The sequence below is a fragment of the Ammoniphilus oxalaticus genome, assembly GCF_003609605.1.
Lineage (GTDB): Bacteria > Bacillota > Bacilli > Aneurinibacillales > RAOX-1 > Ammoniphilus > Ammoniphilus oxalaticus.
In genome coordinates, this window is sequence record NZ_MCHY01000009.1 from 461,221 (window position 1) to 576,563 (window position 115,343).

112 protein-coding genes and 1 riboswitch (2 of these 113 only partly in view) are annotated in these 115,343 nt (G+C 46.5%); of the genes, 97 read left to right on the plus strand and 15 right to left on the minus strand.

Annotation, left to right across the window (positions count from 1 at the left end; genetic code table 11):
- Positions 1–463 carry the 5' portion of a DUF1002 domain-containing protein gene (locus BEP19_RS13725; RefSeq protein ID WP_120190479.1) on the minus strand. It extends 404 nt beyond the left edge of the window, so only the first 463 of its 867 coding nucleotides appear in the window; the start codon lies at positions 461–463; its stop codon lies beyond the left edge, outside the window.
- 155 nt (positions 464–618) lie between these two features.
- Between BEP19_RS13725 and BEP19_RS13730 the strand changes: the two genes are divergently transcribed.
- The 5 genes from BEP19_RS13730 (at position 619) to BEP19_RS13755 (ending at position 6,659) form a co-directional block, all read left to right on the plus strand.
- Positions 619–1,113: an RNA polymerase sigma factor SigV gene (locus tag BEP19_RS13730; protein ID WP_425452786.1), complete on the plus strand. Its 495-nt coding sequence runs from the start codon at positions 619–621 to the stop codon at positions 1,111–1,113.
- A gap of 1 nt (position 1,114) precedes the next feature.
- Positions 1,115–1,996, plus strand: coding sequence for an anti-sigma-V factor RsiV (gene rsiV / locus BEP19_RS13735; RefSeq protein WP_120190481.1), 882 nt, complete (start codon positions 1,115–1,117; stop codon positions 1,994–1,996).
- 1,373 nt (positions 1,997–3,369) lie between these two features.
- Positions 3,370–3,918, plus strand: a complete 549-nt coding sequence (locus BEP19_RS13745; protein ID WP_120190483.1) for a hypothetical protein — start codon at positions 3,370–3,372, stop codon at positions 3,916–3,918.
- A 216-nt stretch (positions 3,919–4,134) separates the two neighbouring features.
- Positions 4,135–5,595, plus strand: a complete 1,461-nt coding sequence (locus tag BEP19_RS13750; RefSeq protein WP_120190484.1) for an MBOAT family O-acyltransferase — start codon at positions 4,135–4,137, stop codon at positions 5,593–5,595.
- 11 nt (positions 5,596–5,606) lie between these two features.
- Entirely contained in the window at positions 5,607–6,659 is a 1,053-nt protein-coding gene (locus BEP19_RS13755; RefSeq protein WP_120190485.1) for a hypothetical protein, read from the plus strand.
- Between the two features lie 312 nt (positions 6,660–6,971).
- Here BEP19_RS13755 and BEP19_RS13760 read toward each other — a convergent pair whose 3' ends face one another.
- The 3 genes from BEP19_RS13760 to BEP19_RS13770 are packed head-to-tail and all read right to left on the minus strand — an operon-like array spanning position 6,972 to position 8,620.
- Positions 6,972–7,301 carry a hypothetical protein gene (locus BEP19_RS13760; RefSeq protein ID WP_120190486.1) on the minus strand — a complete coding sequence of 110 codons (330 nt, stop codon included), beginning with the start codon at positions 7,299–7,301 and terminating at the stop codon, positions 6,972–6,974.
- The gene (locus tag BEP19_RS13765; protein WP_120190487.1) at positions 7,285–8,043 is read right to left on the minus strand and encodes a DUF4367 domain-containing protein; all 759 of its coding nucleotides are present in this window, start codon (positions 8,041–8,043) and stop codon (positions 7,285–7,287) included. The genes BEP19_RS13760 and BEP19_RS13765 overlap by 17 nt, the downstream gene beginning before the upstream one ends.
- Positions 8,033–8,620 (minus strand): RNA polymerase sigma factor, encoded by a 588-nt coding sequence (locus BEP19_RS13770; protein WP_245983564.1) that lies wholly within the window; start codon positions 8,618–8,620, stop codon positions 8,033–8,035. Before BEP19_RS13770 ends, BEP19_RS13765 begins: the two co-directional genes overlap by 11 nt.
- A 649-nt stretch (positions 8,621–9,269) precedes the next feature.
- On the opposite strand from BEP19_RS13770, the gene BEP19_RS13775 reads away from it, so the two are divergent.
- The 11 genes from BEP19_RS13775 (at position 9,270) to BEP19_RS13825 (ending at position 19,224) form a co-directional block, all read left to right on the plus strand.
- Entirely contained in the window at positions 9,270–10,868 is a 1,599-nt protein-coding gene (locus tag BEP19_RS13775) for an ABC transporter substrate-binding protein (protein WP_120190714.1), read from the plus strand.
- Entirely contained in the window at positions 10,861–11,880 is a 1,020-nt protein-coding gene (locus BEP19_RS13780; RefSeq protein WP_120190488.1) for an ABC transporter permease, read from the plus strand. Before BEP19_RS13775 ends, BEP19_RS13780 begins: the two co-directional genes overlap by 8 nt.
- Complete coding sequence (locus BEP19_RS13785) at positions 11,877–12,701, plus strand: ABC transporter permease (protein WP_120190489.1); 825 nt, start codon at positions 11,877–11,879, stop codon at positions 12,699–12,701. The genes BEP19_RS13780 and BEP19_RS13785 overlap by 4 nt, the downstream gene beginning before the upstream one ends.
- 23 nt (positions 12,702–12,724) lie before the next feature.
- Positions 12,725–13,654, plus strand: a complete 930-nt coding sequence (locus BEP19_RS13790; protein ID WP_120190490.1) for an ABC transporter ATP-binding protein — start codon at positions 12,725–12,727, stop codon at positions 13,652–13,654.
- Positions 13,644–14,276: an ABC transporter ATP-binding protein gene (locus tag BEP19_RS13795; RefSeq protein ID WP_120190491.1), complete on the plus strand. Its 633-nt coding sequence runs from the start codon at positions 13,644–13,646 to the stop codon at positions 14,274–14,276. The genes BEP19_RS13790 and BEP19_RS13795 overlap by 11 nt, the downstream gene beginning before the upstream one ends.
- A 101-nt stretch (positions 14,277–14,377) precedes the next feature.
- A complete protein-coding gene (locus BEP19_RS13800) occupies positions 14,378–15,295 on the plus strand; it encodes an RluA family pseudouridine synthase (RefSeq protein WP_120190492.1) in 918 nt (305 codons plus the stop codon).
- Positions 15,296–15,301: 6 nt separating this feature from the next.
- The gene (locus tag BEP19_RS13805; RefSeq protein ID WP_120190493.1) at positions 15,302–15,916 is read left to right on the plus strand and encodes a hypothetical protein; all 615 of its coding nucleotides are present in this window, start codon (positions 15,302–15,304) and stop codon (positions 15,914–15,916) included.
- 169 nt (positions 15,917–16,085) lie between these two features.
- Positions 16,086–17,258: an MFS transporter gene (locus tag BEP19_RS13810; RefSeq protein ID WP_120190494.1), complete on the plus strand. Its 1,173-nt coding sequence runs from the start codon at positions 16,086–16,088 to the stop codon at positions 17,256–17,258.
- 62 nt (positions 17,259–17,320) lie between these two features.
- Positions 17,321–17,560 (plus strand): hypothetical protein, encoded by a 240-nt coding sequence (locus BEP19_RS13815; protein WP_120190495.1) that lies wholly within the window; start codon positions 17,321–17,323, stop codon positions 17,558–17,560.
- Between the two features lie 176 nt (positions 17,561–17,736).
- Positions 17,737–18,582, plus strand: coding sequence for a mechanosensitive ion channel family protein (locus BEP19_RS13820; protein ID WP_170145375.1), 846 nt, complete (start codon positions 17,737–17,739; stop codon positions 18,580–18,582).
- Between the two features lie 81 nt (positions 18,583–18,663).
- On the plus strand, positions 18,664–19,224 hold the full coding sequence (locus BEP19_RS13825; protein ID WP_120190497.1) for a sugar O-acetyltransferase: 561 nt from the start codon (positions 18,664–18,666) through the stop codon (positions 19,222–19,224).
- Between the two features lie 23 nt (positions 19,225–19,247).
- Here BEP19_RS13825 and BEP19_RS13830 read toward each other — a convergent pair whose 3' ends face one another.
- Entirely contained in the window at positions 19,248–19,937 is a 690-nt protein-coding gene (locus BEP19_RS13830; protein ID WP_120190498.1) for an MOSC domain-containing protein, read from the minus strand.
- A gap of 509 nt (positions 19,938–20,446) precedes the next feature.
- Here BEP19_RS13830 and BEP19_RS13835 point away from each other — a divergent pair.
- The 4 genes from BEP19_RS13835 (at position 20,447) to BEP19_RS13850 (ending at position 24,098) form a co-directional block, all read left to right on the plus strand.
- Complete coding sequence (locus BEP19_RS13835) at positions 20,447–21,526, plus strand: acetamidase/formamidase family protein (protein WP_120190499.1); 1,080 nt, start codon at positions 20,447–20,449, stop codon at positions 21,524–21,526.
- 274 nt (positions 21,527–21,800) lie between these two features.
- A complete protein-coding gene (locus BEP19_RS13840) occupies positions 21,801–23,414 on the plus strand; it encodes an L-lactate permease (RefSeq protein ID WP_120190500.1) in 1,614 nt (537 codons plus the stop codon).
- A 32-nt stretch (positions 23,415–23,446) separates the two neighbouring features.
- Entirely contained in the window at positions 23,447–23,671 is a 225-nt protein-coding gene (locus tag BEP19_RS13845; protein WP_120190501.1) for a hypothetical protein, read from the plus strand.
- 217 nt (positions 23,672–23,888) lie between these two features.
- Positions 23,889–24,098, plus strand: coding sequence for a hypothetical protein (locus tag BEP19_RS13850; RefSeq protein WP_120190502.1), 210 nt, complete (start codon positions 23,889–23,891; stop codon positions 24,096–24,098).
- 72 nt (positions 24,099–24,170) lie between these two features.
- Here BEP19_RS13850 and BEP19_RS13855 read toward each other — a convergent pair whose 3' ends face one another.
- On the minus strand, positions 24,171–25,142 hold the full coding sequence (locus BEP19_RS13855; RefSeq protein ID WP_120190503.1) for an NAD-dependent epimerase/dehydratase family protein: 972 nt from the start codon (positions 25,140–25,142) through the stop codon (positions 24,171–24,173).
- A 160-nt stretch (positions 25,143–25,302) separates the two neighbouring features.
- Between BEP19_RS13855 and BEP19_RS13860 the strand changes: the two genes are divergently transcribed.
- Entirely contained in the window at positions 25,303–25,779 is a 477-nt protein-coding gene (locus tag BEP19_RS13860) for a hypothetical protein (protein WP_120190504.1), read from the plus strand.
- 239 nt (positions 25,780–26,018) lie between these two features.
- Here the strand turns inward: BEP19_RS13860 and BEP19_RS13865 are convergent, their stop codons facing one another.
- Positions 26,019–26,432 (minus strand): carboxymuconolactone decarboxylase family protein, encoded by a 414-nt coding sequence (locus BEP19_RS13865; RefSeq protein WP_120190505.1) that lies wholly within the window; start codon positions 26,430–26,432, stop codon positions 26,019–26,021.
- Positions 26,433–26,516: 84 nt separating this feature from the next.
- On the minus strand, positions 26,517–27,557 hold the full coding sequence (locus tag BEP19_RS13870; protein WP_245983565.1) for a DUF3231 family protein: 1,041 nt from the start codon (positions 27,555–27,557) through the stop codon (positions 26,517–26,519).
- Positions 27,558–27,688: 131 nt separating this feature from the next.
- Here BEP19_RS13870 and BEP19_RS13875 point away from each other — a divergent pair, with 131 nt between their 5' ends.
- The 5 genes from BEP19_RS13875 to BEP19_RS13895 all read left to right on the plus strand — a co-directional run bounded on the left by BEP19_RS13875 (position 27,689) and on the right by BEP19_RS13895 (position 31,073).
- Positions 27,689–28,195 carry a DUF3189 family protein gene (locus BEP19_RS13875; RefSeq protein WP_120190506.1) on the plus strand — a complete coding sequence of 169 codons (507 nt, stop codon included), beginning with the start codon at positions 27,689–27,691 and terminating at the stop codon, positions 28,193–28,195.
- Between the two features lie 110 nt (positions 28,196–28,305).
- The gene (locus tag BEP19_RS13880) at positions 28,306–29,583 is read left to right on the plus strand and encodes an HD domain-containing protein (RefSeq protein WP_245983566.1); all 1,278 of its coding nucleotides are present in this window, start codon (positions 28,306–28,308) and stop codon (positions 29,581–29,583) included.
- Positions 29,584–29,586: 3 nt separating this feature from the next.
- Positions 29,587–30,102 (plus strand): YwgA family protein, encoded by a 516-nt coding sequence (locus tag BEP19_RS13885; RefSeq protein ID WP_120190508.1) that lies wholly within the window; start codon positions 29,587–29,589, stop codon positions 30,100–30,102.
- Between the two features lie 40 nt (positions 30,103–30,142).
- A complete protein-coding gene (locus BEP19_RS13890) occupies positions 30,143–30,640 on the plus strand; it encodes a YwhD family protein (RefSeq protein WP_120190509.1) in 498 nt (165 codons plus the stop codon).
- Positions 30,641–30,845: 205 nt separating this feature from the next.
- Positions 30,846–31,073, plus strand: coding sequence for a hypothetical protein (locus BEP19_RS13895; protein WP_120190510.1), 228 nt, complete (start codon positions 30,846–30,848; stop codon positions 31,071–31,073).
- 86 nt (positions 31,074–31,159) lie between these two features.
- Here BEP19_RS13895 and BEP19_RS13900 read toward each other — a convergent pair whose 3' ends face one another.
- Positions 31,160–33,196, minus strand: a complete 2,037-nt coding sequence (locus BEP19_RS13900; RefSeq protein ID WP_425452778.1) for a transglycosylase domain-containing protein — start codon at positions 33,194–33,196, stop codon at positions 31,160–31,162.
- A 198-nt stretch (positions 33,197–33,394) separates the two neighbouring features.
- On the opposite strand from BEP19_RS13900, the gene speE reads away from it, so the two are divergent.
- The 25 genes from speE (at position 33,395) to rpmE (ending at position 65,269) form a co-directional block, all read left to right on the plus strand.
- Positions 33,395–34,225, plus strand: a complete 831-nt coding sequence (gene speE, locus BEP19_RS13905) for a spermidine synthase (RefSeq protein ID WP_120190511.1) — start codon at positions 33,395–33,397, stop codon at positions 34,223–34,225.
- Between the two features lie 21 nt (positions 34,226–34,246).
- On the plus strand, positions 34,247–35,116 hold the full coding sequence (gene speB / locus BEP19_RS13910) for an agmatinase (protein ID WP_120190512.1): 870 nt from the start codon (positions 34,247–34,249) through the stop codon (positions 35,114–35,116).
- Positions 35,117–35,583: 467 nt separating this feature from the next.
- On the plus strand, positions 35,584–36,000 hold the full coding sequence (locus tag BEP19_RS13915) for a YwiB family protein (RefSeq protein WP_170145376.1): 417 nt from the start codon (positions 35,584–35,586) through the stop codon (positions 35,998–36,000).
- The gene (gene argS / locus BEP19_RS13920) at positions 35,978–37,648 is read left to right on the plus strand and encodes an arginine--tRNA ligase (RefSeq protein ID WP_120190514.1); all 1,671 of its coding nucleotides are present in this window, start codon (positions 35,978–35,980) and stop codon (positions 37,646–37,648) included. Before BEP19_RS13915 ends, argS begins: the two co-directional genes overlap by 23 nt.
- 547 nt (positions 37,649–38,195) lie before the next feature.
- The gene (locus BEP19_RS13925; protein WP_281269301.1) at positions 38,196–39,608 is read left to right on the plus strand and encodes a sigma-54 interaction domain-containing protein; all 1,413 of its coding nucleotides are present in this window, start codon (positions 38,196–38,198) and stop codon (positions 39,606–39,608) included.
- 564 nt (positions 39,609–40,172) lie between these two features.
- A complete protein-coding gene (gene kamA / locus BEP19_RS13930) occupies positions 40,173–41,588 on the plus strand; it encodes a lysine 2,3-aminomutase (protein ID WP_120190516.1) in 1,416 nt (471 codons plus the stop codon).
- 504 nt (positions 41,589–42,092) lie between these two features.
- On the plus strand, positions 42,093–42,635 hold the full coding sequence (locus BEP19_RS13935; RefSeq protein ID WP_245983568.1) for a sigma-70 family RNA polymerase sigma factor: 543 nt from the start codon (positions 42,093–42,095) through the stop codon (positions 42,633–42,635).
- Positions 42,619–43,680 carry a DUF4179 domain-containing protein gene (locus tag BEP19_RS13940; RefSeq protein WP_245983570.1) on the plus strand — a complete coding sequence of 354 codons (1,062 nt, stop codon included), beginning with the start codon at positions 42,619–42,621 and terminating at the stop codon, positions 43,678–43,680. Before BEP19_RS13935 ends, BEP19_RS13940 begins: the two co-directional genes overlap by 17 nt.
- A gap of 278 nt (positions 43,681–43,958) precedes the next feature.
- The gene (locus BEP19_RS13945) at positions 43,959–46,019 is read left to right on the plus strand and encodes a (Fe-S)-binding protein (protein ID WP_120190517.1); all 2,061 of its coding nucleotides are present in this window, start codon (positions 43,959–43,961) and stop codon (positions 46,017–46,019) included.
- Between the two features lie 21 nt (positions 46,020–46,040).
- Positions 46,041–47,228, plus strand: a complete 1,188-nt coding sequence (locus tag BEP19_RS13950; RefSeq protein ID WP_120190518.1) for an acetyl-CoA C-acetyltransferase — start codon at positions 46,041–46,043, stop codon at positions 47,226–47,228.
- Positions 47,229–47,248: 20 nt separating this feature from the next.
- Positions 47,249–48,103, plus strand: coding sequence for a 3-hydroxyacyl-CoA dehydrogenase family protein (locus BEP19_RS13955; protein ID WP_120190719.1), 855 nt, complete (start codon positions 47,249–47,251; stop codon positions 48,101–48,103).
- A gap of 27 nt (positions 48,104–48,130) precedes the next feature.
- Positions 48,131–49,288 (plus strand): acyl-CoA dehydrogenase, encoded by a 1,158-nt coding sequence (locus tag BEP19_RS13960; protein WP_120190519.1) that lies wholly within the window; start codon positions 48,131–48,133, stop codon positions 49,286–49,288.
- Positions 49,285–50,427: an acyl-CoA dehydrogenase gene (locus BEP19_RS13965; RefSeq protein ID WP_120190520.1), complete on the plus strand. Its 1,143-nt coding sequence runs from the start codon at positions 49,285–49,287 to the stop codon at positions 50,425–50,427. Before BEP19_RS13960 ends, BEP19_RS13965 begins: the two co-directional genes overlap by 4 nt.
- A 33-nt stretch (positions 50,428–50,460) precedes the next feature.
- A complete protein-coding gene (locus BEP19_RS13970; RefSeq protein ID WP_120190521.1) occupies positions 50,461–51,093 on the plus strand; it encodes a TetR/AcrR family transcriptional regulator in 633 nt (210 codons plus the stop codon).
- 34 nt (positions 51,094–51,127) lie between these two features.
- The gene (icmF, locus tag BEP19_RS13975; protein WP_120190522.1) at positions 51,128–54,382 is read left to right on the plus strand and encodes a fused isobutyryl-CoA mutase/GTPase IcmF; all 3,255 of its coding nucleotides are present in this window, start codon (positions 51,128–51,130) and stop codon (positions 54,380–54,382) included.
- 455 nt (positions 54,383–54,837) lie between these two features.
- Positions 54,838–55,422 (plus strand): DNA-directed RNA polymerase subunit delta, encoded by a 585-nt coding sequence (gene rpoE / locus BEP19_RS13980; protein WP_170145377.1) that lies wholly within the window; start codon positions 54,838–54,840, stop codon positions 55,420–55,422.
- A 230-nt stretch (positions 55,423–55,652) separates the two neighbouring features.
- Positions 55,653–57,266, plus strand: coding sequence for a CTP synthase (locus tag BEP19_RS13985; RefSeq protein WP_120190524.1), 1,614 nt, complete (start codon positions 55,653–55,655; stop codon positions 57,264–57,266).
- Positions 57,267–57,384: 118 nt separating this feature from the next.
- On the plus strand, positions 57,385–57,750 hold the full coding sequence (locus tag BEP19_RS13990) for a response regulator (protein ID WP_120190525.1): 366 nt from the start codon (positions 57,385–57,387) through the stop codon (positions 57,748–57,750).
- A 70-nt stretch (positions 57,751–57,820) separates the two neighbouring features.
- Complete coding sequence (gene fba, locus BEP19_RS13995; RefSeq protein WP_120190526.1) at positions 57,821–58,687, plus strand: class II fructose-1,6-bisphosphate aldolase; 867 nt, start codon at positions 57,821–57,823, stop codon at positions 58,685–58,687.
- 28 nt (positions 58,688–58,715) lie between these two features.
- Complete coding sequence (gene fsa, locus BEP19_RS14000; RefSeq protein ID WP_120190527.1) at positions 58,716–59,360, plus strand: fructose-6-phosphate aldolase; 645 nt, start codon at positions 58,716–58,718, stop codon at positions 59,358–59,360.
- A 141-nt stretch (positions 59,361–59,501) separates the two neighbouring features.
- Positions 59,502–60,785, plus strand: a complete 1,284-nt coding sequence (locus BEP19_RS14005; protein WP_120190528.1) for a UDP-N-acetylglucosamine 1-carboxyvinyltransferase — start codon at positions 59,502–59,504, stop codon at positions 60,783–60,785.
- A complete protein-coding gene (gene glpX, locus BEP19_RS14010; protein WP_120190529.1) occupies positions 60,775–61,740 on the plus strand; it encodes a class II fructose-bisphosphatase in 966 nt (321 codons plus the stop codon). The genes BEP19_RS14005 and glpX overlap by 11 nt, the downstream gene beginning before the upstream one ends.
- A 132-nt stretch (positions 61,741–61,872) precedes the next feature.
- A complete protein-coding gene (rho, locus tag BEP19_RS14015) occupies positions 61,873–63,177 on the plus strand; it encodes a transcription termination factor Rho (protein WP_120190530.1) in 1,305 nt (434 codons plus the stop codon).
- Between the two features lie 21 nt (positions 63,178–63,198).
- Positions 63,199–64,452: a radical SAM family protein gene (locus BEP19_RS14020; RefSeq protein WP_120190531.1), complete on the plus strand. Its 1,254-nt coding sequence runs from the start codon at positions 63,199–63,201 to the stop codon at positions 64,450–64,452.
- A gap of 619 nt (positions 64,453–65,071) precedes the next feature.
- Positions 65,072–65,269, plus strand: a complete 198-nt coding sequence (gene rpmE / locus BEP19_RS14025; RefSeq protein WP_120190532.1) for a 50S ribosomal protein L31 — start codon at positions 65,072–65,074, stop codon at positions 65,267–65,269.
- On the opposite strand, the gene BEP19_RS18180 is transcribed toward rpmE, so the two are convergent.
- The gene (locus tag BEP19_RS18180; protein WP_281269302.1) at positions 65,266–65,388 is read right to left on the minus strand and encodes a hypothetical protein; all 123 of its coding nucleotides are present in this window, start codon (positions 65,386–65,388) and stop codon (positions 65,266–65,268) included. The genes rpmE and BEP19_RS18180 overlap by 4 nt on opposite strands.
- A 74-nt stretch (positions 65,389–65,462) precedes the next feature.
- Between BEP19_RS18180 and BEP19_RS14030 the strand changes: the two genes are divergently transcribed.
- From BEP19_RS14030 to wecB, 16 genes are all read left to right on the plus strand, one after another.
- Positions 65,463–65,924 (plus strand): Rossmann-fold NAD(P)-binding domain-containing protein, encoded by a 462-nt coding sequence (locus BEP19_RS14030; protein ID WP_120190533.1) that lies wholly within the window; start codon positions 65,463–65,465, stop codon positions 65,922–65,924.
- A 129-nt stretch (positions 65,925–66,053) separates the two neighbouring features.
- Positions 66,054–67,127, plus strand: a complete 1,074-nt coding sequence (prfA, locus tag BEP19_RS14035) for a peptide chain release factor 1 (RefSeq protein ID WP_120190534.1) — start codon at positions 66,054–66,056, stop codon at positions 67,125–67,127.
- 1 nt (position 67,128) lies between these two features.
- Positions 67,129–67,974, plus strand: a complete 846-nt coding sequence (gene prmC, locus BEP19_RS14040; RefSeq protein WP_245983572.1) for a peptide chain release factor N(5)-glutamine methyltransferase — start codon at positions 67,129–67,131, stop codon at positions 67,972–67,974.
- A 286-nt stretch (positions 67,975–68,260) separates the two neighbouring features.
- The gene (locus tag BEP19_RS14045) at positions 68,261–69,037 is read left to right on the plus strand and encodes a hypothetical protein (protein ID WP_147393801.1); all 777 of its coding nucleotides are present in this window, start codon (positions 68,261–68,263) and stop codon (positions 69,035–69,037) included.
- 356 nt (positions 69,038–69,393) lie between these two features.
- Positions 69,394–70,008 (plus strand): stage II sporulation protein R, encoded by a 615-nt coding sequence (spoIIR, locus tag BEP19_RS14050; protein WP_120190537.1) that lies wholly within the window; start codon positions 69,394–69,396, stop codon positions 70,006–70,008.
- A gap of 85 nt (positions 70,009–70,093) precedes the next feature.
- A riboswitch (SAM riboswitch) is annotated at positions 70,094–70,218 on the plus strand.
- A gap of 108 nt (positions 70,219–70,326) precedes the next feature.
- Positions 70,327–72,180, plus strand: a complete 1,854-nt coding sequence (locus tag BEP19_RS14055; protein ID WP_120190538.1) for a bifunctional homocysteine S-methyltransferase/methylenetetrahydrofolate reductase — start codon at positions 70,327–70,329, stop codon at positions 72,178–72,180.
- A gap of 84 nt (positions 72,181–72,264) precedes the next feature.
- On the plus strand, positions 72,265–72,723 hold the full coding sequence (locus BEP19_RS14060) for a GNAT family N-acetyltransferase (protein WP_120190539.1): 459 nt from the start codon (positions 72,265–72,267) through the stop codon (positions 72,721–72,723).
- A gap of 111 nt (positions 72,724–72,834) precedes the next feature.
- On the plus strand, positions 72,835–73,941 hold the full coding sequence (locus tag BEP19_RS14065) for an L-threonylcarbamoyladenylate synthase (RefSeq protein ID WP_120190540.1): 1,107 nt from the start codon (positions 72,835–72,837) through the stop codon (positions 73,939–73,941).
- A 65-nt stretch (positions 73,942–74,006) separates the two neighbouring features.
- Positions 74,007–74,573, plus strand: coding sequence for a manganese efflux pump MntP (locus BEP19_RS14070; protein ID WP_120190541.1), 567 nt, complete (start codon positions 74,007–74,009; stop codon positions 74,571–74,573).
- A 15-nt stretch (positions 74,574–74,588) separates the two neighbouring features.
- Positions 74,589–75,326, plus strand: a complete 738-nt coding sequence (locus BEP19_RS14075; protein ID WP_120190542.1) for a ZIP family metal transporter — start codon at positions 74,589–74,591, stop codon at positions 75,324–75,326.
- A 7-nt stretch (positions 75,327–75,333) separates the two neighbouring features.
- Entirely contained in the window at positions 75,334–75,783 is a 450-nt protein-coding gene (locus tag BEP19_RS14080) for a low molecular weight protein arginine phosphatase (protein WP_120190543.1), read from the plus strand.
- 349 nt (positions 75,784–76,132) lie between these two features.
- Positions 76,133–76,579, plus strand: a complete 447-nt coding sequence (gene rpiB / locus BEP19_RS14085) for a ribose 5-phosphate isomerase B (RefSeq protein WP_120190544.1) — start codon at positions 76,133–76,135, stop codon at positions 76,577–76,579.
- On the plus strand, positions 76,572–77,126 hold the full coding sequence (locus tag BEP19_RS14090) for a TIGR01440 family protein (RefSeq protein WP_120190545.1): 555 nt from the start codon (positions 76,572–76,574) through the stop codon (positions 77,124–77,126). Before rpiB ends, BEP19_RS14090 begins: the two co-directional genes overlap by 8 nt.
- Before the next feature lie 64 nt (positions 77,127–77,190).
- Positions 77,191–78,444 carry a serine hydroxymethyltransferase gene (locus tag BEP19_RS14095; RefSeq protein ID WP_120190546.1) on the plus strand — a complete coding sequence of 418 codons (1,254 nt, stop codon included), beginning with the start codon at positions 77,191–77,193 and terminating at the stop codon, positions 78,442–78,444.
- A 182-nt stretch (positions 78,445–78,626) separates the two neighbouring features.
- Complete coding sequence (upp, locus tag BEP19_RS14100) at positions 78,627–79,256, plus strand: uracil phosphoribosyltransferase (RefSeq protein WP_120190547.1); 630 nt, start codon at positions 78,627–78,629, stop codon at positions 79,254–79,256.
- 26 nt (positions 79,257–79,282) lie between these two features.
- Positions 79,283–80,413: a non-hydrolyzing UDP-N-acetylglucosamine 2-epimerase gene (gene wecB, locus BEP19_RS14105; RefSeq protein ID WP_120190548.1), complete on the plus strand. Its 1,131-nt coding sequence runs from the start codon at positions 79,283–79,285 to the stop codon at positions 80,411–80,413.
- A gap of 322 nt (positions 80,414–80,735) precedes the next feature.
- Here wecB and BEP19_RS14110 read toward each other — a convergent pair whose 3' ends face one another.
- A complete protein-coding gene (locus BEP19_RS14110) occupies positions 80,736–81,407 on the minus strand; it encodes an IS1 family transposase (RefSeq protein ID WP_120190549.1) in 672 nt (223 codons plus the stop codon).
- A gap of 443 nt (positions 81,408–81,850) precedes the next feature.
- Here BEP19_RS14110 and BEP19_RS14115 point away from each other — a divergent pair, with 443 nt between their 5' ends.
- The 22 genes from BEP19_RS14115 to nuoN all read left to right on the plus strand — a co-directional run bounded on the left by BEP19_RS14115 (position 81,851) and on the right by nuoN (position 103,984).
- Positions 81,851–84,673, plus strand: coding sequence for a phosphodiester glycosidase family protein (locus BEP19_RS14115; RefSeq protein WP_120190550.1), 2,823 nt, complete (start codon positions 81,851–81,853; stop codon positions 84,671–84,673).
- Positions 84,674–85,670: 997 nt separating this feature from the next.
- On the plus strand, positions 85,671–85,892 hold the full coding sequence (locus BEP19_RS18290) for an AtpZ/AtpI family protein (protein WP_170145378.1): 222 nt from the start codon (positions 85,671–85,673) through the stop codon (positions 85,890–85,892).
- 2 nt (positions 85,893–85,894) lie between these two features.
- Positions 85,895–86,293, plus strand: a complete 399-nt coding sequence (locus tag BEP19_RS14125; RefSeq protein WP_120190552.1) for an ATP synthase subunit I — start codon at positions 85,895–85,897, stop codon at positions 86,291–86,293.
- A 15-nt stretch (positions 86,294–86,308) separates the two neighbouring features.
- Positions 86,309–87,040: a F0F1 ATP synthase subunit A gene (atpB, locus tag BEP19_RS14130; RefSeq protein ID WP_120190553.1), complete on the plus strand. Its 732-nt coding sequence runs from the start codon at positions 86,309–86,311 to the stop codon at positions 87,038–87,040.
- A gap of 89 nt (positions 87,041–87,129) precedes the next feature.
- Positions 87,130–87,345, plus strand: coding sequence for a F0F1 ATP synthase subunit C (gene atpE, locus BEP19_RS14135; RefSeq protein ID WP_120190554.1), 216 nt, complete (start codon positions 87,130–87,132; stop codon positions 87,343–87,345).
- A 94-nt stretch (positions 87,346–87,439) separates the two neighbouring features.
- Positions 87,440–87,928 (plus strand): F0F1 ATP synthase subunit B, encoded by a 489-nt coding sequence (gene atpF / locus BEP19_RS14140; RefSeq protein WP_120190555.1) that lies wholly within the window; start codon positions 87,440–87,442, stop codon positions 87,926–87,928.
- Complete coding sequence (locus tag BEP19_RS14145) at positions 87,928–88,476, plus strand: F0F1 ATP synthase subunit delta (protein WP_120190556.1); 549 nt, start codon at positions 87,928–87,930, stop codon at positions 88,474–88,476. Before atpF ends, BEP19_RS14145 begins: the two co-directional genes overlap by 1 nt.
- Positions 88,477–88,488: 12 nt before the next feature.
- Positions 88,489–90,003, plus strand: coding sequence for a F0F1 ATP synthase subunit alpha (gene atpA / locus BEP19_RS14150; RefSeq protein ID WP_120190557.1), 1,515 nt, complete (start codon positions 88,489–88,491; stop codon positions 90,001–90,003).
- Between the two features lie 58 nt (positions 90,004–90,061).
- On the plus strand, positions 90,062–90,937 hold the full coding sequence (gene atpG, locus BEP19_RS14155; protein WP_120190558.1) for an ATP synthase F1 subunit gamma: 876 nt from the start codon (positions 90,062–90,064) through the stop codon (positions 90,935–90,937).
- Positions 90,938–91,034: 97 nt separating this feature from the next.
- Entirely contained in the window at positions 91,035–92,456 is a 1,422-nt protein-coding gene (gene atpD / locus BEP19_RS14160; protein WP_120190559.1) for a F0F1 ATP synthase subunit beta, read from the plus strand.
- Between the two features lie 28 nt (positions 92,457–92,484).
- The gene (locus tag BEP19_RS14165) at positions 92,485–92,901 is read left to right on the plus strand and encodes a F0F1 ATP synthase subunit epsilon (protein WP_120190560.1); all 417 of its coding nucleotides are present in this window, start codon (positions 92,485–92,487) and stop codon (positions 92,899–92,901) included.
- Positions 92,902–93,567: 666 nt separating this feature from the next.
- The gene (locus BEP19_RS14170; RefSeq protein WP_120190561.1) at positions 93,568–93,936 is read left to right on the plus strand and encodes an NADH-quinone oxidoreductase subunit A; all 369 of its coding nucleotides are present in this window, start codon (positions 93,568–93,570) and stop codon (positions 93,934–93,936) included.
- Positions 93,927–94,451 carry a NuoB/complex I 20 kDa subunit family protein gene (locus BEP19_RS14175; protein WP_120190562.1) on the plus strand — a complete coding sequence of 175 codons (525 nt, stop codon included), beginning with the start codon at positions 93,927–93,929 and terminating at the stop codon, positions 94,449–94,451. Before BEP19_RS14170 ends, BEP19_RS14175 begins: the two co-directional genes overlap by 10 nt.
- A complete protein-coding gene (locus BEP19_RS14180) occupies positions 94,448–95,557 on the plus strand; it encodes an NADH-quinone oxidoreductase subunit C (protein WP_245983573.1) in 1,110 nt (369 codons plus the stop codon). Before BEP19_RS14175 ends, BEP19_RS14180 begins: the two co-directional genes overlap by 4 nt.
- A 5-nt stretch (positions 95,558–95,562) precedes the next feature.
- Positions 95,563–96,669 (plus strand): NADH-quinone oxidoreductase subunit D, encoded by a 1,107-nt coding sequence (locus BEP19_RS14185; protein ID WP_120190563.1) that lies wholly within the window; start codon positions 95,563–95,565, stop codon positions 96,667–96,669.
- A complete protein-coding gene (nuoH, locus tag BEP19_RS14190) occupies positions 96,669–97,670 on the plus strand; it encodes an NADH-quinone oxidoreductase subunit NuoH (RefSeq protein ID WP_120190564.1) in 1,002 nt (333 codons plus the stop codon). The genes BEP19_RS14185 and nuoH overlap by 1 nt, the downstream gene beginning before the upstream one ends.
- A 64-nt stretch (positions 97,671–97,734) precedes the next feature.
- Entirely contained in the window at positions 97,735–98,151 is a 417-nt protein-coding gene (gene nuoI / locus BEP19_RS14195) for an NADH-quinone oxidoreductase subunit NuoI (RefSeq protein WP_120190565.1), read from the plus strand.
- Between the two features lie 2 nt (positions 98,152–98,153).
- On the plus strand, positions 98,154–98,660 hold the full coding sequence (locus tag BEP19_RS14200) for an NADH-quinone oxidoreductase subunit J (protein ID WP_120190566.1): 507 nt from the start codon (positions 98,154–98,156) through the stop codon (positions 98,658–98,660).
- Complete coding sequence (gene nuoK, locus BEP19_RS14205; RefSeq protein WP_120190567.1) at positions 98,657–98,968, plus strand: NADH-quinone oxidoreductase subunit NuoK; 312 nt, start codon at positions 98,657–98,659, stop codon at positions 98,966–98,968. The genes BEP19_RS14200 and nuoK overlap by 4 nt, the downstream gene beginning before the upstream one ends.
- A gap of 71 nt (positions 98,969–99,039) precedes the next feature.
- Entirely contained in the window at positions 99,040–100,911 is a 1,872-nt protein-coding gene (gene nuoL, locus BEP19_RS14210; protein WP_120190568.1) for an NADH-quinone oxidoreductase subunit L, read from the plus strand.
- A gap of 12 nt (positions 100,912–100,923) precedes the next feature.
- Positions 100,924–102,450: a complex I subunit 4 family protein gene (locus BEP19_RS14215; protein ID WP_120190721.1), complete on the plus strand. Its 1,527-nt coding sequence runs from the start codon at positions 100,924–100,926 to the stop codon at positions 102,448–102,450.
- 4 nt (positions 102,451–102,454) lie between these two features.
- Entirely contained in the window at positions 102,455–103,984 is a 1,530-nt protein-coding gene (gene nuoN / locus BEP19_RS14220) for an NADH-quinone oxidoreductase subunit NuoN (protein ID WP_120190569.1), read from the plus strand.
- Positions 103,985–104,915: 931 nt separating this feature from the next.
- Here nuoN and BEP19_RS17410 read toward each other — a convergent pair.
- Complete coding sequence (locus BEP19_RS17410; RefSeq protein WP_147393802.1) at positions 104,916–105,134, minus strand: hypothetical protein; 219 nt, start codon at positions 105,132–105,134, stop codon at positions 104,916–104,918.
- A gap of 785 nt (positions 105,135–105,919) precedes the next feature.
- On the opposite strand from BEP19_RS17410, the gene BEP19_RS14230 reads away from it, so the two are divergent.
- The 5 genes from BEP19_RS14230 to BEP19_RS14250 all read left to right on the plus strand — a co-directional run bounded on the left by BEP19_RS14230 (position 105,920) and on the right by BEP19_RS14250 (position 111,048).
- A complete protein-coding gene (locus BEP19_RS14230; protein ID WP_120190571.1) occupies positions 105,920–106,471 on the plus strand; it encodes an NUDIX hydrolase in 552 nt (183 codons plus the stop codon).
- Between the two features lie 48 nt (positions 106,472–106,519).
- The gene (locus BEP19_RS14235) at positions 106,520–106,756 is read left to right on the plus strand and encodes a DUF1146 family protein (RefSeq protein WP_120190572.1); all 237 of its coding nucleotides are present in this window, start codon (positions 106,520–106,522) and stop codon (positions 106,754–106,756) included.
- Between the two features lie 218 nt (positions 106,757–106,974).
- Positions 106,975–107,790, plus strand: coding sequence for a YwmB family TATA-box binding protein (locus BEP19_RS14240; protein ID WP_120190573.1), 816 nt, complete (start codon positions 106,975–106,977; stop codon positions 107,788–107,790).
- Between the two features lie 131 nt (positions 107,791–107,921).
- Positions 107,922–109,259: a UDP-N-acetylglucosamine 1-carboxyvinyltransferase gene (murA, locus tag BEP19_RS14245; protein WP_120190574.1), complete on the plus strand. Its 1,338-nt coding sequence runs from the start codon at positions 107,922–107,924 to the stop codon at positions 109,257–109,259.
- 100 nt (positions 109,260–109,359) lie between these two features.
- Entirely contained in the window at positions 109,360–111,048 is a 1,689-nt protein-coding gene (locus tag BEP19_RS14250) for a phospho-sugar mutase (RefSeq protein ID WP_120190575.1), read from the plus strand.
- Positions 111,049–111,542: 494 nt separating this feature from the next.
- Here the strand turns inward: BEP19_RS14250 and BEP19_RS14255 are convergent, their stop codons facing one another.
- Complete coding sequence (locus BEP19_RS14255; RefSeq protein ID WP_120190576.1) at positions 111,543–111,890, minus strand: coiled-coil domain-containing protein; 348 nt, start codon at positions 111,888–111,890, stop codon at positions 111,543–111,545.
- 188 nt (positions 111,891–112,078) lie between these two features.
- On the minus strand, positions 112,079–112,417 hold the full coding sequence (locus BEP19_RS14260) for a DUF3139 domain-containing protein (protein WP_120190577.1): 339 nt from the start codon (positions 112,415–112,417) through the stop codon (positions 112,079–112,081).
- 595 nt (positions 112,418–113,012) lie between these two features.
- Between BEP19_RS14260 and BEP19_RS14265 the strand changes: the two genes are divergently transcribed.
- Together BEP19_RS14265 and spoIID are read left to right on the plus strand one after the other, a co-directional pair.
- Positions 113,013–113,225 (plus strand): hypothetical protein, encoded by a 213-nt coding sequence (locus BEP19_RS14265; RefSeq protein ID WP_147393803.1) that lies wholly within the window; start codon positions 113,013–113,015, stop codon positions 113,223–113,225.
- Positions 113,226–113,328: 103 nt separating this feature from the next.
- On the plus strand, positions 113,329–114,345 hold the full coding sequence (gene spoIID, locus BEP19_RS14270) for a stage II sporulation protein D (protein WP_120190579.1): 1,017 nt from the start codon (positions 113,329–113,331) through the stop codon (positions 114,343–114,345).
- Between the two features lie 264 nt (positions 114,346–114,609).
- Here spoIID and BEP19_RS14275 read toward each other — a convergent pair whose 3' ends face one another.
- Complete coding sequence (locus tag BEP19_RS14275; RefSeq protein WP_170145379.1) at positions 114,610–114,924, minus strand: stalk domain-containing protein; 315 nt, start codon at positions 114,922–114,924, stop codon at positions 114,610–114,612.
- Between the two features lie 265 nt (positions 114,925–115,189).
- Here BEP19_RS14275 and BEP19_RS14280 point away from each other — a divergent pair, with 265 nt between their 5' ends.
- Positions 115,190–115,343: the 5' end (the start) of a M23 family metallopeptidase gene (locus BEP19_RS14280; RefSeq protein WP_120190581.1), read on the plus strand. Its footprint extends 605 nt past the window's final position; only the first 154 of its 759 coding nucleotides appear in the window; the start codon lies at positions 115,190–115,192; its stop codon lies off the right edge, out of view.

Consider the following 115,343-nt stretch of genomic DNA (forward strand, 5'->3'; position numbering starts at 1 on the left):
TAATGTTCATCGTCGTTTCATACGCTTTGAGAATTCCTGTTAAAGCGGCTGTCCCTGACACGGCAAATGGAGCAGTGACATACACTTCGGCATCTTTTACGCCCGCTGTCGACATTGCGTTCATGTACATATCGTCTGATACCCATGTAATATTGTGGGTCGTTACACTCAGCTCGGAGTCTTTTTCCCCAATAATAATTCTGGAGGATGAGATTGCTCGGGTGCCGATTTGCGCTTTCGATATATATTCTCCTAAATATTTATGCTCTTCTTGATTGGTTACGTACACGATCAGCGGTTCTTCAGGATTGCCCATTTCAGATAAGAGGGCCGTCTTTTGCTGTTCGTTTAAGTTTTCTCCCAAAGTGATAATCACATCGCCTGGGGCGCTATCCGCAAACGCGGTAAGAGGAACGGATAGCAAACAAACACTAAGTAATAAAGCGAGTAACCTATTCTTCATCATTTTCTCCCCTTCTTGACATCAATCGCCTGTCTCTATTTTACAGCAAATTGAAATGATTCTCTATTGATCTATGCAAAAACAAACTTTTTATGATGCTGGTCCGTCTTTTGTAGTAGAGAGGGCCGCAAGCGGAGAGGAGGGCGACGATGGCGGTGTCAAACGAATCGCTAGTCAATTTTATTAGGGAACATAAAGATAACGTTTATCGACTGGCTTTCAGTTATGTAAAAAATAAGGAGGATGCTCTAGATATTACGCAAGATTCTATTCAAAAAGCGTTGATTAATATCCATACATTGAAAACGATAAATGCGCTGAAAAGTTGGTTCTATCGAATTGTGATCAATACTTCGTTGGATTTTTTGCGTAAACAGCAGCGGGTCCAAGTGATGGATGATCAGCTGTTGGAATTTCATAGTCCGCAAACCGAGGATCAGTATACGAATCTTGACCTTGAGCGGGCGCTCGATGATTTGCCGCATGCATATCGGACGATAATTATTCTTCGTTACTTTGAGGATTTAAAGATTGACGAAATTGCGGAAACGCTTGATGAAAATATCAATACAATTAAAACGAGATTGTATCGGGGATTGCAGGAATTGCGCGTAACAATGAGCGATGAGGACTTGATGGAGGTTGAATAGGATGAGTAAAAAGATGGAGCGCCTGAAGGAACAATATGAGCGGATTGAAATTCCCGTTGAACTTGATGAAGTGGTCGAGCAGGCATTGAAACCTAAAAAGAGGAGCCATCTGTTGCGAAACAGTGTCATGGGAGGCGTGGCAGCAGCTGTTTTGTTTATGGCAGGATTAAACGCCAGTCCCGTTTTTGCCCAATCGTTGGCCGAAGTGCCGTTGCTTGGTTCAATTGCAAAAGTGCTGACGTTTAAAGAATATCGTGTCGCCGATGGAACGATGGAGGCAAATATCAAGGTGCCCGCGATTGAAAATACAGGAAATGAAGCACTGGAAGAAACGTTGAACCAGAAGTATCTGGAGGAAGGTAAAAAGTTGTACGATGAGTTTATCGCGGAAATGGAGCTATTAGAGCAAAATGGCGGTGGGCATATGGGATTAGATAGCGGTTATGTCATAAAAACAGACAACGATCAGATTTTATCAATTGGTCGCTATGTGGTTAATACGGCTGCATCTTCCTCAACCACCTTTAAATATGACACGATTGATAAGCAGCAGCAATTGCTGATTACCTTGCCAAGCCTGTTTAAAAATGATGGTTACATTGGCGTGATCAGCGACAACATTCAAAAGCAAATGAAAGAACAGATGGCGTCTGATCCGGATCTTGTTTATTGGGTCAAAGGCGCGGGGGAAGATGATGTCATGGTTGGACGTTTTGAGACGATTGCTGAAGACCAAAATTTTTATATTAATGAGCAGGGGAAACTTGTCATCGCCTTTGATAAATACGAAGTCGCGCCAGGGTACATGGGTACGGTGGAATTTGTGGTGCCGACCGACGTGATCGATGGGCTGTTGGTGGACGGACAGGACGTTATAAAATAGGACGCAGGGCAAGATGCGTAGAAATAGAGTTGTATGCTGGCTAGAAGAGTAGCGGTTACTGCGATTATGGAGGAAAAGTGGCTGGGGGATGGCGGGGTGTTGCGGGGTGAGTGGAGAAAAAGCGGGTGAGACGAGCTGTAGAGCGGGTCTTTTCCCGCTTTTTATAATGGCGGGCCCCTGGTCGAGTTGCGGAGTGGGTTTCACCCGCTCTTTTTTGCGATGGAAAGGAGGGAAGGCGCTGAATCCCCTTGCATGATCTAGGTTGATGTTAGTTGCCGTTTCTAGCGGTCAAAAGCGCCCTTACAACGTCTTCACCCCCGCTGCCCGCTCATGCAACGGCCTAAAATGCCCTTAGAGAAGCAAAAAATGACCAAAGGCAGATAATTCGGGCTGTAAGGGTCAAAAGCGCCCTTACAACGTCTCCAATCGGCTGTCCGACACATACAACGGCCTAGAATGCCTTTACAGCCGTTTCCCAACCGTATCAGCGTTGCGAAATGCAACGTTGATTCACAAATTTCTACTTTTTTCCCCCGATTTGATGATAATATTTACCCCTGTCCCGCCACCGCTGTGAATATGGTTTTCCATGCTCGACACATCAATAGATTTCTCAAAATGGACGCGTTTACTTTCCTTTGCTCCAAGTATTACCTCGAAAGGGACTGTATGATTCAAAAGTGATACAGTGGGCGGATTGCTCCTAAAATGAGGGTCCTCATAAAATTCAACGGTGAAGCGAACCTCTTTGTTACTATTGTTTCTAAATGAAAGCGAGCACTCGCCATGCAGTATCCCCTCATTGGCCATCTCAAAACTGTAATTACTTTGCTCACTTGAATAGGAAACAGCATAAATCCCTTTCGCTAAAGTCTTTTGGTATGAATCGATTATAAAGATGGGGACAAAAGATACGATGAGAATGGCAATGAAAACAAATCGGCCCCGATTTTTCCTCAAAGACTTCGAAAGAAAATAGAGACCGGTAATAAGTAAAAGCAAAGTTATTAGGCCAACCGTGTGAAATCCATTTGCAAAACTGAGCGGTATATTTAATGCGATAGAAATCGCTTCCCCAATAGGATATTTATGTGGAAAAGGGAAATTTAAAATCATCGATACGGACAAAAGAGTGAGCGAAAACCAAAACATCTGTTTACTTTTTATCAATAGAGCTTTCCTCCCTAAATCATTAAAATATGCAAACTTACAATATTACTCAAAAAGGCTAGAGGCCTCTATCCACATTTGCCGTTAGGAGGAGATGGAGGTCATCCTAATTCACACTATGTGAACAAAGGTGATCGACACGCTGGGCATCCTTGATATCAAATGATATCATATTATGATATTTGTATAAGGGGGGAGGGTCTATGTTTAAAAAAGTATTGGTTAGTTTATTCGTAATCGGGTTTATTTTTGTTTCAATCGTCATGTACAATCACAACCAAGAACCAAGCAGAGAAGATGTCTTTAAATCTACCAAGAAGTGGTCGCGGCCAGCGACGAAGGTCCTTTTTCTTGAAAGGATAGATGACTCGTGGCTAACGATTATCAGAATGGGTCACGGTGTGGCGATTGCCCGATTGGAAGAAAACAGCCTGGGGTTATGGAGAGTTAAGCAGTTGCTATCATCCGTTCACTATCCACCTGCTGCCGACGATGAAGAAATCACGTGGGGAGCAAGCGGAGATGGACAAGGGAATACTTATTATTTCGGTCAAATTATCAATCCAAAAATCAAAAGGCTGACCGTAGAAAACAAGAGGAAGATTTATGACGATGTACATCTATTCAATGTCAACGGGGATCACTTTTTCTTTAAAGAGGTGAACGAGGAGATGGAACTCCCGATCAATATAGAAGCGTATTCCGAATCGGGTGAAGTCATCTATTCGTCAGTATCGCCCGTCAAAAAATAGATGACTTTGCTGAATCGAATAGGCAGTACCCTCATTCTGTAATTTCGTTTACCAAAACACGTGAAAAACTCCTTATAATTGATGAGGATAGGCAAATAATACGGTATTACATCACGATTTTAGCAACTTTCTACTTAGAATTTCGTCAGTATATTCATAGGATGTATTCATTTTGTTTAGTTTCAGTATGCTGATTATACAAGTAGGGGACCAATCATGCTTTTTAACTCTTTTGAATTTATTTTTATCTTTTTACCGATCGTTTTCATTATCTATTTCATCTTGAATAAAAGGAAGTTAACCGAGCTGTCAAAAATTTGGTTAATTTTAAGCTCGTTGGTTTTTTACAGTTGGTGGAATGTGGCGTATTTGCCATTAATTATAATCCCCATTGTCGTAAATTTTAGCATTGGTTATGCGATGAATGCTAAGGCGCAATCGGGTAAAAGAGTTCTGTTAATCATCGGGCTCCTCTTTAATATCGGGTTGCTCGGCTATTTTAAGTACTATGATTTTTTTGCTGATAGTCTCAATCTTGTTTTCTCAACGAACCTTGCTTTGAAACGTTTAGCTCTTCCGTTAGCGATCAGTTTTTTTACGTTTCAGCAGATTGCCTACTTGGTTGATTTATACCGAAAAGAAACAGGAAGTTCCCGTTTTTTGGATTATTGTTTATTTATTAGTTTCTTTCCGCAGTTGATCGCAGGGCCGATCGTCCATCATAAGGAAATTATGACGCAATACCAAAGCGTTAGAAATAAAGTTTTGAATTATAGAAACGTTTCGCTTGGTATCTTTATCTTTTTTATCGGGTTATTTAAAAAAGTGGTCGTCGCGGATACATTCGCGGTTTGGGCTACGGAAGGTTTTGATCATCAGACTGCGCTAACTTTTGTGGAATCATGGATTGCCGTTTTGTCGTACTCGTTTCAGCTTTATTTTGATTTTAGTGGATATAGCGATATGGCGATCGGGGCGGCGTTGCTCTTTAATATTAAGTTGCCAATCAACTTTGATTCGCCGTATAAATCGCTCAATATCCAAGAGTTTTGGAGAAGATGGCACATTACGCTCGGCCGTTTTTTAACGAATTACATCTATTTCCCGCTTGGCGGAAGCAGAAAAGGAAAGGTTCGGACGTATCTCAACGTGATGATAATTTTCTTAATCAGTGGGATTTGGCATGGCGCCGGCTGGACATTTGTTTTTTGGGGATTTTTACATGGGCTGGCTTCGGTCATCTATCGCTACTGGAATTCATTTAATCTACACATGAATAAGGCGCTTGCGTGGTTCATCACGTTTAACTTTGTTAATTTGTCATGGGTGTTTTTTCGGGCAAACACCTGGTCAGACGCCGTTAAAATGCTAGAAGGGATGGTCGGTTTAAATGGGTTTAGGCCGATTATTCAGGCAAAAGGAGAGCGCGAGTGGAGTCTTTTATTTAATCAGGGCGTAAATTTCGATCAGCTGTTTGTTGCTGAGTTTTTAACGATTGTCATTTACCTTCTTATTGCCCTGGTATTAGTGCTTGCTGTCAATAACTCCATGCAATGGACTGAACGATTTCAACCGGATTGGAAGCGTTCAGCGCTCGTTGTTGGCATCGCATTCGTTTTAATCTACGCTGCTTTTTCAACGCAAAATGTGAGCGAATTTCTCTATTTCAATTTTTAAGGGTGACAGGGATGCAGTATAAAAAATGGTTGCGGAACACGTTGATGATCACTTTGCTGGTGGCGCTCCCTTTTATCGGGATTGTGATTTACAACTATTATATCGATCCGCTTTGGAACTTTGAACACGCTCATCCATCTAATGCGGTGAATCTTGGCTTTGATGAACGACAGCAGAAAATGAATAAGGTGACGCACTCTTCGTTTGATTATGATACGTTGATCGTCGGCACTAGTCGAACCACTTTTATTGATCAACATGAGTTCAAAGGGCATCGCGCTTTTAACTATGCGGTGAGTGAAATGGGGATTGACGAGTACCATGATTATATTGAATATGCGAAAAGGATTAATGGAAAAGAGTTTGATTATATCGTAATGGAGCTGTATTTTGATGGATTTCGCAAAGGAGTGATTGGGAGACAACGACCGCTAGAAACGTATCACAAAACGACGGATGCTCCTTTTTACCGCGTTAGATCTCTTTTTTCCTTCGATATGTTTGAGAGGGCGAAAAGGAATCAACTGTACTCTAGGTCGGAGCAATATTTGGGACCACGGTATTATACACGGGATAATGTGGCGAAAACAAATTTTATCAATGATGAGATCGAACAAACGATGGAGGCGTATAAACGGCGATTTAAACAGGAATCATCGAGCGAATATCCGGTTGACCCTGAATACTTCGAAATCCTAAAAGAGATAAAAAGAAACAATCCAAATACGGAGTTTTTGTTGTTTATTGAGCCAATGGCTGCGGAGCGGATTCAACTTATTTTAGGCCAAGAGGTTAATTGGGATGCGTATCAAAAATGGGTAAAGGAAGTGGTCGAAATTTATGACGGCGTTTATAATTTCATGTACGTTAATTCGGTTACAGACGATCTATCTCATTATTTTGACGAGGTTCACTTTTATCCTGAGATTGGAACGATGATTGCCCATCGATTGACTGATTATGAAAAAGAGGAGCTGCCCTCCGATTTTGGGATTTATGTAACAGCGGAAAATGTCGAGCAGCATTTAAACTTTATGAAACAGCAGATTGAGGTGGGAAGATAATCTATTCTATAAAACGATCTAGATTGTTGAATCCATTTAGAGGAGTATATAGATGATCGTGAAATGTGGGAAAGAGGAATTTGTTTTAAATGATTCCGATGAGATCGTGTTCAATGGTATTTGTTATCAGATTACAACAAGGACAGTTGGAAAAGGTATGGAGCGTAATTGAAAGCGCTTGTTTATTAATAGTGGGTTGCGCAAACACCATATTTTCCTACATAAAGGATGTTAAAATATAGAGGGATCAAAAAGACAAGATAAATTGACTATTTGATCCCTCTTAAACTGAGTCGTTCAATCCCATGGTATTTATAATGGTTTCATTGGTTCTTTAGGGTATTCAATTTGATTCAATATCCAAGGTTTGTTGCCTTTTCGAGAGTACGTTGTAAAGTACTCCCGATCAACTTCAATCAAGCTCCAGTTCAATTCTTGCTCCACCATCAATTTAAACGTTTCAGCGCTGGATTGATTATTAGGATCGTATGCCTTTATCCACTGTTGATTACCGCATTGGCCTTTCTCGGTGATAATTAACATCGAAGTAGTTGATGAATGCGTTTCGCCGCACGCCGAAAGTAGTAATAAACTTGATATACTGAGTAAATATAGGGTTGTTAATCTACATCGATTTCGCAATTCCAATGATCTCCTCTTTACTCAGTTTTCCTTCAATCGAATAATAAAACTCCGGTGTTGTCCAGAATAACTGATTTACTCCATTTTTATAGAGGAGTAAACTTGCCTGGCGGCCATTGATGGTCAATTCTTCGATCTTTGTATCCTCGCGATCAACGGAAATTCCCATACCAAATTGTTCCTCAATTCGCTTTTCATTAATTGTAAAAGTAGTCTGTTCCCCTTCATAAATTAAATAGATTTCATTGCTTTTTTCTTCGCTGCTTTTGATAACGAGCACTTCCTGCAAAACAGCAGAAACTGGAATGACATCAGGCAATATAATTTCGAAAGCTGTCTCTTGCCGCGCTTCATCTAGGCTCATGTTCTCGGAAGTCACTTCGTAACCCTCAACAATTGAGATTTCACCTGACCCAGGAGCGTCTTTGCCCTCGATTCGATCCCCTACTTTTACAAACAATTGGGCGGCTGTACCTTGGATGGTATGAAACATTTCTGTCAACCGTTGAAAGGCGGATCCGCTCTGAGGAGAAAAAAAGATCAATGAACTTATAATGAACAATACAGAGGCGGCGAAAATCCTAGCTTTTGGGTGAAAACGAGGTGATTTGCTCCGTTCTTGACGGTTCTGAAATTGTTCCCACGAATCTTGGGTTGAAAGGGGAGGCGAAGGAAATTGATTGATTTTTTCCTGCAGGATTTCACTGATTACGCGTTCCAAACCTTTATTTTTATCTTGCATTGGCAATCAACTCCTTTACATCAGGCCTTTGTTCTAAAACCTCTCTAAACTTTAACCTCGCTCGGTAAAGGCGTGTTTTGACTGTGCCAACGTTAACACCCAAGGCCTCGGCTATTTCAGCGTTTGTCATGTCATGAATGTATCTAAGAAGTAAAACTTGTTTGTGATCTGGCCTCAGTTCGTCCAATTGCTGCAATAAAAGCTTTTTTAGCGCTTCATTTTCAATTATGCTTTCAACCTCTGAAACATAAAAATCCCTTTTCGAAAGCTCATGGTCGATAATAATGTCCTCCGTAGCCGAATCGTTCCATCTTTTTAACTTTCTAAGCTGATCGATCGCCGTTCGGGAGGCAATCGCGGCTAACCAAGCGCCGAGTTTATCGGCTTCTTTAACGGTATGTAATTGTCTAAACGCTTTTAGAAAAGTTTCCTGGGCTACGTCTTGAGCAAGCTCGCGATCTTGAATGATAAAATAAGCGGCATAATAGACACGTTCAAAAAACATCTCATAAATGAGTCGCTCAGATTGTTGATCTTGGCGTTTATTTTTAAATTTATAAAGCAGATTCTTAAGCAACCGTAGCCTCCTCTCTATACCAATCTATCTTTTGGGGATGTTCTTATATAAGATGATTCTATCATGTAATTTCGGAATTGTATGGGGGAATTGCGAACTCAATACTTTGAGATGGAATCGTGATCCCAGTTTAACGTCAATTCGAAGGGGAGTTTGGGGCGGTGTAAAGGTCAGAAATGCCTTTATACCGAGGGTGGAACGAGGCATAGGCGGGGAAATATCAACTATTTTAGGAAATTCCCAATTTACCAACTTCTTTTTTAAAAGAGTCATCCCTTGGCAAAAGGGTGGAACCAGTTCACACTCTGTGAAGTTGGGCGCTTAAGGCGATCTTTATACAAGAGATTTCTATTGTTCCGTGTTAAGTGTTTATTCTCCGACTAACTCCTCAAAAGAATAGGCGTGACGTTTAAATAGGTGGAGTTTCAACTACTAAATCAGGCCCCCTACTACACCCCAATCCCCCAAGATCCTCCGATATGCAGTTTTTTCACCACATTTAGCCTGACCAAATCCAGCCAGCTAGCCCTTGCTCACATCGCCCACCTCGAATGTTCTCATTATGTAAAATCTGTGTTTACATTATTTTTAACGCGTGCTACTATATACCATAATCGTAACACGTATTTGAGGAAGGTTGAGGATGGGTATGATACGTTTGTTTATTTTAGTAAGCATGTTTTTGTTATTTTTAGTGGGCTGCGGGCAACAGGCGCCTCAGGATTCGCAACAGGAAAGAGTAACGACTAATTCGAATGAATTGACGTTGGCCCTCGGTTCAGAACCAGATGAAGGGTTTGATCCGACGACAGGGTGGGGGCGCTATGGCTCGCCGCTTTTTCAGAGTACCTTGTTTACATATGATCAGGAATTAAAGGTTGTCAATGATCTGGCTACGGAATATGAAGTTAGTGACGATGGACTTGTTTGGACGGTCACGTTGCGTGATGACGTCACTTTTTCTGATGGCGAACCACTGACAAGCGCGGACGTGAAGTATACGTTTGAAACGGCAGCGGCGAGCGGTTCAGTTGTCGATTTGCAAATCATTGAAAAAGTGGAGGCGACGGCCGAGCATATGGTGACATTTACTTTGAAAGAGCCGCATTCAACTTTTATTCATGCCCTTGTCGCCACGGGGATTGTGCCGAAACACGCCCATAATGACAATTATGCAAGTCAGCCGATGGGGTCGGGACCGTATCAATTTGCCCAATGGGATAAAGGGCAACAGTTGATCGTGACGGCGAATCCGTTGTATTACGGCAAAAAGCCTTCTATAGAAAAGGTGACGATTTTATTTTTAAACGAAGACGCCGCTTTTGCCGCAGCGCAGGCGGGAACGGTTGATGTCGCTGCAATTCCCGTGATGTTTGGCAAGCAAGGCGCGCCTGGAATGCGTCTAGAAATATTGCAAAGCGTCGATAATCGCGGTATCGTGTTTCCTATTATGAACTCGGGTGAACAGAGCGCGCAAGGATTGCCGATCGGCAATGATGTCACAGCTGATCCAGCGATTCGCCAGGCAATCAACATCGCGATTGATCGAGAAGCTCTAGTTGAGGGTGTGCTCGAAGGATTCGGAACGCCTGCGTATACACCAGTTGATGGATTGCCTTGGTGGAATCCAGAAACGGTTATCGAGGACGGTGATTTGGAGCGAGCAAAGCAGTTGTTAGAAGAAGCGGGCTGGCGGGATGAAGATGGGGATGGCATCCGTGAGAAAGGCGCGCGAAGAGCGGAGTTTACGCTCGTATATCCGTCAAGCGATGTGACGCGTCAATCGTTGGCGATTGCGACGGCAGACATGTTGAAGCCGCTGGGGATCAAGATTACAGTAGATGGAAAGGGTTGGGAGGAAATCGGAAAATTAAAGCATGAGCATGCTATTCTGATGGGCTGGGGCAGTCATGATCCGTCTGAGATGTACAACCTCTACCATAGCAAATATGCGGGAATTGAATCGTTTAATCCTGGATTTTATAAAAATGAGAAGGTCGATCACTATTTGGATCAAGCTTTAACCGCAACAGACCAAGCGACGGCCAACGAATTTTGGAAGAAAGCGCAATGGGATGGTTCGAACGGTTTTAGCGCGAAAGGGGACGCGGCTTGGGCTTGGCTTGTCAATTTGGACCATTTGTATTTAGTTAACGAAAAGTTGGATATCGGTCAACACAAAATTCAACCGCATGGGCACGGCTGGCCGATCACAGATCATTTAACGGAGTGGAAATGGAATGAGTGAGTCAGGGTCCAAAGGGACCCCTCTCCTTTCTTTTATCGGATGGGTCCTCGCTAAAGGAATTAGACTTGTCAGCTTGTTGTTTGCTGTCTGTTTGATTTCATTTTTATTGATGAAAAACTCGCCGATTGATCCGATTCAAGCGTATGTGGGGGCGGATATGTTACGGATCAGTCCTGAACAGCGGGCCCAGATCGCCCACTATTGGGGATTGGACAAATCGCTCGCTGTTCAATTTTGGCGGTGGTTGAGCGCGTTAGCGGCGGGCGATTTTGGAGTTTCCATGATCTATCGCCAACCTGTTTTAACTGTGATTGGCGAACGCTTTTGGAATTCGCTTGCCTTAATGACAGCGGCTTGGGCGTTGTCAGGAGCGCTTGGGTTTATACTTGGCGTCATCGCCGCGATGAAACGAAATAGCTGGGTAGATCGCGTGATTAAATGGTATTGTTACACGTTAGCCTCTACGCCCACCTTTTGGATGGGGATTTTGCTATTGATGGTTTTCTCCGTTTGGCTTGGGATGTTTCCGGTGGGAATGGGGACGCCCGCAGGACGGCTCGCGGAACAGGTTACGCTGGCGGATCGGATCTATCATCTAATTTTGCCGGTGATCACCCTCAGCATCATTGGGGTGGCAAATGTCGCATTACATACGAGGCAAAAGTTGATCGAGGTTTTACAGAGTGATTATGTCCTGTTTGCGAAAGCGAGAGGGGAGTCTGGCTGGACGCTAGTCCGCAGGCATGGGTTGCGTAATATTGCGTTGCCCGCGATTACGTTGCAGTTTGCCTCGCTTAGCGAATTGTTTGGCGGGGCAGTGTTGGCGGAACAAGTCTTTTCCTATCCAGGCTTAGGACAAGCAATGGTTAATGCGGGGTTACGCGGGGATGTTCCATTGTTGTTGGGGTTGGTGTTGTTTAGCGCCTTATTTGTGTTTGCGGGTAACACGGCGGCAGATCTCATTTACCGTTGGATTGATCCGCGTATTCGGGAAGGAGCGGCGATCCGATGATATGGATAAATCGAAGGACGCAACTAGTCCTGATGACGACGGTGATCCTGCTTATTTTGGCGGTTGTTCTCATCGGCGGTATGCTCGTCGATAGCGATCAATTTAGCGTCAATTTACATCAACGGAATGCGCCGCCTTCGTGGGACCATTTATTTGGCACTGATTGGCTCGGCCGCGATATGTTTTCGCGTGTGATCAAAGGATTGTCATGGAGTATTGGGATTGGGTTGTTAGCGACGGTGGGCAGTCTGGCGATTGCGTTGGCGCTCGGTCTCGCCGCGGCGACGTTAGGGCAAATGGTGGACCGTGTGATTACGTGGTTGGTCGATTTGTTTCTTAGTCTGCCGCATCTTGTTTCGTTACTGCTAATTTCGTTTGCTTTGGGCGGCGGGTTAAAAGGGGTTGTTGTGGGGATTGCATTGACGCATTGGCCGAGTTTGACGCGGATCATTCGGGCGGAAGTGATGCAGCTGCGTTCGGCTCCCTATGTTCAAATTGCCCGCCAACTGGGAAAAACGCGTTGGTGGATTGCGCGTCGGCATCTGTTGCCGCATCTTCGTTCCCAACTGGTGGTCGGGGGATTGTTGCTGTTTCCGCATGCGATCTTGCATGAGGCGGCAATTTCGTTTCTCGGACTTGGTTTGTCGCCGCATCAACCCGCGATTGGCATCATTCTTTCTGAATCGATGCGTTACCTTTCAACGGGAATGTGGTGGCTCGCTTTTTTCCCAGGGCTCTGTTTATTGCTCGTTGCTCGCGCGTTTGATCTGTTAGGTGAAAATGCAAGAATGGTGTATGATCCGCGCGAAGCGCATCGTTAAATCATGGAGAGGGAGGTGTTCGCGTGTCTGACCCGCTTTTAGAAGTAAACGAGTTGTCGATCTCTTTTACACACTATACGAAAGGATTGCGTCAAACGAGGCAGCAGGTCATCTCAAATTTAAGTCTGGCGATCCATTCGGGTGAAATCGTTGCTGTTGTCGGGGCAAGCGGTTCGGGAAAAAGTTTGTTAGCCCATGCGATCCTTGGGATATTGCCTGAAAACGCGACAATGAGCGGGACGATTACGTATGATGGAACCCTCTTAACCGCTAGGCGACAACTGGATTTACGCGGGCGGGATATAGCCCTTGTGCCGCAGTCGGTTAATTTTCTCGATCCGTTAATGCGGGTGGGAGCCCAAGTGCGTTCGGCTGTAAAAACGGGGGAGCCTGCTCGTGAACAGCAAAAGGTGTTTGCGAGGTATCGGCTTGGGGATAAAGTGGCGAAGTTGTTTCCCTTTCAGTTATCGGGGGGGATGGCTCGTCGAACGCTTGTTTCAACTGCGGTTGTGAGCGGGGCCCGCTTAATAATTGCGGATGAACCGACGCCGGGTCTCGATCCCGAGGCGCTGCGCCAGGCGTTGGGCTATTTTAAGGAATTGGCGGCGAGCGGGGCGGCAGTCATGCTGATTACGCATGATATCGGCTCAGCGTTGACGATTGCGGATCGGATCGCTGTGTTTTATGCGGGAACGACCGTTGAGATCACCCCTGCCGCTGATTTCGCGGAAGACGGTCGGCGCTTACGTCACCCATATACACAAGCATTGTGGCGGGCCTTACCGCAAAATGAATTTATTCCGACTGGGGGCAGCCAACCAGCGCCAGGCGTGAGCGGAGCAGGCTGTCCATTTGCGCCGCGTTGTGAATTAGCGATCGCGGCATGCCGCGAAGAGCAACCGATGTTGCGTTCGCTGCGGGATGGATGGGTGAGGTGTGATCATGTCTCTTAAAGCGTCTAATCTTAGTTTTCGCTATGGGCGTGGTCCGTGGCTTTTTCGTGACGTCAATATGACGATCGAACCAGGGGAAGTCGTCGGGCTGGTTGGGCCGAGCGGGGTCGGTAAGACGACGTTCGCTCGTATTTTAGCTGGCTATGAGCAGCCGCGGCAAGGTTCAGTCGAACTAGATGGTCAACCGTTACCGACGGACGGATTTCATCCTGTTCAACTCGTTTGGCAGCATCCTGAGCAGGCGGTAAACCCGCGGTGGCGCATGCGTGAAATTGTGAGTGAAGGGGGTCAGCCTGATCCAAAGCTACTTGAAATGCTCGGCATTCAACGGGAATGGATGAACCGTTGGCCGAATGAATTGTCGGGTGGGGAACTGCAACGGTTTTGCGTGGCGCGAGCATTGGGACCCAATACGAAGTTTTTGATTGCCGATGAAATGACCACAATGCTTGATGCAATCACACAAGCGCAAATTTGGCAGGCGGCGCTTGAATATGCGCAACCGCGTAATATCGGGTTACTCGTGATTAGTCATGAACAGCTGCTGATCGATCGATTATGTAGCCGCGTGATTCACTTTACAGAGGGACAAATTGAACAGATAAAGCTATTTGGAGGATGAAGTATTCACCCTTTCGGATAGCTTTTTATTTTCTTTTTTGTAAGACAGGGGGGAAAGGCTCATAATAGGAAGAAAGAGGGTCAGTATACGGGAGGTCAAAGATGAGTCAAAAGTTAAGTATTAGAGGGAAGTGGCTGGAATTAGAGATCGACGAATCCATCGCGGGAAAGACGGTTGAACAAATTTTAAAAGAGGATCTATCGATTTCAGGCAGGATGATTCAGCGTTTAACGAGACAGAAAGGCCTCTTTTTAAATCGAAAAACTCCCTTTTTGAAACAGAAAGGGAAGGTCGGCGATCAGTTGCGCGTGCTAGTCGGTGATCGGGAAGAAGGCGAGTTGACGCCGCAAGAAATGCCGCTCGACATTATTTATGAGGATGAGCATACGTTGGTCGTGAACAAACAAGCGGGTTTAATTGTTCATCCAATCAAAGCGGGTCAAGCGGGGACGTTGGCCAATGGGATTGCTCATTATTGGTTGAGTAAAGGAGTAACGGGCAGGGTTCGTCCCGTCCATCGGTTAGATAAGGATACGTCGGGATTAATTTTGATTGCTAAAAGTAGTTACATCCATCAGTTGCTTGATCGTCAGCTGCGGGAACAGCGGATTGAGCGGGGTTACGTAGCGATTGTCGAGGGACGACTTGAACAACAGACGGGGACGTTCCGCGATCCAATTGGACAAGATCCGCATCATCCCGTTAAACGAGCCGTTCGGGAAAACGGGGATGAGGCCGTGACCCATTTTGAAGTGTTGGAACGTTTTTCGCAGGCGAGTGTCATCCAGGCTCAATTGGAGACGGGAAGGACACATCAAATTCGTGTCCATTTTGAACATGCGGGCCACCCCGTGGTTGGCGATCCGCTTTATGGGCGGCGTCACGCTGGGATCAATCGTCAAGCGTTGCACGCCCATCAACTTTCTTTTGATCATCCGCTCAACAGTGAAAGGTTGTCCTTTTCGGCTGAGATGCCCGAAGATATGAAACAATTAGCGGGCCAATTAAGAAAGGAGTGAGAGCATATGAACGTATGGAAAAAGGTTTTAAGTAAAGTGGTTTATGTTTCGTTTGCGGCTTTCCTTTTGGCAATCGTATCGAGTTTGAATGCCTCAGCCACGTCATGGGTGGAATTAGAGGCTCAGGAAGTTTATGACCAGGCGGATGTGATTGTAAAAGGCGTATATGATTTTTCCAGATCGCCGACATCTGTTGGGGGTTCTCCGATGTTTGAAGCCTATCCTTTCCGTGTTGAACATGTCTATAAAGGGGAAGCGCGGCCAACATTGACCGCGGGTGTTGAAACGTATGATGTCGCTCTAGCCAAGCAGTTCCAAGAGGATGGCGGTGAATTCCTGCTGTTTTTAGAACGTAACGGACAAGTGCATTTTATGACGCCGGTCGGGGGACCGAATGGGATGGTCCAGCTCGTCAATGGCGAGATTTACGATCAAAATGAACAAAATGATTCTTTCTATCAACAAATTTTAAGTCAACAGCCGAAAGCCCCAAAAACAAAGACGACGATGGTTTGGATTCAATTTGGCTTAGGCTTGGTTTTACTGCTCATTCTGCTTGCTCGGATTGAAAGAAAGGATAGAAGTTCAATTAATCGTGGAAGCGGTTCCAGATTGGATTAGACTTGTGACTTGGCGATTAGGAATCAGAGTAGGCCGTAGAGGTTACTCTGATTTTTTTCTTTGTCTGTTTAATCGTTTTGGAACTTTTGTGTACAGTTGAAAATGTTCGACGGTAAAAAATTGTGATAAACTTACGGAACTTACATTACATAATAAGAAGGAGTTTGTTATGAATTTCAAGGTGTTTATATTGGCCTTGTCAACCGTGGCCGTTGGGTTGGTTGAATTAATTATCGGGGGAATTCTTCCGACCATCGCGGATGATTTAGGTGTTTCGCAAGCTTCGGCAGGTCAGCTCATTACAGCGTTTGCTTTGACTTACGCGGTTGCGGGGCCTGTGTTACTGGTGATGACGAGTAAAATAGAACGGAAGAAATTATATTTGGTGTCGTTATTTATCTTTATTTTAGGAAATATCTTCATGTTTTTTAGTCCGAACTATATGATCGCGATGATCTCTCGTATTTTAACCGCGATTAGCACGGGGTTGATCGTGACCCTTAGTTTGACGCTCGCGGCGCGGGTGGTGGATCCCGCTCATCAAGCAAGAGCGCTAGGTATGATTTATATGGGAATCAGCTCCGCGCTCGTGTTAGGAGTGCCAGTAGGGATTTTAGTATCTGACGCGTTTGGCTGGCGGATGATTTTTCTGGGCATTGCCGCGCTTGGGATCGGCTCCATGGTTCTGATCGCGTTATTCTTGGAACCGATGCAGGGGGAGAAGACCGTGCCTCTTTCGGTCCAACTACGCGCGCTTGCTAGCTCGAAGATTGGCAGCGCCCATCTGGCGACGGTGTTTACATTGGCGGCGCACTACACGATTTATGCTTACTTTACGCCGTTTTTGCAAACGAAATTAAATTTGGGTTCAAATTGGATTAGCGCTTGTTACCTCATCTTTGGGGTTGCGGCTGTCGGGGGCGGGGCGTTTGGCGGGGCGTTGTCTGACCGAATTGGCGCTCAAAAGAGCATTGTTTTTGTAATCAGCGCGTTCGCTCTCATTTTGTTTGTCCTCCCATTCTTCGCTTTCTCGTTGGTTATTTTTATTCCGATTATGATCATTTGGGCGGCATTAAGCTGGAGTTTAGCTCCGCCACAGCAAAGTTATTTGATTCAAACGGATCCAGCCACATCAGATATACAGCAAAGTTTTAATAATTCATCGATTCAAGTGGGCATTGCGGTTGGTTCCGCGATTGGCGGCGCGGCTTTAAACTATACGGGCGCTGTTTCCGCGAACGCTTGGTTCGGTTCAGCGATCGCCGTCGTTGCTCTGTTATTTGCTTTATTTTCTTTATCCAGACCCGCAATAAAACGAGAAGATCATACGACAACGGCTTAATGGACTATTGCTTTAAAATGGGATAATCTAGTAATAAGTAAGAAGGAAAGGGGATTAATGAGATGAAAAGGTTTTTGGTGTTTATCACAAGTTTCACCTTGCTTTATTTCGCGTTTCAAATCGTAAGCGGGATGGCCCTCACCGCGCTTTATGTTCCTGAAGTTACGTTCACAGAAGGCGCCGCTTTTCAGAATGAGGTTGCGTTTGGCGCAGTATCACCGTTGACAACGATTCCTGCGGTCATGTTGATAGCAACTGGGGCCTACTTTATTTCCCGAAAAATGATGACTCTTGTAAGCTAGATCGGTACTAAATTAACAAACCAGCCAGCTCCTCGACGAGTTTAGCTGGTTTTTTATATTTTATTGTGTCAATTCAATGGATGTCCTCTTTTTACGCCCAAAATCAACTTTGCTGGAAATCTGAAAATCTAGTAATGTGTTACAATACAAATTTTACAGGGGAGGAACCTTTCAGCATGAATGAAATCTTGGATTTTATTGATCGCCATGAACTGCTGCTTAGTAAGATCGGGGGCGGCGCGGCAAAGATCATTCTCTTATTTATTATCATTAAGATTGGGACAGGCCTATCGATTAAAATGACACATCGGGTACTGCGAATGCAGACGAAGCTAGATGAACGACGCAGAGATACGTTAGAAATGATTCTTTCAAATCTGATTCGGTATACTTTTTATTTTATCTTTTTATTAACGGTCTTGCCCGTCTTTGGAATTCATGTTGGCGCATTGTTGGCGGGAGCGGGGGTTGTTGGACTTGCGATCGCTTTTGCCGCGCAAAGTTTACTTAAAGACTTTCTTAATGGACTGTTCATATTAGTTGAAGATCAATTCGGCGTTGGTGACCATGTGGTCATTAATGGAGTTTGGGGCTCGGTCAAATCAGTTGGGTTACGCATCACGAGTATTCAGGTATGGACAGGTCAAGTCGAATACATCCCAAATGGGGAGATTACACAGGTGACAAACTATTCCAAAGAAAATTCGATCGCGGTCGTGGATGTTAATGTAGGCTATCAAACGGATGTGGAGCAGGCCCTTCAAATTACGGAGCGTGTAATGCTTGAGTTAAAAGAAAGTGAGGAAAATATTGTTGGTGATGTATCGGTGCTTGGCGTTCAAGAACTAAATGATTCAACTTATACGATAAGGGCGATTGCCGAGTGCAACCCATACACACATTGGGGTGTGCAACGAAATGCGAAGCAGCGTCTACGCAGTATTTTTGCGGAACAAAATATAGATCTGCCCATGTCTAAAGTTGTGTATATGAATCAAGATTTTCCTATGGGGAACGGGTAAAATCGTTTTGTTTTATTATGAATGGAAGTATCTTGGAATAATAATAAGGTACATCGTTTAAAAAGGGGATGCTTTCCTTCAATGAGAACAGAAAAACAAAGGATGATCGCTGGTGAGATGTATGACCCGCTTGATCCTCAACTAGTTAAGGATCGGTTGGAAGCAAGGCGGATTGTCAGGATGTACAATCAAACGGTGGAATCTGATTTAGTGGGGCGCGTGGCGTTATTGAAGCAATTACTCGGTTCAACAGGCAAAAATGTATTTATGGAGCCGAATATCCGATTTGATTACGGCTATAACACGCATGTTGGAGAAAACTTTTACGCAAATTTTGATTGTACCATTTTAGATGTCTGTGAAGTGCAATTTGGGGATCACTGTCTACTTGGGCCTGGTGTCCATATTTACACAGCGACCCATCCACTAAATCCAACAGAACGTAATTCGGGGAAAGAATACGGTAAACCGATCAGGATAGGCAATAACGTTTGGATCGGCGGCAGCGCGGTGATTAATCCAGGGGTATCCATTGGCGATAATGTTGTCATCGCTTCGGGTTCCGTTGTTACAACGGATGCGCCAGATGCCGTTGTGATTGGAGGGAATCCAGCGAGGATTATCAAAAAAATTGATACCTAAAAACAAAACAACCTTTAGAAAGTCTAAAGGTTGTTTTTTCCTGTCAATCTCTCGCTAGAGTCTCCTGGATCCCCTTTTAAACGATTAGAAAAAGTTCGTCTCCAGCTGCTCGACAGCTCTTCCACTTCGAGTACCTGCTTAATTCCCTCGAAATCATTTTTGTCGTGATGCATAAGTCGGTTCGCAAAGGCTACGGTGATCGCTTTTGGATGGCCTTTTAGTTTTACTAGGCTGTCAGAGCTCGATACGACCCCCTCTTCTAGCACGCGAAGATAATAGCCGGTGTACCCTAATTGTTGGATGTGTAAGGGCATTTCAGGGAGTCCGTATCGAATAGATAATTTGTAACAAGGCTGCCTTGGCTGACTGATTTGGACGGTCGCCGCGCCGAGTTTAAAAATATCACCGATGCATACATCGGTTTCTAACAGTCCTCTTGTTGTGAGGTTTTCGCCAAACGCGCCATAGGCGAGTTCTGTTTGCAGCGCTTGTTCCCAATGTGGATAGTGTTCAAGTGGATAAACACACACGGCTTTATCGACGCCGCCGTGATGAACGAGATCTGCCTGACCGTCTCCGTCAAAGTTCACTTTCGATAAAAACAAAGGATCCGTAACGGGTTGTTTATAGATCGCGGTGGAAACTTGCTTGCCCTTATGCTCAACTTGTTCGGGCTTTCCTACATTGATCGAAATGATTTGACCACTTTGCATAGCTAGACACCTGCCTTTTTGGTTAAAATTACCACCTTGGTGGTAAGGATCTTCAATCAATCTCCATTGTATAATAAAATTTAAGTATGCATAAACGCTTGCGGCTAAATGTTTACGCTAAACCTCAATATTTTATGTTAATATTCCCGTTTTTTGTGTGTAAACCGCGCTTCTATAGAACGTCACCCTATTCCCCTCTCTATCGACCATCTCACAATGTTGCTCTAATTGCATACTTTGTAAAGTGATGGAAGGGCGTTGTTCATTATGAATCTACTTATTTGCCTCAAAAACAGAATCTTTCAAAATGTTAGTTGACAACTGATCAACGGCGCTTTACATTGGATATAACAGAGATAATTCGACACAAACATCCAAAGAAAAATATTACATGCATAAGGGGGAGGACGAGTCACCAGATTTCTTTTAAAATTCAACCCTTATAAACCCACGTAGTAATGAAGGCGCTTACAGACAAAAAGAATGAACAACCAATTGGAGGGTTAATTATGCTAACAGTAGATAAGAAAAATTTAAAGGCAGTAATCGGAGAAGACACGAAATTACACCATTTACCGGCTAATCCGGCGACTGTTCACTGGGGATACTTCTCGAAAGAATTACCGCCTGTTCTTGAAATCAACTCGGGTGATCTCGTTTATGCCGAAACAATTACACACCACGCGGGCTACGCCCCTGACTTATTGTTAGATGATGTGAGCAGGGAAATTTATGAATCAATTCCTTACGAGGATCGAAATCCCGGTTCTCACCTTTTAACAGGGCCGATTTTTGTGAAAGACGCAAAACCAGGCGATACATTGCAAGTTGAGATTTTGAAATTAAAGCCGAGAATGCCATATGGTTCTAATGTATTGGCGCCTTGGGGTTACTTGTTTAAGGAATTTGAAGAGCAAACACGTGTTGTAATTTATGAATTAGATAAAGAGGAACAATGGTTAACAGCGAAATTTGCTTACGATTATCCTGGAGCCTACACGGTGCGAGGAAAAATTATTGAACCAGACACTGTCAATCGTGTAGCTGCGTTAGAAAATATGCAAATTCCAGCTCGCCCGCATATCGGTACGCTTGGTGTATGTCCTGCGGAAGACGGGAAAATTAGCACGATTCCTCCTGGATTGCACGGCGGTAATGTCGATAACTGGCGAATTGCTGAAGGAACTACCATGTACTATCCCGTGTTTAATGAAGGGGCGCTCCTATCGATTGGGGACTGTCACTTGGCGCAAGGGGATAGTGAATTAGGAGGAACGGCAGTAGAAGCTTCGATGGATTGCTTAATTCGCGTCACGTTGCGCAAAGATTTCAGCGCGAAATCGCCAATCTTGGAAACGCCTACAACGTGGGTCGCTCATGGTTTCGATGTCGATTTGAATATGGCAATGCGTAACGCTTCCAATGAAATGCTGAATTTTGTTGAAAATTACTATGGTCTCTCCCGTTTTGACGCGTATTCGTTCATGAGTGTTGCCGCTGACTTCGGAGTGACACAAGTGGTTGACCATAAGCTCGGTGTCCATGTTACGATCCCGAAGCAAGCTCTAAAACCGACTAGAAGATCATAATTACATTTCAGTTGACTAACTACCTGTTATAAAAAATTCCCTCCTGAATGGGGTTGCCAGACAGGGGGGATCTCATCAATCCCCAAGAACGATCACCTCAAAACAAATATATAATCACCTACGAATACGCTACCAATGATATACACATGTATTTGCCATGCTAGTGAGGATAGCGGGAAAGTGGGCAACCTGAATTTATAAAACTGTTTCAAATTTCCGAATACTTGAAGTAGCGGAACGATTCTACTTTTTAATAGGGCAGAAGGAGGCGCATATGGGTATTGATATGGCGCAAGTCGGTCTACCAGAATTGTCGGTGTTTACGTGGATTTTGGCCGCGTTGCCGATCGTGTTGGTTTTAACGTTAATGATGGGTTTCAAAATGAGCGGGGCTCGAGCAGGTGGAATTGCCTGGGTGGTCACGTTGGTTATCTCCTACTTTGCATTTGGAAGTGGCATTGACGTGCTGGCAGCAGGTTCAGTGAAGGGACTTTGGACGACGGTTTTTGTATTGTTTATTATTTGGGCTTCGATGTATATGTACAACATCGTCGATATGACGGGCAGTTTTAAAGTGATTGCGGCAACGTTCACGAAACTGACAAACGGTAATAAAATGTTGCAATTATTAATCCTTGGTTGGGCCTTTCCTACTTTTATTCAAGGGGTCTGCGGATTTGGGGTGCCCGTTGCGGTCGCCACTCCGCTGTTGATCGGTTTAGGGTTTAGTCCCCTTACCGCGGTTGTTACGACATTGCTCGGACACTCATGGGGAATTACATTCGGTTCGCTTGGGTCATCTTATTCTATCAATCTCCAATTGAGCGGAGTTGAGGCGGCTCCGATGGCTTTCTGGGGATCGATTTTCATCGCGTTTGGCGGAGTTATTACTGGATTTTTTGTTGCTCATAACTATGGTGGATTTAAAGCGATCAAAGAAGGATTCTTGGCGATTGTGTTCATGTCGGTTGTTATGGGAGGCGCCTTGATTGCCACCTGTTTCGTCTCGCCGAACCTCGGTTGTTTCATAGCGGGCGGTGTCGGTTTGATAGCGGGAAGTTTTGTTTTGCCGAAGTTTCGATCGTATCGTCCCGCTGCTGACGCTCCGCCGATTGAGGAAGATCCTGAAGTTGCGGGTAAGTCTTTTGTAGACGCTTTCTCAGCGTACATCATTTTGATTTTAGTTGTATTTGCAATTTATCTGATTGGACCCGTCAAGACTTTCTTAGAGAAAGATATGTTTCAGATTGGACTTCCTTTCGCGGAAACGATTACTCAATTCGGTTATGCGCAAGAAGCGGCTGCGAAATACTCCGCTCTGAAAATCTTGACAACACCTGGCACCTTGATTGTGCTTTCTTTAATCCTAGCGGCCGCCTATTACAAATCGAAAGGGCTGTTACCTCAAAACGTATTTAAAACTGCTTGGGAAAAGACGGTGACACAGTCTTTAAGTTCGACGGCTACGATTATGACGATGACAATGATGGCGGTCTTGATGACAGTCAGTGGGTTAACGACGTATATTGCTTATGGCATTGCGGTTACAACCGGGACGCTGTTTCCGCTTCTGTCGCCATTCATTGGAATTCTTGGTGGTTTTGTGACAAGTTCAGGTACTTCGTCCAACATTCTATTTACAGGATTACAGTATGAGGTTGCGACCGTGCTAGGCATTTCAGCCACAATCATTCTATCCGCTCAGACGACGGGAGCTTCTTTATCCAACTCGTTTTCTCCAGGTATTGCCGCTCTTGGAGCCGGTGTGTCTGGCTTGGCGGGGCGGGAAGGTGAGATTTTAAAATCCACCCTTGTGTATAACATTTTGCAAGGCGCCGCAGTTGGGATTCTAGCCTTTGTTCTGATTGCGCTTGGCATGGGCATGTAGCGGAATATGATATTTCAGGGAGGAGAATGAAAATGAGCACAGCGAGAGTACTTGAGGAAAGAATTGAAGAAACCCCTGTTCCTGTTAAGGAAGTAAAAAAAGACAACGTTGTTCAAAAGAAACTATTGAGTATCATTTTTGTCTGGGTCGCTTTTGCGGTCCTATACCTCGCAGTCGCGAGCGGCAATGATACCTTTATGTGGGCAGGGCTAGGTCTTTTGGCCGCAACGATTGGCAACCTGTACGTGAGACATTAAAATCGTATACAATCGGCCTCGCGCCGTTTCCTACACAAGCCGATTCCTGACCGAGGGAATCGGCTTGTCCTTTTTCCCAAGAGAACGCTCATGAGTCCGATTGGTGAAATATAATCCAAAAAGGTTTATAGTAAAGTGAGCCAGCGTTGAATGACGCAAAATCTACGGCAACGTCTGATTTGATAAGACTATTAAAATGATGGGGGAGGGGGAGACGATGAACGTGGCATATAGAATTGGAGCGGTTGTTTTATCGGCGTGGTTTATTTATCTCATTTCGTCTCTGCTTGTGTTTAATCAAGTAACCGATCCCGCCAAATTTGCTCGTTTAGTTTTGATTGCCTTTTTCGGCAGCATTTTTTTCTTCCTTTATTTCATCATTATCTACATTATCGATGTGATCAAGCATCGAAAAAAGAGGGTGTAAAGGTCGGGCTTGGGCTCATTTTCACCCATAAAAAACGGTAGCTACATTAAGTGGCTACCGTTTTTTATGCTGCTAGATGCACGTTTTGATCGTTTCAATTAAACAAGCGCGAACGTCATCATCGCTATATTTCAAAATCGGCATCGTGTCCATCGGATCGATATAGGCATCGCGATCTTGCATGTCCGCCTGGCGCTCAATATGGATCCCGTACTCTTTTCCTTCCGCTGCCGCTTGCTCATCCACTTGCCGATATGCCGCCTTCATTTGGTCCAATGGAACAACTTGGACGACAGTGTCTTTTTGTTCGAGCAGATCGGCGATGATTTCATAAAACTCTTTATACTTCATATTGATTCCTGAAATAGCATAGGTGGATCCATGCCTTCCGTATTCAATCGCGCCAATCGCCGCTTCAGCGACCTGCTGGGCAGTGACCATCGCTGTCCCGCCGTTTAAAACAGGGACAACGTCTTGGCCTTTGACGCGGTTAACAAACATTTTCCATAATGGGGTTCGAAAGGGCATTGTTCCAAAAATAAACGGCAACCGCAGGCTAATCACATCCATCGCCCCTTCTCCTTCTAGGAAAGCAACCTGTTCTTGTAAAAGGCGTGTCCGCGCGTACGGTTGAGCCGTCGCCAAATCTAAATCGGTCCATTTTTCCGCAAAGTGACAATGATAGGAGCCGAAAATGACGAACTTTTTGACCCCTGCGGCGCGCGCCAATCGGACTAACCGCTGTGTTGGTAATACGTTGTGAGTATAGTAAAAGTGGGCCGCAGGCGCTTGTGGAAGTGTTCTTTCATCTAAGCCCGCTGCGTACACAAACGCGTCTTTTCCTTGTAGCATCTCCAAAACTTGCTCATCTGTTAGCTGATTGATGTCACCTGTATGTTTTTCCTTCACTTCCTGCGGCAATAATTCAGCGATCTGCTGGGGATCGCGAGAAATAGCTGAAACAGTATAACCGCGCTTGACCAATTCATTCACTGTATAAAAGCCTAACAGTCCAGTTCCGCCTAATACAAAAACATTTTTCACCTGTTGGTTCCTCCAATTACAGACACATTTAATTGCCTGTTTAGTATCGTGTTCTTTTTTATAGTATCAGAAACTTGCTTCTGATTTAACCCTATAATTCAGGACTTAAGTATGCTAAAACAGGGCCTTTAATTTGGTAGTATTTAGAGGGAGGGATATTATGAAGATGTATTGGTTCAAGCAATTATCACTCATTTTACTTTTAATCGCGCTCGCTTTTGTGATTGATCTGTACATGACGAACGCTATTTTATCTGTGGAAGATGTCACTTTGCGACAGACAAACTTGGCGCTCATTACAGCGGTTATCATCATTGCCTGTAATCAATTGCTCTATAATTACGCAACCGTTAACGAAACTTTTATGCAACATCCGAGGTGGCAAAGGATGTACATTTATATCATGATCGGGCTTTTCTTCTCTTTCATTATATTTATGTTTCTATTTTCAGTATTTGGCGGATTAAAAATGCAGACATGGGTCATGTTTGCTGGCATTTATTATTTCATTTTCATGCTGAATCTACTTGCGCTGTCGATCATTCACAAGGTGGTTGAAGCAAATGCGAAGAAGAAGATCATATTGAGCGGGACTTCTTTTATTTTGCTCGTTGCTTTGACTCTTTTTGTTTTCTAGGTTAAGGCTGTATACGAGTGAAAGATAGGGTGTTTTCCATATGTAAAAAAGTGGGGGACCTGACGAGGCGTTGCTGGGGCAAGGCTGAGTTCACCTTTATCTTTTTTTAAAGAATTTTACTTTCATTACTAGGGGGCATGATCTGGCGGGGGTGAAATCTCGTGAAATAACAAAAATGGTTCCAATCAGCGACGATATCGTTGATCGGAACCATTTTAATCGGTTTGGATGTCTCGATCCTATGATTCTTCAGTCGGTGTGACAGATACACCTTGTTCCGCAAACACCTTTTTAGCGGCGGTTAAGGCGTTAAGCACACTTGGGAACCCCGTGTATGGGATCAGATGCATGATACATCCGACAATTTCGTTTGGTGTCAAACCAACAGACAAGCCTGTTTTGATATGCATTTCAATTTGCGGCTTTCCTTGCGCCACAAGAGCGGTAATGGTTGTAAGCACTTTTTGCTTGTTATCCAATCCTGGACGCGCGTATATATCGCCAAAAGCAAATTCAACCACATACTTCGTTAAATCAGGCGCGATATCCGCGAAACGTTCGCCAATATCCATAAACCCAGTTGGATTTTCATCGTCTGCTGATGTGAGCTCCTTTATTTTTTCTAACCCTTTTTGATAACGATCTTCTGCCAATTTAAAATCCTCCCTTGGTTGTATGACACGCCTTTCATGTTACATGATTTAACCTTCTTTTTCTAGGCGGAGAGGATCCTACGGTCAGCTCCTATCAAATGCTTTTGGGGGTGACTCTAGCCATCCTTTGTCAATTAAAATGTTCGCGGCGTCATCTATGAATAAACCGATATCAGCCAACGTCCTTGTATACAATGCGCTGAGATCTCTTCGTCCGTTTAAAGCCATTGAGTTCCCTATTGATCTAATTTTCATGGAGAACATGTCAAACTTTTGCTGTAACATAATTTTGTCGGAAAAAGGGGGATAGTTCGATGTAGTAACTAAATGATCTAAGTAAGACGGCGTTTGCAAGTTTTCTAGATGAAGCTTTTCAGTCAACCGCCTCACCGCTTTATCCGTTATTTCGATCCCTCTTTTAAACAACGCCTTTATTTTTTCGTCCTCGGCTGTTTGGTAAAACGCCAATAACAAGGCTTTACTTGTTGCATTATCTTCAATGTTATCATAAAGGTGAACAATCTCCATGGCATGTAAAGGTCGAACGTCTCCAAACCAACCATTTAAAAAGTTTTGTTTATTAATAAAATCCGCCTTTTCAGGTGTTGGAATAATGGGAGGTTCCGAAATAAAATGTTTGTGAAATAAGACATTGTTAATTTGACCCAGCAGGATCGTTGTGCATTGATTACAGTAAACGAAAAATTCTCTGATATCTTCCCTCATGACCAATGGAATGGCGATTGCATAGAGGCTAAGCCCCGCTTTTGCCGCGTGCTTCAAATAATGCGCATATAGTTCATCTTCCATTAGGCGCGGGGCGCCGAGGTTTACGTCAGTTTCTGAAAATCCAAAAGGGATTGGAAAGTTATTCTCGTTAAAAAAGACTTTGGTTCTTTGCGTGAAATCTTCGCTTAAAGCCAGTCCATTTTCTAATAAAGTCCTAATATGTTTATCCTCGCAATGTTCTAGAAAATAGGACAGAATTTTAATCGACATATTGTTCCCCATATAAGTAACCCAGAGTTTACCCATTTCAACACTTGTTAAAGGTTGGGATTCATCTAGCTCTTTTGCGCTTAGGTGAATCGGCTTTATTACGTCCATCGGGTTTATAATATCCATCAGTTAATCCCCTTATATCACGATATTTCTATTTAGGATTACCGTTAGCAATTTATTCTATGCGAAAATGAGTCCTTGGGATGGTATAGGTATGTTGGGGGATAATGAACTAAAAAAAGGATGGTATGACCGTGATTTATATTTATGATGATTATGCTGGAACACATAGTACGGCTCTCGCGGCGGCTTATCATTTGAATAAACTTCCGAAAGATCGACAGCCAACGAAAGAAGAAATATTAAATGTCGACTATTTTAATAAATTAACCGCCGCCGATATGGGAAAATTATTTTTTCATGGGGTAGATGAGGATGGAAACTCAGTCTACTCAATAGGGCGAAAGAGATCGAAGCTAGTGGCGCCTGCCTTAAAAAATCTAAGTTTACTGTTCCAAGATAAATATCAGATCCGTGAGAAAGTCATCATCTCGAACACATCGCCAACGGTTCCTTTTGCCATGACAATCGGGGGGCTATTGTCCAGGGGATTAAAAATTGATTCTATCGGCGTTCCGCTACTCGTTATAGGCGCTAAGCAAGCCGCCAAAGATATTATTCGATTGGTTGAGCATACAAAACAAACAGGCAAATCAACCAATGCAAATGTAGTTGTATTAGATAATAAAACATTTACATAGCTGTAAATAATCCTCTCCTAAGATCACCGCGCGCGCTTCCGACAGTCCCAAATTTCCTGTATACTAATATGAATAATGAAACAAATGAGATGAGAAGGAGGGACCGTTTTTTGCAAACGGACACATTCATAACTCCTCTTTTATTAGATGAAGAAAAAGTGTTTAAAGATCCCGTGCATCGGTATGTCCATGTGCGTTATAAGGTAATTTGGGATTTGATCAATTCGATGGAGTTTCAGCGGTTGCGACGGATTAGGCAGTTGGGCACGACGCATTATACGTTTCATGGCGCGGAACATAGTCGGCTGAATCACTCGCTTGGCGTGTATGAAGTGATGCGGAGGATGGTGTCCAAGCTGGATCTATCGGAGGAAGAGATTCTGCTTTGTCTTTGCTCGGCGTTGCTTCATGATATCGGTCATGGTCCATTTTCGCATTCGTTTGAAAAGGTTTTTAAGACGGATCACGAGCAGTGGACACAGCGAATGATTGAAGGCGATACGGAAGTGAATGAAATTTTGCGTGGGATTTCGGACGATTTTCCAAAAAAGGTGTCTGAAGTGATCGGCAAGACACACCCCAATCAGATGATTGTCAGTCTAATCACGAGTCAATTTGACGCCGATCGGATGGATTATTTGCTTCGCGACGCGTATTACACGGGGGTCAATTACGGCACCTTTGATATGGAGCGGATTTTGCGTCTGCTACGGATTGTCGATGACCAAGTTGTGATCAAACATAGCGGAATGCACGCGATTGAAGATTACCTCGTTTCACGCTATCAAATGTATTGGCAAGTGTACTTTCATCCGGTCACGCGGAGCGCGGAGGTCATTTTGCGTAAGATTTTTCAGCGAGCCAAACATCTTTATCAACAGCAATATGCTTTTTTAACCGATCCAGTCCCGATGATCCCCTTTTTTGAAGAGCGGGAAGTGAGTATTGACCAGTACTTGGCGTTTGATGAATCGACATTATTGTATTATATTCAACAATGGTGCCAAGAAGAGGATCCGATTTTTGCTGATTTGTGTCAACGCTTTTTGCACCGTCGGTTATTTAAATACGTTGAATTTGATCCGCAGCAGGATTATCGGACGTGGACCGAATTACAAAATTTGTTTCGCGAACATGGTCTTGATCCCGATTATTATTTAGAAGTAGACTCGCCTTCAGATTTGCCCTATGATTTTTATCGCATTGGACAAGAAGAGGGGGAGATGATGCCGATCTTGCTGGAAATGCCAGACGGGTCGTTACAGGAATTGTCAACACAATCGATCATTGTCAAATCGATCACGGGGAAGCGGCGGTTTGACCATAAGTTGTATTATCCAGATGATCTCATTTCGGATGAGATCCGCAGTCGTTTAGGGGGGAAATAAAAGTTGTTGCAGGAACATGCCAAAGTGTTGCAACTGATTAAGCAAGCGGGGGAAATTGTCGGTCGAAAAAAATTGCAAAAGATCGTTTACATAACGCAAAAACTCCAGTTCGAACTAAATCAACGGTTTCAATTTCACTTTTTCGGACCGTACTCAGAGGAGTTAAGCCTTGAAATAGAGGAGTTAGGCGAACTGGGCTTTCTCCAGGAGAAGTTGGAGGATAAAGGGAACTATCGCGTGTATCGGTACCGGATTACAGATAAAGGCGAAGATTTTTTAGCGCATGTGCCCGCAGAGGTGGGGAACGTGACGCCGATCGTGAATAAACTGAATCGATCGACGGCAAGGTTTTTGGAGTTAGTGTCAACTGTATTTTATTTCGAACAATTGAGTCGTTCTGAAGTGGAAGAAAAAGTATTTACATTGAAGGCCAAGTCTAATTACACGACCGATGAAATTAGTGAGGCCTATCGGTGGATTGAGCAGCTTAAAACGCTTTCGGCTGATTGCGTTAGATAAGCGGCATCATGTAAAATGGTGGAAAAAGGGGGTCCGTTTCATGTTGAAAAACAATAAAAATAAAGGCATGGATTTAAATATTATTAGCAAAACGAATACACATGGCGGTTTTGGAGCCGGGATGATCAATTTGAGCAATATGTCCGCGGTGATTATTGATGGGGAAGAGGCTTATATCGATATTGGCGCGCTACACGCGAAAAGCAAGATCGAACGCGGCATTAAGTTTTTACCGCAAAAAGATGAAGTGCCGAACGGGCGAAAATGCTGGATCGTCTGGGCAGCCGCTGATCGCAATGAAAACGGACCTTACTATGCGGGCCTGACCGCTTGTGAAATGCTCGTTGACCCAGAAGCGCGCCGCGGGTGGAAAATACTTGCTGACCACGTCAACAAAATGGATGCCGCGATGAAGCGTCGTTATATGTTGGATGAGCTAAATGATCAGGAAAAAGCGACGTTGCGTCACATGTTGGAGCAGCATAACGTGGAAATGTGGGCCAATTCGCCTGAAGAATTGAAAAATGCATTAACTTAATATGCAATATTGAAAAGATTTTACGGTAAAGAATTGTGCTTCTAATAAAAAAGTTGTAAACTAATATATAGTGTTTATGCACTTTGATGAATACTAGGACAAACAAACAGGGTAGGGTCGCGACCTACCCTGTTTGTTTTTTCTAAGGATAAATCTCGCCCATCGAACGCACAATATACGTATCCCATGTGGTGAGGTGATAGCAATGGAATTGGAACTGCAAGGTCATTTTGCCCGACATGGCGGCGTCCATTATGAATATAACGCGTCTGCCGAGGAGATCAATGCGTTTGTGAATCAGCTTCCCGCTGATAAAAAGGAAAGCATGTTTGAAGTGATGCAGGAGTTAAGCGAAAATGGATTGATTACAGTCTTTAACGATGAGCTCTTCGCCGACGGCGACGGTGAAATTGGCGGTAGCGAAGATTGTTAATCGCGCGATCTTAACCGATTAACCGAAATTTAAAAGGGTATGTCCTCAGCATGAGGGCATACCCTTATTTTTGTAGTCGCTAGTAACTATCGATTAAAAATTCGCTTCCAGAATGGTTTCTTCTTTTCTCCTTCACCAGGCGACTTAGCTGGTGGATCAGCGGGTCCGTGTTCTGTACAATATTCCAACGGTTCCGTTCCAGCCGCAAAATAAACGAGTTCTTGCGTCGGACAATGGGCGCTTGCTAGCTTTTCATTTTGCGTATCAATGTAGACCGACTGTACGCCTTCTGGCGTAGGGAACAATAGCGGCGGCTGATCCGTTAACGCTTGTTCCATAAAATCAGCCCAAAGCGGCACGGTGAGGCGGGAATCATCAACAGGATCCATTTTTGTACCTTCATCGTAGCCCATCCAGACCGATAAAGTGAGTTGTGGCGTAAACCCGACCAACCAAGCGTCGTAATCGGTCGTGCCTGTTTTGCCCGCGACAGGTCGTTGCAGTTGCTCCGCCACGCGATACCCAGTTCCGCCGTCTTCAAATACAGACAGCATCAGGTCGGTCAAAAGAAATGTCGGAACCGCTTCAGCGACGCGTGTCTTTTTCGGCTTTTCCTCAGCTAACACGTTGCCGTCTTGGTCAACAATTTTCCAGATGGCGATGGGCTCCACTTTTTCCCCTTGGGCGGCGATGGTTGAATATCCAACAGCCATTTCCATCGGTGAAACGGGAATCGTTCCTAATGCGAGTGATGGCAACGCTTGAAGCTCGGAGTGGATCCCGATCCGATTTGCGGTTTCAACGACCTGTTCAGGACCGAGATGCATGTTTGTTTTTACCGCATAAATATTATCGGATTTAGCGATTGCCGTCCGCAGCGTAATGTAATCATTCGCGTAAGAATTACCGTAGTTTTTAGGTGTGTATTGCTGGCCATTGCCATAGGTAAACACAGTCGGCTCGCTTTTGAATTCGGTCATCGGCGTAAACCCATTTTCAAGCGCAGCTAGGTAAACAAACGGTTTAAAGGAAGAACCGGGTTGTCGTTTGGCGAATACGCGGTTATATTGACTCTCCTTATAATCCCGACCGCCTACCATCGCTCGAATGGCCCCCGTCTGCGGGTCCATCGCCACAAGCGCCGCTTGCAACGGTCGATCCTCTGGAATGTGCTTCGCTACCGTTTCTTCCGCTTTTTGCTGCATGACAGGGTCTAATGTGGTGTAAATCTTGAGGCCGCCGTGGACGAGTTGATCGTCTGATAATCCATATTTCTTTTTAGCCACTTGGGTAATGTAATCGCGAAAATATGGGGCGATTACCTTTTCCGAGGCGGGGACGAGTCCAACCAACTTGATTTCCTCAGCATAGGCAAGATCTGCTTCTTCCTTCGTAATATATTCCTGCTCAACCATCGCGTTTAACACAGAACGCTGACGGCTTTTGGCGTTTTCTAGATGTAAGTAAGGAGAATAAATACCAGGTCCTTTTGGCACGCCCGCAAGCATGGCTGATTCGGCAAGCGATAATTCCGAAACATCTTTTCCAAAGTAGGTTTGGGCGGCAGCTTGGGCTCCATAGGCCGCGTGTCCATAATAAATCTGATTAAGGTAGAGGTCGAGTAATTGATCTTTTGAATAGTTTAATTCCAACTGGACGGTCAAGATCGCCTCTTTAATTTTACGCTCCCACGTTTTATCTAACGTCAAATACAAATTGCGGGCAAGCTGTTGACTAATCGTACTGGCGCCTTGCACTTTCGCCATATGTTGCAAATCGACTAAAACCGCTTTGCCTAACCGCTTAAAGTCAAAACCGAGATGATTGTAAAAGTGTCGATCTTCAATCGCAATCGTTGCTTGTTTGAGATGATCGGGGATTTGCTCCAGCTCGACCACCGTGCGATTTTGCCCGCCGAACAGTCGATCGATCAATTGTCCGTCCTCGGCGTAGATGGAAGTCGTTTGTTCAATGTCAGACGGGGGCAACGGTTGAGATCGCAAGTAAAGGATGAGCAGGCCGATCAGCAGCGAGCCAATCACCGAAACGACAAAGCCGAAAAAGAAAAACTTTCTCGTAAAGCGAAGAAATTTTTGCAATGGGACCATGCTGTTCACTTCCAAAAATCAGCCCCCTTTTTTTATATAAAAATTCAAAAAAATAATCGCATAGGTAGTTCCATTATTGGGCAGTCTATTACATTCTATACCTTGTTTCTATTGAATATTGCAACTCAGAAAACGACCGAATATAATGAGAGGTTAGATAAACACTAATCATACCCTAAGCTAAGCGGAAAATGACAGAAAAGAGGAATGATCATGGCGGGATTTTGGTTTACGGAAAAGCAAACCGATCATTTTGGAATTACGATGCGGGTCAACCAGACTTTACATACTGAACAGACGGACTTTCAAAAGTTGGACATGGTTGAAACGGAAGAGTTTGGCAATATGTTGCTGCTTGATGGCATGGTGATGACGACGCAAGTGGATGAATTTGTGTATCACGAGATGGTTGCTCACCCGATTTTGAACACACACCCTAATCCAGAAGCGGTGCTTGTCGTTGGCGGCGGGGATGGGGGTGTCCTCCGCGAAATTATGAAGCATGACAAAGTGGAAAAAGCGGTGCTCGTCGATATCGATGGCAAAGTGATCGAGTATTCAAAAAAATATTTACCGGAAATCGCTTGCGAACTCGATAATCCGCGTGTTGAAGTGAAAGTCGATGATGGATTCATGCACATTATCAATAGTAAAGATATGTACGATGTGATTATGGTCGATTCAACCGAACCGGTTGGACCTGCCGCGCCGTTGTTTGAACGCGGATTTTATCAGGGGATTTACGAAGCGTTAAAAGAGGATGGAATGTTTGTCGCCCAGACAGATAATCCTTGGTTTAAAGCAGATCTGATTCAAAAAGTGAGTCGCGATGTGCGCGAGATTTTCCCAGTTACGCGAACGTACATTGCCAATATCCCGACCTATCCGTCTGGGATGTGGACATTTACGCTTGGCTCTAAGAAATATGATCCGCTTGCGGTGAAAGTCGAAGAAATTCCAGACCTACCGACGAAATATTATTCACCTGAACTGCACCATGCTTGTTTTGTGTTGCCGAAGTTCGTAAAGGCGCTCGTTGAATAGGAAGGGGCCTGAAGATACGCGATGAAATTTGATGAAGCTTATTCAGGAAATATTTTTATCGGAGCGCAACAAGATTATGAACGGGCGCAAGTCGTGATTTATGGAATGCCCATGGATTATACGGTGAGCTTCCGTCCCGGTTCTCGTTTTGGTCCCCGACGGATTCGCGAAGTGTCGATCGGATTGGAAGAGTATAGCCCGTATGTGGACCGCGAACTGGATGAAATCAATTATTATGACGCGGGCGATATTCCGTTAGCGTTCGGGAATGTATCGAGGGCGTTAGAACAGATTCAAGAGTTTGTCGGGCAAACGCTCACTGACGGGAAATTTCCGCTTGGATTGGGTGGCGAACACCTCGTTTCGTGGCCGATCATTCAAGAAATGTACAAAAAGTATCCCGACCTCGTCATTTTGCACTTCGATGCCCACACCGATTTGCGCGACGATTATGAAGGGGAACCACTGTCCCATGCGACACCAATCAAAAAGGCGTGCGATTTAATCGGCGGTAAAAATGTGTATTCATTCGGAATTCGCTCGGGCACGAAAGAAGAGTTTGAATGGGCGAAGAAACATATGAACTTGTTTAAGTTTGACGTGTTGGCGCCGTTGCAAAAAGTGTTGCCAACGCTTGGGAACAGGCCTGTCTATTTAACGGTCGATATTGATGTGTTGGACCCATCAGCGGCGCCGGGCACAGGCACATTGGAAGCGGGAGGTATTACTTCGAAGGAATTACTCGCTTCGATCCATGCAATTGGGGAGTCGGGCATCAACGTGGTTGGCTGCGATCTCGTCGAAGTCGCCCCGGTGTATGACCCGAGCGAGCAAACGCAAATCGTCGCTTCCAAAATCGTCCGCGAAATGTTGCTGAGTTTTATTAAGTAAGTTAGTTGGAAGTAAGGGGGACCCGATTTTATAACTCGGGCCCCTTGTTTTGGTAAGTGAGCGGGTGGGCGAGTCATTTTACTCACCCACAACATTGTTTAGTAAAAGCCCGCGCCGCAGAAGCCGTTATGTACGAAAAAAGGTCTCGATCCGATTCGGCTCGAGACCCACCCTATTATTCTTCGCCCTCGTGGTACGTGTCGGAGATCAGGTCATTGCAATTCCAACAATGACAACGGATAGCCTCCCATTTTGAAAGCTCATCTCCGCAGTAAATACAGCAATCGCGTAGATTCTTTTGCAAGGACATGACCTCCCTTTTTTAAATTCCCTCAAATCTTCTTTTTAGCTAGCTGAAAACGGTCACAAGTTCATTCTATTCGGACGGATCGATCGATATGCCTCAAGCAAAGCTTGTTTTTCCATAAAAAAATGCATAAAATAGGATGGATATAGGACGTGATGGAATGAAACAAGTGAAAATAAATATACAAACGAATATGAGGCAACAAGGGCAGTCGCTCGAACAAATTTGCCAGGGGAAATTTTTCGCTAGAGCCGAAGGATGGAACTTGGTGTACCAGGAAGATTTGGGCGATAATCAAAAAGTGTCGACAACGGTGAAACTGCAAAACGGCATGGCGACGATCACCCGAACGGGAGCTGTGCGGATGCGCCAGGAATTTAAGCCGGGTCAGACGACGAAGGGGAATTATCAAAGCCCATATGGGCTGATGCAGATGGAAACGAAAACGGATGAAATTCGCTGGGAAGACCGGCAGTTTTTTCTTAGCTACCGTTTAAAGTTAAATGGTGATGATATGGGCCGCTATGAGGTCACGATGGAAATGGAGGATTACGATGAATATAGTAGAAAAAGTTAAGGCGACTATCGTCGAAGAGATCAAACAGGCGGCGATCGAAGCGGGTCTGGCGGAATCGGGCCAAATTCCAAACTTTGTGCTGGAAATTCCAAAAGAAAAAGCGCATGGTGACTACGCGACGAACATTGCGATGCAATTAACCAAAATCGCGAGAAAGCCGCCTCGTCAAATTGCGGAAGCGATTATTGAACGGTTTCGGGCTGGACAGGCTCATGTTGCAAAAGTGGAAATCGCAGGTCCCGGTTTTATTAACTTTTATATGGATCATTCTTATATAACAGATATTATTCCGCAGGTGATCGAAGCAGGCGATCGCTATGGGACGACGACCGACGGACAAAACGAAAAAATTCAAGTCGAGTTTGTCAGCGCGAATCCAACAGGGAGCCTTCATTTAGGACATGCCCGCGGGGCTGCCGTAGGAGATGCGTTGTGTAATGTATTGGCGATGGCCGGTTATGATGTCAGCCGCGAATACTACATTAATGACGCCGGTAATCAAATCGCTAACCTTGCTTATTCGATTGAAGCGAGATACAAGCAAGCGTTAGGGATGGACGCTGAGATGCCAGAAGATGGGTACCATGGTGAGGACATTATCGAATTTGGTCAACAGTTAGCGGCCGAAGCAGGCGATCGCTATATTCATATGGAAGAGTCCGAGCGTTTTGAGTTCTTCCGGGAATACGGGTTGGAAAAAGAATTAGAAAAACTAAAGCAAGATTTAAAAGATTTTGGGGTTGAGTTCGATGTTTGGTTCAGCGAAACCTCGCTCTATGAAAAAGGGGAAGTCGTTGAAATTGTGGACAAGCTGCGCGGACGCGGTTACGTTTACGATGAAGAAGGCGCGACTTGGTTGCGATCAACTGATTTTGGCGACGATAAAAATCGCGTCCTGATTAAAAATGACGGAAGTTATACGTACTTAACGCCAGACATCGCTTATCACCAGGATAAATTCGCGCGCGGGTTCACGAAGTTGATCAATATCTGGGGGGCGGATCATCACGGCTACATTCCGCGGATGAAGGCGGCGATGCAAGCGCTCGGGTATGCAGCGGATCAACTTGAGGTTATCATTAACCAGATGGTTAACTTGTATCAAGGCGGTGAACGGGTCCGCATGTCGAAGCGAACGGGGAAAGCGGTAACGATGCGCGAATTAATGGAAGAAGTCGGCACCGATGCTGTGCGTTACTTTTTCACGATGAGAAGCTCAGATGCCCATCTTGATTTTGACATGGACCTTGCGGTTTCCAAATCGAATGAAAACCCTGTTTTCTATGTTCAATATGCCCACGCTCGTATTTGTAGTATTTTTCGAAGAGCCGACGAAGAGGGGTTGAGCTGGAAACGAGAGGCGGCAGACTTGAGTTTGCTCATTTCGGAAAAAGAAGTCGAGTTGTTGCAAAAAGTCGGTCAGTTTCCAGAGGAAATTTCGCTTGCTGCCGAACATTATGCGCCGCATCGCATCGTTCGCTACGTTCATGAATTGGCGACGATCTTCCATAGCTTTTACAATGCGGCCCCCGTCATCACGGAAGATGTGGAGCTAAGCAAAGCGCGCTTGAACCTATTGCAAGCAGTCCAAATTACAACGCAAAACGCATTGCGCGTGATAGGCGTCAGCGCCCCCGAAAAGATGTAAGTAATAAAGTCAGCGAGGAAAGCAGGCATTTTGATGCCTGCTTTTTTTGTTTGTTAGTGAGAAGGAGGTTGATGATGATGCAACGGTCAAATGCGCCCTTACAATTCGTCATAGACCAACTTGCGCGATCTAACGGGAGAAACGACCGTTGCATCACGATAAATCAACGTGGAATCGATTCCATCTTTCTGCAACGGGAAATGCGGCCTTTATAACGACAGCTCTGTCGCCTGTTTTATTCCAATGGTCGTTTCTCCCGTTGGAATTTTGCCCGAGGGGGTGCCCCCAAATATCGATCCATAGTTGGAATTTCGTCCCTTAAGTATGGAGTGTTCATCGGAAATCCTCATCATAGTTGGAGTTTCCTCAACTATGGACGCCGCGCTAAACCGTCCTAGCCTTCCCGTCCAACCAATCCACCCCTTGATTATTTCGTCAAATCATTATAGAGTAAATGTATGCCTAAAAACTGGCGATAAGGTGCTTGATTTTAGGCAGTCGACTTTACGAGGAGGTCGAATGAATTATCGAGATTAGCAAAGAAACATTGACCGCTATTTTGGGAACAATTGATGAGGGAATTCATGCGGTCAATGCGCAAGGATATACGATTTACTACAATCAATTTGCGGCCCAATTGGATGGGTTAGAGCAAGAAGAAGTGTTAGGCAAGCACCTATTAGAAATTTTCCCTTCATTAAATGTACAAACGAGCACCTTGCTAAAAGCGATCGAACTGGAAGAGCCGATTTATAATCAGCATCAACGTTATATGAATATCCGCGGCAAACAAGTCGTCACGGTTAACAGCACGTTGCCGTTATTCGTTGATGGACAGTGTGTCGGAGCGGTGGAAATAGCCAAAGATATGTCCAGGGTGCAGGAACTATCGGAGAAGCTTGTTGATCTGCAAGCGCAGATGGCTCAAAATCAGGCAAAAAATCAACGTCCATCGAAAAAAAAGCAGGCGCGTAACAATAATGGAACAAAATTTACATTCATTGATCTCATTTCTAAGAGTGAAAATATGGAGCAGCTGAAGGAATTAGGCGCGCGAGCGGCTAAAACGACTTCGCCCGTTTTAATTATGGGTGAAACAGGCACGGGAAAGGAATTGCTCGTCCAGTCGATCCATAACGCCTCCCCGCGCAGCGAATCCGCTTTTATTGCCCAAAATTGCGCGGCCCTTCCAGCGACTTTACTAGAGGGAATCTTATTTGGCACGCGAAAGGGAAGTTTTACAGGCGCCGAAGATCGGCCAGGGTTATTCGAATTGGCGGATGGCGGCACGTTGTTTTTAGATGAAATCAATAGCATGCCGTTGGAACTGCAAACAAAACTGTTGCGCGTGATTCAAGAAAACCGAGTGCGACGCGTGGGTGGGGCGACTGAACTAGAAGTAGATGCTCGCATTATCGCCGCAATGAATGAAGATCCGCAGCAGGCTGTCGAAGAAAATCGCTTGCGTTCTGATTTGTATTATCGTTTAAATGTTGTCTCTTTTCGAATACCTCCCTTAAGGGAACGGCCGAACGACATTTCGTTGCTAACGGATCACTTTATAAAAAGTTTCAACTACCGTTTTGGCAAGTTGGTCACAGGGATTGATTCGGAAGTGGAGACGTTATTTCTCCAGTACGATTGGCCAGGAAACGTGCGGGAATTGGAACATACGATTGAAGCGGCGATGAATTTAGTGGATGAAGATACGATTCGGATTCAAGATCTGCCGCCTCATTTTCAGCAACAACCGTTTGGAACCTCATCATCCTCCAAGTCAACGTCATCGGATTGGTTCAAAGATTTATCGTTACGCCAAGCTGTCAAACAAGTCGAAGAACGGATGATTCGCGAAGCGATTGCTGAAACGGATGGGAATATTTTGCAAGCAGCGAAGCGATTAGGCATCCCCAGACAGACTCTCCAGTACAAGCTATCTAAAATGGAATCTGAAGAATAAACGAGCTTATCCGAGAAATTAAAAGGATAGGCATGTTGTTCTGCCCTCAGCTAGGAATCGAATGGATGCAATTGGAAAATGGACGCTGAGCCTTTTTGTCCTCTCCACGGAGCCCATGTATAATAAACACTATCAAAACAAAGTTGATGTGGGAAACGTGAAGTAAATCCAGTGAGTAAGCTTCAACGGTGAGCAGGGGTATGTTTTTGAAGATATTGCTTTTTCAAAAGCGGATTTCTGTTAGCTGTTTGAGATTGAGTAACAAGCTGAGAGCCAGGATTGAAAAACGATCGCGGAGACTGGGATCCCTTTTGGCTCAAACGGGCCAAGGGTAGGCTATCGGAATTATCGATGGTTTAAGGTGAGTCTATAATCAGGCGAAACCTGGGTACTCTAACCTCTATTTAGATGGAGGTGGTGAGGACCCAGGTTAATTATTAACTATGGCTGGTAAAATATGTAAACCTGGCGCGGTTATTGCATGTTATATAGAGTAGATGCGAACATTTCCACTCAGCGTTTTTAATAAAAATAAATTGACTATCCTGGAGGATGATGAGTGATATGAATTTAGACATGAGCGTAACAAAGAGAAGTTGGAAAGATATTGAGATTTGGAAGGATGTTTCAGATGAGCAGTGGGATGACTGGATGTGGCAGTTAACAAACACAATTCGCACAGTCGATGATTTGAAAAAGGTCGTAAATCTAACCCCTGATGAAGAAGAAGGCGTGCGTATTTCTACACAAACGATTCCGTTGAACATTACCCCGTACTATGCGTCTCTGATGGATGCAGATGATCCAGAGTGCCCAATCCGCATGCAATCCGTGCCTGTTTCCGATGAAATTATGAAGACAAAGTATGATATGGAAGATCCATTGGAGGAAGATGAAGATTCCCCGGTGCCAGGATTGACCCACCGTTATCCGGACCGCGTGTTATTCCTAGTCACAAACCAATGTTCCATGTACTGCCGTTATTGCACGCGTCGCCGATTTTCCGGTCAAGTTGGAATGGGTGTGCCGAAAAAGCAGCTTGATGACGCGATCGATTATATTCGTCAAACACCTGAAGTGCGTGATGTGTTGCTATCAGGTGGGGACGCTTTGTTAGTAAATGATCGAATCTTAGAATATGTTATTAAAAACTTGCGATCGATTCCGCATGTGGAAATTATTCGAATTGGAACAAGAGCGCCGGTCGTATTCCCGCAACGGATTACAGAAAATCTGTGCAATATTTTGAAAAAGTATCATCCTGTATGGGTGAATACGCACTTTAACACATCCCTAGAAATTACGCCTGAAGCAGTTAAAGCGTGCGAGATGCTGGCGAATGCTGGGGTTCCGCTTGGAAACCAATCGGTTATTTTGGCGGGGATCAACGATAGTGTCCACATTATGAAAAAGTTAATGCACGATCTTGTAAAAATTCGCGTGCGTCCGTACTATATCTACCAGTGTGACCTATCCGAAGGAATCGGACACTTCCGCGTGCCTGTTTCAAAAGGATTGGAAATCATGGAAAACTTGCGCGGTCATACGTCTGGTTACGCGGTCCCAACGTTTGTCGTTGATGCCCCAGGCGGTGGCGGAAAGATCGCGGTGCAGCCGAACTATATCATTTCGCAAAGTCCAGATAAAGTCGTCCTGCGCAATTTTGAAGGTGTGATCACGAGCTATCCAGAGCCGAAAGAATATACACCAGGCAAAGCGGACGCTTATTTCGAAAAAGCGTACGGTGAAAAAGAGAAGAAGACGGATGTGGGTGTCGCGGCGTTGATGAACGACGAAAAATTCAACCTCGTGCCACAAGAGCTTAATAGAATGAGCAAACGCGAAAGCTACGAAGGTAAGGAAGATCACAGCTCTCTCAAAGACCGCAGAGAAACGCGCGATCAAATGATCGAGCGAAAAATGAAAGCTGAAGCGAAGAAAAGAGAGACTGGCGAAGATAAGATGAAAGCTTCATCATAAAAAAAGAGCAAGATAGAGGGTTGTCCGCAAGGGCAGCCCTCTTTTATTTTTTTTTGGATGGGCTTGACCGCGTGGATTGAGGGATCGTGTAAGTGTCCGAAGCGCTGAAAATGTGGACTTGAGGAGGGAGTAGGAGGCGCGGGATATCCGTGGGGGATAGACCCATGTCTGTAACGGTCCGCGCGACCCTTACAGTTGGAGAGCATGGCTATCCTCGTGTTGTAATGGCGCATTAGACCTTTACAGTCGGTTAAATGGCCTGCGCCTCGGTTTGCGGGTTCTGTAACGGTCCGCGCGACCCTTACAGTTGGAAAGCATGGTTATCCTTGTGTTGTAATGGCGCATTAGACCTTAACAATCGGTGAAAATGAACCGTTCATGTTTTGGTGATTCAGTAATAATAATTGGACCGCTTTATCGTTTGGAGAAATGAAGTAATCTAAAACAAATTGAAACCTTTTGCTTATGTATAATGCTCTAAGTAGTGAAGGGAGGTCAAACAAGGTGAAATATGATGTACATACCGTAAAGCGCGCGATTGCGGGGGACAAGGAAGCCTTTGAACAACTGCTTTATTCGGAGGAAGAGAAATTATACTATACGGCGCTATCTTACACAGTTCAAAAAGAAGATGCGTTGGATGCGATCCAAGAAGCTGTATGTAAGGCTTACCTATCAATCAAGCAGTTAAAGCAACCGGATTTTTTTTCAACCTGGTTAATTCGCATTCTCATTCACGAGTGTTATCGTTTGCTAAATAAGAGGCAGAGAATGATTCCTTTTGAAGAAGAGGAATTGTTGAAAAAGTTAGAACATCACACAGATGAAATCAATCATTCAACCGAATTAACAGAGATGCTATCACAATTAAATCCGTCTTATCAAACGGCGTTGATTTTATTTTATTATCGAGATTTACCGATTAAGCAAATTTCAGAGGTGATGGAAAAACCAGTTGGGACGATAAAAACATATTTACATCGTGGGAAAAAACAATTGAGAGAGGAAATGGAAAGGAGAGCCGATTGTCGTGAACAAGTCATTTAACATGGATCGGAATGAAACGGATTTTCCGAAGGATGAGGTGCGGACCGCGATTTCTAGGGGCATTCAACAAGCGGAAAATCAAAAGCGGCCTAAGAAACGAAAACCACTTTTTTATATGGCTGGCGCGACGGTCGCCGCAATTGGACTGCTGATAGGCTCTTCGTACGTATCCCCAGCATTTGCAAATAGTTTAGCTCAGTTGCCTATTATCGGATCGGTGTTTGGTGATTCTAACCTAATCGGATTGCAGCAAGCTCAAAAAAAGGGCTTAACAAGCAAAATTGGAGAGACTCAGACAGTCAATGGTATTTCCGTGACATTAGATGAAATTTTGTATGATCAAAATGAAATTGCGATAGGTCTACAAATTGAGTCAGAGCAAGAGCTGGATGAACGCTTTATGTCCTGGATGGACTTCACAATTAATGGAGAGATCCCCAGTGCTGGGGGCGGCGGATATAAGGAAGAGATCTTAACGCCAACCACTAGGACTGCCATTCAACAAATAAGTGTTACTGAAGAAATGCCAGATACATTCGAACTAGGGTTGGTTCTCAATGGTAGCCGCGGAGAAAGATGGTACTTCTCAACGCCTATTAAAAAGATAACGGATATGATTAAAATTCCTATTCATCATTCACAACATGTTGACGGGATTGATCTTACGGTCCAAGAATTAGCGGTAAGCGCAACGGGCGTTGGTATATCCTATGAGAGTTCGGAAAAAGACACAGATTTTGTAATGAGCCGAGCAGATGCTTTCGAATTCCGAATGGAAGATCAAGACGGAAACGAAATTAAAAATCATTCGGGCGGTGTCGTCGGGGAACGTGTTAAAGATCGAATGGTTTATAAGAGCAATAAAAAGTTTGACCCCATCGAGTCAGGTGTAACGGAATTGACCATTACGCCTTATTTAGCTCTTCCAACTAGCGGAGGCGGAGTGGAGTTTGACGAACATGGGGAAGCGAGGGAATTGGAATTTAAGGGAGATTCTTTGCAGCCTGTTGAGTTTAAATCTTTTAAAGTGAAGATTGAGCAGTAAGGTAAATGAAGTAAATTAAGTATTTGACGTAGTCCTATTTTTCAACCTAGTGTCGCATCATAACGTGGCGCTAGGTTGATTTTTTCCCCCCTATTTAATCCCCCATTACTTAATCTAGAAAATATCTCGGTCTTTTTAAAGGTCGGGCATCGTATGTTCTATGTAGTGAATGTTCGAAATTTGACGAACGATTGCGGGCGAACGATCGTTCATCTTTGCCCACTATCGCTAATATAATAACAATAACCGATAAAATAGCAGTAAAGGAGGACTCGCATTTGTTCGCTTTCATTCACTTCCTCGCTTTCCTAATCGTCACCGGTTATGCGGTCTATTTGTTCGCGCATCTTGTATATAGTCGAATCGTGTTCATCAAACTTGGTCGTAAAGCAAATTTGAAAGTAGACATAAAACAGCGATTGCAAGAGTTCCTAGCAAACGTTTTCGGGCACAAAAAGTTGCTCAAAGATCCGAAAAGCGGAATCATGCACCTGATCTTATTTTATGGTTTTATCATTTTGCAATTGGGAGCGATTGAACTTATTTTCAAAGGCTTCCTAAAAGGGTTTTCGTATCCGATCGGCGCGGCCCATCGGTATTTTCAATTATCCCAAGAAATTACGGCTTTCCTCGTGTTAGTCGCAATTGGCTACGCTTTTTATCGGCGCTACATAGAAAAGCTGCCGCGTTTAAAAAGGGGTTTCAAAGCGGGGCTCGTTGTCTTCTTTTTATCTACATTGATGCTATCTATTTTCTTTACCTTAGCGTTTGAACGACTGTGGTTACTCGCAGAGGTCCAACAGCAGGCTAATTTCGTCGTTTATGCGCCCATCTCATCGTTGCTCGCCACTCTATTCTCGAGCGTTAGCGTGACGACAGCAGCCGTTCTATTTTATTTCTTTTGGTGGGTTCACCTGCTCATCCTCCTTTCCTTCCTTGTTTATGTCCCGCAATCGAAACACGCCCATATTTTATTCGCCCCAATCAACATTGCGATCCGCGACACAAAGCCAGCTGGTCAACTGACCTCGATCGACTTTTCTGATGAAACATTGGAAACGTATGGAGTCGGTCAAATCGTAGATTTCCGACAAAACCAGCTGATCGATTTATACGCTTGTGTGGAATGTGGTCGTTGTACGAACAGTTGTCCCGCCTCTCATACGGGAAAAACACTGTCACCGATGGAACTCATCGTCAAAATGAGGGATCACTTAACGGAAAAAGGGGCGGCGATAACGTCGCGGAGTCCTTGGCTGCCTGAATTTGCGTTTCAGCAGACGACGGCAACCCAACTGGCCAAAGCAAAGAATGCTCGCCAAACATTTAACGTGAATTTAATCGGAGATGTGATCACCGAAGAGGAGTTGTGGGCTTGCACGACCTGTCGCAATTGTGAAGATCAATGCCCGGTTGCCAACGAACATGTGGAAATGGTGATTGATCTGCGTCGTCATCTCGTTTTAACAGAAGGGCAAATGCCATCAGAGGCGGCTCGTTATTTTCAAAATGTGGAGCGGCAAAGCAATCCATGGGGGATCAGCCGCCGCGAGCGGATCAACTGGCGGGAGCAACGGGAGGATATTGAGGTCTCAACGGTCCAAGAAATTGACCAATTTGACTACTTATTTTGGGTCGGTTCGATGGGTTCGTTCGATCAACGCAGTCAAAAAATTGCCCAATCCCTGGCTAAAATCATGAATGCGGCTGGGGTCACGTTTGCGATTTTAGGCAACGAGGAACGCAACTCGGGAGATACGGCTCGTCGGATGGGCAACGAGTTTTTGTTCCAGCAGTTAGCAGAAGAAAATATCGCCATCTTGCAGAAATATAATGTAACGAAAATTATCACGATTGACCCGCACATTTACAACACGTTTAAACATGAGTATCCAGAGTTTGGATTGAAAGCGGAAGTGTATCATCATACGGAATTAATCCTTCAGTGGCTCAAGGAAGGGCGCTTAAAGTTGACGAAAACGGTGGAGGAACAGGTCGCCTATCACGACTCGTGTTACCTCGGTCGCTACAACGAAATTTATGATATTCCCCGAGAAATTTTGCGGGCGGTGCCAGGGGTTCATCTGCTTGAATTGGAACGCAATCGAGACGACTCGATGTGTTGTGGGGCGGGCGGCGGCATGATGTGGCTAGAAGAACGACAAGGGACGCGCGTGAATGAGGAGCGGACCGAGCAAGCGTTGGCCGTCAATCCAACAGCGATCGGCAGTAACTGTCCGTATTGTTTAACGATGCTCAGCGACGGAACGAAGGCGAAAGACGTGGAACAACAAGTCAAAACGTTGGACATCGCAGAGATCGTGGAAAAAGCGTTATAGAAAAAAGGGGGAACGTTTTCGATGGCAAAAACGGTCATTGTCAGCGCGGCTCGCACACCTTTTGGGCGGTTTGGAGGAAGTTTCAAATCGGTGTCTGCCGTCGATTTAGGGGCTGTTGCAATCCAAGAAGCGTTGCGACGAGCGGACCTTAGCGGTCAACATGTCGATGAAGTCATCATGGGGATGGTGTTGCAAGCAGGGGCGGGCCAAATCCCTTCACGGCAAGCCGCGCGCCAAGCGGGCTTACCATGGGAAACACAGACTGAAACAATCAACAAAGTGTGCGCTTCGGGGTTACGAGCGGTGACGATGGGCGATCAAATTATCCGCGCGGGTGATGCCGAGGTGATCGTTGCAGGCGGCATGGAAAGCATGAGCAACGTTCCTTTTGCCTTGCCCTCCGCCCGTTGGGGGGCGCGTATGGGTCATGTCGAATTGCAAGATTTGATGATCGGTGACGGGTTAACGTGCGCGTTCGAACAAGCGCATATGGCTGTTCACGGTAGTACGGTCGCCGCTGAATTCAACATATCGCGGGCGGAGCAAGATGCGTGGGCGTTGCGCAGTCAACAGCGGGCGGCGGCAGCGATCGAACAAGGAAAATTTAAAGAGGAGATTGTTCCCGTCTCCGTTCCGCAACGAAGAGGAGAACCGTTGCTCGTTGATACCGATGAAGCGCCGCGGGCGGATACGTATCTGGAAGCATTGACGAAATTACGACCGATTTACGTCGCGGATGGCACGGTCACCGCGGGGAATGCCCCAGGCCTTAACGACGGAGCCGCTGCGTTGACGCTGATGTCCGAGGCAAAAGCGCGGGCGTTAGGGAACAAGCCGTTAGCGACGATTGTCGGTCATGCCGCGGTTGGTCAACAAGCCCGTTACATTGCGACGACTCCAGGTTTAGCGATTCAAAAGTTATTGCTCAAAACGGGTTATCAGCTTGAACAGATTGACTTATTTGAAGTGAATGAAGCGTTTGCCGCCGTTGTGTTGACAAGCGCTCAGTTGGTTGGCTGGGATCCTGAAAAAGTGAATGTCAACGGCGGGGCGATCGCCCTTGGTCATCCGTTGGGGGCAAGCGGGGCTCGCATTTTAATGACATTGATCTATGAGTTGCGACGTCGCGGCGGTGGGCTGGGGATTGCCGCGATTTGCAGCGGAGCCGCCCAAGGAGATGCCATTTTAGTTGAGGTAAATGGAGTGTAGAAAGGAGGAGGAAATTGGCGATGACAACAATCCAAAATGTGATGGTGATCGGGGCAGGTCAGATGGGCAGCGGAATTGCTCACGTTGCGGCTGAGGCGGGGATGCGAACAACATTGTATGATCTGAACACGAAAGCGGCGCAACAAGGATTGGCTACGATTAAACGAAATTTGGCTCGCAGTGTGGAAAAAGGACGGCAGAGCGCGGAACAAGCGGCGCAGCTTTTGGAGCGGATTACCCTGTCTGACGATATAAACGATGCGCAGGCAGCGGATCTTGTCATTGAAGCGGTTGTGGAACGGATGGATGTGAAGGCGGAACTGTTTCGCCAGCTCGATACGATCTGCCCGCCGCATACCATTTTGGCGAGCAACACATCCTCGTTACCGATCACCGAACTCGCAGCGGAGACGGAGCGACCCGAGAAGGTGATCGGCATGCATTTTATGAATCCTGTCCCTGTGATGCGCTTAGTGGAGGTGATCCGGGGGTTGCGGACGTCCGATGAAACGGTGGAGGCAGTTGAACAACTTGCCCTGCAAATGAACAAAACAGCGGTTGAGGTCAACGATTTTCCTGGTTTCGTCTCCAATCGGGTGCTGATGCCGATGATCAATGAAGCAGTTTATTGCGTTCACGAAGGGGTGGCGACAGCGGAAGCGATCGATCAGGTGATGACGTTGGGCATGAATCATCCAATGGGCCCCCTCGCGTTAGCCGATCTGATCGGTCTGGACACCTGCCTCTATATTATGGAAACGTTGCATCACGGATTGGGCGATTCCAAGTACCGCCCTTGCCCCCTTTTGCGTAACTATGTAAAAGCGGGTTGGCTTGGCAGGAAAGCGGGTCGTGGTTTTTACAGCTATGAGTGAGTAAGCGATGGAGGGGAGCGAATTGTTATGAACTTCCACTTTACGAAACAACAACAGCAAATGCGTGATATGGCGCGTGAGTTTGCCCAAACCGAGCTTGCCCCGCTTGTCGAGCAAATGGAGCAGACCGATCAATTTCCGCTTGAACTCATCCGTAAAATGGGGCGAACAGGGTTGCTCGGTATTCCAATCCCAAAAAAATATGGCGGTCTCGGGTCCGACTTTATGTCATATATTCTGACTATTCAGGAGATTTCAAAAGTGAGCGCCGCGGTCGGGGTGATTCTAGCGGTCCACACCTCGGTTGGGACACAGCCGATCGTTTATTTTGGGACGGAACAACAAAAACAAACCTACGTGACAAAGTTGGCTAGCGGTCAATCGGTCGGGGCGTTCGCTTTAACCGAATCGAGTTCGGGTTCTGATGCGGCAAACATGCGGACAACGGCAACGATGAATGGCGATTATTATATATTAAACGGTACTAAAATTTTTATTACAAATGCGGGCGTGGCTGAAACGTATGTTACGTTTGCTGTCACTGATCGCAGCAAAGGGACGCGCGGAATTACCGCTTTTATCGTTGAGGCGGATACGCCAGGTTTCAGAGTGGGCAAGATGGAGAAAAAAATGGGGCTGTACGGTTCCAACACGGCCGAACTTATTTTTGAAAACGCGCGGGTGCCTGTTGAAAATCGGTTAGGGGCCGAAGGGGAAGGATTTCGAATCGCCTTAGCCAACCTTGATGTGGGTCGAATCGGGATTGCCGCTCAGGCGTTAGGGATTGCCGAAGCCGCATTGGAACATGGCTTGCATTACGCCAAGCAGCGGGTCCAATTTGGGCAACCGCTCGCGAGCCAACAAGCGATTTCATTCAAGCTGGCCGATATTGCGACCCAAACAGAAGCCGCTAAAATGCTCGTTTACCAAGCGGCGGCGTTGCGTGATCAGGGCTTTCGTTGCGGAAAAGAAGCGGCGATGGCCAAACGTTTCGCGACAGATACCGCGATGCGAGCGGCAGTCGAAGCGGTTCAGATTTTTGGCGGATACGGTTACTCGCGAGCCTACCCTGTTGAACGGTTGTTTCGCGACGCGAAAGTGACCCAAATCTATGAAGGAACCAATGAGATTCAGCGACTCGTGATTGCTCGACACTTGCTAGAAAAGGGAGGCGGGAACGGATGAATTTTGGCTTATCGGAAGAACACCAAATGATGCAAAAGGTCGTCCGCGAATTTGCCGAGCAGGTATGCGGCCCAAGCGCGGCGGAACGAGATGAGACGGAACAGTGGGATATGACCCTTTGGCGGAAGATGGCTGATTTGGGGTTGTGCGGGATTCCCTGGCCTGAAAAGTACGGTGGCGCGGGCGCTGATTATCTTAGTTATGTGATCGCTGTTGAAGAATTGTCTCGCATCGATGCGTCGGTCGGTGTGACCTTATCCGCTCACACTTCGTTAGCTGGCTGGCCGATCTACGCGTTTGGTAATGAACAACAAAAGCAAACGTATTTGCGAGCGATGGCCGAAGGGAAAAGCATGGGCGCGTATGGCTTGACCGAGGCGGGCTCAGGATCTGATGCGGCGGCGATGAAAACGTCGGCGGAACAGGATGGCGCGGAGTGGGTGTTAAACGGTTCTAAAATATTCATAACAAATGGGGCTGATGCCGATATCTTTCTCGTTTTTGCGCAAACGGATCCTGCCAAAAAACACCGCGGGATTGCCGCCTTTATTTTGGAAAAGGGGTTTTCGGGTTTTAAAGTTGGCAAGCTGGAGAAAAAACTCGGGATCCGCTCTTCATCGACGACAGAAGTGATTCTCGAAAACTGTCGGGTGCCTGCGGAGAATCTGCTAGGTCAAGTGGGTGACGGTTTTAAGATAGCGATGATGACACTTGACGGCGGTCGCAACGGCATTGCCGCGCAAGCGCTCGGGATCGCGCAAGGGGCATTCGACCATGCGTTGGAATACGCGCAAGAACGGGTTCAATTTGGCAGACCGATCGCCAAACATCAAGCCATCCAATTTAAACTCGCTGACATGGCGACTAAAATCGAAGCGGCTCGACTCCTCACGTATCAGGCGGCATGGCGGGAGGATCGAGGGCTGGCTTACGGTTTACAATCCGCGATGTCCAAACTATTTGCAGGCGATATCGCGATGGAAGTGACGATTGAAGCGGTGCAAGTTTTTGGAGGATATGGTTACACGCGAGAATATCCCGTCGAACGCTTTATGCGCGACGCGAAAATCACTCAGATTTACGAAGGAACCAATGAGATCCAACGGCTCGTTATCGCTAATCATTTATTAAAAGATTGAGCTAACGCTCAGTCAATTTATAGGAGGAGAACATTGCAAGCTAAAAAAAGGTCGATCCCATCTTTAGTGAAAGATCCAAAATTGGTGCAAAAAAGACGCGAACAAATTGTAGAAGCGGCTGTCGGGTTATTTATCTCTAAAGGATTTCACAAGACGACCACCCGTGAAATTGCCAAAGCGTCCGGGTTCAGTATCGGGACGTTGTATGAATACATCCAATCAAAGGAAGACGTACTCTATCTCGTGTGTGAATCGATTCATACTGAAGTCGAGAAAAAGATGGAGCAGGCACTGGTCGAGTCAAACAATGGGGCCGAGACGCTGCGGCAAGCGATTAGCGATTTTCTGCATGTGATGGATGAAGTCGATGATAAAGTGCTGTTGATTTACCAAGAGATTAAATCGTTGCCGCGCGAACCGATGCGGTATGTGTTGCAACGCGAAAGCCGCATTACGGAAATATTTGAAGAGATGTTACAGCGGGCGATTAACGATGGATCGCTGCGTCTCGACTCCCATTCCATTAGATTAATGGCTCACAACATCGTTATTTTGGGGGAAATGTGGGTGTTCCGTCGTTGGGCTTTACGCCAACGCTACTCGCTCGCTGAATATATCGAAATGCAAACGAATTTGCTGTTTGGCGGATTGCGAGTGGAAGCGTAAGCTGGTAATTAGGGTGAAAAGGGGGCAAGCGGGATTGGCGCAAAAAACAGAAGTTTATCGACCGCAACACCATGTGCGCTTTGTGAGCGCCGCCGCTTTGTTTGATGGACATGACGTGTCGATCAACATCATTCGGCGCATGTTGCAAGCGTCTGGCGTGGAAGTCGTTCATCTGGGGCATAATCGATCCGTCGAAGAAATTGTTGCCGCCGCGATCCAAGAGGATGTTCAAGGCATTGCGATCAGCTCCTATCAAGGCGGTCATGTCGAGTTTTTGAAATATATGAAGGACCTATTGCGTGAAAAAGAAGCGGATCATATTCGGATTTTTGCGGGCGGCGGCGGGGTCATCATTCCTTCCGAGGCAAAAGAACTGCATGCCTATGGAATCGCAAAAGTTTTTTCTCCGGATGATGGACGAGAGCTTGGCTTGCAAGGGATGATCAATCAGATGGTTCAGGAGTCTGATCAGCCGACACCGAAGCAAATGGCCCGTGATGTAGCGTTGCTCCAACAAAAAGATGTCGGGGCGATCGGGCGCTTAATCACGTTCGCGGAGGACAGTGTTGAGCGCGGGGCGGAGGAAAACGCAGATTTACAAGCCGCCTTGCGGAAGTTGAAAAAACAGGCCTCGTCTACCCCAGTCTTGGGAATAACGGGCACGGGCGGAGCGGGCAAAAGCACGCTTACAGATGAGTTGGTTCGCCGTTTTTTACAGCAGTATCCGCAGCGAACGATCGCTGTCTTGTCGGTCGATCCGACGAAGCAAAAAACAGGCGGGGCGCTGCTAGGCGATCGGATTCGGATGAACGCGGTCCATCATCCGCGCGTGTATATGCGTAGTTTGGCGACGCGCGGTTCGCGAACAGAATTGAGTTTAGCGACAAGTCACGCAATCAACGTCGTGAAAGCAGCGGGTTACGATTTTATCATCGTTGAAACGAGCGGGATCGGTCAAGGGGATGCAGGGATTGTGGATTTGGTGGATGTGTCGATGTACGTGATGACGAGTGAGTTTGGCGCGGCGACACAGCTGGAAAAGATTGAAATGATCGACTTTGCCGACGTGATCGTGATCAATAAATTCGAACGCCGCGGTTCGGAGGACGCCTTGCGTGATGTGCGCAAGCAATATAAACGGTCACGTGGATTGTTTAGCGTCGCTGATGCGCATCTGCCCATTTTTGGGACGATGGCAAGCCAGTTTAATGATCACGGAACCGATGTTTTATTCGCTCATTTAATGGAAGCTGTCGAGGCTAAGTGTGGAGGAAGCTGGGCGACGGGATTGGATTTGATACACCCAAAGGGGAGCCAGCAATACGTTGTCATTCCTGCGGGGCGGGCTCATTATCTAGGGGAGATTGTGGCGGCGGTCCGCGACTATCAAGCGTTCATCAAACAGCAGGTCGATGTTGCCCGCAAACTTTTTCAATTGCGCGGTGTGAAATCACTCGTTGCGGATGATGCTAACTTTGTTGCCAAATGTGAGGAGCAGATCGCTTTTTATGAGAAAAAGTTGGACCCTGAGTGGAAGCAGTTCCTAGATGAGTGGCCTGCCCGTCGCGAAGCGTATAGTCAAGATCAGTTAGTCAGCGCCTTTCGGGGTCGCGAGGTGGTCACTGAATTGTTTACGGAATCGTTGTCAGGCACGAAAATCCCAAAGCTCAGCTTGCCTAAGTTTGAGGATTGGGGCGAGATCCTGCGGTGGGCGATGCAAGAAAACCTGCCTGGCTTTTTTCCTTATACAGCGGGTGTGTTCCCCTTTAAACGGACAAACGAAGACCCCAAGCGTATGTTTGCCGGAGAAGGAACACCTGAGCGAACGAATCGCCGTTTTCACTTTTTGTGCGAGGGGGAACAGGCGAAACGATTGTCGACCGCATTTGATAGTGTCACCTTATATGGGCATGATCCTGACACACGCCCAGATATTTATGGGAAAATTGGAAACAGTGGCGTCAACGTTTGCACATTGGACGATATGAAAAGGTTGTACGCGGGGTTCAATTTGTGCGATCCGTCAACGAGCGTCTCCATGACGATCAACGGCCCGGCTCCGATTTTGTTGGCGATGTATATGAACACGGCCATCGATCAGCAAGTTGATCGTTTTATCGAGGAACATGGACGCGAGCCAACGGAGGCGGAGTATGCGGAGATCAAAGCGGTTACATTACATGTCGTCCGCGGCACGGTGCAAGCCGATATTTTAAAAGAGGACCAGGGGCAAAACACGTGCATTTTTTCCACTGAATTCGCTCTAAGAATGATGGGCGACATTCAACAATACTTCATCGATCAAAACGCGCGCAACTACTATTCTGTCAGTATCAGCGGCTATCACATTGCCGAGGCGGGGGCGAATCCCATTTCGCAGCTGGCTTTTACCTTGGCTAATGGTTTTACCTATGTCGAATATTATTTAAGTCGCGGCATGCAAATTGACGATTTCGCGCCTAACTTTTCTTTCTTTTTCAGTAATGGGTTGGACCCCGAATATACCGTGCTCGGTCGGGTCGCTCGTCGCATTTGGGCCACGGTCATTAAATATAAATACGGCGGCAATGAACGCAGTCAAAAACTGAAATACCATGTGCAAACATCAGGCCGTTCGCTGCATGCCCAAGAAATGGCGTTTAATGACATCCGCACGACATTGCAAGCGCTGGTCGCAATCTATGACAATTGCAACTCGTTGCATACAAACGCGTATGATGAAGCGATCACGACACCAACCGAAAGTTCAGTCCGTCGCGCGATGGCGATCCAAATGATCATCAATCGCGAATTCGGCCTAGCTAAAAATGAGAACCCGTTGCAAGGCGCTTTTATTATTGAAGAATTGACTGATCTTGTCGAAGAGGCGGTGTTGATCGAGTTTTTGCGCATCAACGATCGCGGTGGAGTGCTCGGAGCGATGGAAACACAATATCAGCGCGGCAAAATTCAGGACGAATCGATTTATTATGAGCATCAGAAGCATACGGGTGAACTGCCGATCATCGGCGTCAACACGTTTATCAATCCAAACGCCTCCGATGACGATTATGAAATTGAGCTGGCTCGCTCCACCGAAGCGGAAAAGCAGCTCCAAATTCGAAACCTGCATGCTTTTTGGGAACAGCATCAAGAGGAGGCCCCAGCTGCCTTGGAGCGGTTGAAAATAGTCGCCCGCTCGGGAGAAAATATTTTCGCGGAATTAATGGAAACGGTCAAAGTCGCCTCACTCGGTCAAATTACCGAAGCGCTTTATGAAGTGGGCGGAAAATACCGGCGCAATATGTAAGCGGCAAGGGCGCGAATGAGGTGGGCGGGTAGGGGATAGGGGATGCAGGTAGGGCTCCTAGTTTTAGTAGGAGAAACTCCGCTTAAATCCGGGAATCTCCCGCATTCCCTCTCGGATCTACCGATTTCTCAAATTTAACAGGAGAAACTCCGCCTAAATCCGAGATATTCCCACGTTCCCGTCCAGATTTTCCGATTTTCCAAATTTAGCAGGAGAAACTCCGCTTAAATCCGAGATATTCCCGCGTTCCCGCCCAGATTTGCCGATCTCCCCATTTTAGCAGGAGAAACTCCGCTTAATTCCGAATCTTCCCCCGCCCGTCCAGCTCCACCCCCAAAATCCCCGCAACGTCACCTCCCCGCAAGCCCGAATCAGCCCCCACTTTTTCCTTTTTCAAAAAACTGTAGGAAATGTTTGACACTGGTACTATTTTATATAAAAATAGTGAATACTGGTTGGATAAGATTTCTGTGGGAAGGGAAGTGGATGCGTTGGCAGTTACGGAAAAAGATAAGTGGCAGGATGTTGCCCTTGTAGATATTTCTTATGAAGTTTTGAACCAAGCGAACAAATCGATGACGTATCGTGAGATCTTTCAAAATGCGGCCCAGTTAAAGGGGTTGACGGATGAAGAATTAATGAATCTTATTCCGCAGGTGTATACGGAAATGAACCTCGACGGTCGTTTCATTTGCATTAGCCCCGGGCAATGGGGTTTGAAAAAGTGGTATACATCCGAAGCGATTGAGGAGTCTGTTGAGGCCCTGGCCCGCAAGAAGGGCATCGATGACGATGATGAGGATTACGGCATCGAAGGGGAAGATGAAGTCGTTGAAGAAGTGTTTGCCGATGCGGAAGCTTTCAAAACGAAGAAAAGTTCGCGGGTGAAAGACGATGACGACGAAGAAGATGATGATGAGGAAGAAGATCTGGAAGAAGATCTAGAATTCGATGACGAAGAGGAAGAAGAAGAGGAAGAAGAAGGGTTCGATGAGGAATACGACGAAGATGATGCCGACGACGCGGATGAAGATCGATAACGCGGCATAATTAGACTTGACAATCTGCTTGCCCCTCTTGTACAATTTTCGATGGGCTTCACTTAAAGAAACGTAAAAAAATGTGTTTTATATGATAGATCAAACAAAAAACGCCCCTAAACCAACACGGGATAGGCATCGCGTTTTTTGTTTTTTTTTGTTCAAAATGGCAAATGCTAGGTACAAACTAATCAGAAATAATACGAGCGATAGATGAAAGAGGGGTAACAATGGCTAAATATATTTTCGTTACAGGAGGAGTGGTCTCGTCGTTAGGAAAAGGCATTACGGCTGCTTCCTTAGGACGCTTACTGAAAAATAGAGGACTGAGCGTGACGATGCAAAAACTGGACCCGTACATTAACATCGATCCGGGCACGATGAGTCCTTATCAACATGGCGAAGTGTTTGTCACTGATGACGGGGCTGAAACGGATTTGGATCTCGGACACTATGAACGCTTTATCGATGTCAATTTAAACTCCAACAGTAACGTAACGACAGGAAAAGTTTACTCCTCGGTGATTAACAAAGAACGCAGAGGAGAGTACCTCGGCGGAACCGTTCAAGTCATTCCGCATATTACGAATGAAATCAAAGAACGCGTGTTTCGAGCGGGCCGAGCGGGTGAAGTGGACGTTGTCATCACGGAAATTGGGGGGACGGTTGGCGATATTGAGAGCTTGCCTTTTCTCGAGGCGATTCGTCAGATCAAAAGCGATATCGGTCGCGATCATGTGATGTACATTCACGTTAGCTTGATTCCATACATTGCCGCGGCTGGCGAGCTGAAAACAAAGCCAACGCAACATAGTGTGAAGGAGTTGCGCGGCCTTGGGATTCAACCAAACGTGATCGTCTGCCGATCAGATCAGCCCATCTCCGAAGAAATGAAAGACAAGCTCGCTCTTTTCTGCGATATCGATCCAAAAGCGGTGATCGAGGCGCTCGATGCCGAAACGCTCTATGAGGTGCCATTAGCGTTAAAAGCGCAAGGACTGGATGACTATGTTGTCAACCATCTCGGTTTACAGGCGAAAGCGCAAGCGGAAGCGGATATGACTGAATGGACCGAGTTGGTGCGCAAAGTCAAGAGCGCGAAGAAAACGACGAGAATTGGACTTGTCGGTAAATATGTCGCTTTGCATGACGCTTATTTAAGTGTTGTCGAGGCCATGTACCATGCTGGTTATGACAATGACTCCAATATCGATATCAAATGGGTCGACGCGGAGGATGTGACCGCTGAAACGGCGCGGGAACTGCTGGGCGATGTCGATGGCATCATTGTGCCAGGCGGCTTTGGCGATCGGGGGATCGAGGGCAAAATTGAAGCAATTCGTTACGCGCGCGAAAACAAAGTTCCTTTTCTCGGCATTTGTCTGGGCATGCAGTTAGCTTGTATTGAATATGCTCGTCATGTGCTCGGTTATAAAGAAGCAAACAGCTCTGAAATTGATCCGAAAACAACGCGTCCTGTCATCGATTTGCTTCCTGAGCAGAAGGATATCGAAGATTTAGGAGGCACGATGCGGTTAGGGTTATCTCCGTGTAAATTGGAAGAGGACAGTCTCGTTTACGAAGCGTATCAAAGTACGTTGGTCTATGAACGTCATCGGCACCGTTATGAATTTAATAATGATTACCGCGAGGAAATGAGAAAAGCGGGATTGCGTTTTAGCGGCGTGTCGCCGGACGGACGATTGGTCGAATGTGTGGAAGTGACAGATCATCCCTGGTTTGTAGCAACCCAATTTCACCCTGAATTCACATCGCGACCGAACCGACCGCAACCTATTTTTTGCAAATTCATTCAAGCGGCATTGCATCGACAACAAAAGTAAATTCCATAAGAAGGAATTTCGGGTGGCGATCTCGAAATACTTGAAGTGGCCTAATTTTTTAGAAAAGACCGTGCGAGATATATAAAGTCCATTTCAATGAAAAGGGGAGGCAGCAAGAATGGATCAAAACAAGGTGCTTATCGTCGACGATCAGTACGGCATTCGCGTGTTGCTTTTTGAAGTGTTTGGCAGGGAAGGATATGAAACGTTTCAAGCGGCTAATGGAAAAGAGGCGCTTGATATCGTTCATAATCAATCACCGGACCTGGTCATTTTGGATATGAAAATACCAGGAATGGACGGTCTAGAAATTTTGCGTGAAATTAAGAAGATCGACCAAGAAATTAAAGTGATTATGATGACGGCTTATGGAGAATTGGATATGATCAAAGAAGCGACTGAGCTAGGGGCGTTGACTCATTTTACAAAGCCGTTTGATATCGATGAATTAAGATTAGCTGTCCGAAGTCAACTAGCGGTATAAAATGGTCCGCTTAGGAGAAACTCCGATGGAGAGAATAAAAATTTTTGCATAAATGTGGAGGAGATTCCGTATGCCATTAGTATCAATGACAGATATGCTAAATAAAGCAGTAGAAGGTAAATATGCGGTTGGACAATTCAATTTAAATAACTTGGAATTTACGCAAGCGATTTTGCAAGCGGCTGAAGAAGAACAATCCCCTGTTATTCTTGGTGTGAGTGAAGGAGCGGGGCGCTATATGGGCGGGTTCAAAACGGTCGTGAACATCGTCAAAGGATTAATCGAGGACTATCAGATTACCGTTCCCGTCGCGATTCACCTGGACCATGGATCCAGTTTTGAAAAGTGCGTGGAAGCAATCTATGCTGGCTTCACTTCGGTGATGATCGATGGCTCCCATTTACCGTTGGAAGAAAACATCGCTTTGACGAAGCGGGTTGTCGATGTTGCTCATGCGTTAGGCATTTCCGTTGAAGCGGAGTTGGGTCGAATCGGCGGGCAAGAAGATGATCTGATTGTGGATGACGCGGAAGCTGCGTACGCCATTCCAGCGGAGTGCGATCAGCTCGTGCGCGAAACAGGTGTGGATTGCTTCGCTCCGGCGCTTGGTTCGGTGCATGGTCCTTATAAAGGGGAACCGAATCTAGGTTTCGATCGGATGGAACAGGTGCAAAAGTTAACGGGTGTTCCGCTTGTGCTGCACGGAGGAACAGGGATTCCAACGAAGGATATTCAGCGAGCGATTTCGCTTGGAACAGCGAAAATCAACGTCAATACGGAAAGCCAGATGACATCGGCGGCAACCGTGCGTAAAGTTTTGGAGGAAAATCCAAATCTATATGACCCGCGTAAATATTTAGGACCGGCCCGCGAAACGATTAAGGAAACGGTTAAAGGAAAAATGAGAGAATTCGGTAGCAGCAACAAAGCCAAATAAAGCTTCTAAAACAACGAGGAGGAATAACATGAAGTTTTTCATTGACACGGCGAATACAGACGAAATTCGTGAAATAAATAATTGGGGTGTGTTGGCGGGCGTAACGACAAATCCTTCGCTCGTCGCAAAGGAAGGGCGCGACTTTATTGAAACGTTGAAGGAGATTATCGAAATTGTTGATGGACCCATCAGCGCCGAAGTGATCAGTACGGAAGCGACAGGTATGATTGAAGAAGCGAAGCAATTCACTTCCCTTTCTGATAACATCGTCATTAAAGTGCCAATGACATCGGAAGGTTTAAAAGCGGTCAAGCATTTTTCCGCAAATAACATCAAAACGAATGTGACCCTCGTGTTTAGCGCCAACCAAGCGTTGTTAGCCGCTCGAGCTGGAGCGACTTTTGTCTCGCCATTTTTAGGCCGGTTGGACGATATTGGATCTGACGGGATGATCTTGATTGAAGACATCGTTGAAATTTTCGACGCGCATGGGCTTGATACGGAAATTATCGCCGCCAGCATTCGTCACCCGGTTCACGTTTTGGCAGCCGCAAAAGAAGGAGCCCATATCGGCACGATCCCATACAAGGTGTTTAAGCAAATCATTCAGCACCCATTGACTGACGCGGGAATCGAGCGGTTTTTGGCAGACTGGGAGAGCGCCAAAAAGTAGATTAGGGATAAAGCACCTTCGTCAAGGTGCTTTTACCGTTTTAACTGAATTCCAGCTCTAGTTTTCGGCGGGCGGGATCTTACCGAATTTTAGAGGAATATTCGTTGGGAAAATATAAACAAATGTGCTGGGGAGGGAACAATGGAGAAGCTGTATATCAGTGGTGGAAATCCCTTGCGGGGGACGGTGACGATCAGTGGAGCGAAGAACAGCGCGGTTGCTTTAATCCCAGCATCCATTTTGGCTGAGTCTCCTGTCATCATCGACAACTTGCCCCATATTAACGACGTTGAAATTTACATTAAAATTTTAAAGGAACTAGGGGCTGCCGTGAAGTTGGAGGGCTCGTCTTTATACATAGATCCGCGCGGGATTCAATCCAAACCGTTACCGAACGGGAAGGTGCAGAAATTACGGGCTTCGTACTATTTGATGGGAGCGATGCTTGGCCGATTTGGCGAGGCGATGATCGGTCTGCCAGGTGGTTGCAATTTGGGTCCGCGCCCGATTGATCAACACATTAAAGGATTCGAAGCGCTTGGGGCGACCGTTGAATCGATGGACGGAAGTCTTTCCTTAAAAGCGACGGAACTACGCGGGGACAAAATTTATCTCGATGTGGTTAGCGTGGGGGCAACGATTAACATTATGCTTGCCGCGGCCCGCTCTGAAGGCTTAACAATTATCGAGAATGCCGCGAAAGAGCCAGAAATTATCGATGTAGCCACGCTGCTCACCTCGATGGGGGCAACGATCAAAGGGGCAGGCACCGATGTGATTCGGATTACAGGGAAGTCGAAATTGCTCGGCTGTCGTCACTCAATTATCCCTGATCGAATTGAAGCGGGCACATATATGATTGCCGCTGCGGCAACTCGCGGCGATGTGACGATCGAACAAGTCATCCCGCGTCATTTAGAAGGAATCACCGCGAAGTTAGAAGAAATGGGCATTCGTGTGTTGGAAGGCGACGAGTCGATTCGCGTCGCGCCGCAAAAACAGACTCCTTTTCGTTCAGTTAACGTGCGCACAGGTCCATACCCTGGTTTTGCGACCGATTTACAACAGCCGATGACGTCACTGTTGAGTATTTCGGAAGGAACGAGTGTCGTCACCGACAGTATATACGCCGCTCGTTTTCGGCATGTCGATGAACTCGCGCGGATGGGAGCTAGAATCAATGTGGAAGGTAGTTCCGCATTCATTGAAGGAAACGCCGCTGGTTTAAGAGGGGCTCAAGTGACTGCATCTGATTTACGAGCGGGAGCGGCGCTTGTTGTGGCTGCGTTGAGCGCCCAAGGTGTGACGGAGATCGGCGGGGTTGAGCACATTGATCGCGGATATGATATGCTGGAGGAAAAGCTGTTAGCGTTAGGAGCCAACGTGTGGCGCAAGGATGAAAGGGTGGGTATTCATGGAGCGTAGTTTAACCTTAGAATTGGTTAGGGTTACGGAAGCGGCAGCTTTAGCCTCATCAAGATGGATGGGGTTTGGCAAAAAAAATGAAGCCGACGATGCGGCGACGACCGCAATGCGAGCCGAATTTAACAAAGTACCGATGGATGGAACCGTCGTAATCGGAGAAGGGGAAATGGACGAAGCTCCGATGCTCTATATTGGCGAAAAGATCGGCGCGGGCGACGGACCCGCAGTCGATGTCGCGGTGGATCCGTTAGAAGGCACGAACATCGTCGCCAAAGGCGTTTGGAACGCGCTTAGCGTGTTGGCGATCGCCGACCGCGGTAATTTGCTGCATGCTCCAGATATGTACATGGATAAGATTGCGGTAGGTCCAGAATGTGTCGGGTCGATTGATATTAACCGCAGTGTGCGCGAAAATTTAGAGGCCGTGTCTAAGCGCAAAGGCAAAGAACTACGCGATTTAACCGCTATCATCCTTGATCGACCGAGACACGAACAGCTCATTCAGGAAGTGCGCGATGCGGGTGTGCGGATTAAACTCATCTCTGACGGTGATGTGGCGGCCGCGATCAATACCGCTTTTAGCGACACGGGCGTCGATATTATGTTGGGGGCTGGCGGAGCTCCCGAAGGCGTTATTTCCGCCGTCGCTTTGAAATGTCTCGGCGGCGAAATTCAAGGGCGGCTGTTGCCGAGTGATCAAGCGGAATATGATCGCTGCTTGGCGATGGGGTTGAAAGATCCGCGCCAAGTGCTGTTGATGGATGACCTTGTCAAAGGCGATGACGCGATCTTTGCCGCGACAGGCGTCACCGATGGGGAATTGTTGCAAGGCGTTCGCTTTAAAGGCGGTCGAGCCACAACGCATTCCGTTGTGATGCGAGCAAAAACGGGCACGATTCGCTTTATTAAGGGCGATCACTTACTTGCCTTAAAACCGAATTTGGTTATGAAATAATAGATAGCGGGAAATAATGGTTAGCTGTTCGCGGCTATGTGGAATAAAGGGGGTTGACGTCTCTCAAATTCATCGGGACGTCCCCTTTTGTTCCTATCAATCTCATTGGAAAGATGGTGTGTAACTGAAGCTATGGACATGCAATTAGCGCAATTAGAGGAGAAGAAATTAACAGATTTGTATAAGCTTGCGAAAGATTTTCAGATTCCTTACTACGGAAACATGAAGAAAAAGGAACTGATTTTTGCTATCTTACGAGCCCAAGCTGAAAAAAGCGGGCACATGTTTATGGAAGGCGTCTTGGAAATTCTTGCGGATGGATACGGATTTTTACGTCCGATCAACTATTTACCGAGCGCGGAAGATATTTATATCTCTGCTTCCCAAATTCGTCGCTTTGACCTCCGAACAGGCGACAAAGTATCCGGCAAAGTTCGTCCGCCGAAAGAAAGTGAACGTTACTTCGGTCTACTGCACGTAGACGCTGTCAATGGGGAAGCCCCCGATTTAGCATCTGAACGACTTCATTTTCCTGCCTTAACACCTCTTTACCCTCAGAAGAAGCTCGTTTTGGAGACCTCACCTAATCGTTTATCTTCTAGAGTCATAGACATTTTAGCTCCTGTAGGGCTAGGCCAACGCGGCTTAATTGTCGCTCCGCCGAAAGCTGGAAAGACGGTTTTACTTAAGGAAATCGCAAACAGTATCGCCGAAAATTACCCGGAGATCGAATTGTTCGTGCTATTGATTGATGAGCGACCGGAAGAAGTAACCGATATGCAGCGTTCCGTGGAAGCGGAGGTAGTTGCGTCAACGTTCGATGAATTGCCGGAAAATCATATTAAAGTGGCAGAGTTAGTGTTGGAGCGAGCCCAACGGTTAGTTGAACATCGCAAAGACGTCGTCATCTTAATGGACAGCATCACCCGATTAGCGCGCGCCTACAACCTTGTCATTCCGCCAAGCGGTCGCACGTTGTCAGGAGGAATTGACCCGGCAGCATTCCACCGTCCAAAACGGTTTTTTGGTTCCGCGCGAAATGTGGAAGAAGGCGGTAGCTTAACGATTTTGGCGACTGCGTTAGTGGAAACGGGCTCGAGAATGGACGATGTTATTTATGAAGAGTTCAAAGGGACGGGTAATATGGAATTGCACTTAGATCGCAAGCTGGCTGAACGCCGCATTTACCCTGCGATCGATATTCGCCGTTCAGGCACGCGTCGCGAAGAATTGTTGTTAGCGAAACAAGAGTTGGAACAAATTTGGGCGCTGCGTAAAACATTATCTGAAAATCCAGAAGTAACGGATTTGTTTTTGCGGAAAATCGGCGATACGAAGACAAACGTGGAATTCCTGGAATCGATCGATACAGCGAACGGGAATGGAAAGTCAAAAGCGGGTTCCGGGGGCGGCCGTCCAGCATCGACGATGGTTTAGAAAAAGTAAGGAGTTATCATCATGAATCTTGTGTATGCAGATGAACGGGGACAGGTATACGATCACCCCCGTCTCGCGGCCATTGCTCGCAGCGGGGAAAATTTAATGGAAATTTTAGAAGAAGAACTGATTCCGCTGCCAGAGGGAGCCAGCTTGGTCAGTTTGCCGAACACACGACCTGTCGGTATGGATCCGAATACAGGCGAAATGCAGCTGATCGCTGAAGGCAGCGCAGTCGGGGCGTTGTTGCCGCAAGGTTTCACGCGACTGATGTTGCCAGGCTACATGAAGACCGATCCTGACTACAAATTTCCGTTGTTCGGTTATACAGCTGTCGTCTGGAAAGACAATCAGTTCTACGTGGCCGCAACGCAAAGCGACGAGCATAATAAATGGAATCCTGCTCATTGTCCGCATGATGAAGTTAAACTGCGCGTGGATGAAATGTTAGCTCAGTATCCAGACAATCGGGTCGTTCAGCATCTTTCGCATTGCGCGTTGGAGTATGAATGTTTAACCGCGTCGAACACCTTTTTAAACCGCTGGGAAGGCGGCATCCCCGTTTCCTATTCATGCAACGCTGGCTGTTACGGTTGTATTTCCGAACAACCGGATGACAGCGGCTTTGTCGCTCCGCAAACACGGATGAATTTTAAACCGAACGCGGATGAGCTTACCGAGATTATGCTGCATCACTTGCAAACGCCTGAAAGCATTATTAGCTTTGGACAAGGTTGTGAAGGGGAACCGTCGACACAAGCGCGGTTGATCGTGGAATCGATCCAGCGGACGCGGGCGCAAACAAAGCAAGGCTATATTAACATGAATACAAATGGCGGCTTGACCGATCATATTAAAGCGATCGTTGACGCGGGTTTGGATTTGATTCGAGTCAGCACGATCAGCGCGATTGACGAGCATTACAATGTGTATTACAAACCGCGCGGTTACTCACTGCAAAACTTAGAGAAATCGTTACGCTATTGCGCGGATCGCGGGGTCTATTCGTCGATCAACTATTTGTGCTTTCCAGGCGTATTTGATCGCGAGGAGGAAATGGAAGCGATGATTGAATTCGTGCGTCGCTCTGGCGTCAACCTGATTCAATTGCGCAATCTAAACATTGACCCCGATAGCTATTTGGAAATGATCCCAAAACCGCAAGGCGAAATCTTCGGTATGAAGCAAGCGCTCGAAATTTATCGGCAGGAGTTACCGGACGTCGTGATTGGTTCCTATACACATGTACCACCGCGAACATTTGCAGGGAAGTAGTGTTGTCGGCGGCTCGGGTCCGATGATCTACGCTAGGTTCGACTAGGTTCTAACGGGAGTTTATGCCATTACAAAGGGTGTCCCCTCGTCCTCGGCTGCTGCAAAGGTCAAAACTCCCGTTGCAAGCAAGGTCGCGCGAATGGATTTTGGCTGCTCGACTAGGCTCTAACGGGAGTTTGTGCCGTTACACCGGGTGTCCCCTCGTCCTCGACTACTGCAAAGGTCAAAACTCCCGTTGCAAGGTCGCGCGAATGGATTTTGGCTGATCGACTAGGCTCTAACGGGAGTTTGTGCCATTACAAAGGGTGTCCCCCCGTCCTCGACTACTGCAAAGGTCAAAACTCCCGTTGCAATTTGTCCAGAGCAGTCTGCATTCGGTCCAAAGACGGCCACCACCTTTTACTTATATTATGTTGGAGTCAAATCGCAGTCAGGACGTTGAAGATAGGGCCTCACCAGGATCCGCCGGCCTTCCGATTTTTATTATCTCAAGTTGGGGGGGGCTCGACTTTCTTAATTCGGAGTTGAAACAGACCTTTTCCTCGTGCTATAATATTTCTTGTGTTTTGAGTAATACTCTGGCCTTACAGGAGGACCAGGGCGGAAAGAGGTGAAATGAATGAAATCGGCTATTCATCCTGAATACAAAGTTACAAAAGTGACTTGCGCATGCGGTAACGAATTCGAAACAGGATCTGTGAAAGAAAACCTTCGCGTTGAAATCTGCTCTGAGTGCCATCCTTTCTATACAGGTAAGCAGAAGTTTGTGGACGCAGGCGGACGAGTGGACAGATTTAAAAGAAAATACGGAATCTAATCCAATATTTTTGGGTCAAACGAGACGAGCGGGGAAGCAAATAGCCTGCTCGTTTTTTGTTTTTCCTCCAATCTGTCTTGATCGGCTTTGGCCATCCTTCGACTTCGCCGACTGTCCATCCGTCGGCCTCCCTGTAAGTCCCACTTTAAAGTTGCCGCCCTACGGTTAAGCTAAACCCAAGGGAGGTGCTACCATGCAAAAAAAATCATTCGCTGCGCCGTTACTATGCCTCGCCTTATCGGTTATGACAGCTTGTTCCAGCGGGTTAGGATATGACGATCGACCGCATCAACAGCGGGTGAACTCTTATGGGGCGCGTGATTATACGCATCAAACGGGAGCGTATGATCATGGTCCTGGTTACAACAACGATTTCCAACCGGCCGACATGAACCCTACTTTGATCACAGGAACAAACGATTTATATAATGTGTCGGGCGATGCTCAGATTATGGCTGATTTAGCGTCTACCGTTCCCGGAGTAAAGGCCGCTCGCGCCCAAATTATTGGCGGAACCGCTCATGTTAAAGTCAGAATTGCAAAAGGGGCTGACGCGCTGCATGTTAGACAAACCGTTTTAGAGCGAGTCGAGAAAAAAATGCCTCGCTACCAGATCAATGTAAAAAGAATGTTTGGAGTCGGAGTCGGAGGCTAATCGCTTCCGACTTTTTTCGTATGTTTAGAGTGAACGCATGCGGGGAAAACTAGGGACACATTGACGAGAACGGTAATTATCTATATAATTAGACTGTTATAAGTTACTTATATATTGAGGTGAACGGTTTTGTTTGATCGCTTAGGAGCAGTAGAAGAGCGTTATGAAAAGTTAAACGAATTACTCTGTGACCCCGCTGTAATGAATGACCCTACAAAGCTACGCGAATATTCCAAAGAACAATCTGACATCCAGGAGACGGTCGAGGCTTACCGTGAATATAAATCTGTAACTGAGCAACTTAACGATGCGAAAAGCATGTTGGACGAGAAGCTCGATGATGAGATGCATGAAATGGTAAAAATGGAGATCGATGAGCTGGACCAGCAAAAAAGCGAGTTGGAAGAACGACTGCATGTACTGTTATTGCCGAAGGATCCGAACGATGATAAAAACGTTATTATCGAGATTCGCGGCGCGGCGGGTGGAGATGAGGCGGCGTTGTTCGCTGGTGATCTTTACCGCATGTACACACGCTTCGCTGAGAAAAATGGTTTTAAGACAGAGATCATTGAGGCAAGCGCCAGCGACCTTGGCGGATTTAAGGAAGTGATTTTCGCCGTGAAAGGCAAAGGGGCTTTCAGTAAGTTAAAATTCGAAAGTGGAGCCCATCGTGTGCAACGGATTCCGACAACCGAATCGGGCGGCCGTATTCATACATCGACGGCGACCGTTGCCGTGTTGCCTGAGGCGGAAGATGTGGAAGTTGAAATTTTGGATAAAGATATTCGAATTGATACATTTTGTTCTTCCGGCGCGGGGGGACAAAGTGTTAACACGACGAAATCGGCTGTCCGCGTGACCCACGTGCCATCAGGGCTTGTCGTGAGCTGTCAGGATGAAAAGTCGCAAAACACAAATAAGGAAAAAGCGTTGCGTGTGCTACGCGCTCGTTTGTATGATTTGGAGCAACAAAAGGTAGCGGATGAGTATGGCGAACTCCGTAAAAGCAAGGTCGGAACAGGCGACCGCAGCGAGCGAATTCGCACATACAATTATCCGCAAAGCCGGGTGACAGACCATCGCATTGGGCTAACATTGCATAAGTTGGAACAAGTATTGAATGGGGAAATGGATGAAATTCTTCAATCGTTGATCATTCAAGAACAAGCTGATTTATTAGAAAATGTGGAAGGTCTGTAACATGAGCAGCCTTACGGTAAGAGAAGCCCTGCAAAGGGCTTCTTCGTTTTTATCGGAGATAGAGGATGGCTCGTTTTTGGCCGAATTAATCATTCGACATGTGTTAGGTTGGACCCGAACCGATTTTTTCATGCGGATTGATGAACGCCTCACCGTCGAGCAATGGACCGAGATAGAGCAACTTACACGTAAAAGGCAGGCGGGAATCCCGTTGCAATATTTAATTGGCGAGCAAGAATTTTATGGACTCCCATTTAAAGTGGACGCCTCGGTGCTGATCCCGCGCCCCGACACGGAAATACTGGTGGAGCAAGTATTGAAGCTACGCGATCCTGAAAAACCATCTGTCGTCGCAGATATAGGCACAGGTAGCGGAGCAATAGCGGTCACGCTAGCGACCCACTCTGTTTGGCGGCTGTATGCGGTCGATATCGCGGCGGACTCGTTGCGGTTAGCGGAGGAAAATAGCCGTATCAATGACGTAGCCGATCGGATCACCTTTTTGCGCGGTGATTTGCTCACCCCTCTACCGGAAAAGGTCGATATACTCGTCTCCAACCCACCTTATATTCCATCGCGCGACATCGAGCAACTTGATGTTCAGGTGCGGAACCACGAACCGCTTCGCGCTTTGGATGGGGGACTGGATGGACTGGATTTTTATCGGCGGCTTTGCGCGGGCATTTCCGAAGCAGTGAAACCTGGCGGTCTAATCGCTTTTGAAGTCGGCATGGGTCAGGCCCGGCAAGTCGAACAATTGTTGTTGGACACGGGATGCATCGAGCAAACATTGGTCGTCTGCGATCTAGCCGGTATCGAGCGCGTTGTTATTGGCACAAAAGTTTAAGTGGGCGGGGCTCTCCGAGTGGAGGCCCTTTCTTTTACTAAACAATATTGTGGATGAATTCAGCGCCCGCCCATGGGCTTTTCCCGTGTTGACTTTTACTAAAGAGTGTTGTGGGTGGGGAGCAATTTAAAATACCATAATGAAATGGGTCGCAGGTCGATCCCTTGCGAATATCCTCCATTCCTATACAATTGGGAAAAGGGGGTTTTTTAGGCTGGATAAAAAGGGTCTGTTAATCACGGGTGTAGGGCTGCTATTACTTTCCCTATTTCCGACGGGGTTGATTATGATCGAATCGATGAGTGAAAGCAGAGTCTCAGAAAGATATAAGATCTCCTCACTTTCTTTCAATGAGTATGCGGGCGATGATGCTTTGGACCAAAGCATTGAAGCGGTGTATGAGATTCGGGATTCCCCACCTTACCAACAAATTAACAATGTGTCAGTTTCACATCAACTGATCGACCGAAACAGCGTAGAAAAACAACTCAGAACGGTTGGCGAATTTTTAACGGAAATGAAAAATGAACAAAATGTACGATATAAAAGATCGTATCGCTTCCATGATCAGAAGTTGGTTATAAAAGAGGATTTAACGAGGGACCACGATCATACTTTAGAAATCAATGATCGTATTGTGGATCATCGCATAGAACGGTGGCCGAGCGAGGTAATCGGTCCAGAGCCAGCGCTCAACCTGCGTTATAAAAATGTTGGGTTCGTAATGAAAACGGATCAAAATTCGGGACAAGCTGAATTAATTGTAGTTCAACAAACAGCGCCCCGCTTGTGGCGCATTCGAACGTTTAATGAAACAGGCTTGTTGATTGAGCGGCAGTATTCGTTGCGGGCCCTTCGCCAGGAGGCGGTCATGGTCAAAGCCGTAAATCTTTCAGGGGCGCATGATGGGAGAATCGGTTACCGCTCCCAAATTACACAAGGTTACCCGACCTACCTATTTCCGATTCTCTATCCATATGGTACATCGCTGCTTTCAGTAGCGCTTATCCTTTATTATTTTGCGGAACTACGGCCACAGGCGCCTTCGAAAAAAAGAATTTAACTACGGGGCTGCCTGAATTGACCCCCAACACTCGTTAGTAAAAGTGTTTGCAGATTACCTTAATCAGGGGTTCGAAATCGCGCCCCCAACACTGTTTAGTAAAAGGGGGTACTCACCGAGGCCAGCAGAATCCGTAAATTAAGAGGCTACTGCACGTCCCCACCCCCAACACTCGCTAGTAAAAGCCGCAGCCTCTTTTGAGCTGCCCCGCCCCATACCGAACCGTATCACGGCCTACTCGGTTTGCCCCTAAATTGCCCAAACAATTCTAAAAATAGAAAATTGGGTTTAAAAAAACTCTTTTCTGTCGAGACTGTTTGCTAAGGAGATAGAAAAGAGAGGGGATTACGAAGGGCATGAGAAAAGTAAGCTTGGTTTTATTTTCAGTAATGATCTTAGTTATGAGTTGGGAAAATCAAAAATCGGTTGCGGCTTTATTTTCAGGCGATGGGGTTCCTGAACAGTCGATTCGCTTGCGGATCATTGCCAACAGCGATGCTCCTCAAGATCAAATTTTAAAAAGAAAGATTCGCGACAACATCAATAACTACCTTGCCGATCAAGTGGAAGAGCTAGATTCACTAGAGCAGGCGAGACAAAAGATGCATGCAGAGCTTCCCGCGTTGGAAGAAATCGTGGAACAAACGGTGGCTGACAGCGGGTTCACATATGAGAGTAACGTAGAATTAGGCGTCGTTCCTTTTCCGACAAAAATGTACGGACAATACGTTTATCCGGCTGGCGATTATGAAGCGTTGCGGGTGACGGTTGGTGAAGGGCGCGGTCAAAATTGGTGGTGTGTGTTGTTCCCGCCGTTATGCTTTGTGGATATTACGACAGGCGATGCCGTCAAAAAGGACGAGCAGGGGAACCACGAGTTAGCAGACGGGGGCGATGGCGCGCCGCAAGTTCAGGTTAAGTTTTTCTTGTTTGAAATCTTCCAAAAACTATGGAAAAGCATTTTCGGCTAATCTAAAAAGATTGACAGAATGAAAAGAGCCCATGTATCATATCATTAACTAACCTTATATAGTGGAAATAAAATTGAAATCGATTTTCTTATTCGGAGCAGGTGGAGGGACTGGCCCTATGAAACCCGGCAACCCGTTAGGACCAATAACAATTCCTAAAGAGGGTGCTAATTCCTGCAGGTGGCGATCCGATCATCTGAGAAATAAGGAGGAACTCAGTATAACGAGATAGAGATGGATGACGAGAGACCTTCTACCTTTTTTTGCAAAGCGTAGAAGGTCTATTTATTTGGAAGATGGCAGAGGGGGAGCGAGAACGTGAAGGATCATCTGTTACAGTATATACAGAAAAACATACTCATTGGAGACGGAGCGATGGGAACGTTGCTTCATGGTTATGGCGTGCCTGTTGGCGCGTGCGGGGAAGAGTGGAATTTGACCCGCCCGGATTTAATTCGAGAAATTCACGCGAGTTATCTTGCGGCCGGCGCTACTTTAATAGAAACAAATACGTACGGAGCGAACCGTGAAACGTTATCAAAGTACGGGTTAGAGGATCAAGTTGAGGCCATTAATCGGGCCGCGGTCCAGTTGGCAAGAGAAGCGATTGGCGATGAAGCGTACATTGTTGGCGCGGTCGGCGGCATTTTAGGCGGCAGAAAAACCAATTTTGATCGCGAAAAACTACAGTATGCCTACGATGAACAAATCAATAGTTTGCTAAAGGAATCGTTGGATGGAATCATGCTTGAAACGTTTTGCAACGTGGAAGAAGCGATCATCGCGATCGAAGCGATTAAGCGGGTAAGCTCGATTCCCGTCCTCTGCCAACTATCGGTCCAGGACCTGACTCGCACATTGGATGGTTATCCGTTAGATGAAGCTTTTGGTCGACTTTTGGAGGCGGGAGCGAGTGTCGTTGGGCTAAACTGTTACAATGGACCCGCGAACCTAATCCGTTCTTTTGAAAAGTTGAACTTACCTGAAGGGACCTTATTATCGGCTTATCCCAACGCGGGTTTGCCCGCCTATGTGGACGGAAAATACGAATATGAGTCTTCGCCTGAATATTTTGCGGAAAGCGCTGAAAAATTGGTTGAACTGGGTATCCGCATTATCGGCGGGTGTTGCGGGACAACGCCTGAGCATATCTCCGCTGTCGCCAAACGCCTAAAAGGAAAAGAGCCGCAACGGGTGCAAGTGAACGAACGAGCGTTGCGACCGGATCGTGTTGTGATTCCGTATCCAGAGATCAGTTCTGAAAAAACGATCCCGCAATTGGCTCGCGAACGAACGACGGTGATTGTCGAGTTGGATCCGCCGCGGGAATTGGACTTCGAACCGTTTTTAGATGGAGCGGCTGCCTTAAAAGAAGCAGGGGTCGATGCGATCACGATGGCGGATAATTCACTAGCGATGACGCGGATGAGCAACATGGCGCTAGGGGCGATCGTCAAAGAAAAAATTGGCGTCCGTCCACTCGTTCACATGACTTGCCGTGACCGTAATTCAATCGGCCAGCAATCCCACCTGATGGGACTGCACGCGTTAGGGATTGACCATCTCTTAGCGATTACGGGAGACCCGACGCGGTGCGGCGATTTACCGGGGGCTTCCTCAGTGTACGATATGACCTCATTTGAATTGATTCGGATGATCAAACAGCTTAATGAAGGAATCGGCTTCTCCGGTAGAGAGTTGAAAAAGCGTTCGACCTTTACTGTCGCAACCGCTTTTAATCCAAACACGCGTCATTTGCATAAAGCAGTGGAACGATTGGAGAAGAAGCTCGAGGCAGGGGCGGATTACATCATGAGCCAACCGCTGTATGATCACGACCAGTTTGCGCAAGTAGCGGAAGCGACCGCTCATTTAGACGCGCCGATGTTTGTCGGGATCATGCCGTTGACAGGTCATCGCAATGCCGAATTTTTGCACAATGAAGTGCCGGGCATTCAGTTGTCTGATGAAGTGCGATCCCGCATGGCCAAGTTTGAAGGGGATGACGCCCGCAAACAAGGAGTCGAAATCGCCCTCGAACTGTTGGAAACCGCGCAACGTTATTTTAACGGAATCTATTTGATCACACCGTTCATGCGTTATGAAATGACCGTCGAGCTGGCTCTGCAAGCGAAAAAAGGGGTAAAAGAAGATCACCTCGCTCGAAACTAGCATTTTACCGTTGTCTTTTTTGGCATAACTATCATTCTAGAACATATAAATCATAGAAAAGCTAGAATGAGGGGGACGAGTAACGTGCTAAATAACAATAGTGTGGTACGGATGGCAACGAAACAAGATGTGTCGGCGATAGTGAAACTTTTAGAACAGGGTAAACTAAACGCAACAGGAATTGAGCAACATATTGAAAACTTTTTAGTTGTGGAACAAACGGAGCCGCGACGGATTATCGGAACAGCCGGCTTAGAAATAAGCGATGAAAAACGCGGATTGCTCCGTTCACTGGCGCTCGATTCGACCTACCTCGAAGCAAACGCATTAATGGAGTTGGTGAGAATTTTGTTAGCATTTGCTGTACAAAAAGGGGTACAAGAAATTTATTTGCTAACACCCTCCACTTCTTTTTTCGAGTTTTTCGGATTTGAGGCGATTGAACACACGGATACGCCCGCCTCGATCCAACAATCGGCCCATTTTCGACAAGCAAAAACAGACTTATCCACGGTGATGGTCTATCAAACACGAAAAAAGTAACATTTTGTTGAGGAAAAGTTATGAACAAGTTATCCACAGAGTGTTGATAACTTGTTTGTTTATCTACAGGTAAAGAAGTAAATACGTATTTAAAAAGGATTTTGATGGATTATGATCAGTTATCAAACGAAAGTATGGCATGTGGATAATGTTGTGGAGGAACAAAAATATTATCCACAACTCGATGAGGCGTCCGCTTTATTGCGCGCAGGTGAGGCGATCGCTTTTCCGACGGAAACAGTCTATGGATTGGGGGCTAACGCGCTTTCCTCAGCGGCGGTCAAACGCATTTTTGAAGCAAAAGGGCGTCCAAGTGACAACCCGTTAATTGTCCACATTGCCGATCAGCAAGCTGTTCACCAATTGGTCCGCTCGATTCCTGAAAAAGCGCAGCGGTTGATGGACGCTTTTTGGCCGGGTCCATTGACGTTGATCTTCCCTAAAAAAGAAGGGATTGCCGCGGAGGTGACAGCGGGTTTAGATTCGGTTGGGATTCGGATGCCTGATCATCCTCTCGCGCTTGCGTTGATTCGAGCAACGGGTTTGCCGTTGGCTGCTCCAAGCGCTAACCGATCGGGACGACCGAGTCCGACGACCGCGGCGCATGTCGAGGAAGATTTGCAAGGCAAAATCGCGGGGATCGTCGATGGCGGCGCAACAGGCGTTGGCGTGGAATCAACTGTGCTAGATGTGACGCTCGATCCTCCGATGATTCTGCGACCTGGCGGCGTGACAAAGGAAGCGCTCGAGCGTGTGGTTGGAAAAGTTGCGGTAGACCCCGCGGTGACGATGCAAGCAGATGAGCAGCCTCGGGCGCCAGGGATGAAGTATCAGCATTATGCCCCGCAAGCGGAGATGTGGACCGTTGACGCCCCGTCAGTCGAGGCGCAAACGGCGCTCATTCGCGAACGGATTGGACAAGCCCGTCGCTCGCTTGGAGACGAAAGCCAAGAGGGCAGTCATCGTGAATTGAAGATAGGTGTGCTCGCGACGACAGAAACGCAAGCCGAATACGCGGGAATCGCTGATTATGTCGCTGTATGCGGTTCGCGGCATGACCTGGCGAGTGTCGCTCGCGGCTTGTATGACGCGTTGCGCAGCTTTGATCAGCAGCAAGTCGAATTCATTTTAGCTGAATCGTTTCCAACGACAGGAGTTGGGGCCGCGATCATGAACCGTTTGAACAAAGCCGCTGGCAATCAAGTCATCCGAGCCTGATGTCATGATTCTAAACCTGTCCGCATATCCTTGGGTAGACAAGAGGATGTGGGGAGGGAATCGTTGTGGAGTGGGACATCGTCCAGTGGGGTCAATTCTATACGGTTTTGATGATTGGATTGGCGCTTGGCATGGATGCCTTTTCAATGGGACTCGGAATGGGCATCATGGGAATTCGACTGAAAACCATTGCAAAAATCAGTTTAATCATTGGATTTTTCCATATTTTAATGCCGTTGCTTGGCATCGCCGGCGGCATTTTCCTTTCAACTTTTATCGGCGATATTGCCACGTTAATCGGAGGGGTATTTCTCTGTTTTTTGGGAGCCAATATGCTGTGGGGATCATTTTTTAGAGCGGAGCAAGAGAGTCAAATTTTTCAAACGGGCGGATTCGGATTAATTATATTTGCTCTTATTGTAAGCTTAGACGCTTTGTCTGTCGGCTTCTCGTTTGGATTGTTTGACGTCGATATGACGTTAGCTGTACTCGTGTTCGGAGCGATGGGAATGATCATGGCGGCAGCGGGACTATTACTCGGAAAAAAACTCGGTGACCGCATTAGTAGTCATTACGGCGAAGCGATGGGTGGAGCGATCTTGCTTGCGTTCGGCCTAAAGTTTTTGTTGTAGGGCGGCGGGCGAGGGATGGCGATGGAATTATTGACGCTCAGTCTTTCGGTCGGGTTTATGACGACGTTTGGCGTAATGTTGGGCTTAAATTATGGACAGCCTAGTCGAAGGGCGCTCGCCTTTTATTTAGGCTTGGCCACGGGGATCATGAGTTTGATCATCGTGATGGACCTGCTGCCCGCCGCCTTTGGGCAAGGTCCAATCGAGGCAGTCGGGATCGGACTTGGTTGTGGACTATTGATGATGCTCATTCTTTACGAAGGATTGCATCGCCGTCTGCATAATCGGCCCGTCAATGTGTTCGATCAAGAATCCAATTATTTGCGAATGGGATTATCGATTTGCGTGGCTATGATTGTCCATCATATTCCAGAAGGGATTGCGATTGGAGCTGGTTATGAAACACATCATCAGCTCGGCGTGATCATCGCCCTGTCGATTGCTTTGCATAATATTCCAGAAGGTATTGGAATGGCGATACCTTTGCGGATGGCGGGCATGCGGAGGCGGACGATTCTGTTGGTTTCATTGATCATTAGCTCGTGCATCCCATTCGGGGCTTATTTGGGAAAGTATTTGTTTGTCCAGTCCGTATTTATGGTGAGCTTTGGAATGGCGTTTGCCGCAGGATCGATGGGATTTATTGTGTGGAAGGAGCTCGCTCCTGTTTCATTGAAGCATCATCGCTTGTTCGCCCTGTTGGGAATGGCGTTCAGTCTTGTCCTAATTTTTTTGATTCAAATATTGAGGTGAATGGCAGATGAAGATTTTATTTGTATGCACAGGGAACACGTGTCGCAGTCCGATGGCAGAAGGGCTTTTAAAGCAAATGGTTCAGACGGAGCAAATAAAGATCGAAGTTCAGTCAGCGGGAATTGCAACGTTTGTGGGGGCGCCGTTGGCTGATCATACGGATACGATTTTAAAAGAACGAGGCTTTACGCTTGAACACCAATCGCAACCCGTTACGGACGAGTTGTTGCGTTGGGCGGATTTGATTTTGACGATGACAGGCGGTCATAAAAATGCAATTGGGCAACGTCATCCGCATGCATTGGATAAAGTGTTTACCCTGAAGGAGTACATTGGAGCCAGCGGCAATCAGGATATTGTTGATCCATACGGGGGGCCGCTAGAAGCGTATCGGGCTACAGAACAGGAATTGGTTGAAACGTTGCGTCACGTTTTGCGCAAACTGGCGGAAAATTAATCGGGTGTCGTTGTTGGCGGGGCGTTTAGCGTTCACGCCCACAACATTGTTTAGTAAAAGGGAGCGCGCCTTGACTGACTCAATCGCCTCCCATCACTCGCCCACAACATTCGTTAGTAAAAGTCAATACACATCAGGTAGGCGCCTCGCTTACCCACAACACCCGTTAGTAAAAGGGGCCCCCGCGTGATCAGATCAACCCGCGCCGCAGTCGGAGTCAATTGGAGCAGTGGAACAAACAGAAGGCGCATTCAAAAAAATCAAGCGGTGGGATTAACTGGGGAGTTATGTTAGAATAAAACGTAGATGTAGTTATTAACACTTTTTATAATAAACGGAGGGAATCCCCTTGAAGATCATACTTGGCGCCGATCATGGCGGATATCAACTAAAAGAGGAGATCAAGCAGTTGCTCGATTCACTTGGCATCGTGTATGAAGATGTCGGTTGTGACTGCGAGCAATCGGTTGATTACCCTGATTACGCGTTACCTGTTGCTCAGCGGGTTGCATCGGGCGAATTTGAACGAGGCATTCTTGTTTGCGGGACAGGCATTGGGATGTCGATTGCCGCAAACAAAGTAAAGGGTGTTCGTTGCGCCTTAACACACGATCTTTTTTCCGCAAAAGCGACGCGTGAGCACAATGATTCAAACGTGTTGGCGTTAGGGGCGCGTGTCATCGGTCCAGGGTTGGCCCTCGAGATTGTGAAAGTGTGGCTCGGCGCTGAGTTTGAAGGCGGGCGACATGCAGGCCGCGTAGAAAAAATCGCTCAAATTGAGGGATCTGATGTTTAATCCGCAACGGATTGGCGAACAATTGGAAACGGCAGTTGGTGAGTTGTTAGCAGAGGCGCCGTTAAATTCCTCGCAGATCCTTGTCGTTGGGACAAGCACGAGTGAAGTGGTCGGCGCGCGCATTGGCACAGCAGGCAGCGCGCAAGCTGCGGAAACGATTTATCGCGTGTTGTCAAACGCGCGTCAGAAGTCGGAATTTCATCTCGCTTTTCAATGTTGCGAACATTTAAATCGGGCTCTTGTTGTGGAGCGAACGACGGCTGCGACATTTGGCCTGGAGGAAGTGTCCGTCATCCCAGTCGCTAAGGCGGGGGGATCGATGGCAGCATACGCTTATCATCAGTTTTCAGAACCTGTCATGGTTGAGGTCATTCAAGCCGATGCGGGCATTGATATTGGGGATACGTTGATCGGCATGCACTTGAAACGAGTGGCTGTTCCGTTTCGATCCGACACAGTGCGTTCCATTGGTGAGGCCCATCTAACCATGGCTTACACACGTCCAAAATTAATCGGGGGAACCCGAGCTGTTTATACGCGTGAGTAATGCTTACTGAAGGCTGTAAATAAAAACATAAAAAGTTGGTTTATTACATTAGGGAGGGAAATACATGTTTGAATTTTTAGGGAAAAATGATCCGCAAATTGCGAAGGCAATCAATCAAGAATTAGGCAGACAGAGAAGTGAAATTGAACTAATCGCATCTGAAAACTTTGTTAGCGAATCGGTGCTTGAAGCAATGGGCACAGTGTTAACAAACAAGTATGCGGAAGGATATCCAGGCCGTCGCTACTATGGCGGTTGCGAATTTGTGGATATTGTTGAAGACTTGGCTCGCGACCGAGCGAAAGAGTTATTTGGAGGCGACCACGTAAACGTGCAGCCGCACTCTGGAGCGCAAGCAAACATGGGCGTGTACTTTTCTGTGTTAGAGCCAGGCGACACGGTGTTGGGAATGAATCTATCTCACGGCGGTCACTTGACCCACGGTAGCCCCGTTAACTTCTCCGGTAAAATCTACAACTTTGTGGACTACGGTGTAACCGAAGATACGAATTTGATCGATTATGATGATGTTCGGGCAAAAGCGCTAGAGCACAAGCCGAAAATGTTAGTTGCCGGCGCAAGCGCGTACCCGCGAGCAATCGACTTCAAGAAAATGCGTGAAATTGCTGACGAAGTTGGCGCGTACTTTATGGTTGACATGGCTCATATCGCTGGGTTAGTTGCGACAGGTCATCACCAAAGTCCAGTTCCGTATGCGCACTTTGTAACAACAACGACGCACAAAACATTGCGCGGACCTCGTGGCGGGCTGATCATTTGTAACGAAGAATTTGCTCGTGACATTGATCGCACGATTTTCCCAGGTGTGCAAGGTGGACCATTAATGCACGTGATTGCGGCAAAAGCGGTTGCGTTGGGTGAGGCGTTGAAGCCTGAGTTCAAAACGTACAGTGAACAAGTCATCAAAAACGCGTCTCAATTGGCATCTTCTTTGCAAGAAGCGGGCGTTACAATCGTATCTGGCGGAACGGACAACCACATTGTGTTGCTTGACGTGCGCAGCCTGAACATGAACGGTCGCGATGCGGAAGAGTTGTTGGAAAAAGTAGGCGTAACGACGAACAAAAACACGATTCCATTTGACCCGGAAAGCCCGTTTGTAACGAGCGGAATCCGTACAGGATCGCCAGCAGTGACGTCACGCGGGTTCGATGAAGCAGCAATGAAGGAAGTTGCGGCAATCATGGCTCTGGCGTTGAAAAACCCAGAAGACGAGGCAAAACACGCGGAAGCTCGCCAACGCGTAGATGCTTTGTGCGAACGTTTCCCACTTTATCCGGGTATGAAATTAATCTAACTTTTAAACTTTTGTTTAGAAAATAAAGACAAGAGCTAGGTCTGCTACTATGTGGCGGATTTAGCTCTTTTTTTGGTTAGATTGGAAACAGGGATGACGAAGGGTAGCGGCAGTGGTATAATATTCCGCAGCATATCAGTTGAAGCGGGGTACATACTAAAAGGTAACAGGAGGGGACCACGATGGGAAATTTATATATTTTTGATCATCCTTTGATTCAACACAAACTGACATACATACGCGATAAACAGACCGGAACGAAGGAGTTCCGCGAGCTCGTTGACGAGGTGTCCTTGTTGATGGCTTACGAGATCACCCGTGATTTGCCGTTGCAAGAAGTTGAAGTGGAGACGCCGGTCACCACATGTAAATCAAAAGTGATCGCTGGCAAAAAACTAGGTCTTATTCCAATCCTGCGGGCGGGGATCGGGATGGTGGACGGTTTTTTAAGTTTAATACCTTCCGCAAAAGTAGGTCATGTTGGGTTATACCGTGATCCTGAAACGTTGCAACCGGTAGAATATTATTTGAAGTTGCCAAGTGATATTCAAGACCGTGTGTTAATCGTGATTGATCCGATGTTAGCTACGGGCGGGTCTGCGGAAGCGGCGATTACCGCTTTGAAAAAGCGCGGGGCGAGACAGATGAAGTTAATGTGCTTGATTGCTGCGCCCGAAGGGATCGAAAAGGTGCGAGCGGAGCATCCAGATGTGGATATCTATGTTGCCGCTATTGATCAACAGTTGGATGAACATGGGTATATTGTGCCTGGCTTAGGAGACGCTGGAGATCGTCTGTTTGGGACGAAGTGATTGGGAAGGGACGGGGAGACAGACACATGAAGAAAAGAATTATGACCATTTTCGGTACAAGGCCGGAGGCGATCAAAATGGCTCCGCTTGTTCATGAGTTAAAAAAATATGATGAATTTGAGCCGATCGTTTGTGTAACGGCTCAACACCGACAAATGCTGGACCAGGTGCTAGAGATTTTTGAGATCGAGCCAGACTATGATTTAAACATCATGCAGGACCGCCAAACCTTGGTTGACGTTACCAACCGCGCCTTGGCTGGACTTGATCAGGTGATGAAAGAGGTCAGGCCGGATATGGCGCTCGTGCATGGTGATACGACAACGACATTTGTTGCGGGCTTGGCCGCTTTTTATAATCAGGTGGCGATTGGCCACGTGGAAGCTGGACTGCGTACATACAATAAGTACTCTCCTTATCCGGAAGAAATCAATCGTCAATTGACGAGCGCGATGACCGATTTACATTTCGCTCCAACAACGCTGTCAGCGGACAACCTCCGCAAGGAAAATCGCAAAGAGAATTCCATTTTTATTACAGGGAACACGGTGATCGACGCGCAAAAGACGACGGTTCGAGAGGATTACACACACCCAGCGCTCGAGGAGTTAGCGGGTTTGCGTTTAGTGTTGATGACCGCCCATCGTCGCGAAAATTTAGGAGAACCGATGCGTGGGATGTTCCGCGCAATTCGGCGTTTAGTAGACGAGCATGAAGATATTGCGGTCGTTTATCCTGTCCATCTCAATCCGCTTGTGAAAGAAGCGGCTGAGGAGATTCTTGGTGAGCACCCGCGGATTCGGCTGATTAACCCGTTGGATGTGGTTGATTTTCATAATTTCATGGCCCGTTCCTATTTGATTTTGACTGATTCAGGCGGTATTCAAGAGGAGGCTCCCGCGTTTGGGGTGCCAGTGCTGGTGTTACGGGATACGACAGAGCGCCCAGAAGGCATTGATGCAGGGACATTGAAGTTGGCGGGCACAGATGAGAATGTCATTTTTAACATGGCTGATGAGTTGCTCAGCGATGAAGCGGCTTACAGTCGCATGTCCAAAGCGGAAAATCCGTATGGCGATGGTGAAGCATCGCGTCGAATTGCAGAAGCGATCCTTTATTATTATGGCTATCGGAAAGAGAGCCCGATCCCGTTTTAAGAGAAGATTGCCGAAAGGAAGAAAGACATTTCGCTACTATTAGATGGTGGTGGAGTGTCTTTTTTGCGTTATGGACAGGGAGCGCCTCGACTTTTACTAAACGATGTTGTGGGTTAACTGTTAATAAGAGGTTGTCTTAAAGGCGGTTTTACTTCGCGACTAAAAAATAATGGCTTTTACTAAATAGTGTTGTGGGTGAAATTGTGGATATAGAGCGACTTGTTAAGGTGTTTCTTTTGGCCATGTTCAAATTAATGACTTTTATTAACGAATATTGTGGGTAAAGTGTGGACTAGGTGGACATGCAAAGAAATTAAATTTTTTAGCAAGCTTGTTTAATCGTTTGGTATGTTTGGACAATAGGGATCGAGCAAAGCAGTAAAAATAGATTTTCAATTTGAACATACCTAACTAAATATACTTGATTGCGGGCAAAGCGAAACCAGGCTAAGTACCTGCTTAGATATTTTACTTTGATCCAATTACGAAACCTCATCCATTCCTGGAATTCCTTTTCTTCCTCTTGGGTTAAATCGACTAAACGGAATGGAACAACATCTTTAAAAGTAATGTAGGGAGAGCTCCAACGATCGCGAAGATTTTCGCGCGTATATTGATAAAAGAAGTCCTTTTCTATTTGCTGAAGCGCGTGGAGCGCCTTATGGCGCCAATAAAAAGCCGTAACATAATGGATCCCCGCGCAAACAGCGCAATTGTGTAAAGAATAGCCGCGAATCATACAAAATAAAAATTCAACAAATTTATAGGGGTGATGCGTGTAATGAAGAGGAGTGCTCGTAAGATCATTAAAAGTACGATTACAACTCTTGCATTTGTATCGCTTTCGTTCGCGGTATTGACCATGACCAATTACGTGGTTGCTTTTACAGTTTGGACAGTGGCGCGCAGATCCTTGGTTACTAAGAGTCTTTATAAGTTGTAGGTAAATTTCAGGAGTAGAGAAGCGACGGAAAAACATAGTTCTTTTCTTCATCTGATGGACCTCCTCTCTTTAATGGGAACACACGTTCCTATTATAGCTTATTATGAGGAATTGGTCTACTTCGTTTAATTGAACAAAGTGTGACAATTTTTCTTGCCATTTTTAAGGAAGGAGATGGTGCCTACCCCCAACATTGTTTAGTAAAAGCGGGTACATCCTACAATCGCCCCTCGCAATACCTGGCCTACCCGAGTTCGTCTCCTCACCCCCAACACTATTTAGTAAAAGCCTGTACACCTCGAATCCACGCGCTCCCCCAGACTCACCACTACAATTGTCGACAACAATTTACAACCTTTGGCAGCAATTTCGAAACATTCTAGCTTTCGTTACGTCTATAATTAGTAGAGTTAATAGAGAAAAAAACTTGGGAGGGGATATCCATTATTCTGTCATATACTAGGGAGCAGACTAGCAAGGGAGCCGTTTGGACAGTGGTCCTAGCGATGCTTTTATCGCTTGCCCTGCCTTCTGTTGCCGCCAATGCCCAGTCCGCTGGGACATTGCCGATTCAACTTGTGTCGGAACAGCAGATCGGGGAAGGTGTCGTATTACAAACGTATAACAAGCAAATTGCTGGGAAAAAGTCATGGGTTTATGTTACAAAAGTAGACTTGAACAATTCCTATGCGCAGGTTAAACCGATCTATGGTAAAAATGGAACGTTTGCCGCAAAACAAAGCGTAGAGGCATTAGCTCGTGAAACGGGAGCGATCGCCGCAGTCAACGCTGACTTTTTTAATATGCAAAAACGTACCCCATTTGGCATGGCTGTCGATCAAGGGGAAATTGTTTCATCCATGGCGAGAGTGCCAGCTTGGTCTAGTTTAGGTATTTTTCAAGATCGCACCGCGGTCATCGACCACTTTACTTACAAAGGAACGGTAACGACTCCGAGTGGAGAAACGTTCCCAATCCAAGGGGTAAACAAAGAGGAATACATGGCGACGGGTATTCAGAGTCACAAAGATCAAATTAACCTTTACACGCCGCGATTTGGTTCAACGAGTTTTGGATCGCGTCCAGGACTTACTGACTACACGGAAGTTGTCGTGGAAAATGGGATCATCAAAGACATTCGCGTCAACCACCCACAGGGCGCTCCGATTCCCGCGAATGGGTTCGTGTTGTGGGGGAACGGATCAGGGGCTAATTTCCTCGGCAAATTTAAAGTTGGCGAAGCTGTACAAATAAGTTCGGCGCACGCCGCTGTCAGCAGTGGTCGACAGGATGTTTTAGCGGCAATGGGCGGACATCTATTACTCGTTGATAATGGGAAGGTGTTGAATCCATATGACCGTACGATTACGGGGAAAGTATCGCGCTCCGCAGTTGGAGTGTCCCAAGATGGAAAAACCCTTTATCTAGCGGCAGTGGAGGGGCCGTCCAACAGTCGCGGAATGGAGCTCGGCGAACTGGCCCAAACAATGCATGAGATTGGCGCATATCGGGCGGCGAACCTTGATGGCGGAGGTTCAACAACGATGGTCGCTCGTAAGCTGGCAGAAACGAATTTGACGGTGCTAAACGTTCCGCAATATCGAACACAGCGTCAAATTCCGACCGCGATTGGTGTATTCAATACGGCGCCGAAAGGCGGGGCGATCAAAGGCTTTAAAATTGAAGGTCCCGCTCAAGTTGTAAAAGGAACTGAGGTCGCATTCCAAGTTGCCGGGGGATGGGATCAGCATTTCCATCCATACGCGATCAATCAGGCCCAAGTTACGTGGACAGGCCCGAACGCCTTCAATGGCAATAAAATGCTGGCGTTAACAACGGGTACCCACGATGTTACGGCGACTTACCAAGGACTGCAACAGACTCGAAAGTTGGAAGTAGTTGGAGCATCGGCGGTGTCCAAGTTAATCGTCGAACCGTCGATCATCGCCGTGAACAAGGGGCAGTCAACTAACTTCAAAGTGAAAGTTCAAATGAAAGACGGAAAAACGCTCGATGTTTCGCCGTTAGCCGTTACAACGTCTGTTAGCCCAGAACTCGGAACCGTAGAAGGATTTACTTTTACAGCGGGACAGGCGGACAATAAAGGGACAATCAATGTCAATTTTGATGGAATCCAGTTGAACGTACCTGTTTCTGTCGGTACCTCTCGACAACCTTTTGAAAACTTTGAAAACTTTCAACAAAAATTAAGTTTCTTAGCCCTACCGCAACAGCTCGCGGGACAAGGGTCGTTTCGATTGACCCAGCCTGGCGAACCGGTTTATAGCGGACAAAAGGGATTAAAACTTCAATACAATTTTGCCAATGTCGCAGCAAGCGAGAACCGTTTTGCTTACGGTCTCATTGGGGAAGCGCCGCTTACGTTGCCAGGAACGCCGCTCGGTGTCGGCCTATGGGTACACGGAGATGGCAGCAATCACTGGTTGCGATCGGAAATTATTGATGCCAACGGCAAAACGCATTACATGACTTACACACGTGAAATCGATTTTAACGGATGGAACTACGTCGTGGGGAACATGCCTGCGGAAGTGGTTTATCCTGTGAAAATGAAAAGCATCTATGTCGTGAGTGTGCCGGAAGGGGCTCAGAGCCGTCCGAACCAAGGCGCATTGTATTTTGATGAGATGACCTTGTATCAACCGTATGACCCGGCGAAGCCATCGCAACCGATTCCGTCGCCAACCGAAAAACCAGCAGCCCCAGAACCCGTTCCAGCGCCGTCAACACCACAACCGCCACAACCAAATGTAGCGGACAATCCTTTTAAGGATGTAAAAAAAGGAGCTTGGTATGAGACGCCAGTTGTAGCGCTTTATAAAGATGGGATTATCAGCGGCATGTCAAAAGATACGTTTGCCCCTGAAAATCCGCTTACGCGCGCTCAGTTTATGACGTTATTGGACAAGTGGTTAGAGTGGGAATTGGAGGGTGACGAGGAACTTGATTTCAATGATCAAATTCCAGATTACGCGGCGCCTGCTGTCAAAGCGGCTGTAGCCAAAGGGATCGCCCAAGGATTCCCTGGAAAACTATTTAAGCCGAATGAGCCCTTAACACGCGCCCAAATGGCGGTTATGCTGTATAACGCATTGCTCGATCGCGGTGACGAATTCGAGAAGAAGCCATCACCGACGTTTACTGATCAAACTGACATCCCAGATTGGGCTCAGGAAGCGGTGAAGGTCATGGCTGGACAAGGGTATATCAAAGGAATGGAAAACGCCTTTGAACCTCAAGGCCAAGCAACCCGCGCTCAAGCGGCAGCCTTGATCCATCAAATTAAACAACAATAGTAGCGAGCTTTGCTCCGGGATCAGCTTTTCTGAATTAAAGAGCCCCTCTTAATCGTTATGCGAGAGGGGCTCTTTCTTGTGGTTTTCAGGTCGAATCGCATTGCATTGCGGTTAACGGGAAGTAGCTCCTGAAGGAATCGGTTTGACAAAGATGGAACGTCTTCGTTGTTTTGCGCATAGAACTTGAAGCTGGGTAGTGAAATCCAATTAAGGGTGATACCCATGACTTTTACTAGTGAATGTTGTGGGCCCGACTTTGGGCCTAGCTAAGAATGATGACTTGCTCCATATGTCTGGGTGGAGACCTGATTTCAGCAGGGTTGCTCATTAAACGAGCATTAACAAGGAGGCCGTTGGGTTGTGTCGATGTATCGCTGATAAACCTAGAGTCAAAAGGCAGTTTCGTGTTATTACAGCGACGCAGTGGGGTTCGTGTTGTAAATGGAATAATGGCCGATATACCACCCACAACACTGTATAGTAAAAGCCTTAACTATGTATCTCGCTCTTCGACATAAAAAGCGCGGGCGCTCCCGAATTACCTACCCCCAACATTGTTTAGTAAAAGGGGATTCCCTGTTCGGCCCACTGAGTGCTTACTTCCCTCGCGGCTCTCAAAGGGGACTCACCCCCAACACTCTATAGTAAAAGCGACTATCTCCTTAAAACCCCGCTCAAAATTCAGGCCGCCTCCAACAAATCAAGTTGTCAGTAAATTCGGCCGATTTGCTTCCGTTTGGAAAATGACACAAAACAGTGTTTATTTGACCGGAAAATTCATTTCGATTATTGACAAATACCTAGCGAATCAGTACTATGATGAAGGAGGAAAAATAAATGAATAAATCCTAGGAAAAATCATTTGTTTTTTTGGCCAATGTTCGTATGGTAAGCGATTGGTAAGTCCAACAGTAGTCACTAGAAATAAGGGGTAGCTTTACTACCTCTATTCATGGTGGGTAAACTGCGCTTAACTATCCTTGTGGAGGTTATGTCTATGCCGAATCCGCAGCAATCACCTTGGAAGGGCTTGTCTCTTGTCTCCGTGATTGGTATGGATGTTGGAATTGGGACGTACGTGGGTGTTTGGCTAGGAAAGAAAGTAGACGTATACTTAAACTCGGCCCCATGGGGACTTGTGGGCGGTGTCTTTGTAGGTGTTGCTACTGGTGTGTTAGTGGCTGTGCCCATAATTAAGAGGCTTCTAGGGGATAGTTAAAGATGAATGCATACAAAATGGGAATCCAACGAATGGTAATCTGGACCGCTTCTGCATTGGTCGGCGCCATTGCTGGCTGGATATTCAGTTCGTATCGCGCGTGGTTTGCAGGTTTTATTTTAGGTTGCTTTTTCGGGTTGATTAGCGCGGTTTATACCGCATGGAGAATCAATCAGTTCGGAGAAATGTTAACAAGTAAAGTAGATGGTCAAAAGAAGCAGCGATCATTAGGGACGTCAACGAGATTTGGACTGGCTGTCTTGGCGACAGTGATCACGATCAAATTTCCGCAACATTTTCATACGCCAGCGATGGCGATTGGGTTGGTGACACCTATGGGAATTGCTTTTATTGATATGTTTTATCACAACTTAAGTGAAAAAGACGAAACCCGCGGGTGAAGGGGGTGAAATGCAATGGATACTAGCGCAGCGATGGGAAGGCTGTTTGGCTTGGATTTTAACCTAGCTATTGTTTTGACGACAACTGCTTCCGCAATCATTGTATTTTTAATTGCGCGAGCTGGGGCTGCCGCCGCGATCTCATCAGTTAATTCCGCTGCTCATGCGCCGAGAGGAGCGCAGAACTTTATGGAGTGGGTTATTGAATTCGTCCGTAATGTTATAGGCAGCACAATGGATATGAAAAAAGGTGAACGCTACCTCGGTTTGGGAGTTACTATAATTTTGTACATTTTTGTCTCTAATATGATAGGGCTTCCCTTAACCTTTGTAGCGGGTAATGAAGTATGGTGGACAACGCCGACCGCTGATCCGCATGTTACGCTTTCTTTATCAGTTGCAATGATTATTTTGACACAGATTTTTGGATTGCGTGATCTCGGTGTGGGAGGCTATCTAAAAAGTTATTTACAACCACAAGCGTGGATGGTGCCGTTGAACATCATTGAGCAGTTTGCCAGCGCGCTGACGCTTGGAATGCGTCTATTTGGTAATATGTTTGCTGGTGGATTGTTGTTAGGGTTATTAGCAAGCGCTGTCTATTCAGGACCGTTCGCTATGATTGGAGCAGCTGTCCCGATGATTGTGTGGGAAATGTTTAGTATTTTCGTAGGAGCGATTCAGTCTTTCGTCTTCCTCATCTTGACAATGGTTTATATTTCCCATAGAATCGCTGTCGACCACTAGGTTTTATTATCTCTATTTTCATACCTTGAGATTTAAATAGAACTAAAACAAATTATTTAATTACACATTTATGAAGGAGGTCTCTTGTTATGACAGGAGTATTAGCAGCAGCAATTATTGCAGCAGCAGCAGCTATTGGAGCGAGTATTGGAATTGGTATGATCGTCGGTAACACAGTGAAAAGCATGGCGCGTCAACCAGAAATCAGAGGAAATCTGCAAACAACAATGTTTATCGGTATTGGTCTACTTGAGGGTATTCCGATCATTGCGATCGTTATCGCGTTTATGGCTTTAGGTAGCTAAGCGAATCTTGACATTAAAATGGCGACGCTCTACGCAGAGCCTCGCCATTCCTTATGTTTTGGAAAATGGAAAGTCGTAGAGGAAGGTGACATTCATGGATTTAGAAATTCAATGGGGAACGGCTCTGTATTCGCTAGTAGTGTTCTTTGTGTTGCTCTTATTGTTGCGTAAATATGCGCTTAAACCCATTCTAGGTGTGATGGAAGCGCGTCAAGATAAAATTACGAATGATATCACTACCGCAGAAAAGAATCGCGAAGAAGCGATGAAGTTGCTGGAAGAGCAAAAGCAAGCGATCCAAGCGGCTCGTCAAGACGCGGCGAAGATCATCGAAAACGCGCGCGTGGCCGCGGACAAGCAAGCGGAAGATATTTTAATTAAAGCGGCGGCTGATGTCGAACAGTTCAAAAAGAACGCTCAAGCTGAAATTGTTAGCGAAACAGAGAAGGCGATGGCGGCATTACGTGAACAAGTTGGAGCTTTATCTATTATGTTGGCGACAAAGATTATTGAAAAAGAGTTAGACGATAATCAACAAGAGAAGTTGGTGTCCGACTTCTTTAAAGAAGTAGGGGAAGCCTAATGAGTAGCCCGATTGTAGCAAAACGTTACGCGTATGCCTTTTTTGAGGTGGCTTCTGAAAAAAACCAAGTCGACGCGATTGAGCAAGAACTTCAATTAATTAAGCAGGCAATGGATGAAAACCCTGCCTTTTTGCAATTTTTGCAACACCCACAAATTACGAAAGCTGAAAAGAAGAAAGAAATCACAACTGTGTTTAAGGATAAAATCAGTGAAATCACGCTGGATTTCTTTAATCTTTTAATTGACAAAAGCCGCGAAGATATCATTACCTTCACTCCGGTTTTTTTCACGGAAAAAGCGAATGAAGCGCGTGGGTTGGTTGATGCGGTGGTGACATCCGTTGAGCCGTTGTCTGAAGAACAGGAAGCGGGCATCGCTCAGTCGTTTAATCGATTATTGAATAAAGAAATTCGAATTCAAAACCAGCTCGATCCATCAATTATGGGTGGTGTCATCGTACAGATTGGTGATCGCTTGTACGACGGAAGCGTGGCTGGAAGATTGAATCGTTTACAGCAGAGCTTCAGGCAAGCTCAAGTGAGATAGGGAGGATGCTACGTGAGCGCAATTAGAGCAGAAGAGATTAGTTCTCTGATCAAACAGCAGATCGAGAACTATAAATCTGACATTCAAGTTGTTGATGTAGGAACAGTTATCCAAATTGGTGACGGGATTGCTCGTGTGCACGGTTTGGAAAAGGCGATGGCAGGGGAACTTCTTGAGTTCTCTAACGGTGTAATGGGAATGGTTCTAAACCTTGAGGAAGATAACGTAGGGGTTATTATCCTTGGTCCATATACCGGTATTAAAGAAGGAGATCAGGTAAAGCGCACGGGCCGTATTATGGAAGTTCCTGTCGGCGAGCAGTTGCTTGGTCGCGTTGTTAATCCGCTCGGACAACCGTTAGACGGTTTAGGCCCGATTGAAACGACGGAATTCCGTCCAATCGAGTCTCCTGCTCCAGGCGTAATGGCTCGTAAGTCTGTTTTTGAACCGATGCAAACAGGTTTAAAAGCGATTGATGCATTGGTTCCAATTGGACGTGGTCAGCGTGAGTTGATCATCGGTGACCGTCAAACTGGTAAAACAACGGTAGCGATTGACGCTATCTTGAACCAAAAGGGACAAAATGTAATTTGTGTCTACGTTGCGATCGGACAGAAGCAATCGACTGTATCCGGTGTTGTTGAAACATTACGCAAAAACGGCGCGTTAGAATACACAATCGTTGTGTCCGCTACAGCGTCTGATCCAGCTCCATTGTTATACTTAGCGCCATATGCTGGGGTAGCGATGGGCGAGCACTTTATGTACAACGGCGGACATGTGTTGTGCGTATATGATGACTTAACGAAACAAGCGGCGGCATACCGCGAACTATCCTTGTTACTTCGTCGTCCTCCAGGTCGTGAAGCTTATCCAGGGGACGTTTTCTATATTCACTCTCGTTTACTTGAGCGAGCGGCAAAGTTAAGCGACGACTTAGGTGGCGGATCTTTAACTGCCCTACCGTTCATTGAAACGCAAGCGAGTGACGTATCCGCATATATTCCAACGAACGTAATTTCGATTACGGATGGACAGATTTTCCTTGAGTCCGACTTGTTCTATTCAGGAGTTCGTCCAGCGATTAACGCCGGTATTTCGGTTTCTCGAGTTGGGGGCGCAGCTCAAATTAGAGCGATGAGAAGAGTCGCGGGTACGCTGCGATTGGACCTTGCGCAATATCGAGAGTTGCAAGCGTTCGCCCAGTTCGGTTCTGACCTAGATGCTGCTACACAAGCCCGTTTGGAGCGTGGAGAGCGTACGGTTGAAATTCTGAAACAAGGTGTTAACGCGCCAATGCCGGTTGAAAAGCAAGTGCTTTCTATTTATGCGTTAACGAAAGGTTTCATGGATGATATTGCGGTTAGTGATGTGCTGCGTTTTGAAAAAGAATTGCACGCATTCTTCGATGCGAACAAGACAGATTTGTTGGATCACATCCGAGATTCGAAGGATCTACCTGAAGAAGATCAGTTAAAAGCGGCGATCGAAGAATTTAAGCAAGGTTTTGTTGGCACTGCTTCATAATTCATTCGATCTGACTGAGGACTGCAATTAAACTGAATCTATAAAGGTGGTGAATTCAATGGCTGCTGGAATTCGTGAAATAAGACGAAAAATTAGAAGTGTCACCAATACGAGACAGATCACGAGAGCGATGGAAATGGTTGCTGCGGCAAAACTACGCCGCGCCCAAGAGCGCGCCCAATCTTCGCGACCTTATTCGGAGAAAATGCAGGATGTGATTCATAGCATCGCCAAGGCTACAACGGCGAGCCATCCAATGTTGGAAACGCGCCCGATTAAGAAGACAGGCTACTTAGTCATCTCAGCAGACCGCGGTTTGGCGGGCGGGTTGACAAGTAACTTGATGCGTAAAATTGTCGCGACGATTGAAGAACGCCATCAAAATCATGATGAATTCGTATTGTTTGTGGCAGGGAAAAAAGGACGCGACTTTTTGTCGAAACGCGGTTATCCGATCCTCGATTCCGTCGTGGATATTCCAGATTCCCCAAACTTTGCGGATATTCAAAGTATCGCAAACCAAGCCGTTAATCTTTTTGCGGAAGAGGAAATTGATGAGTTGAACCTTTTCTACAGTGAGTTCCAAAGCGCCTTGTCACAAGTGCCAACCGAAATTCGTCTACTTCCTTTAGCGGAAGTAGAGCAGGATACTGCGCAGGAAAGTGACTCATCTGGGATGGTTTTGGAATATGAATATGAGCCTTCTCCAGAGGCGGTATTGGAAGTGTTATTGCCTCGTTACGCAGAAACGTTGATTTTCAGCGCGTTGCTTGAATCGAAGGCGAGTTTCCAAGGGGCGCAAATGACAGCGATGGGCAGCGCGAGTGAAAACGCGAGCGAGTTGATCGACGATCTAACGTTAATGTTCAACCGTTCTCGACAAGCTGCGATTACGCAAGAGATCTCGGAGATCGTTGCGGGCGCCAATGCTTAGCGCATGGACTGTAGTTGATTGGTAAGGCGTTGATCTTTGGTCGACATTTTGTTCGGTTAAGGATCAATGATTACCTTATATATTAAGGAGGGACATAATGAATAAGGGACGCATCATAACGGTTATGGGTCCGGTTGTTGACATTGAGTTTGAGCGTGGTCAACTGCCAGCGATCTATAACGCGATTAAAATTGAGCATAAACCCTCTTCTGAAGAGGAGTTTGAAATAAACCTTACTTGTGAAGTGGCGCTTCACCTCGGAGATAACCTTGTGCGTACAATTGCGATGTCTTCTACGGATGGACTTGTGCGTGGGATGGAAGCAGTTGACTTAGGTATCCCGATTTCTGTGCCGGTTGGCGAGAAAACGTTGGGTCGCGTGTTTAACGTGTTGGGCGATCCGATTGACTTGAAAGAGCCGCCAGAAGGGGTAGAAACATTGCCGATTCACCGCCCAGCGCCATCTTTTGAAGAACAAGCGCCAGCGGATACGATTTTGGAAACAGGAATTAAAGTTATCGACTTGCTTGCTCCTTATGCTAGAGGAGGAAAAATCGGTCTATTCGGTGGAGCCGGTGTTGGTAAGACGGTACTGATTCAGGAACTAATTAATAACATCGCCCAGGAACACGGTGGATATTCCATCTTTGCCGGTGTTGGAGAGCGTACACGTGAAGGAAATGACCTTTACTTTGAAATGGTTGAGTCCGGTGTAATTGATAAAACGACCATGGTTTTCGGACAGATGAACGAACCCCCAGGAGCGCGGATGCGTGTTGCTCTAAGCGGTTTGACAATGGCAGAATACTTCCGAGACACGGAAGGTCGTGACGTTCTACTGTTCATTGATAACATTTTCCGTTTCACGCAAGCGGGTTCAGAAGTATCCGCTTTGCTTGGACGTATGCCATCAGCGGTTGGTTACCAACCTACATTAGCTACGGAAATGGGGATGTTGCAAGAACGAATTACATCCACAACGAAAGGATCCGTTACATCGATCCAAGCGATCTATGTTCCTGCGGATGACTATACGGATCCAGCTCCAGCAACGACGTTCGCTCACTTGGACGCGACAACAAACTTGGACCGTGGGATTTCTGAGATGGGGATTTATCCAGCGGTGGATCCGCTTGCTTCCACATCCCGATTGTTAACGCCAGAAGTGCTTGGACAAGAACACTATGATGTTGCTCGTGGCGTACAAGAAGTACTACAAAGATACCGTGAATTACAAGATATTATCGCGATTCTTGGAATGGACGAGCTATCCGATGAAGACAGACAACTTGTTAATCGGGCTCGTAGAATCCAACGTTTCTTATCCCAACCGTTCCACGTTGCTGAGATCTTTACGAGTGTTCCTGGTACGTATGTGCCAATTGCGGAAACAGTGCGTAGCTTTAAAGAGATCTTAGAAGGTAAGCATGACGATCTTCCTGAGGGAGCTTTCCTGATGGTTGGAACGATTGAAGAAGCGCGCGCCAAAGCGGAAAAAATGATGGCTGAAGCAAAGTAACCCGTCATTCAGGGGAGGAATCGTACACATGAATATGATAAATGTTGAAATAGTGACTCCTGAACGGATTGTTTACAGCGGGGAGGCCAGAGCTGTCGTCGCAAGTGGTGTAGAAGGATCGATTGGGGTCTTAGCGAATCACGTTCCATTAGTTACCCCCTTAGAGATTGCGCCTGTTCAGGTGAAAAAACCATCTGGCGAAGATCTGCTGGCAGTAAGCGGCGGGTTCATGGAAGTGCGTAAAGATAAAGTAACGATTCTTGCTACAACCGCCGAACTACCTGAGGATATCGATGTTACGCGAGCCCAGGCTTCGAAAGAACGCGCGGAACGCCGTTTACAACAAGCCAATCGTGATAGCCTAGATATTAAACGAGCGCAACTTGCTTTGCAACGAGCTCTGATTCGCCTGCAAGTGGCGGCGAAAGCGGTCAAAACAAACTAGTCACGAAACATTGTTATTCTGTTTCAAACATATATTTTCAAAAAAAGCGTAAGAGGCTGACTCCTAAGATAGTGGAGACAGCCTCTTTTTATATTGTCGGTCAGCGATCGAGCGAATCCTCTCTTAACCCAAGACTCCTAACTCAAGCATCCTCTCAACTTGAAAAAGCCCCATATTTAATGATAGCAACGTATCTTTTTAGCGCTTTTGACTTAAATTGTATTCGAATTTTAATTAATTAGCTTTAATCTAGCCGATCAATCCGCATGAATAAGGCGGGTATAACATACGATGGTTATCGGTTTAGCGAACTTCCAAGTTATTTCCAAATTTCTCGTTTTGTTCACGCCTGCTAAATGATATTAATTACGTGTGAATTGATATTGATTATGTCAATAATAAAATGCGCTTTAAATGTGCTGGGAACGCGCAAATGAACCAATTTGATACTTTATGTTTCAATATTTTTGTTATAATGGGGGTGAGGTAACTTCATGAACATTTTGTGAACGATTGACAAAAAAGAAGGGGGAGATTAGTTAAATTTTCTTCTGATTTCATGTTAGACACAGAACATGGGCAGTGCTATACTATTAAAGGTACTTTAAAGTTCACAATGTTGTAAACTTTAGAGCCGAAACATTACTGGTAATGGAGGAAAGAGCAATGGCTGATTTATACTCCAATAATTACCTTATAGTCGCCATATTTTTTCTATTAGGAATCATCCTTCCCGTTGGAGCGTTAACTTTTGGACGATTTTTACGTCCACATAACCCAACTCCTGAGAAAGAAGCTACGTATGAGAGTGGGATGGTGCCAATTGGCGGCAGTAGGGTACAGTTTCACATCAGATACTACTTGTATTGCTTACTATTCGTTGTATTTGATGTAGAGACAATCTTTTTATATCCGTGGGCCGTAGCCTATAGAGAGTTAGGACTTTTTGCCCTCGTCGAGATGCTGATTTTCATTACACTACTGGGTATTGGTTTAATCTATGCCTGGAAAAAGAAGGTGTTAGAATGGGAGTAAATCTAAATCTAGAAGATATCACGCCGGAAGAACGAGAAGAACTGAAGCGTAATGTTTTTGTGACGAGCTTAGATCAGCTCAAGGCATGGTCCCGCAGTAACTCAATTTGGCCGCTCACTTTCGGGTTAGCGTGCTGCGCGATTGAGATGATGGCAACAGGTGGAGCCCACTGGGACTTTGACCGATTCGGAGTTCTATTCCGAGCTTCTCCGCGCCACGCTGACTGCATGATCGTTGCAGGAACGGTAACGAAGAAGATGGCTCCAGCTGTGCGTCGTCTTTACGATCAAATGCCTGAGCCAAAATACGTAATCGCAATGGGTGTTTGCGCAACTGCGGGCGGTCCATATGTGAACGCCTATTCGGTTGTAAAAGGCGTAGACCAAATCGTGCCTGTCGATGTGTATATCCCTGGTTGTCCGCCAAATCCAGCAGCGCTTATCTACGGTGTAAATAAATTGCAAGAAAAGATTCGTTGGGAAGCAAAGACTGGAAAGAAGGTGACCAGTCAGTGAGCCAAGACGAAAAAAAGGCCGCAGCAGCAAAAGCTCGTGAAGAAGCGATGAAGAAGCTGCAAGCAAAAAAAGAAGCGGAAGCTACTGCGGGCGCGCAACAAGCGGCTGACAAGCCAATCAGTGAAATGACCGAGGAAGAGAAGAAAGAAGCGAAGGCGAAAGCCGCCGCGGAAGCGAAAGCCAAGGTTACCGCCGCCGCGAAAGAGAAGGCGGAAGATACGGAACAGCAGCCGACAAGCAGTGGGTCAGCGGATGATAAAGCGAAGGCTGCCGCAGCAGCCAAAGCCAAGGCCGCTGCTGCTGCGAAAGCCAAAGCCGCCGCTGCTGCTAAGGCGAAAGCTCAAGCAGCGGGTGATGGAGCCGCCGACGCTGGAGATGACAAGTCGAAAGCCGCTGCCGCCGCCAAGGCCAAAGCTGCTGCTGCCGCCAAGGCCAAAGCCGCCGCTGCCGCGAAAGCCAAAGCTGCCGCAGGGGGTGGAGGAGCCGCCGACGCTGGAGATGACAAGTCGAAAGCCGCTGCTGCCGCTAAGGCCAAAGCCGTCGCCGCAGCTAAAGCCAAAGCCGCTGCCGCCGCGAAAGCAAAGGGCGGAGCTGCCGTTGAAGACGAAGAACCGAAACAACCATCTCCAAATCAATCCACGCTTGATAAGTTCGTGAAAATCATTTCCGAGCGAGTTGGTGAGGATGCGATTGAAGAGTCTTACATTCGCGAAGAAAGCAAGCATATGCCGACGATCGTCATCAAACGAGATAAGTGGTTGGAAGTGGCGAGCTTATTAAAAGAACATCCTGAACTTAAGTTTGATATGGTGCAAAATTTACTTGGCATTGACTTTAAAGAGCATATGGAATCCATCGCGTATTTCACTTCCTATACGCACCGTCATTCCTTATGTATTCGGGTGAAAACCCCAGATCGAGAGGATACCAAGATCGCTTCGATAGCAAATCTTTGGAACAGCGCGAACTGGCATGAACGCGAAACGTATGATTTGCTTGGCATCGAATATGTAGGTCATCCAGACTTACGCCGAATTCTTTTGACGGATGACTGGGTGGGGCATCCTCTTCGTAAAGATTATGAGCAATTTGACGAGGAGGTTTGATCCGTATGGCACAATTAAAGACCGAAGAAATGATTCTCAATATGGGGCCGCACCATCCTAGTACACACGGCGTTTTACGCTTGATTTTAAGGCTAGATGGTGAGATTGTGAGAGATTTGGAACCTGTGATTGGTTATCTCCACCGCGGCACTGAAAAGCTGGCTGAAGACTTGAACTATACGCAAATTATTCCTTATACAGACCGCATGGACTACCTTGCCGCGATGTTGTCGAACTATAACTTGGTGCACTGTGTTGAAACCGCGCTAGGCTTAGAGATTCCAGAGCGGGCGGAGTACATTCGTATTATTGTTATGGAGTTGCAACGAATTGCGAGTCACTTAGTTTCCTGGGGAACGTATTTACTTGACCTTGGAGCGACAACGCCATTCCTAATTGCGTTTAAAGATCGGGAAACAATCCTTGATTTCTTTAATGAACTCAGTGGAGCTCGTTTAACGTATAACTATATGCGTGTGGGCGGCGTGAAATGGGATGTGCCAACAGGTTGGATTGAAAAAGTGACCGAATTTGTCCAGTACATGAAAAAAGAACTGGATGGCTATCATCAGTTGGCGACAGGAAATGAGATTTTCTTGCAGCGTACCGTCAACGTTGGCGTTTACAGCGCGGAAATGGCGACCGACTATGGCTTAACAGGCGTTATGGCCCGTTGCGCTGGGGTCGATTGGGACTTGCGTCGCGATGAACCGTATTCGATTTATGATCGCTTTGAATTCGATGTTCCCGTTTCAAATGATGGTGATTGTTTCTCTCGTTACATGCTTCGTTTGCTTGAGATCGAACAATCATTGCGTATTTTGGAACAAGCTTTAGAACAATTCCCGAAAGAGGGCGACATCTTGGCCAAAGTGCCGCGTGTGATTCGTCCGCCAGCTGGGGAGTGCTATACACGCATTGAAAGTTCTAAAGGAGAACTCGGTACGTACATCTATAGCGAAGGAAGAGATAAACCTTATCGATTGAAATTCCGTCGTCCATCTTTTTGTAACTTGCAGATCCTACGGGACATTTCGATCGGGGAAAGTATCGCCAATGTCGTTGCTATTTTAGCGAGCACCGATATTGTGTTAGGGGAGGTTGACGCTTAATGGGAGCGTATCTAGCTCAACCGTTAACCTGGAGTAATGCGCTTATATTTATTATATCGCCAATTATCTTACTGGCTCTCGTGCTTGGATATGTAACGTATGCGATCTACGCGGAACGGAAAATTCAAGGTTGGATTCAATTAAGACATGGTCCGAACCGACTAGGACCCGCTGGATTGTTGCAGACCGTTGCTGACGTATTAAAGCTATTGATAAAGGAAGACGTTATTCCAAGACTAGCGGATAAACCGCTGTTTATCTTGGCGCCGATACTCGCGTTTGTGCCTTCATTTGCCGTTTTGGCGGTTATGCCGTTTACCGAATCGATCCACTTTGCGGATCTTGGGGTCGGAGTCCTATATTATATCGCGGTCGCTGGAATTACAACGCTCGGCGTGATGACCGCAGCTTGGGCTGGAAATAACAAATATGGGATTATCGGCGGGATGCGGGCCGCTGCGCAAATGATCAGTTACGAAATTCCGTTGATCTTGTCGCTTGTCGGGGTCATCCTAATGACAGGAAGTCTGAACCTGATTGAAATTGTGAAAAAGCAAGAAGAAATGGGTTTTTGGTTTTTCATCCCGCAAATCGTGGCGTTCGTGATCTTTATCATCGCTTCGCTTGCGGAATTGGTGCGGACTCCGTTTGACTTAGTAGAAGCCGAGCAAGAATTGATTGCGAGTCATATGACAGAGTATAGTGGATTCCGAATGGCGTTCTTTATGCTTGCTGAGTACGTCTACATGTTCGGAATGGCGTCAATCACAACCGTTGTATTTTTAGGAGGATGGCTGCCACCATTCCAATTCCTATCGTTTATTCCCGGAATTGTGTGGTTCGGATTGAAGTTCTGCGCGATGATCTTCTTCTACATGTGGTTGCGGGCGACGATGCCGCGTTTGCGAGCGGACCTACTCATGCAAATGGGATGGAAGATACTCTTGCCATTGTCTCTGCTCAATCTATTTGTTACAGCCCTTCTAATGGAATTCTTATAAAAGGATTTTCTTAGGTAGCCGACTGTTCGTGAGGTCGGAGCCAAAATATAAGGGGGAAATTTAAATGCTAGGATTAGCAAAAGGATTAGCTTATACCTTAAAGACGTTGACGGCCAAAAAGGTAACCCATGCCTATCCGGATGAGCCATACATTATGCCGGACCGATTTCGCGGGATTCAGCACTTTGATCCGGAAAAATGCATTGTTTGTAACCAATGCGCGCGCATTTGCCCAACACAATGCATCGATTTGACTGGGAAGAAGTCAGAAGATCCGAATAAAAAAGGAAGAGTTATCAATACGTACGATATTAACTTTGAACTTTGTATTTTGTGTGACCTATGCACAGAAGTTTGCCCGACCGAAGCGATTGTGATGACGAATAACTTCGAGTTGGCGACCTACAGCCGCGACGACTTATTTAAAGATATGAAGTGGCTTCACGACAACAATACCAATGTGCGAAAGGAACAGCATTAAATATGAGCTTACAATTCATAGCGTTTTTTATCCTTTCATTGGTAACCGTTGGCGGATCGGTGTTTATGATTAGCTTTGGACAACAAGTTATCCATCAAGTTATCGCTTTAGCTTTTAGTTTCTTAGGAATTGCCGGGTTATTCTTTCTGTTGGACGCGGAGTTCGTTGGAATCACGCAAATTCTTGTGTACTCTGGATCGATCACGATTCTCATGTTATTCGGGATCATGTTAACGAGACATGACCCTGAACCCGAACAGACAAAAAAGGGACCTAGAATCTTCTCATTTGCTGTTGTCGCCGCTTTTTTCGTGATCATGTTCATCGGAATTCAGTCGATGAATATTATTGGCGAGCCTGCTGTTTACTCGGGTCAGTCTAATGTTAAAGAAATTGGGTTGCAATTGTTTACGGAAAATGTGATTCCTTTTGAGCTTACCTCCGTGCTACTACTCGTAGCGATGGTTGGCGCCATCGTTCTAGCCAAGAGGGAGGCGGATGATCAATGAGTGTACCTTTAACCTCATATTTACTCGTCGCGTTAATTTTGTTCAGTGTTGGACTTTATGGCGCCTTGACGAGACGTAATGCTGTGATTGTATTACTATCCATAGAATTGATGCTGAATGCGGTCAATATCAACTTTGTCGCCTTTGCTAAGTATGGTGTACTGGCTAACCTAACAGGTCAGATCTTCTCCTTGTTCAGCATCACGCTTGCGGCTGCGGAAGCGGCGGTAGGTGTGGCGATTATAATCTCCCTATACCGCAATCGCGCAACCGTTAATGTGGATGAGATGGACTTATTAAAACGTTAAGGGGAAGAAAGCAGTCTCTACTTAGGCTACTTCCTTCTCTCACTTAGAAGAGGAAGGGTGAAATCACAAAAATGATGTCCAACGCATGGTTGATTCCTCTTTTTCCGCTCCTGGGATTCCTGCTGTTGCTTGCCTTCGGACGCCAATTGAAGGAAGCATCCGCTTACGTCGGAATTCTTGCTGCGTTAGCCGGCTTTGTACTCGCGCTCGGCGTGTTTTTCGGGCGATTTGCCGCAGGGGCAGAGGATTATGTATTTGCGTTTCACTGGTTAACCTTTGGAGACAAAGGTGTTCAAATGGGTTTTGTCGTTAACCAGCTTAATGCGATGATGCTGGTCATCGTCACGTTTGTTAGCTTGCTAGTTCATATTTATTCAAAAGGATACATGCAAGGGGACGAACGTTTCCCAGTTTATTATTCATATCTTGCGTTGTTTACCTTTTCCATGTTGGGATTGGTTATTTCTCCGAACTTATTGCAAGTATTTATTTTCTGGGAGCTTGTCGGTGTCTGTTCTTTCTTACTCGTAGGGTTTTACTTTGAAAAGCCTGAGGCGAGAGCAGCCGCTAAAAAAGCGTTTATTGTTACGCGAATCGGGGATATTGGGCTCTTTATCGCAACAGCGCTCGTATTCTGGTTTGTGGGTAGTTTCGAATTTAGTGAAATTTTTGCAGCGGCTAAAAACGGAACGATGGAATCTTGGCAGATCACACTGATCGGTATTCTCGTCTTTATTGGCGCCGTCGGTAAATCTGGACAGTTCCCGTTGCATACGTGGTTGCCGGACGCGATGGAAGGTCCGACACCTGTTTCAGCGTTAATTCACGCGGCAACGATGGTAGCGGCTGGGGTTTACCTCGTAGCAACCATGTTCCCATTATATGAAGCATCGGTGACTGCTAGTTTAGTCGTCGCTTATATCGGTGGAATCACCGCCATCTTTGCCGCATCAATCGGGATTACGCAACGCGACATCAAGCGTGTGCTTGCCTATTCCACAGTCAGTCAGCTCGGATTCATGATGTTGGCTCTAGGGATGGCGTCTGTAGCTGGTTATGTGGCTGGTACATTTCACTTGATGACGCACGCCTTTTTCAAAGCGCTATTGTTCTTAGGGGCAGGAAGCGTAATTCATGCTGCGCATACGCAGGACATTTTCGAAATGGGCGGCTTGTTTAAGAAAATGCGTGTGACCGGAACGGTCTTTTTAATCGGTTGCTTAGCGATCGCAGGGGTACCTCCGTTTTCGGGATACTTCTCAAAAGAAGAAATTATCGGAGCGGTATACAGTCAAGGACATATCGGCCTGTTTGTCGTGGCGATCGTCGCCGCCTTCTTTACCGCGTTTTATATGTTCCGGTTGTTCTTCGTGACCTTCACAGGCAAACCGTTGAGTGAGGAAGCGCGTCAAGCGGAAGAATCGCCATTGGTGATGACAGTTCCGATGATCTTGCTTGCGATTCTCGCGATTTCTGCGGGGTGGATCAACCTACCGGGTTCCCAGGCGCTTGGTAACTGGATGACAGATGGGGCGGTTGGAGCGGCAGGACAACATGCGCCAGGTTGGGTTGCAATTTTAGCGACAGCGATTTCGCTCTTCGGGATTTTACTTGCGTACTTAATGTACGGGAAAAAGTCCATTTCCAACGAAAAAGCGGCAAGCGCGTTTGGCGGATTGTACAACCTGTCATTTAAAAAGTATTTTATTGATGAGATTTACGATGTTGTGTTTGTTCGTTCATTACGGGCGATTGGTCGCTTCTTGACCGTCGTTGATGTGTATATTATTGATGGTTTCGTGCGCCTTGTCGGAGCCTTTACACGTGAATTGGGACATGCGGGGCAACGGGTTCAAAATGGTCAAGTTCAAACGTACGGAGCAGTTGCTTTACTAGGCATCGTCTTGCTCGTGATCGGCTTGACGTTCGTGAGGGGGTTTTAGGATAACATGGACATGGAAAATAATATGTTCTTAACGTTACTCACATTTTCACCTGTGATCGGTCTCGTCCTTTTAGCCTTTATCCCGCGAGCGCAAGTGGGAGCATTAAAATTGATTGGTATTTTAGCGACCATTCCACCGATCATTATGTCGTTAATGATGTACGCTGGTTTTGATTACACACAACCGGGCTTACAGTACGCGCAAAATGTGAGTTGGTTCTCGATTCCAGTTGATCAAATGGCCTTCCCAGTTGCTTATCAATTGGGTGTTGATGGGCTATCGATGCCGCTCGTGTTACTCGCTTCAATCATCGGCTTTTTCGCCGCGATTGCGGGAGCGGTCTTTATCAAAAAGCGTTGGAAAGAATTCTTCATCTTATTTATGATCATGTTGATCGGGATGTTAGGAGTCTTTACGTCGCAAAACTTATTCTTGTTCTTCATCTTCTTCGAGATGACGTTGATTCCGATGTTCTTTATTATGGGCATCTGGGGCTTCGAGCAACGAGAAAAAGCGGCAATGAAATTCTTACTCTATAACGGGGTCGGATCCGCGATCATGTTAATCGTGTTTGTTGCCCTGTTTATGAATGTATGGTCACTTAGCTTTGTAGAAATTAAAGAAGCGTTAACGAATCCAATTTCACCATTTAACATTCAGGAATCGCCAAGCTACATTACGGCGGGGACGCGTCTCGGATTCTTCATCGCCTTGCTAATTGCGTTTGCGATTAAAATGCCGATTGCGCCATTGCACACATGGATGGTGACCGCTTATCGCGAATCGCCAGCGCCTGCGGTGCTCGTTTCTTCCGGGGTGTTAATCAAAATTGGAGCGTACGGTTTGCTTCGTTTCAACGTGGGCTTCTTCCCTGAAGCGGCTCAACAGTTAGCAGGATTTTTAGCGGCGCTCGGCGTGATCAACATCATTTACGGCGCGTTGCTCGCTTTAGTGCAAAAGAATCTGAAACTCGTGCTGGCCTACTCCAGTTTGAGTCATATGGGAATTGTGTTGCTTGGAGTCGCCGCGATGAATACAGTCGGTTTCCAAGGGGCGATCTTCCAAATGGTGTCGCACGGACTCGTCGCCGCATTACTCTTCTTTATCGTCAGCGTCATTTTCGAACGGACGTCGACAGACGAACTTTCAGATTTAGGCGGATTGGCCAAATCGATGCCATTCTTAGGCGGGATCTTCTTAACCGCAGCAATGGCTTCAGCCGGTCTACCTGGAATGTCAGGATTTATTAGTGAATTTACCGCATTTCTCGGATTGTTTAAAGAAATGCCAGTGCTAGCCGCGATTGGTACGTTAGGGATCATTTTTACAGCCGTATACTTACTTCGCGCGGTATTGGGAACGACATACGGTCCAACACCTGAACGTTGGCTGAAATTAGCAGATGTTCAACCATTAGAAGCGTTACCGATGATCATCGTGCTTGGCTTCATCGTTCTCATCGGGGTTTATCCTTCTGTCCTTAGTGAACCGATGCAGGCTACACTACAAAATATTGTTCCAAGGATAGGAGGGTGAACCGATGGAAAGCAGATGGGGTCCTTTGGCCCAATATGATTGGTCGGTAATGGCACCCGAATTTACCATCTTAGCGGTCGTTACATTGATGACATTAATCGGTCTATTCACTTCAAGCGTAAAGGATCGCCGCTTTATAGGGTGGTTGGGAATCTTAGGTTGTATCGTTGCGGCATGGTTCGTATTTCAAAATGTGGGCGGCGGCGTTGTCGAGATTTTGCATGGCTCGTTCCGCGTAGACGCCTATGGAAATATATTTAAACTGATCTTTTTAGCGGGAACAGCAGTTACCTTGTTGATGTCCATGAACTACATCGGTGATGGAGAAGAAATTCAGCATCAGGATGAATTCTATTACCTAGCATTAACAGCCTTGCTTGGAACGATGTTCATGGCATCATCCGCTGACTTAATCACGTTATTCGTTGGGTTGGAGTTGCTTTCAATTTCATCTTACATTTTAGTTGGAATTCGAAAGAACAACTTACAATCGAACGAATCCGCGTTTAAATACTTGATCAATGGGGCGATTGCTTCGGCGATCACCTTGTACGGAATTAGTTTCTTGTATGGATTAAGCGGTACAACGAATATCTTCTTGTTGGCAGAGCGCTTGCCGGAAGCGTTTATGGCAGGGAACCAGTTCATGATTTACCTGGCTTTCTTCCTACTGTTTATTGGATTGTCGTTCAAAATCGCGGCGGTTCCTTACCACATGTGGGCTCCAGATGTGTACCAAGGAGCGGCAACGCCAGTGACAGCATTCTTATCGGTTGTTTCAAAAGCGGCTGGATTCGCGTTAATCTTGCGTGTTGTCATTACGTCGTTTATCGGTGTTGTCGATTTTGGAAGCGACGGAGGAGAACCCGTTGGGATGATCGACGAGATTATGTTGATAGTCGGAATTCTAGCGGCAATCTCGATGATTGTTGGAAACACGATGGCTTTGCGCCAATCAAACGTGAAGCGAATGATGGCTTATTCCTCCATTGCCCAAGCGGGTTATCTGTTGGTGCCATTCGCAACGTTTACCGTGCTTATGTTTGAACAAACCGTATTCTATTTAATCGCCTATTTAATGATGAATATGGGGGCGTTCGCGATCATAATGATCGTTACGCGTGACCGCGATTCTGAGGACATTAGCGCCTTTGCTGGACTCTATCACCGTTCGCCATTATTAGCGATTGCAATGACCGTCTTCTTGCTTTCATTGGCGGGAATCCCGATTTCAGCTGGATTCTTCGGTAAGTTTTATATTTTCATGAGTTCGCTCGTCATGCAAAACTACTGGCTAGCGGGAATCATGGTCGCAACAAGTGTGGTCTCGTACTTCTATTATTTTGGAATTATCAAACAGATGTACATGCGTCCTGGAGAAACGGATAGCCGTTTGGCTGTGCCAGCTTCGATCATCGTCATCGTTGTGTTGGCGTTTATCGGAACGGTTGGCGTCGGATTAGTGCCGGGAACATTGCTAGACTATATTCACACGAACTTCCCGTTTGCGGAAATGATTATGGCGGCGAAGTAGGAATAAAAGCAAATACCTTATATGAAAGACCCTCTTGTTCGTGAGCGGATGAGGGGGTTTTTTGATGCAAAAAAAAGAAGAAAAAACCTCCCTTCCATTAAAAAACGGGGAAAGAGGTTTTTCTTTTTAAAACGAGGAATTGAACGTGGCGTTCTTAGGAATAGGTAATTGTCGTGTTAATAAAATGATTCGCGTCCAAAATTAACCTGTAGTTTACTCTGATAACCGTTCATCATATCCTTTAATTCTTGGTTGCTCACGGTAATATTTTCAACATTGTTCATCACCTGATCACAACATTTAAGTAAAACTGAATCCGTCAAAACTTCTTTACCACACGAGATACAATGGAAACGAAATAAAGTATTCATGGAAAAAACACACCTAACCTTCCTTCATACAATGGCCAAAAAACCTGCATTTTAAGAAACAATGTTTCTACATACGAAATAACGAATTACGAGATATATTTATGCAGATGCGCGCTGATTCATGTATACTAAATATGGAGTTCTTTGCGAAATTATCAAATGATAGTGAAAGCTGAATGAAATAAAGGCTACCCGTTGGGATTGAAGTTTTTGGAGGCGTATTTAAAATGGCCGCTTTTACTAAACAATATTGTGGGTGGATGTTTGGCATAAAAATGGCTCAGATCGATCTGATTTAAACAGGGGCCTGCGAACATGAATCCAACCACTGTTAGCCCCATTTGCGCAGACTACTTACGTAGAGTTATCAATGGGATCAAAAATAGCTCATAAACTTCGGCGCTACTAGGATTTGCCACGGACTTAGCTTTTATACATAGTGGATTCATAAAGGTAATCACTTTTACTAAACGATGTTGTGGGTGTGACGGCTTACCTGGGTGGAGGGACGGGCATGGCGAATGGGGCGCTACAACGTCTTGGCTATGCGCGCCAAGGTCTTAACTCCCGTTACAAGTGGCTGATTCGGATTGAATCGCGCTGTAAAGGTCAAAACTCCCGCTGCATGTGAGGGGATCTGCTTTTGTCGCGTGTTGCCACCTTGTAAAGGTCTTAACTCCCGTTACAAGTGGCTGATTCGGATTGAATCGCGCTGTAAAGGTCAAAACTCCCGCTGCATGCGTGGGGATCTGCTTTTGTCGCGTGTTATCATGTTGCAAAGGTCTTAACTCCCGTTACAAGTGGCTGATTCGGATTAAGCGCGCTGTAAAGGTCAAAACTCCCGCTGCATGCGTGGGGATCTGCTTTTGTCGCGTGTTATCATGTTGCAAAGGTCTTAACTCCCGTTACAAGTGGCTGATTCGGATTAAATCGCGCTGTAAAGGTCAAATCTCCCGCTGCAAGCGTGGGGATCTGCTTTTATCGCGTGTTGCCATCTTGTAAAGGTCAAAATTCCCCGTTGAAGTCATAGTTGTTGGATCGCGAGAAGACGCTGGCTCGAATAGCAGCCTTTTGTAACATAGGGAAGCGGCCCCCCTTTTTTGATCGGCAAAACAGGTTCTTTTATTATCGAACTTATTCTTATTATTTCAATATGCAAAGTTGAGTTCCTGTTATGCTGATTTAAAAGTGGGATATGCGAATTAAAATGAGTTGCGCCGATTAAAACGGTGTTATGCGGATTGGCTCCAACTTGGGCGGGTGGGCCCGACAGAGCTAACTTATTAGGAACTCTGGCCAGATTGAGCCACCCACAACACTGTTTAGTAAAAGTGTGCATCGCATAAACAAACTGGCGCCTGCTTGCGCTTGAACGGCATGCTACCTCCCAAGGCCGACCCACAACACTATATAGTAGTAAAAGTGGGTACCCGTATAGTTACGCGCCAGCAAGCCAGCTGAACGCCCTTGACTAGTGGGAGGCCGCCTCGTCCACGCCCGCCACAGCCACCACGCCGCCAAACTACCCCATCACCGCCAACATAGAAAGGATGCGAGTGGAAAAATGGGTTTTCATCGTTGGAAGCGGGTTAGCAGTAAAATAACCTACCATGAGCGGTTTATCCGCGCTCGAAAAGATGAGCTGGAATCTCCCACAGGGGAGCGGACTGATTATGTTTATTTAGAGGATCCGACGCCGGGTACGGTTATTGTGCTGGCGATCTCCGCTGATAAGCAAATTCCGCTGGCAAAACAGTATCGGTATCCAATCGGCGATTTTCAATACAACCTGCCTGGCGGGGTGATCGATCCAGGGGAAACGCCTTTACAAGCGGCTCAGCGCGAGTTGAGGGAAGAAACGGGATTGACCGCCGCAGACTGGAGCGAGGTGGGCAACTATCATCCGATGGCTTCCCATTTTACGAGGACCGCTCATTTTTTTATCGCCAAAAATGCGCGGCAAACGACCCATAAACAGTGGGATTGTTACGAAGAGATTGAGGTGGTGTGGATGCCTGCCGAACAAGCCGTCGAAAAAATACTGAGCGGGGCTTTCAACGACCTTGAGCTTGCTTTTGCGATTTTATTTGCGAAAACAAAAGGTTTCTTTGAATAGATATATGGGTTAGATGTCACCGTCACAAAAAGGAGCGTGAGCAGATAGATGGGTTTGGGAATGGGAGCAGATGGACTGATCAATATATTTATCTCGCTAGTGTTCATCACCTTAAGTTGGTGGGCCTTGCAAACGTTACGCTTTGAGCTGTTTACCAACGATTATAAAGGAGCGCAAACAAGATTACTGCAAATTTTAGCTTCAATTGCTTTAGGACACGGCGTAGCCCGCTTTTTCATGGACTACCTCGGTTGGTCGTTGATGCTTAAGCAGCTGTTTAGCTAGATGGAAGTGGATTCCCCGCTGAACAAACGCAAACAACACGGGTCCGCTTTTTTGCCCAAAAACAGATATGACGTCAGCGCGGCATCCCAAAAGGGCTAAGAAATTCAGATCATAGACGCTCGTAAAAATAGGCCCGCGGCAGTTCACCTGGTATAGTTTTCCTCCCCCCGGTTAATAATAAGTGTAAGAACACATGGGACGAGGGGAAAGAAACAGACATGAAAAAATATAGGGGAATCCAATTTTTACTTTGTAGTGTTATGATGGTTTTTGGGTTGACGGTCTTTGCCGAGCAGCAGCAGGAAAAACAAGATCCCGCCGCAGCGATGCGTGATGTCGACAAGCTAGTTGATATCATGGAACAAACGGGGATCGAGCTCGAACACATTCAACTTCATGATGGGATTGCCCATCAAACTTTTGAACAATGGGAAGAAGCGCAAGCTTTTGCGACAAGGATCGGGCAAGCTATGGGACTCGCTTTAATCGAGCAACCATCGCCCGCCGATATTCCAAATGCGCCGACATCCACTGCTTTCCATTTTGAAGAGCAAACGCAACAACAACATCAAGATGAACATACAGCAAACAAAACTGCCCGTACGATGTTGCGCGTGATTGCCACGCCGCAAGAAGCGGGTTGGGATACATATCTCACAATCAACATACAATTCGATGCGACTAACGATCGAGACCAGACGATGCAACAGCTGGAAATCGTGTTCAAAGCGCTGGAAAATGAGCAAATCGTACCGCAATTTGACACTTGTACCCAGGGAATTATAAATGATAAACTGACTGATGATATTCAAATAAAAAAGCTGAATAAACTCCTTGATTTGTTAGGGGCGCAAGTAGTGGAAAAGGTGGAAGATCCCACAGTGAAAAGCTTATCGGCTTATTCGCCAGATTTCCCTTTTTACATATGGACGAACGGTAAAAAGATGAACCTGCAAGCGGCAACGCATGTCGATCATCTCAACAGCCAGACTCGCATAACCGTTGGAACACCCATCATCACTATCGAATATTAATACATAGTGTGGTAGAACGGATGATCTCACATAGACCTGTACTTCGTCCAACGGGAGCCACTCCAATTGGTGTATGGCGCCCGACTACCTAAAGCAATCAAGATGAATACTTGCAGCGGGGGGATAGTAACTTGGACAAAATTAAAGTCCGCGGTGGAACTCGTTTATCTGGAAAAGTTAAAGTTAGCGGAGCAAAAAATGCCGTCCTACCGATTATTGCGGCAGCCCTTCTGCCTGAATCGGGCGTAAGCGTCATTCATGACGTGCCCGCCTTAGATGATGTGCACACAATCAGCGAAGTGCTGAGGGCATTGAACGCTCAAGTCACATATGCAGATGGAAAATTAACAGTCGATTCAACGACGGTCAATCATACGGAAACACCATACGAGTGGGTCCGCAAAATGAGAGCTTCTTTTCTCGTGATGGGACCCTTGTTGGCTCGCAAAGGGAACGCTCGGATTTCTTTGCCGGGAGGATGCGCGATTGGCACGCGCCCGATCGATCAACACCTTAAAGGTTTTGAGGCGATGGGAGCGACAATCGAGCACGGGCACGGTTATATCGAAGCGTCTGTCAATGGACGCCTGCGCGGGTGTAAAATTTATTTAGATATCGCCAGCGTCGGCGCGACGGAAAACATTATGATGGCGGCAACGTTAGCGGATGGGACGACGATCATTGAAAACGCGGCCCAAGAACCCGAAGTTGTCGATTTGGCAAATTACCTGAACGCGATGGGGGCCAAAGTGCGCGGCGCTGGAACGGGCACGATCAAGATCGAAGGGGTTGAGCAGCTTTACGGCGCCAACCATACGGTGATCCCGGACCGCATCGAAGCGGGCACCTTCATGGTCGCGGCAGCGATTACACGCGGCGATGTGTATATTGAAGGGGCGATCAGCGACCATTTACGTCCTGTGATTGCCAAATTGCGTGAAATGGGTGTCATCGTGAAGGAAGAGGAAAATGGCGTGCGCGTCACGGCGACAGGCAAGTTGAAAGCAGTCAACGTAAAAACGTTGCCGCACCCTGGTTTTCCAACCGATATGCAGTCGCAATTCATGGCTCTGATGTTGACCGCGGAAGGATCGAGCGTCATCTCCGAAACGGTTTTTGAAAATCGATTCATGCATGTCGATGAATTTAAGCGGATGGGCGCCCACATCAAAATCGAAGGCCGCAGCGCCGTCATTAAAGGCGAAGCTCGTTTAACGGGGGCGGAAGTGACGTCCACAGACTTGCGAGCAGGAGCGGCGCTTGTATTAGCCGGATTGATCGCTGAAGGGCAAACGGAAGTCGGCGGGCTGCAACATATCGACCGCGGCTACGTCGATTTTACAGAGAAATTGCGTGGACTTGGGGCGGACATTAGCCGTCTTTCCGAAGAGGAAGAAGCGCGTAAAGCAGCGGAAGAAGCGGCCCTAGCCAGCGGCAATGTAGTTAAGTTTAGAACATCTTACGCATAGAAGATAGCCTTATCCTTTTGGGTAAGGCTATATTTTTTTTGGATTAAATGGTAAAATAAGGATTGTGAATCAGTTAAGAGAAAAATAGGAGGGGAACAACTTGGGATACAAGGCGCAATATGAGCGATGGCTAAACCATCCGCATCTCGACGCGGACATGAAACAACAGCTGCAACAGCTCCAAGGGAACGAGAAAGAAATGGAGGATTCCTTTTATAAAGTTCTCGCGTTTGGCACTGGGGGATTGCGCGGGGTGATCGGTCCGGGGACAAACCGCATGAATAAATATATCGTTCGAAAAGTGACGCAAGGGCTTGCGGCCTACATAAGCAGGCAAGGCGAAGACGCGAAAAAACGCGGTGTGGCGATTGCGTTCGATTCGCGACATCAATCTCCTGAGTTTGCCCAGGAAGCGGGTCGCGTATTAGCGCAAAATGGAATCAAGGCGTACGTGTTTAGGGAGCTGCGACCGACCCCGGAGCTTTCTTTTGCGGTGCGTCATCTCGGCGCTTCCGGAGGGATTATGATTACCGCCAGCCACAACCCGTCGGAGTACAATGGATACAAAGTGTACGGGAATGATGGAGCCCAGCTGTCGAATGAGGCGTCCGATGCGGTGACCGCGGAAATTAATCAGATCGACGATGAGCTACTCGTGCCAGCGATGGATTTGGAAACGGCTGAGCGCGCGGGATTGTTCGAGTGGATCGGCGCGGAAGTCGATGACGCGTACCAGGCGGAACTGCGAGGACTCGTGTTCCAGCCTGCCGAACATAATCGCGACTTCAAAATCGTGTTCACGCCGCTGCATGGCACGGGGAATGAGCCTGTGAGACGGATTTTGGGGGCGATGGGTTTTGAGCATGTGTACGTCGTGCCTGAGCAGGAGCTGCCTGATCCGAATTTTTCGACGGTGAAGTCTCCGAATCCTGAGGATCTGGAAGCGTTCAAGTTGGCGATTGCGCTCGCGGATGAAAAAGGGGCGGACATGATTCTTGGCACCGATCCAGATACGGACCGCGCGGGGGTCGTCGTGCGTGATGAAAAAGGGGAGTTTCAGCCGCTGACAGGGAACGAGTTGGGGGCCTTGATGCTCGACTATATTTTGTCGCAACGCCAGCAAAAAGGGGACTTGCCCGCAAACGGAACGGTGATCAAGACGATTGTCACCTCACAAATGGGGGCGAGCGTCGCGGACCGCTACGGCTTGGAAACGTTGGACACATTGACGGGTTTCAAGTACATTGGCGAAAAAATGCGCGAGTTCGAACAGTCGGGCGAAAAAACGTTCCTGTTCGGCTACGAGGAAAGCTACGGGTATCTTGTGGGGACGTTTTGTCGGGATAAAGACGCGGTGCAAGCGTGCATGATGGCCGCGGAAATGGGCGCCTATTATGGGAAACAGGGCTTGACCTTGTATCAAGCGTTGCTGCGTTTGTATGAAAAAGTCGGCTTCTACAAAGAGGACCTCGCCTCGCTCACGTTAAAAGGGGTCGATGGGGCTGAGCAAATTGCGCGGATGATGGACGACCTGCGCTCCAACCCGCCGGCGCAAATCGGTTCGCTGGGGGTCACGGAGGTAAAAGATTATCAGCAAGGGATCGAAGGGCTGCCTAAGTCAAACGTCATGAAATTTGTGATGAACGACGAATCCTGGTTCGCCGCCCGCCCTTCCGGCACCGAGCCAAAAATCAAATTCTATTTCGGCGTCAAAGGCGCCAGTTTGGATGATGCCACAAGCAAACTGCAAACATTACGCGCTGACGTCATGGCGATGGTTGAGGCTTAGGATATTTATCTGTCGCGGGGTGGTAGGTTTGGTGGGTGTGGAGGGCCGCGAGTCAGGCGCGCTGAGAGATTACAACCAATCCGCGTTTTACTAAACAATGTTGTGGTCGGAGCAGGGTCCCCCTTTTAATATCGAATATTGTGGATGGGGTGTCGGTTCGCGTTATGGCGGGACTCGCGATCGCGGCTTTTACTAAACAGTGTTGTGGGTGAAGCAGGTTGCTCGTCGGACTTGAGTGATCGAGGGGACCTCCTCTGGCGACAGCGCTGGAAAGTATGTGAGAAAAACAATGGGAACGAGAGGGAAAAGGCTGGCGCCGTGGTGCGTCGGCCTTTTTTCATTTGTATGGCGGAGCGGCCTAGCCACACTTTTACTAAAGGATGTTGTGGGTGGTGGTGAATCGTCCATACCCTTGTTCGGTGTCGGCGCCACAGCTGCCTTCTTTTACTAACCAATATTGTGGGTAAGGAAGGAGGAACAAAAAAGCCCTATTGCTAGGACTGCATCGCTTGTTTTAGGACATAAATCTCTTCTTCATTTCTCGCAATTTTATTTCGTTGAAAATCAATGACATGGTTTTGGTTGCGCATTTCTTTTAGTAACTCATCAAAACCATTCTGCGTCCGCTTTTGCTCGTCTTCAAACCGCCCGTTCAATTCATCGAAGCGATTTTCCAGGCTGTCCATGCGTGTTTCCAGCTTATCCATTTGATTTTCCAGGCTGTCCATGCGGGATTCTAAATTTCCGAAACGGTGATCTAAGTGGTTCACTTTTTCTATAAGTTGACCCACCATTGTTGTCAACTGATCAAGCTGCTTTTCAATCGATTTTAAATCGGCCATCGTATCTCACCTCCTATTCCTCTAGTTTAGCGCAAATGATAACTAGCGGGGTTTGTAAAAATATGATGTTCGGAAAGTTTTAACAATTTACCACCAAACAGCTTAGCGGCTGCTTTTACTATACAGTGTTGTGGGTGGGGTCTGGTCACCAAGCCCCCCGAATTCAGCTCAAACACTTTTTTCACTTTTTAATTCTCCTCGCGCTTTAACGTTGGGCTCGTTCCGTGATGAATCACATCAATTTGCTCAATTTCATTAGAATCCCTTTTGCGCCAGTAAAAATAACGCGCCTCCGATTCATCTTGAAAAGTAACAACCGCCATGTAGACTTTTTTATCTAGAGTCGCATAGACGATGCTTAAATTATCAATATCCGTTTCCATTTTGTACCCTCTATCTTCCAAATAAGACACGGTGTCCTCTTCTAAACGCTTCCTTTTCTGAACTTCTTGGTATGTGGAATAGATTTGAAAGCCGAGAACAGCGATTGATACTAGCAGCGCAAGCGATCTGAGCTTTTTCTTCAAAAATGATCACCTCTTTGTACGGACTAATGTAACAGAAACTGCCCGTTTCGGCGAGGTCTAATCAAACATTATGGGGCGTCGCGCGCCGCTCGTTTAGAGATCGCGCGTAAAGGTCGCAACTCCCTTTACAGTGGTCGTGGTGTCAAAAGGGGATGCTGTAAGCGTCCAATCTCCCGTTACAAACACTGTAATAGGTCTGGGGGACATGGACTTGGTCTGTAAAGGTCGCAACTCCCTTTACAGTGGCGATATTGCGCGGATGTGTGATTGTAAAGGTCAAAACTCCCGTTACAGCAAGGCTTTCTTCAAAACCAGTAAGGAGAGGGAGCTTCGCTCCCTTTTTATTAAACAATATTGTGGGTAGCTGCAGCTACCTAAATTGGGCTTCTGAAATATCCACGTAAGGTCGCTCACAACGCGCTTCCGCGCCGCTCGCATTGATCGAGGCGCCCCTAGTCTGCCATGCCGTCCTCTTGTTCTACCTCACAAATTCGATCCGTGATCCACATCCCCGCCAGCCCGTCCCCGCATCCCTCCCCGCATTCGTTTTCCAGTCATCTTTTGCCTGTCCACCGAATAAGCTAGTCTAGGGGGCTTGTCAAAAACGATGGCGTTTCTACTTACTTTTTTGTGGCTTGTGTTGCGAGATATTCTGATTCTATTCGCTCTCTTTTTTATCGGAGGGTATTTGGCGGATCGTTGGGGCTGGAGTCGCGTTGAAAAGGCGTGGTGGCTCGCGTTGTTGACCGTGGCGTTGCTCACTTTTGCGCTATGGTTCCAGTTTGGGAAAATATTAATCTTGATCTGATTCTAGAAAGGACGCGCCTGGAATATACATCATAACAACTGCTGCAATTCTAAAAAATACGCTACAAAAATCAGCAAAAGTCGCTCCAGGAGGGATGCTATGCATGAAACGTATGATTATCGGTTTGGTCACCCTATTTTTAGCGGTGATCCTCATTATTCCAGGTTTGATTGCCCTTTTTGGGGGCAGCAAGCAACAACAAACGGGTTCGAACGTCGCTGAGCAACAGGAGGAGATCCCTTTGCCCGCTGCGATTGAAAATCAGATTTCGGTTTCGGTATATCGCGCGGAGACGGAGGAAGTGCAGGTCATTCCGATCGAGGAGTACATCGCCGGTGTTATTTCTGGGGAAATGCCCGCTGATTTCGAGTTGGAGGCGTTGAAAGCGCAGGCGCTGGCGGCGCGGACGTACATCATTCGTCGTTTGGCTGAAAATGATTTTTCTGACGTTCCAAAAGGGGCGCATGTGACGGACACCATCCAGCATCAAGTTTACAGGGATCAGCAGCAGCAAAAAGAAAGTTGGGGTTCACGCGATTTTGATTGGAAAATTCGAAAAATAAGACAAGCCGTAGTCGAAACGAAAGAGCAGGTGCTCACCTATGAAGGGAAGCCGATTGACGCCACTTTTTTTTCGACGAGCAACGGTTTTACTGAAAATTCGGAGGAATATTGGGCCCAAGAGATTCCTTATTTGCGCAGCGTTGCCGTGCCTTGGGACCAAAAATCGCCTAAATATAAAGAGGAATACACATTTACCGCCAAGCAATTGGAGGAGAAACTAGGCTTTAAACTCGCGGCGCCCGTCTCGACTGGTAATCCGGGAATCAACATCGTGGAAAAAACGACCGGGAATCGAGCCGCAAAAATAAAAGTAGGCGATCAAGAGCTAAGCGGTCGGCAATTCCGTGAAAAATTGGACCTCCCGTCATCCGCATTTGAGATCGAAGGACAATCCGACGGATCGATCAAAATCAAAACATTCGGCTACGGACACGGCGTCGGCATGAGCCAATGGGGCGCCCACGGCATGGCCCGCGAAGGAAAAACAGCGACCGACATCGTCCAATATTTTTATCAAGGCATCGCCATCGAAAGCTACCACCAGTGGGTCCAGTAGGATTGGGATCGCAGGACGGGTAGAATCAAGTAAAAACGCGGGGACCTGCTCCGTTTCTACGATCTAAGGTAGAGACGGTCGGGCCCTCGCGTTTTTTGCGTCCACAATATTCGATAATAAAAGGGGATGCGTGCGGCAAACCTCCGATTGGACTTCGAGCGTGCCGTTCCCACCCCCAACACTGTTTAGTAAAAGCAAAAATAGGAGGGCCCCCGCCGAAACGCAGTGACCCTCTCGTTTTTCGCTTCCCGCCGCCTCCAATTCCTAGTTCATATTAACAAATACCTTTTTTGCCTGCCCGTCCCATCGCACATCACCGCCGAGTTGCTCCAACAAGCGAACAGGGATGTACGTGTAGTTATCGACGAGCATGGCTGCTTTTCCCCCGTGAACGCGATCGACACCATTAACTAACAGCCGTTCCTTTTCGAGATCAATCTCCATCTGAGCCTGCGCTTTCATCTTCGCGTCGACGATGGCCGTCGCTGGCACAGAAGCTTGTCCCATAAAAAGCGGAAATAGTCCGATCCCCGCGCCCCACAAAATGGCCAACAAAAACGCCCATTTTTTATCGTTCATTGCTATTTTCATCCTCCTCAAAAATCACTCTTTTGTGAATTACCAATCTATTTCAAACACATTATAGACAAGCTCCATCGTAAAAGGTGTCGGAATCAGACTGACTTTTTTGTCTCTGTCTGCCGAAACGAGCGAAACTTACGACATCATTTTTCTCCGAAGAAGCGATGCCCGCAAAAAAAGATGCATAGTTTTAACGTAATTGCGCACGCTCTAGGTTTAAACCTCGTTCAAACTGGAAAAGACTGTTGATGAGGTGATAAAAATGAGTGAAGAACAAAAACAAAATCAGCAACCAATCCAACCGCCTAAAAATTCAAAATGGAAGGCGATGCTTGGAAAGAAATGGACATTCCCGGTCATTTACATGGGGGCCGCAGCACTTATCCTTGCTTTCATCATGTGGTTTCAGGACTCTC

Bases quoted from the DNA above. Each gene is read 5' to 3' on its own strand.
- speE (WP_120190511.1), top strand. From the start codon at position 33,395: ATGGCGGGATTTTGGTTTACGGAAAAGCAAACCGATCATTTTGGAATT.
- BEP19_RS13965 (WP_120190520.1), top strand. From the start codon at position 49,285: ATGAATTTTGGCTTATCGGAAGAACACCAAATGATGCAAAAGGTCGTC.
- BEP19_RS13950 (WP_120190518.1), top strand. From the start codon at position 46,041: ATGGCAAAAACGGTCATTGTCAGCGCGGCTCGCACACCTTTTGGGCGG.
- BEP19_RS13805 (WP_120190493.1), top strand. From the start codon at position 15,302: ATGAACGTATGGAAAAAGGTTTTAAGTAAAGTGGTTTATGTTTCGTTT.
- nuoK (WP_120190567.1), top strand. From the start codon at position 98,657: ATGAGTGTACCTTTAACCTCATATTTACTCGTCGCGTTAATTTTGTTC.
- BEP19_RS14005 (WP_120190528.1), top strand. From the start codon at position 59,502: ATGGAGAAGCTGTATATCAGTGGTGGAAATCCCTTGCGGGGGACGGTG.
- atpE (WP_120190554.1), top strand. From the start codon at position 87,130: ATGACAGGAGTATTAGCAGCAGCAATTATTGCAGCAGCAGCAGCTATT.
- BEP19_RS14185 (WP_120190563.1), top strand. From the start codon at position 95,563: ATGGCACAATTAAAGACCGAAGAAATGATTCTCAATATGGGGCCGCAC.
- upp (WP_120190547.1), top strand. From the start codon at position 78,627: ATGGGAAATTTATATATTTTTGATCATCCTTTGATTCAACACAAACTG.
- BEP19_RS14275 (WP_170145379.1), bottom strand. From the start codon at position 114,924: ATGAACGATAAAAAATGGGCGTTTTTGTTGGCCATTTTGTGGGGCGCG.
- BEP19_RS13850 (WP_120190502.1), top strand. From the start codon at position 23,889: ATGAACGTGGCATATAGAATTGGAGCGGTTGTTTTATCGGCGTGGTTT.
- BEP19_RS14215 (WP_120190721.1), top strand. From the start codon at position 100,924: ATGGAAAATAATATGTTCTTAACGTTACTCACATTTTCACCTGTGATC.
- BEP19_RS13840 (WP_120190500.1), top strand. From the start codon at position 21,801: ATGGGTATTGATATGGCGCAAGTCGGTCTACCAGAATTGTCGGTGTTT.
- BEP19_RS14030 (WP_120190533.1), top strand. From the start codon at position 65,463: ATGCAAAAAAAATCATTCGCTGCGCCGTTACTATGCCTCGCCTTATCG.
- rpmE (WP_120190532.1), top strand. From the start codon at position 65,072: ATGAAATCGGCTATTCATCCTGAATACAAAGTTACAAAAGTGACTTGC.
- BEP19_RS13750 (WP_120190484.1), top strand. From the start codon at position 4,135: ATGCTTTTTAACTCTTTTGAATTTATTTTTATCTTTTTACCGATCGTT.
- BEP19_RS14235 (WP_120190572.1), top strand. From the start codon at position 106,520: ATGGGTTTGGGAATGGGAGCAGATGGACTGATCAATATATTTATCTCG.
- fsa (WP_120190527.1), top strand. From the start codon at position 58,716: ATGAAGTTTTTCATTGACACGGCGAATACAGACGAAATTCGTGAAATA.
- wecB (WP_120190548.1), top strand. From the start codon at position 79,283: ATGAAGAAAAGAATTATGACCATTTTCGGTACAAGGCCGGAGGCGATC.
- BEP19_RS13815 (WP_120190495.1), top strand. From the start codon at position 17,321: ATGAAAAGGTTTTTGGTGTTTATCACAAGTTTCACCTTGCTTTATTTC.
- nuoL (WP_120190568.1), top strand. From the start codon at position 99,040: ATGATGTCCAACGCATGGTTGATTCCTCTTTTTCCGCTCCTGGGATTC.
- rho (WP_120190530.1), top strand. From the start codon at position 61,873: ATGGACATGCAATTAGCGCAATTAGAGGAGAAGAAATTAACAGATTTG.
- BEP19_RS14090 (WP_120190545.1), top strand. From the start codon at position 76,572: ATGTTTAATCCGCAACGGATTGGCGAACAATTGGAAACGGCAGTTGGT.
- BEP19_RS13780 (WP_120190488.1), top strand. From the start codon at position 10,861: ATGAGTGAGTCAGGGTCCAAAGGGACCCCTCTCCTTTCTTTTATCGGA.
- BEP19_RS13810 (WP_120190494.1), top strand. From the start codon at position 16,086: ATGAATTTCAAGGTGTTTATATTGGCCTTGTCAACCGTGGCCGTTGGG.
- speB (WP_120190512.1), top strand. From the start codon at position 34,247: ATGAAATTTGATGAAGCTTATTCAGGAAATATTTTTATCGGAGCGCAA.
- BEP19_RS13845 (WP_120190501.1), top strand. From the start codon at position 23,447: ATGAGCACAGCGAGAGTACTTGAGGAAAGAATTGAAGAAACCCCTGTT.
- BEP19_RS13795 (WP_120190491.1), top strand. From the start codon at position 13,644: ATGTCTCTTAAAGCGTCTAATCTTAGTTTTCGCTATGGGCGTGGTCCG.
- BEP19_RS14095 (WP_120190546.1), top strand. From the start codon at position 77,191: ATGTTTGAATTTTTAGGGAAAAATGATCCGCAAATTGCGAAGGCAATC.
- BEP19_RS14110 (WP_120190549.1), bottom strand. From the start codon at position 81,407: ATGAAGAAAAGAACTATGTTTTTCCGTCGCTTCTCTACTCCTGAAATT.
- BEP19_RS14165 (WP_120190560.1), top strand. From the start codon at position 92,485: ATGAATATGATAAATGTTGAAATAGTGACTCCTGAACGGATTGTTTAC.
- BEP19_RS14065 (WP_120190540.1), top strand. From the start codon at position 72,835: ATGATCAGTTATCAAACGAAAGTATGGCATGTGGATAATGTTGTGGAG.
- BEP19_RS13745 (WP_120190483.1), top strand. From the start codon at position 3,370: ATGTTTAAAAAAGTATTGGTTAGTTTATTCGTAATCGGGTTTATTTTT.
- glpX (WP_120190529.1), top strand. From the start codon at position 60,775: ATGGAGCGTAGTTTAACCTTAGAATTGGTTAGGGTTACGGAAGCGGCA.
- BEP19_RS18180 (WP_281269302.1), bottom strand. From the start codon at position 65,388: ATGGACAGTCGGCGAAGTCGAAGGATGGCCAAAGCCGATCAAGACAGA.
- BEP19_RS13870 (WP_245983565.1), bottom strand. From the start codon at position 27,557: ATGGATATTATAAACCCGATGGACGTAATAAAGCCGATTCACCTAAGC.
- nuoN (WP_120190569.1), top strand. From the start codon at position 102,455: ATGGAAAGCAGATGGGGTCCTTTGGCCCAATATGATTGGTCGGTAATG.
- BEP19_RS13890 (WP_120190509.1), top strand. From the start codon at position 30,143: ATGTTGAAAAACAATAAAAATAAAGGCATGGATTTAAATATTATTAGC.
- spoIID (WP_120190579.1), top strand. From the start codon at position 113,329: ATGAAACGTATGATTATCGGTTTGGTCACCCTATTTTTAGCGGTGATC.
- BEP19_RS14240 (WP_120190573.1), top strand. From the start codon at position 106,975: ATGAAAAAATATAGGGGAATCCAATTTTTACTTTGTAGTGTTATGATG.
- nuoH (WP_120190564.1), top strand. From the start codon at position 96,669: ATGGGAGCGTATCTAGCTCAACCGTTAACCTGGAGTAATGCGCTTATA.
- nuoI (WP_120190565.1), top strand. From the start codon at position 97,735: ATGCTAGGATTAGCAAAAGGATTAGCTTATACCTTAAAGACGTTGACG.
- BEP19_RS14200 (WP_120190566.1), top strand. From the start codon at position 98,154: ATGAGCTTACAATTCATAGCGTTTTTTATCCTTTCATTGGTAACCGTT.
- BEP19_RS14145 (WP_120190556.1), top strand. From the start codon at position 87,928: ATGAGTAGCCCGATTGTAGCAAAACGTTACGCGTATGCCTTTTTTGAG.
- kamA (WP_120190516.1), top strand. From the start codon at position 40,173: ATGAATTTAGACATGAGCGTAACAAAGAGAAGTTGGAAAGATATTGAG.
- BEP19_RS14255 (WP_120190576.1), bottom strand. From the start codon at position 111,890: ATGGCCGATTTAAAATCGATTGAAAAGCAGCTTGATCAGTTGACAACA.
- BEP19_RS13985 (WP_120190524.1), top strand. From the start codon at position 55,653: ATGGCTAAATATATTTTCGTTACAGGAGGAGTGGTCTCGTCGTTAGGA.
- prmC (WP_245983572.1), top strand. From the start codon at position 67,129: ATGAGCAGCCTTACGGTAAGAGAAGCCCTGCAAAGGGCTTCTTCGTTT.
- BEP19_RS13835 (WP_120190499.1), top strand. From the start codon at position 20,447: ATGCTAACAGTAGATAAGAAAAATTTAAAGGCAGTAATCGGAGAAGAC.
- BEP19_RS13800 (WP_120190492.1), top strand. From the start codon at position 14,378: ATGAGTCAAAAGTTAAGTATTAGAGGGAAGTGGCTGGAATTAGAGATC.
- fba (WP_120190526.1), top strand. From the start codon at position 57,821: ATGCCATTAGTATCAATGACAGATATGCTAAATAAAGCAGTAGAAGGT.
- BEP19_RS14170 (WP_120190561.1), top strand. From the start codon at position 93,568: ATGGCTGATTTATACTCCAATAATTACCTTATAGTCGCCATATTTTTT.
- BEP19_RS13915 (WP_170145376.1), top strand. From the start codon at position 35,584: ATGAAACAAGTGAAAATAAATATACAAACGAATATGAGGCAACAAGGG.
- BEP19_RS13755 (WP_120190485.1), top strand. From the start codon at position 5,607: ATGCAGTATAAAAAATGGTTGCGGAACACGTTGATGATCACTTTGCTG.
- BEP19_RS13990 (WP_120190525.1), top strand. From the start codon at position 57,385: ATGGATCAAAACAAGGTGCTTATCGTCGACGATCAGTACGGCATTCGC.
- atpB (WP_120190553.1), top strand. From the start codon at position 86,309: ATGGATACTAGCGCAGCGATGGGAAGGCTGTTTGGCTTGGATTTTAAC.
- BEP19_RS13775 (WP_120190714.1), top strand. From the start codon at position 9,270: ATGATACGTTTGTTTATTTTAGTAAGCATGTTTTTGTTATTTTTAGTG.
- BEP19_RS14045 (WP_147393801.1), top strand. From the start codon at position 68,261: ATGATCGAATCGATGAGTGAAAGCAGAGTCTCAGAAAGATATAAGATC.
- spoIIR (WP_120190537.1), top strand. From the start codon at position 69,394: ATGAGAAAAGTAAGCTTGGTTTTATTTTCAGTAATGATCTTAGTTATG.
- BEP19_RS14125 (WP_120190552.1), top strand. From the start codon at position 85,895: ATGAATGCATACAAAATGGGAATCCAACGAATGGTAATCTGGACCGCT.
- BEP19_RS13785 (WP_120190489.1), top strand. From the start codon at position 11,877: ATGATATGGATAAATCGAAGGACGCAACTAGTCCTGATGACGACGGTG.
- rsiV (WP_120190481.1), top strand. From the start codon at position 1,115: ATGAGTAAAAAGATGGAGCGCCTGAAGGAACAATATGAGCGGATTGAA.
- atpF (WP_120190555.1), top strand. From the start codon at position 87,440: ATGGATTTAGAAATTCAATGGGGAACGGCTCTGTATTCGCTAGTAGTG.
- BEP19_RS18290 (WP_170145378.1), top strand. From the start codon at position 85,671: ATGCCGAATCCGCAGCAATCACCTTGGAAGGGCTTGTCTCTTGTCTCC.
- BEP19_RS14175 (WP_120190562.1), top strand. From the start codon at position 93,927: ATGGGAGTAAATCTAAATCTAGAAGATATCACGCCGGAAGAACGAGAA.
- BEP19_RS14230 (WP_120190571.1), top strand. From the start codon at position 105,920: ATGGGTTTTCATCGTTGGAAGCGGGTTAGCAGTAAAATAACCTACCAT.
- BEP19_RS13830 (WP_120190498.1), bottom strand. From the start codon at position 19,937: ATGCAAAGTGGTCAAATCATTTCGATCAATGTAGGAAAGCCCGAACAA.
- BEP19_RS14020 (WP_120190531.1), top strand. From the start codon at position 63,199: ATGAATCTTGTGTATGCAGATGAACGGGGACAGGTATACGATCACCCC.
- atpG (WP_120190558.1), top strand. From the start codon at position 90,062: ATGGCTGCTGGAATTCGTGAAATAAGACGAAAAATTAGAAGTGTCACC.
- BEP19_RS13895 (WP_120190510.1), top strand. From the start codon at position 30,846: ATGGAATTGGAACTGCAAGGTCATTTTGCCCGACATGGCGGCGTCCAT.
- BEP19_RS14080 (WP_120190543.1), top strand. From the start codon at position 75,334: ATGAAGATTTTATTTGTATGCACAGGGAACACGTGTCGCAGTCCGATG.
- BEP19_RS13860 (WP_120190504.1), top strand. From the start codon at position 25,303: ATGAAGATGTATTGGTTCAAGCAATTATCACTCATTTTACTTTTAATC.
- BEP19_RS13765 (WP_120190487.1), bottom strand. From the start codon at position 8,043: ATGCAAGATAAAAATAAAGGTTTGGAACGCGTAATCAGTGAAATCCTG.
- argS (WP_120190514.1), top strand. From the start codon at position 35,978: ATGAATATAGTAGAAAAAGTTAAGGCGACTATCGTCGAAGAGATCAAA.
- BEP19_RS13955 (WP_120190719.1), top strand. From the start codon at position 47,249: ATGACAACAATCCAAAATGTGATGGTGATCGGGGCAGGTCAGATGGGC.
- BEP19_RS14075 (WP_120190542.1), top strand. From the start codon at position 74,589: ATGGCGATGGAATTATTGACGCTCAGTCTTTCGGTCGGGTTTATGACG.
- BEP19_RS13825 (WP_120190497.1), top strand. From the start codon at position 18,664: ATGAGAACAGAAAAACAAAGGATGATCGCTGGTGAGATGTATGACCCG.
- atpD (WP_120190559.1), top strand. From the start codon at position 91,035: ATGAATAAGGGACGCATCATAACGGTTATGGGTCCGGTTGTTGACATT.
- BEP19_RS13960 (WP_120190519.1), top strand. From the start codon at position 48,131: ATGAACTTCCACTTTACGAAACAACAACAGCAAATGCGTGATATGGCG.
- BEP19_RS13820 (WP_170145375.1), top strand. From the start codon at position 17,737: ATGAATGAAATCTTGGATTTTATTGATCGCCATGAACTGCTGCTTAGT.